The following is a 114,521-nucleotide window of genomic DNA, read 5'->3' on the forward strand; positions in this document are numbered from 1 at the left end:
ATTCGTGGGGTCTGGCCTGCGCCGCGCCCCTCCGCTCCCCCCCCCGCGGTGGTGGCTTTAGCCGGGGGGGGGGGGGGGGGGGTGGGGGGGGGGGGGGGGGGGGGCCCCCCCCCCCCCCCCCGGCCGCCGCGGCTGTTCCCCAGCCCGCACCCCAGCCCGTACCTGAGCCGTACCTGAGCCTGTTCTGTTCCTGAAGAAAGACACACTCAGTTGAGCAACACGAGCAAGCAGTCCGGGTCGCTGCGCCGCTACGTCCTCACCAGGATCGCGCTCGCCGTGCCCATGGTCCTCATCCTGCTGGTCCTGGTCTTCGTCATGATGCGGGTGGCGCCGGGCGACCCCATCTCGGCCTCGCAGGGCGGCAAGCTGAGCGCGGCCGAACTCGCCGCCAGACGCCACGCGGCGGGCTTCGACGCCCCCATCTACCAGCAGTTCTGGGACTACCTGAAGTCCGTCGGCACCCTGAACTTCGGCACCACGTTCTCCGACCGCCGCAGCGTGCGGGACATCATCGTCGAGAACGGCGGCGCCACCCTCACCCTCACCGCGGGCGCCCTGGTCTTCGCCGCCGTCATCGGCATCCCCGTCGGCCTGCTCGCGGGCCGCTACCGGGACCGCGCGGTCGACGTCACCAGCCGGCTCTTCAGCACCGTCAGCTACGCCGCGCCCGTCTTCGTCACCGCGCCGCTGCTGATGCTCGCCTTCGGCTCCACCTCCGGCCAGGCCTCCCCGCTGGTGCAGCTCAACGTGCCCACCCAGACGCACATCCTCATCGTGGACGCGGTGCTGGCCGGCGACTGGGACGCGGTCGGCGACATCACCCAGCACCTGATCCTGCCGTCGGTCTGCCTCGGCCTGCTCGTGGTCGGCGTCTTCATCCGGATGATCAGGATCAACCTCATCCAGTCGCTCCAGGGCGACTACATCGAGGCCGCCCGCGCCCGCGGCGTCAAGGAACGCCACGTCGTGGCGCGGCACGGCTTCCGCAACGCCCTGGTGCCGGTGATCACGGTCCTCGGCCTCCAGGTCGCCATGCTGCTCGGCGGCGCGGTGCTCACCGAACAGATCTTCAACTGGCCCGGCATCGGCCGCCAGTTGATCGACTACATCAACCAGCGCGACTACGTCGCCGTCCAGGGCATCGTCACCGTCTTCGCCCTGGTCGTCGTCGTGATCAGCATGCTGATCGACTTCGTGAACGCGCTGATCGACCCGAGGGTGCGGTACTGATGGCCCAGACAACCCCCGTGCCCCCCGGCCCGGCCACCGAGGCCCCGCAGGCACAGCTGCCCGCCCCCAGGTCGACCCGCTTCGGCGGGCTGCGGCGGATCTGGGCGGCGATCCGCGAGGCCCGCGGCGTACCGCGGTTCATGCTCTGGACCGGCGCCCTGATCTCCGCGCTCTTCGTGATCATGGCCGTCTTCGGCCCGCTGATCGCGCCGTACGACTTCGACACGTACCAGTCCGGCGGCACCCGCTTCCCCAAGCAGGGCGCGCCCGACGGCGACCACTGGTTCGGCACCACCGTGCAGAGCCTCGACGTGCTCTCGCGCACCATCTACGGCGCCCGCACCGCGCTGGAGGTGATGGTGCTCGCCGTGGTGTTCTCGCTGATCATCGGCGTCCTGCTGGGCCTGCTCTCCGGCTACTTCGGCGGCTGGCTCGATCGCATCCTGGTGCTCGTGATGGACGCGCTCTTCGCGTTCCCCTACCTGCTGCTGGCGATCGTCGCCGGATTCGTCTTCGCCGGGATCGCGGGCGGCAGCATCATCACCGCCGCCCTGTCGATCACCGTGGTCTACATCCCGCAGTACTTCCGGGTGGTCCGCGCCTCCGCGCTCTCCGCCCGCGAGGCGACCTTCGTCGAGGCCGCCCGCGCGATGGGCGCCAAACCGTCCGTCGTCATCCGCAAGTACCTCTTCGGCAACGTCATCCAGTCGGTGCCCGTCATCACCACGATGAACGCCGCCGACGCCATCGCCACGCTGGCCGGCCTCGGCTTCCTGGGCCTGGGCATCCAGCCCACCGACGCCGCCGAGTGGGGCTACGACCTCTCCCGCGCCATCGACGACGTCAACGCGGGCATGTGGTGGACCTGCCTCTACCCGGGCCTGGCCATGGTCATCGCGATCCTCGGCTTCACCCTGCTCGGCGAGGGACTCAACGACGTCCTCAACCCGACCATGCGCCGCCGCCGGATCTCCAAGGTGCTGCTCCCGCCGCACACCCGCCGCCGCACCGTCATCACCCCCGAAGGGACGGCCGCCAAGTGACCACCGTGACCGAACCCGTCCCCGCCGGGCCCGCACCCGCCGGACCCGTCCTGTCCGTACGCGACCTGCGCGTCTGGTACGGCACCGACCGCGGCCCGGTCCGCGCCGTGGACGGCGTCAGCTTCGACGTACGCCCCGGCGAGACCCTCGGCCTGGTCGGCGAGTCCGGCTGCGGCAAGTCCACCCTCGGCCGCGGCGTCCTCGGCCTCACCCCGGCCGCCGCCGCGGTCGACGGCGAGGTCGTGCTGAACAGCGAGGGCGGCGCGGGCCGCAACCTCACCGAACTGTCCGACCGCGAGATCCAGAAGCTGCGCGGCCCGGAACTCGGCCTGATCTTCCAGGAGCCGATGACCCGGCTCAACCCCCTCATGCGGATCTCCCAGCACTTCGAGGAGGCCCTGCGCACCCACCACAAGGACCTCCCCAAGCGCGAGGTGAAGGCGCGCGCCCTGGAGGCGCTGCGCGGCATGGGCATCCCCGAGAGCCGCTACGAGAACTACCCGCACGAGTTCTCCGGCGGCATGCGGCAGCGCATCATGATCGCGCTCGCGCTGGTGCTGCGGCCCGCGTTCATCGTCGCCGACGAGCCCACCACGGCCCTCGACGTCCTGGTCGAGGCGCAGATCATCAAGATCCTCGCCGACCTCAGGAAGAACTTCGACACCTCACTGGTGCTGATCACGCACAATCTCGGTATCGTCGCCGAAGCGTGCGACCGGGTCGCGGTGATGTACGCCGGCCACATCGTCGAACAGGGCGATGCCCGCGCCGTGTTCGCCGACCCGCAGCACCCGTACACCAAGGAACTGCTCCGCTCGACCATCTCCCTGTCCACCACGGGACTGCACTACATCCCCGGCAGTCCGCCGGATCTGGTGCGACCGCCGGAAGGCTGCCGGTTCCATCCGCGCTGCCCGGTGGCGATGGCGGGATGCGCGACGGCGGAGCCGCCCGAGGTGACGCTGCCCTCCGGCGTGCGCAGCGCCTGCTGGCACCAGGCCATCGAGGCCGATCCCTCGCTGGCCGACGAGTTGGGAACGGGCGGGCGCGAGCCGCTCGCCGCGGTGAAGGAGATCAGCGTTGCTGACGAAGCCTGATGTGATGCCCTCCTCCGGCGCCGCCGGGGACGGCGCGGAGGCGCTCGTCGAGGTCGACGACCTCGAAGTCCACTTCGGCCTGCGCGGCAGCCTGCTGGGACGCTTCGGCGGCCGGGCGGCCGGCGCGGTCAAGGCCGTCGACGGCGTGAGCCTCACCCTGCGCAAGGGCGAGGTGCTCGGCCTGGTCGGCGAGTCCGGCTCGGGCAAGACCACCCTCGGCCGCACCCTGATCGGCCTGAACAAGGCCACCGGCGGCTCCATCCGCTACCGCGGCCAGGAGATCGGCGGCCTCGGCGAACGCGCGCTGCGCCCCCTGCGCCGCAAGCTCCAGATGGTCTTCCAGGACCCGCACGCCTCCCTCAACCCGGCGATGGACATCCGCACCGCCGTCGGCCACCCGCTGCGCATCCACCGACTCGTCGACAGCGAGCAGGAGTACGACGCCAGGGTCACCGACGCGCTGGAGCGCGTCGGCCTCACCCCGCCCGAGCGCTACCTCTCCAAGTTCCCCGCCGACCTGTCCGGCGGCCAGAAGCAGCGCGCCGTACTGGCCCGCGCGATCATCGCCGAGCCGGAACTGCTGGTCGCCGACGAACCCATCTCGATGCTCGACATGAGCGTCCGCGCCAAGATCCTCCAGCTCATGCTGGACCTCAAGCGCGACCTGGACCTCACGTACGTCTACGTCACCCACGACCTGGCGAGCGCGAAGTTCTTCTGTGACACCATCGCCATCATGTATCTCGGCCGGATAGTCGAGTACGGCCCGACCGCACAGGTCTTCGCCGACCCGCAGCACCCCTACACCAAGGCCCTGCTCGCGGCCGTCCCGGAGCCCGACCCTCGGCTGGCCGTGGAGCGCGAACTGCCGCGCGGCGAGATCCCGGACGCCGCCGCACCGCCCCTGGGCTGCGCCTTTCACCCGCGCTGCCCGGTCGCGGTCGCCGAGTGCGGCTGGGAGGCCCGCGACCTGCGCGCCCTGCTGGAACGCCGCTGGCTGGAGCTGCCCCCGCAGGACAGCACCGCGGAGAAGGCGCTGTTCGCGGACCTCGATTCACTGTCCGCTCCAGGGCTCGGCCACGTATCGATCGCCCCCGGAAGAAGCCACACGGCCGAGGATGTGCTGGAATACCTCCGGCGTCTGCGCGAGGAAGCATCGGCGGCCGAACCGCGTGAGCCCTTCTGGCGCGGAGTGGTCACGATGCGTGCCGAAAGCGGCCGGGTCGTGGTGGAGTTCGCCCCGCCACGCGATCCGCGCCTCAACCTGATTCCGAAGACCGGCGTGCAAGTCGCCTGCCACCTGCACCAGCACGCCGCGAGCGCCCAGGGAACATGAGCGGGAACAAGAGGAGAACGACGACGATGAACCGCAAGCTTCTGGTGCTGCCCGCCCTGCTGGGCGTCATGACACCCCTGATCGCTGGGTGCGGCGGTACCGGCGGGGGGAGCGGCGACAGCGGCAAAGCCATCGTCGTCGGCACCACGGACAGTATCGAGCTGACCAAGGACAACCCGGCCCCCCTCGACCCGGCGACCTCCTACGACAGCGCGACCTGGAACATCTTCTACAACACGTTCCAGATGCTGCTCACCTACCCGCGCGGCAGCACCACCCCGACCCCGGACGCGGCGAAGGAGTGCCACTACAACGACACGTCCGGGCTGACGTACACCTGCACGATGCGCGACGGCCAGAAGTTCTCCAACGGCCACGACCTCACGGCGGAGGACGTCAAGTTCTCCATCGAGCGCATGCAGAAGATCAACTACAAGGTCGGCCCGGCGTCCCTCATATCGGACGTGAAGTCCGTCGAGGCGCCCGACTCCAAGACCGTGATCTTCCACCTGAAGGCCGCCGACGCCACCTTCCCGGCCAAGCTCGCCACCCCGGCCGCCGCGATCGTCGACAGCCGGGTCTACGAGATGGACAAGCCGTACACCGGCTTCAAGCTGGTCGGCTCGGGACCGTACACGCTGGACTCCTTCGTCCAGGCCAAGCAGGGCGTGTTCTCCAAGAACTCGCACTACGGCGGCATCCTCAAGCTCAACAACAGCAAGGTCGACCTGAAGCTGTTCGCCGACTCCAAGAAGATGGAGGCGGCGCTCAAGGCCGGCAGCATCGACGTGATGTCGCGCACGCTGAACCCGGACCAGATCAACAACCTGCTCCAGAGCACCGACCCGAACGTGAAGCTGACCGAGGCCCCCGGCGGCGAGGCGCGCTACCTGTTCCTCAACACCGACTCGCCGAACCTCAAGGACGTCGCGGTCCGGCAGGCCATGGCATGGGTCCTGGACCGCCAGGCGATCACCCGTGACGTCTACAAGCGCACCGCCGAGCCGCTGTACTCGGTCGTGCCGCAGGGCATCACCGGTCACATCAACTCGTTCTTCAACAAGTACCAGGTGCCGAGCGTCAGCAACGCCAAGTCGCTGCTGCACCACGCGGGCATCGACGACAAGGTCGAGCTGACCATCAACTACCGCCGTGACACCGGCGGCACGATGAACCAGCCGGAGGCCGAGGAGATCGCCCGGCAGCTCAACGCCAGCGGCCTGTTCACCGTCACGGCCAAGAGCGAGCAGTGGAACGCCTTCCTGTCCAAGGCGTCCTCCCGCGCCTACCAGATCTTCGCGATCAGTTGGCTCCCGGACTTCCCGGACCCCGACAACTACATCGCGCCGTTCTTCGACAAGGACAACTTCCTGAACCTGCCGTACAAGAACAAGCAGATCCAGGACCAGATCCTGCCCGCCACCCGCAAGCAGGCCGAACGCAGCACCGCCAGCGCCGACTTCGCGACCGCGCAGAACCTCATCGCGCAGGACGTGCCGATGCTGCCGCTGTGGCAGGGCAAGCAGTACATCGCGTCGCGCCCCGACATCACCGGTGTCGAGTGGGCGCTCAACTCCTCGACCACCACGCAGTTCTGGGAGCTGGGCCGCGGCGTCTCCGGCTGACCCGGAGACCGGCCGTCCGGTGACGGCGCGACGACGAAAGCGGCCGGCCGCGGTCCCGAACCTCAGGGACCGCGGCCGGCCGCTTCGCGCGTGTCGTGCGCCCGCGGGCGGCGTCAGCCCGCGCCGGGGCGCACCAGCCCGCTCTCGTACGCGTAGACCGCCGCCTGGACGCGGTCGCGCAGCGCCAGCTTGGTCAGCACATGGCCGACATGGGTCTTGACGGTCGTCTCGCTGACGAACAGCTCGGCGGCGATCTCCGCGTTCGACAACCCCCGGGCCACCAGCTTCAGCACCTCGACCTCGCGCTCGGTCAGCGAGTGCAGCGGCTGCGGCACCGCGTCCTCACCGGACGGCAGCCGGCCCGCGTACTTGTCCAGCAGCCGCCGCGTGATGCTCGGCGCGAGCATCGCCTCACCGGCCGCGACCACCCGGATCGCCTGCACCAGCTCGGCGGCGGGCGCGTCCTTGAGCAGAAAACCGCTGGCCCCCGCCCGCAGCGCCTCCACCACGTACTCGTCGAGGTCGAAGGTGGTCAGCACCAGCACCTTGGCCGGGCCCGACCGGTCGGGCCCGGTGATCTGCCGGGTCGCCTCCACCCCGTCCATCCGGGGCATCCGGATGTCCATCAGGACCACATCGGGCTGCAACGCCCGCACCTGGTCAAGGGCCTGCTGGCCGTCCCCGGCCTCGCCGACCACGACGAGATCGCCCTCGGCCTCCAGGATCATCCGGAAACCGGTACGCAACAGGGGCTGATCGTCCACCAGCAGGACGCGAATAGCCACGGGTTCTCCTTCGCCTTCGCTAGATCGGGCCATTCTCGCCCACGAGAGGCAGCGCACCCGCTATTTCCGCCAGGGGATAGGGCGGGGGAGTCCCCCCGAACTCGGGACAGAACGCCTGGTGGTCGCACCAGCCGCACAGCGGCGTACGGCGCGGGCGCCAGTCCCCGCTGGCCGTCGCCTCCCTGATCGCCTCCCACAGGGCCTGCAACTTGCGCTCGGTGGCCCGCAGATCGCCCTCGGTCGGGTCGTACGTCAGCACGTCCCCGCTGCCCAGGTAGACGAGCTGGAGGCGGCGCGGCACCACACCGCGCAGCCGCCACAGCACCAGCGCGTAGAACTTCATCTGGAACAGCGGCTCGTCCGCGTACTCCGGGCGCGGCGCCTTGCCCGTCTTGTAATCCACCACCCGCAGGTCGCCGCTGGCCGGTGCCACGTCCAGCCGGTCCACGTATCCGCGCAGCGTCAGCCCGGACTCCAGCACCGTCTCCACGTACAGCTCGCGCTCGGCGGGCTCCAGACGCGTCGGGTCCTCCAGGGTGAACCAGCGGTCCACCAGCCGCTCGGCGCTCTCCAGCCACTGCGCCAGCGCCCCCGCGTCCACCGCGTCGTCCGCCGCCCGGAACAGCGACGCCAGCTCGGGGCGGGCCGCCAGCAGCTTCCGCCACTCGCCCGGCACCATCGCCCGGGCCCGCTCGGCCGTACGCTCGGCGGCAGGGGCGTCGAAGAGCCGTTCGAGCACGGCGTGCACCACGGTGCCCCGGGTGGCGGCCTCGCTCGGCTGCTCGGGCAGCCGGTCGATCACCCGCAGCCGGTACAGCAGCGGGCAGCGCATGAAGTCCGCCGCGCGCGACGGGGACAGCGACGACGGCGGTCGCGGCGGGATGCTCTCGGTGCTGGTGCCCATGGCAGACGACCCTACGGCCTGCCACCGACAGTGCGGGTGTCCCGCCCGGAACAGCGGGGCAATAGCATGGCTGCGGAGCCCGTCGTCCCGCATGATCGACTCAGGGTCCGTATCCGAACGAGGGGAACCAGTGAGCGAGAGCGGCCGGCCGCCGTCCAAGAACACCAACATCCCGGGCCGGGACGGCGGCAGCGACAAGCCGCCGCGCGAGCCCGGAGGCGGCATCCTCATGGGCCGCTTCTACGGTGTCCCGATCTACGTCGCCCCGAGCTGGTTCCTGGTCGCCGCCCTGATCACCTGGGTCTTCGGCGGCCAGCTGGAAACCGTGCTGCCCGAGCTGGGCCGCATCCGCTACCTGGTCTCGCTCTTCTTCGCGGTCGCCTTCTACGCCTCCGTGCTCATCCACGAACTGGCCCACACCGTCGCCGCGCTCCGCTTCCGGCTCCCCGTACGGCGGATCCAGCTCCAGTTCTTCGGCGGCGTCTCCGAGATCGAGAAGGAGTCGGAGACACCAGGCCGCGAATTCGTGCTCGCCTTCGTCGGCCCGCTGCTCTCGCTGGTCCTGGCCGGGGTCTTCTTCGGCGGCATGCAGTTCGTGGAGTCCGGCACCGTCCCCGGAGTGCTGCTCGCCGGACTCATGGTCAGCAATCTGATCGTGGCCATCTTCAACTTCCTGCCCGGCCTGCCGCTGGACGGCGGCCGGATGCTGCGCGCCGTGGTCTGGAAGATCAGCGGCAAGCCGATGACCGGCACCGTCGCCGCCGCCTGGGTCGGCCGGGGCCTGGCCATCGCCGTACTGATCGGCCTGCCCCTGCTGTCGTACGCGGGCGGGCTGCGCAACAACGGCGACGGCAGCGGCGCGGACTCGCTCACCGACGCCCTGCTCGCCGCGATCCTGGCCGCGATCATCTGGACCGGCGCGGGCAACAGCCTGCGCATGGCCAGGCTGCGCGAGCGGCTGCCGGGACTGCGTGCCCGCACCCTCACCCGCAGGGCCGTGCCCGTCGCCTCCGACACCCCGCTGTCCGAGGCGCTGCGCCGGGCCAACGAGGCGGGAGCGCGCGCCCTGGTCGTGGTGGACGGCGCGGGAGCCGCGACCGCGCTGGTCCGCGAGTCCGCGATCGTCAACATCCCAGAGCACCGCCGCCCCTGGGTCGCCGTCAGCGGCCTCGCCCAGGACCTCACCCCCGGCATGCGCGTCTCGGCCGAGCTGTCGGGCGAGGAGCTGCTCGACGCCCTGCGGGCCGCCCCCTCCACGGAGTACCTGGTGGTCGAGCCCACCGGCGAGATCTACGGCGTCCTGTCCACCGTGGACGTCGAACGCGCCTTCCTCTCGGCGATGTCCCGGCCCGACGCGTGAACAGGCGGCCGTAAAACAGCCGGTAGGGTGGTCTTATGTCCGAACCGACCGGTGCCGCCCGCCGACGCGGGCCCTTCAAAGTCGGGGACCAGGTCCAGCTCACCGACCCCAAGGGACGCCACTACACCTTCACGCTCGAAGCCGGAAAGCAGTTCCACACCCACAAGGGCGCTTTCCCGCACGACGAGCTGATCGGTGCTCCCGAGGGCAGTGTTGTCCGAACCACGGGAAACGTCGCCTACCTCGCGCTGCGCCCCCTGCTCCCCGACTACGTCCTGTCCATGCCCCGCGGCGCCGCCGTGGTCTACCCCAAGGACGCGGGGCAGATCCTGGCGATGGCCGACATCTTCGCCGGCGCCCGGGTCGTCGAGGCGGGCGTGGGCTCCGGCTCGCTGAGCAGCTTCCTGCTGCGGGCGATCGGCGACCACGGCATGCTGCACAGCTACGAGCGCCGCGCCGACTTCGCCGAGATCGCCACCCAGAACGTGGAGCGCTACTTCGGCGGCCCGCACCCTGCCTGGCAGCTCACCGTCGGCGACCTCCAGGACCACCTCTCGGACACCGACGTGGACCGGGTCATCCTGGACATGCTGGCGCCCTGGGAGTGCCTGGAGCCGGTCGCCAAGGCCCTGGTCCCCGGCGGCATCCTGTGCGCGTACGTGGCCACTACCACGCAGCTCGCCCGTACCGTGGAGGCCATCCGCGAGCACGGCACCTTCAACGAGCCCGCGGCCTGGGAGACCATGGTCCGCACCTGGCACGTCGAGGGACTGGCCGTCCGCCCCGACCACCGGATGATCGGACACACCGGCTTCCTGCTCACCGCCCGCCGCCTCGCGGACGGCGTGGAGCCCCCGCTGCGCCGCCGCAGGCCCGCCAAGGGCGCCTACGGCGAGGACTACACCGGACCCGGCAGCGCGAGCGGCGGCTCCGCCCCGGCCGACGCCGCCCCGTAGCGCCACTCGGTCAACAGCGCCGTTTCGGCCAACTTCACCCGGCCGCCGCCGGTTTGCCCTCCGATGGGCACCGGCGGCGGCTTTTTCGCGGTCCGATTCTCCGGGTCCGTGGGCCTTTCCCCGCACCGCACGCGCGGTACCACGGGCAACTGCCGCCCCGCCGTTCCCCCCTGGTGTGACGTATGGCACCATGCTGGCCACCCCCGCCGTTCGACCCCAGGAGACAGGCGAGTGCAGCCGTCCGCAGGCCCGGCCCTCCCGCACACCCGCACCCGCACGGTGCACTGGATCACCACGGCCGCCGCGCTCGGCGCCATCGTGGCCGCGGGGGCCCTCGTACAGCCCGCGGACGCCTCATCGGGCGACGCCAAGGCGCCCGCCACCCCGGTGGCCGCGCCGGACCCCCAGGCGGTCACGTACCCGCTGGACTGCGCGGGCGCCCCGGTGGAGGTCCTGAACCACGTGTCCGGCGACCTGGACGGCGACGGGCGGCCCGAGACGGTCGTCGTGGTGCGCTGCCGGGCCGACACCGGCACCCCGCCCAGCGGCGTCTTCGTCCTCGCCGCGCCCGCCACCGCGGGCGGGCGTCCGACGATCGCCGAGACCCTGGTCAGGCCCGCCGACAAGCGGTCCGTCACCGGTTTCCGGCTCCAGGGCCGCACCGTACGGGCCACCGTGCTCGGCTATTCGAGCGACACCACGCCGCGCTGCTGCCCCGACCTGAAGCGGGACTACTCCTGGGAGTGGCGCGACGGCCGCTACGTGGCGCTGCCCGGCCCGGCGAACAACAGCATCTGACCGTGGGCGGCCGTCCGGCCGCACGGGCCCGGCGCCCGCCCCCGGCCGCCCGTCCGGCTCAGTCGGCGTCCGGGCCGTACACCTCGACCCGGTCCGCCGCGCGCCGCACGTGAATGCAGTCGCCCGGGCACTCCTTGGCCGAGTCCACCACATCCCGCAACAGCGGCAGCGGTACGGGTACGGTGGCACCAGGTGTCTGGAGCAGCTCGGCTTCCTCACCCTCCGGAGCCGGACCCTTCACATAGGCCAGCCCGTCGATGTCCAGCTCGAAAATCTCGGGCGCGTACTGCACGCAGATCCCGTCACCGGTGCAGAGGTCCTGGTCGATCCAGACCTCGAGTGCTTCGGCCGTCTCGTTGCCCACGGAAACCCTCGCCTGCCGTTCGTCGTTCAGGAAGCATCGGAAACTCATCAGCAACACCATCAGGAAGCAACAGCCTTCGCAGGGTGTTGACCGGATCGACGATACAACCGGCGGCTTTCCGATGGTGATCGGCGGGTCTCGGTGGGTATCTCACTGGCGGAGGGACGTACGCAAGGGTGAAGATCGGACACACCGCGATCGTCTTTTTGATCTAGGGGTTTACACCCCTACCGGCCCAGGTAGGGTCTGGAAACGTCCAGCTCCCCTTGGAGGAGGTGAGGACCGTGGCGGCCCACGACGACGACTACAACCGTGGCGGCCGACCCGCTCGTGGTTCGGAAGACCCCATGAGCCAGGTCGCCTTTCTTGAGCAGGAGATCGCCGTCCTGCGACGCAAGCTCGCCGATTCTCCGCGGCACACGAGGATTCTCGAGGAGCGGATCGTCGAGCTGCAGACCAACCTGGCAGGTGTGTCCGCGCAGAACGAACGGCTGGCGAACACCCTCCGGGAGGCCCGCGACCAGATCGTGGCCCTCAAGGAGGAAGTCGACCGGCTCGCGCAGCCACCTGCCGGCTTCGGCGTATTCCTTCAGGCGAATGACGACGGCACGGCCGACATCTTCACCGGCGGGCGCAAGCTCCGGGTGAACGTCAGCCCGGCCGTCGACCTCGAAGACCTCAGGCGCGGACAGGAGCTGATGCTCAACGAAGCGCTCAATGTGGTCGAGGCGATGGAGTTCGAGCGCGTCGGCGACATCGTCACCCTCAAGGAGGTCCTGGAGGACGGCGAGCGCGCCCTGGTGATCGGACACACCGACGAGGAGCGGGTGGTACGGCTCGCCGAACCTCTCCTCGACGGCGCCCTGCGGACCGGCGACGCCCTGCTGCTGGAACCGCGCTCCGGCTATGTCTACGAACGGGTCCCCAAGAGCGAGGTCGAAGAGCTCGTCCTCGAAGAGGTGCCCGACATCGACTACCGCCAGATCGGCGGACTCGGCGGCCAGATCGAGCAGATCCGCGACGCGGTGGAGCTGCCCTACCTGCACGCCGAACTCTTCAAGGAGTACGAACTGCGCCCGCCCAAGGGCGTGCTGCTCTACGGCCCTCCCGGCTGCGGAAAGACCCTCATCGCGAAGGCGGTCGCCAACTCGCTGGCGAAGAAGGTCGCCGAGGTCACCGGGCAGCCGCAGGGCAAGAGCTACTTCCTCAACATCAAGGGTCCCGAGCTGCTGAACAAGTACGTCGGCGAGACCGAGCGGCAGATCCGCCTGGTCTTCCAGCGTGCGCGGGAGAAGGCGAGCGAGGGCACCCCCGTCATCGTCTTCTTCGACGAGATGGAATCCCTCTTCCGCACCCGCGGATCCGGTGTCAGCTCGGACGTGGAGAACACCATCGTCCCGCAGCTCCTCGCCGAGATCGACGGTGTGGAGGGCCTGGAGAACGTCATCGTCATCGGCGCGTCCAACCGTGAGGACATGATCGACCCCGCGATCCTGCGGCCCGGCCGCCTGGACGTGAAGATCAAGATCGAGCGTCCCGACGCCGAAGCGGCCAAGGACATCTTCTCGAAGTACCTGGTCGACACCCTGCCGCTGCACACCGAGGACCTCTCGGAGCACGGCGGATCCAAGGCGGGCACCGTGGACGCCATGATCCAGTCGGTGGTCGAGCGGATGTACTCCGAGACGGAGGAGAACCGCTTCCTGGAGGTCACCTACGCCAACGGGGACAAGGAAGTCCTCTACTTCAAGGACTTCAACTCCGGAGCGATGATCCAGAACATCGTCGACCGGGCCAAGAAGATGGCGATCAAGGACTTCCTCGACCACGACCAGCGCGGCCTGCGCGTCTCCCACCTGCTCGCCGCCTGTGTGGACGAGTTCAAGGAGAACGAGGACCTGCCCAATACCACCAACCCCGACGACTGGGCCCGTATCTCCGGCAAGAAGGGCGAGCGGATCGTCTTCATCCGCACCCTGGTGACCGGAAAGCAGGGCGCGGACACCGGACGCTCCATCGACACCGTGGCGAACACGGGACAGTATCTGTAAGCACTACCCTCCGGCTGCGGGTCCCCACAGCGGGTACCCGCAGCCGGTGTGTTTCCGGCTCAGCACGGGCCGGAGCCGGGCAAGGAGGGCCGCATGACCGTACGGCGAGTAATGGGCATCGAGACGGAGTACGGCATCTCGGTCCCCGGCCACCCCAACGCCAATGCCATGCTCACCTCGTCCCAGATCGTCAACGCCTACGCGGCGGCGATGCACCGGGCCAGGCGGGCCCGCTGGGATTTCGAGGAGGAGAACCCGCTGCGGGACGCCCGGGGCTTCGACCTCGCCCGGGACTCGGCCGACTCCACGCAGCTCACCGACGAGGACATCGGCCTGGCCAATGTGATCCTCACCAATGGCGCGCGGCTGTACGTCGACCACGCGCACCCCGAGTACTCCTCGCCCGAGATCACCAATCCGCGGGACGCGGTGCTGTGGGACAAGGCGGGCGAGCGCATCATGGCCGAGGCGGCGCTGCGGGCGGCGCAGCTCCCCGGCGCGCAGCCGATCCACCTCTACAAGAACAACACCGACAACAAGGGCGCGTCCTACGGCACGCACGAGAACTACCTGATGAAGCGGGAGACCCCGTTCTCGGACATCGTGCGGCACCTGACGCCCTTCTTCGTCTCCCGCCAGGTCGTGACCGGCGCGGGCCGGGTCGGCATCGGCCAGGACGGCCGTGAGGACGGCTTCCAGATCAGCCAGCGCGCCGACTACTTCGAGGTCGAGGTGGGCCTGGAGACCACCCTCAAGCGCCCGATCATCAACACCCGCGACGAACCGCACTCCGACGCCGAGAAGTACCGCAGGCTCCATGTGATCATCGGCGACGCGAACCTCTCCGAGATCTCGACCTACCTCAAGCTGGGCACCACCGCGCTGGTGCTCTCCATGATCGAGGACTCCTTCATCAAGGTGGACCTGGCCGTCGACCAACCGGTCCGCACCCTGCACGAGGTCTCCCACGACCCCGCACTGCGACAGCTCGTCACGCTGCGTAATGGCCGGACGCTGACCGCGGTACAGCTCCAGATGGAGTATTTCGAGCTGGCCCGCAAATACGTCGAGGAGCGCTACGGCGTCGACGCGGACCCGCAGACCCGCGATGTGCTGGCCCGCTGGGAGGACGTGCTCAACCGGCTGGAGAACGACCCGATGAGCCTGTCGGGCGAGCTGGACTGGATCGCCAAGCGCGAGCTGCTGGAGGGCTACCGGCGCCGCGACAACCTGGGCTGGGACGCCGCCAGGCTGCACCTGGTCGACCTCCAGTACGCCGACGTACGCCCCGACAAGGGCCTCTACAACCGGCTGGTGGAGCGCGGCCGCATGCGGCGGCTGCTGGACGAGCCCGATGTCGTCAGGGCCGCCACCAAGCCGCCCGAGGACACCAGGGCGTACTTCCGCGGGCGCTGTCTCGAACAGTACGCGGACGACGTCGCCGCCGCCTCCTGGGACTCGGTGATCTTCGATCTGCCCGGCCGGGACTCGCTCCAGCGGGTTCCCACGCTGGAGCCGCTGCGGGGCACCCGCAAGCACGTGAAGGAGCTGCTGGACCGCTGTCGCACGGCGGAGGACCTGGTACGGATCCTTTCCGGCGGCTGATCCGCGGCTGAAACGGTCCAGAACCGGGAAACAACCCAGTGGCACTCGTACGTTGACGTAATCGAGCGCTGATGTCGGGCCCTGCTTGTAGGGTCTGATCTTGTAGGCAGTCAACCGAGCGCACGGAATAGCGGGGTGAGGGACATGGCTACCAAGGACACCGACGGCGGACAGCAGAAGGCGACGCGTTCCACGGAGGAGGTCGAGGAGGTCCAGCAGGACGCCCAGGCGGCCGACGACCTCAAGGAGCGCCAGGAGAAGCTCTCCGACGACGTGGACTCGGTGCTGGACGAGATCGACGACGTACTCGAGGAGAACGCCGAGGACTTCGTGCGTTCCTTCGTGCAGAAGGGCGGCGAGTAGGTGGCAGCCGGCACGTATGGCACCGGACGGCTCCCGGCGGCGTTCCTGACGCCGGGATCCTCCTCCTTCCTGGACTTCCTGGGCGACCACTCGCCGGAGCTGCTGCCGGGCAACCGGTCGCTCCCGCCGGTCAAGGGCGCCGTCGAACTCCCGCACGGCACCACCATCGTGGCCGCCACCTTCAGCGGCGGGGTCATCCTCGCGGGTGACCGGCGGGCCACGATGGGCAATGTCATCGCCCAGCGCGACATCGAGAAGGTCTTCCCCGCCGACGAGTTCTCGGCGGTCGGCATCGCGGGCACCGCGGGCCTCGCGGTGGAGATGGTCAAGCTCTTCCAACTGGAGCTGGAGCACTACGAGAAGATCGAAGGGGCGACGCTGTCCCTGGAGGGCAAGGCCAACCGGCTGTCCACCATGATCCGCGGCAACCTCGGCATGGCGCTCCAAGGGCTGGCCGTCGTCCCGCTCTTCGCCGGATACGACACCGAGCGCGAGAAGGGCCGCATCTTCTCGTACGACGTGACCGGCGGCCGCAGCGAGGACGTGGGCTTCACCGCGACCGGCTCCGGCTCGGTCTACGCCCGCAGCTCGCTGAAGAAGCTCTACCGCAGCGACCTCACCGAGCGTCAGTTGGCCACCGCCGTCATCCAGGCGCTCTACGACGCCGCGGACGACGACTCGGCCACCGGCGGCCCCGACATCACCCGGCGGATCTACCCGATCGTCGCGGTGATCACCGAAGAGGGCTTCCACAGGCTCAGCGAGGCCGAGGTCTCCGAGATCGCCCGCGCCGTGCTGGACGGACGTCTGGAGCACCCCGACGGCCCGCGGGCCGAAGTGCTCTGAGAGCCGGTCAGTTGAGAACCGGTCAAGCGACGCATCCCTCAGAGCCGACAGCAGAAAGGCACGGTTAGCCGGTGTCCACGCCCTTTTACGTTTCACCTCAGCAGGCCATGGCCGACCGCGCCGAGTACGCCCGCAAGGGCATCGCGCGTGGCCGCAGCGTCGTCGTGCTCCAGTACACCGACGGCATCGTCTTCGTCGCCGAGAACCCGTCCCGCGCACTCCACAAGGTCAGCGAGATCTACGACCGGATCGCCTTCGCGGCGGTCGGCAAGTACAACGAGTTCGAGAATCTGCGGATCGGCGGCGTGCGCTACGCCGATCTGCGCGGATACACCTACGACCGCGAGGACGTGACGGCCCGTGGGCTGGCCAACGTCTACGCGCAGACCCTGGGCACCATCTTCTCCAGCGTGGGGGAGAAGCCCTACGAGGTCGAGCTGATCGTCGCGGAGGTCGGCTCGGCGCCCGAGGACGACCAGATCTACCGGCTGCCGCACGACGGGTCGATCGTCGACGAGCACGGCGCGGTCGCGGTCGGCGGCAACTCCGACCAGATCGGCAGCTACCTCGACCAGCGGCACCGCGACGGCATGACGCTCGCCGAGGCGCTGGCGCTGGCCGTCGAATCCCTCGGCCGCGACAACAACGGCAGCGACCGCCAGCTCACCGCCGAGCAGTTGGAGGTCGCCGTCCTCGACCGCACCCGCCCCCAGCAGCGCAAGTTCAAGCGCATCCTCGGCCGCCAGCTCTCCCGCCTGCTGGAGACCGAGTCCGCCTCGACGGCCACCACGGACGACCCCTCGGACGAGGAGGAGTAGCGCCCCGCACGGGCGCCGCCCGCCCCCCCCGCGGGGGGCGGGCGGTGACCTGGCGAGGGGTCAGGCCGGCGGCGGGGCCGAGGAGCCGCGGACGACGAGTTCGACGGGGAGTTCCACCGGCCCGACGGAGCCCCCGTCGAGAAGGCTGAGCAGCGCGGTCATACCGCGGTCCCCGACCGCCTCGGCGGGCAGCCGCACGCTGGTCAGCTCGGGATCGAGCGCGGTGGCCAACGCCAGATCGTCGAAGCCGGTGACGGACAGGTCCGCGGGCACCCGGAGCCCCAGGCTCCTGGCGGCCTTGCACGCCCCCGCGGCCAGGATGTCGTCGTCGCACAGCAGGGCGGTGGGCCGGGGGCCCGGCCCGCGCAGAGCGCGCAGGGCGGCGGAGCGACCGGAGTCCACGTCCAGGGAGCAGCGCTCGGAGGTGAGTTCCGCTCCGGGAACCGCGGCCAGCTCGGCCGCGACCGTCCGCGTGCGCTCGTGGAACGTCCAGCTGTCGATGTCGGCCGCGACATGGGCGATCCGCCGGTGCCCGAGCGCGATGAGGTGGCGCACCACCTGCCGGAATCCGTCGCCGACCGCCAGGTCGACCGTGGGGGGACCGCCCGGCGCCGCCGGACCGCTGTCCAGCATCACCAGCGGCAGTTCGCCGCCGCCGATGCCGGTCAGGGCGTCCGCGGCCATCGAGGAGGCGATGACCCCGTCGATGGCCGCCCGGGCGGAGCCGAAGGGGTCGCGGGCCGGTCCGACGCCGTCGGGTGACGGGTAGAGCACCACGCCGAAGCCGTGCTCGGCGGCGACCAGCGCCGCCCCCGTATAGACGCGGGCGAAGTACTCGTTGGTGAGCGCGGGCACCACCATCAGGGCCGTCCGGGTGCGGCCGAGCCGCAGATTGCGAGCGGCGAGATTCGGCCGGTAGCCGAGCCGCCCCGCCGCGTCCCGCACGGCGTGCGCCGTCCGCTCCGACACCCGGCCGTGCCACTTCCCGCCGAGCACGAGCGAGACCGTCGCCTGCGACACTCCGGCCGCCCGCGCGACGTCACGAGAGGTCGGCCGCGTACTCCCCGTCAACCTTCCGCACCCTTCCCGTTCGCTCCTGCGGGTGGACCCGCCGACTGCCGACATGGTACGTATGACCGTAGACGTTATACGTAACACGTGAGCGGTCGCGGCCTTCGGGTCGCGGTGCGGGTCGCGGCCCGTGACCCGCCGGTCACGGCGGCGAGGCACCGGGGACCGCCGGGGGAGAGGGGCCGGGATGGCTGGGCAGACCGCGGGATACGGGGACCTGCTGCGTACACGGCACGCCGCACGGCTGCTCGGCGGGACCCTCCTCGGACGGCTGCCCAACGCCATGGCGGCGCTCGCCATCGTGCTCTTCGCGCGCTCCGAGGGCGCCGGATACGGCCTCGCGGGCACCCTGTCCGCGATCTACGGCGCCGCCGTCGCCATCGGGCAGCCGCTGCTCGGCCGGGCCGTCGACCGGCGCGGCCAGCCGCGGGTGATGACCGCCGCCGCGCTGCTGGCCGCGGCGGGCTTCGGACTGCTCGCGGCCGTCGGCCCCGACCCGCTGCCGCTGGCCGTCGCCGCCGTCGTCCTGGCCGGGGTCGCCACACCGCCGCTGGAGGGCGGCCTGCGGGCCCTGTGGGCCTCCGTGCTGGGCGACGAGGAGCGGGTGCAGAAGGCGTACGCGCTGGACGCCGCCGCGCAGGAGGTGCTGTTCACCCTCGGGCCGCTGCTGGTGACCGTCATCGTCTCGGCCGCCTCGCAGGCCGTCGCCCTGATCGTCACCGGCGCGCTCGGCGTCGCGGGCACCCTCGTCGTGGTGACCTCCCGCCCCTCCCGGCAGTGGCGGGCCGTCCCGCACGAGGCCCACTGGCTCGGCGCGCTGCGCTCACCGGGCCTCGCCGTCCTGCTCGGCGCCTTCTTCTTCGTCGGCATCGCCCTCGGCGCCGTCTCGCTGGCCGCCGTGGCCTACGGCGACGCGCACGGCGGCGGCCCGGTCGCCGCGTACGTCCTGGCCGCCAACGGCGCGGGCGCCCTCGTCGGCGGCCTCACCTACGGCGCCCGCGTCTGGTCCGGCGTGCCCGAGCGCCGCCTGCGGCTGCTCTCGGTCGGCCTCGCCCTCTGCTACCCGCCGCTGGCGCTGGTGCCGGGCCTGCCCTGGATGCTGCCGCTGGCCGCGCTCGCCGGACTCTTCCTCGCCCCCGCCCTGGCCTGCGGCTTCCTCGTGGTCGACCGACACGCCCCGGCCGGCACCGTCACCGAGGCGTTCTCCTGGGTGGTGACCTCCGCCGGGGTCGGCGCGGCGCTCGGCACGGCCGCCGCCGGAGTCGCCGCCCAACACGGCGGAACGGCCGCCGGATTCGGGGTCGCGGGCGCGGGCGGCGCGGTCGCGATGCTCGTCCTGCTGTGCACCGGCCGAATCCTGACGCCGCCAAACCTCCGGAGCCCCTCCGAAAAAGATCGAAACGGAGCGGTCGAACCTCGTTTCAGCACCACGCATCAGGCGTAATGTTCAGACATGGACCGCCGCATTTTCGGGCTGGAGAACGAGTACGGCGTCACATGCACGTTCAGGGGACAGCGGCGTCTGTCCCCTGACGAGGTGGCGCGGTACCTCTTCCGCCGTGTCGTGTCATGGGGCCGGAGCAGCAATGTTTTCCTCCGCAACGGTGCCCGCCTCTATCTCGACGTCGGTTCGCACCCGGAGTACGCCACTCCCGAGTGCGACAACGTCACCGAACTCGTCACGCACGACAAGGCCGGCGAACGCATCCTTGAGGGCCTTCTCGTGGACGCCGAACGGCGCCTTCACGAAGAGGGCATCGCAGGCGATGTGTACCTCTTCAAGAACAACACCGACTCGGCCGGCAACTCCTACGGATGTCACGAGAATTACCTGGTCGCCAGGCACGGGGAATTCTCCCGGCTCGCCGACATCCTCATTCCGTTCCTCGTCACCCGGCAGCTTCTGTGCGGCGCGGGGAAGGTACTCCAGACCCCGCGCGGCGCCGTTTTCTGCGTGAGCCAGCGGGCCGAGCACATCTGGGAGGGGGTCAGCTCCGCCACCACCCGCTCCCGTCCGATCATCAACACCCGCGACGAGCCGCACGCCGACGCCGAGCGCTACCGGCGCCTGCACGTCATCGTCGGCGACTCCAACATGTCCGAGACCACGATGCTGCTCAAGGTCGGCGCCACCGACCTCGTCCTGCGGATGATCGAGGCGGGCACCGTGATGCGCGACCTGACCCTGGAGAACCCGATCCGGGCCATCCGCGAGGTCAGCCACGACATCACCGGCCGCCGCAAGGTCCGGCTCGCCTCGGGCCGCGAGGCGTCCGCCCTGGACATCCAGCAGGAGTACTACTCCAAGGCCGTCGAGTTCTGCGAGCGCCGCGGCATCCGCAGCGGTGTCATCGAGCAGGTCCTGGAGCTGTGGGGCCGCACCCTGGACTCCATCGGCAGCGGCGACCTCGCCCGGATCGGCACCGAGATCGACTGGGTGATGAAGTACCAGCTCATCGAGCGCTACCGGAACCGGGACAACATCACGATGTCCCACCCCCGGGTCGCCCAGATCGACCTCGCCTACCACGACATCCACCGCCGCCGCGGCCTGTACTACCTGCTGGAACGCAAGGGCCAGGCCAAGCGGATCTGCACCGACCTGAAGATCTTCGAGGCCAAGTCGGTGCCCCCGCAGACCACCAGGGCGCGGCTGCGCGGCGACTTCATCCGCCGCGCGCAGGAACAGCGCCGCGACTTCACCGTCGACTGGGTGCACCTGAAGCTCAACGACCAGGCGCAGCGCACCGTGCTGTGCAAGGACCCCTTCCGGTCGGTCGACGACCGGGTGGAGAAGCTCATCGCCGGTATGTAGGCCGGTACGCGAGCCGATATGTCCTACCGGCGGCGTGACATCCCGGTACGACCTGTCGGTTAGGCGTACCGGCGCACGCCATGACCCGGCGTCACAGACGGCACACAGGCCCCGTGCAGAACTCGTACGGGGCCTGTGGCACGCCGTAGGGTGTGGGACGGCATCCAGCCGCCGTTCCCGAACCCGATCCGAACCGAGGACATCCGTGCGCCGACGCTCCGTACTGCTCGCCGTGCCCGCGCTCATGCTCACCGCCGCCGGTTGTGGCAGCGACGACAGCAAGAGCAAGAGCGACCCGGCGGCATCCGAATCCCCCTCGACCTCGGGCTCGCCGTCCGCGTCCGCCACGCCCAGCACGAAGATCGTGGCGGGCCCCGTACCGGACATCACCGGCGGCACCAAGTTCGGCGAGAAGCCCACCGTCGCCAAGGGCACCGGCACCCCGTCCACCGACCTGGCCGTCAAGACCGTCATCCAGGGCGACGGCGCCGCCATCGTCGCGGGCGACTACGTCACGACCAACTACCTCGGCCAGATCTGGGACAGCGCCAAGGTCTTCGACACCTCCTACGGCCGCGCGCCGTACACCAACGTCATCGGCCAGGGGAAGGTCATCCCCGGCTGGGACAAGGGCCTGGTCGGCCAGAAGGTCAACAGCCGCGTCGAGATGGCGATCCCGCCGGCCCTGGGCTACGGCACCTCGGGCAACTCCCAGGCGGGCATCAAGGGCACCGACACGCTGGTCTTCGTGATCGACGTGCTGGCGACCTACAACGCCAAGAGCTCCGCCAAGGGCAAGGCCGTCCCGCAGAACGACGCGAATCTGCCGAAGGTCGGCACCAACACCGACGGCAAGGCGCCCAGCATCACGGTGCCCAAGGTCAAGGCGCCGACCAAGCTGGTCTCCGAGTACATCCTGGAGGGCGACGGCGCCGCGGTGAAGGCCACCGACACGCTGCTGCTCCAGTACAAGGGCGTGCTGTGGGACGGCGGCAAGGAGTTCGACGCCAGCTACACCGCCGGTCAGCTCGCCGCCTTCCCGCTCGCTCAGCTCATCAAGGGCTGGCAGGAGGGCCTGGTCGGCAAGAAGGCGGGCAGCCGCGTCATGCTGGTGACCCCCGGAGACCTGGCCTACGGTGCCACGCCGCCCAGCGGCAGCAACATCCCGGCCAACGCCACCCTGGTCTTCTCCTTGGACATCCTGGCGATTCTGTAAGACTGTCCAGGTTGCCCGCAACGCACAAGGAGCATTGAAGTGAGCATCGAGAAGCCCGAGATCGACTTCCCGGGCGGCGAGCCGCCGGCCGACCTGGAGATCAAGGACATCTGGGAGGGCGACGGCCCGGTCGCCAAGGCCGGGGACACGGTCTCCGTCCACTACGTCGGCGTGGCCTTCTCCTCCGGCGAGGAGTTCGACGCGAGCTGGAACCGCGGCTCCGCGCTCCAGTTCAAGCTCGGCGTCGGACAGGTCATCGCCGGCTGGGACCAGGGCGTGCAGGGCATGAAGGTCGGCGGTCGCCGCCAGCTCATCATCCCCGCGCACCTCGCCTACGGCGACCGCGGCGCCGGCGCCGCGATCAAGCCCGGCGAGACCCTGATCTTCGTCTGCGACCTCGTCGCCGTCTGATCGGGCCCGTCCGCACAGCCGTCACAGGAGCCCCGGCCTGCCAGGCCGGGGCTCCTCGGCTTTTGTCGCGGGACCTCGGAGCGGTACGGTCGGCGACGAGAGCCGAACGAAGGGTGCGGGATGGCGATTGCCAAGGCTGAGCGGTTGATGAATCTCGCACTGTGCCTGATGAACACCCGGCGGCCGGTCAGCAAACGCGAGCTGCGCAGCTCCATCGAGGCGTACCACGAGGTCACCTCCGACGACTCCTTCAACCGGATGTTCGAACGGGACAAGGACGACCTGCGCGAGCTGGGTCTGGTCATCGACACGGTGGAGAGCATCGACGGCGAGTTCGGCTACCTGGCGCGGCGCGACCGCAACCGGCTGCCCGACATCGCCCTCGACCCCGAGGAGGCCGCCGCGCTCGCGCTGGCCGCCAAGGTCTGGCAGCAGGCCAGATTCGCCGAGGCCGCCAGCGGCGCGCTCCAGAAGCTGCGCGCGGCGGGCGTCCCGTACGAGGACACCCACAGCGCCCTCGAACCGCGCATCCCCACGCCGGAACCCGCCTTCGAGGCCCTGATGCTCGCCACCCGCGAGCGGCGCGCCGTCTCCTTCGAGTACCGCAAGGCCAACGCCGCGCGGCCGGAGCCGCGGCAGATCGAGCCGTGGGCGCTGGAGTGCTGGCGCGGCCACTGGTACGTGGCGGGCTGGGACCGCGACCGCGGCGCCGTCCGCGTCTTCCGGCTCTCCCGGATCAGCGGCAAGGTCCGCGCCCGCGGCGCCTTCACCACCGAGGTGCCCGCGCACGTCGACGTCCGCGAGGCGGTGGCCCGCTGGGCGGGCGAGGGCGCCACCGCGACCGCCCGCATCCGGCTGCGCCGCGACAGCGGCTACCCGCTGCGCTCCCGCGCCGTGACGACCACCCCGGTGGACGCCGACTGGGACGAGCTGGAGATCCCGTACGGGCACGGACTCGACGCCTGGCTGGCCGAGTTCGGCCCCGACGTGCTCGTCCTGGCGCCCGAGGAGCTGCGCACGGACGTACTGGACCGGCTGCGCGCCGTGGCGAAGGGCTGACGTGGCCGACGTGAGCGACGCACGCGGGGCCGCCGGGCGGCGGACCAGGACGACGGCCGCGGCCTTGCGCCGGGCGGGCACGGAAGCGAAGAACAGGCGGGGGACGGCGGCGTGAGCAACGCGATCGACCAGACGCGCAGGATGCTGTCCCTGGTGACGTATCTGCGGGAGCGGCCCGGAGCACGGGTCAGCGAGGTGGCACGGGCCTTCGGGGTGACCGAGGCCGAGCTGATCGGCGACCTCAATGTGCTGCCGCTGTGCGGCACCAGCTTCCGCGGCGGCGACCTGCTGGACATCGACACCGACGGCGAACGGATCTGGTGGCACAACCCCGGCACCGCGGACGACGTGGCGCAGCCGCTGCGGCTGGCCGCGGACGAGGCCACCGCGCTGCTGGTGGCCGCCCGCGCGGTGGCCAATCTGCCGGGCCTGCGGGACAGCGACCGGCAGGCGCTGCTGCGCGCCGGGGCGAAGCTGGAGGCCGCCGCGGGCGAGGCGGCCGGGGCCAGCGCGCAGCTCTCGGTGACCTTCGAGTCCGAGGGCAGCGTGTTCGCCACCGTGGACCGGGCGATCACCGAGCGGCGGCGGCTGTGGATGCGCTACTACTCGCCCGCCAGGGACGCGCTGACCGAGCGCGAGGTCGACCCGATCCGGCTGTTCGCCGTCGGCCACACCTACTTCGAGGGCTGGTGCCGCCTCTCGGAGGACCGGCGCACCTTCCGGTTGGACCGGGTCGAGGAGATCCGGCTGCTGGACGAGCCGTCCGACCCGCCGCGGCTCCAGCCGCGCGACCTGTCGCAGGGCCTGGTCCAGCCCGCGGGCGACGACCCCGAGGTAGTGATCGAAGTGGGCCCCGGCGGGCGCTGGGTCGCGGAATACTATCCGCACGACAGTGCCGAGGAGCAGCCCGACGGCGGCCTGCGCATCACCTTGCGCACCCCCGACCCCGGGTCGCTGCGGCGGCTCGCGCTGCGGCTCGGCAAGGACGGCCGGATCGTGTCGCCCCCCGAACTGGCGGGGGACGCGCGCGACGCCGCCGTGCTGGCGCTCGCCGCCTACGGGGAGTGAGAGGACATCACGATGACGGCCACGGCGTCCGGCTGCGCGCCCATGACCATGCCCGTGCTCTTCCGCGCGGGCTGCCCGCACTGCCGCACCAGCTTCGAACTGTCCGCGGGAGCGCTGCTGCTGGCGATCGGCGGCTCGGCGCGTACGACCTTCTACTCCTTCACCTGCCCCGAGTGCGACACCGCCGTCCGCAAACCGGCGGGGGAGCGGATCGTCGAACTGCTCACGGTCGGCGGGGTCCGCACGATGCGGCTCCACGCCCCCTGACGGGTGTTCACGTCGGGCGGTCGCGGACAGGGCCGGTGCGCAGGGGGGGCGGTACGGAACAGGCCGGTACGGAACACGCCGGTACGGAACAGGCCGGTACGGGTGGCGTCGGCGCGGAAACGGAACCGGTAGGCTCGCGGCCCATGTGGTGGCTCTATCTCTGCGTCGGCCTGGCGACCGCGGGACTCCTGGTGCTCGGGGTGCTGGCGGTCCGGGTCTTCGCCGCCGTCCAGGAACTGGCCCGGCAGGTGGCCGCGGCCACCGACGCGCTGGCCGCCGCGGGCGACCGTCTGCAGCGCGCCGCCCGCCCGTTGAGCGAGCGTGCCGGGCAGATCTCCAGAAGCTGAGCCTGCCGCGAGGCCGCGAACGCGGGGTACGCTGACCGGGCGGCCCGTACTCACGAGCGCGGCGAGGGTCGCAATCCGGCGGATTCCGGGGCATTCCCCGGTGTTCACCGGTGCACGATACGATCACAGCCAGCGCGGCGGCCGGGCACCTGCCCGAATCGTCGTGCACCTGCGGAAGCGGACGCGCGAGCGCCACGCCCTCGCAGTCACGGAACACGCCGCCCACCGGTGAGAAGGTAGACATTTTATGCTCGGCAATCTCAAGCCCCTAGAGATCGTCCTGATCCTTCTCGTCGTCGTCCTGCTCTTCGGCGCGAAGAAGCTGCCCGACATGGCCCGGTCGCTCGGCAAGTCGGCGCGCATCCTCAAGAGCGAGGCCAAGGCGATGAAGAACGACGACTCCGGCACCGCGGAGTCCACCGCCGCCCCGGCTCCCCAGGAGCAGGCCGCACCCCGCACCATCCAGGCCGCGCCCGGCGACACCACGAGCGCCCGTCCGGTCTCCGAGCCGGCGGACCGCACGCCCCGGGCCTGACCTGACCCTCTGCTGAAGGACGAAGCCGACCGCGAGCCGGGCGGCTGCCGCACGAGACGAGGACGTGGGTGCTCAAGACTGCCCGCAAGCAGGAGAAGGACCCCGAGGGGCGGATGCCCCTCGCGGACCACCTGCGTGAGCTGCGCAACAGGCTGGCCAAGTCCGTCCTGGCGATCCTGGCCGTCACGATCGTGGCGGCGTTCGTCTACAAGGACATCATTCACTTCTTCCAGCACCCGATCCTCAAGTCGGTCGGCTGTGTGGACGGTGCGACGCACCAGAAGAACGGCCAGCCCTGCGCCCAGATGACCGTCAACGGTCTGCTCGGCGGTTTCTCCATCGCGCTGAAGGTCTCGCTGATGGCGGGCATCCTCTGCGCCTCGCCGGTCTGGCTCTACCAGCTCTGGGCGTTCCTCGCGCCCGGCCTGCACCGCAGCGAGAAGCGGTACACCCTCGGCTTCGTCGGCGCGGGCGTCCCGCTCTTCTTCGCCGGTGCCTGGCTGGCCTACGCGATCCTGCCGCAGACCGCCAGGATCATGATCGGCTTCGTGCCGGACGACACCACCAACCTGCTGGCCCTCGACGACTTCCTCGACCTCGTCGTCCGCATGGTGATCGTCTTCGGTCTCGCCTTCGAACTGCCCCTGGTGCTGGTGCTGCTCAACTTCACCGGCATGGTCAGCGGCCGTCGCATGCTCGGCTGGTGGCGCGGCATGGTGATCGGCATCACCGTCTTCGCCGCGGTCGCCACGCCCACCGGCGACCCGCTCACCATGTGCCTGCTGGCCGCGCCGATCGTCTTCCTGTACTTCGTCGCCATGGGCATCTGCTTCTTCAACGACAGCCGCCGCAAGCGCCGACTCGAAGCGAACCCGGACTACGCCCTCGACCCGGACGAGGCGTCCACCCTGGACCACGTCCCGGAGCAGATCGCCGCCGAGCCGTACGAGGACCGGACCGGCGAGCGCGTCGACGACGGCTACGACGACGCGACCTGAGCGCACGGCCGCCCCGCCGGCCCCTGACACCGCCGCCCCCCACCGCTACTGGTGGGGGGCGGCTGTCCGGTAGGGTCCGCGCGTGACCAGCGAGATCACCCTCTTCGTCAATCCCGTCGCCGGACGCGGCCGGGGCGCCCGCGCCGCCCAGCCCGCCGCCCACGCGCTCCGCGAAGCCGGTTACGGCGTCCGTACCGTCGTGGGCGAGGACGCGGCCGACGCGCTGGCCCGCGCCCGGCACGCCGTCGACAGCGGTACGGGGGCGCTGGTCGCGGTCGGCGGTGACGGCATGGTCTCGCTGGCCCTCCAGGCGGTCGCCGGGACCGACACGCCGCTCGGCGTGGTCGCCGTCGGCACCGGCAACGACTTCGCGCGGGTCAACGGCCTGCCGGTCCGGGACGCCGCGGCGGCCGGTACGGGCATCGCCGAGGCGCTGCGGGACGGCCGCAGCCGGGCGCTGGACCTGGGCAGGACCGGGGAGCGCTGGTTCGGCACCGTCCTCGCCTCCGGCTTCGACTCGCGGGTCAACGACCGCGGCAACCGTATGCGCTGGCCCGTCGGCCGCTTCCGCTACGACCTGGCGATGCTCGCGGAGCTGGCGGCGCTGCGGCCGATCCCGTACCGGGTGACCTTCGACGACGCGCCGGAACGGCAGATCGAGGCCACGCTGATAGCCGTCGGCAACGGCTCGTCGTACGGCGGCGGCATGCGGATCTGCGCGGACGCGGTGATGGACGACGGGCTCTTCGACGTGTGCGTGGTCGGCCCGTGCAGCCGCACCACCCTGCTGCGGGTCTTCCCCCGCGTCTACCGGGGCACCCACCCGAGCCACCCGGTCGTCACCGTGCACCGCGCGGCCCGCGTCCGGCTGGACGTCGACCCGGCGCAGGGCGTGACCGGCTACGCGGACGGCGAGCGGATCGGGCCGCTGCCGCTGGTCGCCGAGACGGTGCCGAAGGCCGTACGCCTGCTGGTCTGAGCCGGTTCACGCGCGGGTGCGCGGTGCCCCATGGGGGACCTGATCCGGTCGGCGTGGCGGGCCTGATCCGGGCGGCGCGGCGGGCCTGATCCGGCCGCTCGACGGGTATAGCGGCAATAAAGATCACGTGCCGTGTCAGTGGTGGCGGGTAGGCTCGGAGCCAAGATGACCGATGAGAAGTCCGCAGATGAGATGGCGCTCGATGAGATGTCGCCCGCCGAGCGCTTCGCCGCCAGCCGTCGCCGCGCAGCGGAGAACGCAACGGCCCTCGCCCAGTTCCGTGAGATGTACGAGTTCGGCCTCGACCCCTTCCAGGTCGAGGCGTGCCAGGCGCTGGAGGCGGGCAGCGGCGTCCTCGTCGCCGCCCCGACCGGCTCGGGCAAGACCATCGTCGGCGAGTTCGCCGTCCACCTCGCCCTCGCCGAGGGCCGCAAGTGCTTCTACACCACGCCCATCAAGGCCCTGTCCAACCAGAAGTACAGCGACCTCGCCAAGCGCTACGGCGCCGAGAAGGTCGGCCTGCTGACCGGTGACAACAGCGTCAACGGCGACGCGCCGGTGATCGTCATGACCACCGAGGTCCTGCGGAACATGCTGTACGCCGGCTCCGCCGCCCTCGACGGCCTCGGCTACGTGGTGATGGACGAGGTGCACTACCTCTCCGACCGCTTCCGCGGCGCCGTCTGGGAAGAGGTGATCATCCACCTCCCGCAGTCCGTCACCCTCGTGTCGCTCTCCGCGACCGTCTCCAACGCCGAGGAGTTCGGCGACTGGCTCGACACCGTCCGCGGCGACACCGAGGTCATCGTCTCCGAGCACCGCCCGGTCCCGCTGTGGCAGCACGTGCTGGCCGGCCGCCGGATGTACGACCTCTTCGAGGAGAAGGCCGGCGCCACCGACGGCAAGGGCCGCCGCGAGGTCAACGCCGATCTGGAACGGCTCGCGCGGATGGAGAACCAGCGCAGCTACCACCCGCGGGCCAAGCGCGGCCGCGAGGCCGACCGCGAGCGGGAGCGGCGCGCCCGCAGCCGGGTGTGGACGCCCAGCCGCGCCGAGGTCATCGACCGGCTGGACAACGAAGGACTGCTCCCCGCCATCACCTTCATCTTCAGCCGCGCGGGCTGCGAGGCCGCCGTCCAGCAGTGCCTCTACGCGGGCCTGCGGCTGAACACCGAGGACAAGCGCGCCCAGGTGCGCGCCATCGTGGAGGAGCGCACCCGCGCCATCCCCGACGAGGATCTGCACGTCCTGGGCTACTTCGAATGGCTCGAGGGTCTGGAGCGCGGCATCGCCGCCCACCACGCGGGCATGCTCCCGACCTTCAAGGAGGTCGTCGAGGAGCTCTTCGTCAAGGGCCTGGTCAAGGCGGTCTTCGCCACCGAGACGCTGGCGCTCGGCATCAACATGCCCGCCCGCTCCGTGGTGCTGGAAAAGCTCGTCAAGTGGAACGGCGAGACCCACGCCGACATCACCCCCGGCGAGTACACCCAGCTCACCGGCCGCGCGGGCCGCCGGGGCATCGACGTCGAGGGCCACGCCGTGGTGCTCTGGCAGCGCGGTTTCGACCCGGGCGCGGTCGCCGGACTCGCGGGCACCCGTACGTATCCGCTGCGGTCGTCCTTCAAGCCGTCGTACAACATGGCGGTCAACCTCGTCGGGCAGTTCGGGCGGCACCGCTCGCGCGAGCTGCTGGAGACGTCCTTCGCGCAGTTCCAGGCCGACCGTTCGGTGGTCGGCATCTCCAAGCAGGTGCAGCGCAACGAGGAAGGGCTCGACGGCTACAAGCAGTCGATGACCTGCCACCTCGGCGACTTCGACGCCTACATGCGGCTGCGGCGGGAGCTGAAGGAACGCGAGTCGGAACTGTCGAGGCAGGGCGCGATGCAGCGCCGCGCCGCGGCCTCCGACGCGCTGGAGAAGCTGAAGCCGGGCGACATCATCCACGTCCCCGCGGGCAAGTACGCCGGGCTCGCGCTGGTCCTGGAACCCGGTGTCCCCGCGGGCCGTTCCAACGGCCACCCGCATCGCAACGAGGAATTCGCCGACGGCCCGCGCCCGTTGGTGCTCACCGCGGAGCGCCAGGTCAAGCGGCTCGGGCAGATAGACTTCCCCGTTCCCGTCGAGGCGCTGGACCGGATGCGGATCCCCAAGTCCTTCAATCCGCGCAGCCCGCAGTCCCGGCGCGACCTCGCCTCCGCGATGCGCTCCAAGGCGGGCACCGCGGGCTGGGCCGCACCCTCACGGCACCGCAAGCAGCGGGCCGCCGCGGCCGACGACACCGAGATCTCCCGGCTGCGTACCGCGATCCGCGCGCACCCCTGCCACGGCTGCGAGGAACGCGAGGACCACGCCCGCTGGGCCGAGCGCTACCACCGGCTGCGGCGCGACACCCAGCAGTTGGAGCGGCGCATCGAGGGCCGCACCAACACCATCGCCCGCACCTTCGACCGGATCTGCGCGCTGCTCACCGAACTGGGCTATCTCCAGGCCGAGAAGGTCACTCCCGAGGGGCGGCGGCTCGCCCGGCTCTACGGCGAGTTGGACCTGCTCGCCAGCGAATGCCTGCGCGAGGGCGTCTGGGACGGCCTCGGCCCGGCCGAACTGGCGGCCTGCGCCTCGGCGCTGGTCTACGAGACCCGGCAGGCCGACGACGCCGTCGCGCCCAAGCTGCCGACCGGGAACGCGAAGGAAGCCCTCGGCGAGATGGTCCGTATCTGGGGCCGTCTCGACGCGCTGGAGGAGTCCCACCACATCAACCAGGCCGAGGGCGTCGGCCAGCGCGAGCCCGACCTCGGCTTCGCCTGGCCCGCCTACCGCTGGGCCTCGGGCCACGGCCTGGACGCGGTCCTCTCCGACGCCGACATGCCCGCCGGTGACTTCGTCCGCTGGTGCAAGCAGCTCATCGACGTCCTGGGCCAGATCAGCGACGCCGCTCCCGAGGGCAGCCCGGTCCGCCGCAATGCCCGCCGGGCGGTCGACGGGCTGCGACGCGGGGTCGTCGCGTACTCCTCGGTGGGGTGAGCCGCCCCTGCGGCGTGCACCTGTGCGGCCCGGTCCCGGAGGATGACGGGCCGCACGGGCGGTCCGCGCGTTGACTCACGGCATCACGGCATCACGGCATCACGGCATCACGGCCGCACCGGCGGACCGGCGCACCGGCGCCCCGACACACCGGCGCACCGACTCACTGACCGGTGAGCTTGGTGCAGGTCAGGGAGCCGTTGACGGTGATCGACTTCCTGTCGTCGCCGTGGTTGCCCGCGATGACGAGGTCCTTCACCGTCACCTTCCAGGTCCCGGCGCTCTTGGCGGCCGTCACGCTGCCGGACGACCGCTGGGAGTACGAGTCGGTGGCCGTCGGCTGGAGCATCGCCAGCTTCTGGACGCCGCCGGTCGTCGCGATGAACGACGGGGACTTCGGCGCCGACGCGTCCGTCCTGTCGGGGGCGGTCACCCCGACCAGCTTTCCCGCCACGACCTCGCAGGAGATCGCCGAGGTGAACAGGGCGGTCCCGGTGGTGTCCCCGGTGTACTCCAGCCTGCCGTTGGCGGTCTTCGTCGGCACCGCCGAGGCCGTCGGCGTGGCCGACGGTGTCCCGGCCGACGCGGACGGTTTGGCGCTGTCGTCGGACGAGTCCGACGACGAACAGCCCGCCAGGGCCGTCCCGGTGAGCGTGACGGTCAGCAGAGCGGTGGTGATTGCGGTGACGCGGCGCATACGGCCGTGGTCCTCCCCGTCGGTGAACAATCCGCACAGTGTACGGAGGGTGCCGCTGGGTGGCGGGGGACGGGTGGGGCGACTTCTCCGCGTTCGCCGTCGAAGTTCATGCCCCGGACCGGTCGGCGAGGTACGCGCGCCAGCCGCCGTAGGCCGTGATGTCCTCGGCGCTGTCGAGCGCCGACGGCTCGCACAGGAAGCCGGGGCAACTGGTGCCGTCGGACAGCTCGACGCTGCCCAGGGCCATCGGGCGCGGCAGGGCGGCGGTCAGCGTGCCGAGACCGGCGGCGGGCAGTTCCCAGACCTCGGCCTCGACGGCGGCGCCGCCCTTCTCGGTCCGCACCAGACCGGGCTTGGCGGGTTCGGTGTCCAGGGCGTAGAGCCGGTACGCGGGGGCGGTGGTGGTCGTGGCCGTCAACCGGGCTCCGAGCGCGACGAGTTGGTGGTTGAGGGGCTGGCCGCTGAGGTGGGCGCCGACCACGGCGACGCGGAGAGGCGGCTCCAGCAGGGCGGCGACGTCCGCGATCCGGTCGTCGGTGTGCGCGGGGCCGAGCAGCATCACGCCGAAGGGCCGGCCCTCGACGGTGCCCGCCGGGACCGCGACCGCGCAAAGGTCCAGCAGGTTGGCCGAGTTGGTGAAGCGGCCGAGGCGCGCGTTGGCGCCGAGCGGGTCGGCGGCGACCTCGGCGAGCGTGGGGTGCCCCGGTGCGGTCGGCAGCAACAGGGCGTCGGCGTCGCCGAGTCGCGCCATGGCCTCGGTGCGCAGTGCGGCCAGCCGCCGCTGGTCGGTGAAGAGGCGGTGCGCGGGCAGGTCGCGGGCCGCCGTGATGATGGCCGCGACGGTCGGGTCCAGGTCGGGGGCGTCCCGGTGCGCTTCGATGAACTCGCCCACGGCTGACCAGCGTTCCGCGACGAAAGCGCCCTCGTAGAGCAGCGCCGCCGCCCGCGTGAACGGCGTCAGGTCCAGTGTCCGCAGCTCGGCCCCGGCGGCGGCCAGCCGGTCCGCCGCCGCCTCGTAGGCCGCCGCCCATCCGGCGTCCATCTCGCCGAGTTGCGCTCGCGCCGCCACCGCCACCCGCCACGGTCCAGGGCGGCGCGGCGGTGCCTCGCAGCTCGCGAGGAGCGCCATCGCGCGGCGGGCCTCGGGCAGTGTCCTGGCGAAGACGGACACGCAGTCCAGGCTCACGCACGCCGGTACGACGCCGCGCGTCGACACCAGGCCGCGGGTCGGCTTCACCCCGACGATGCCGTTGAACGCCGCCGGGACGCGGCCGGAGCCGGCCGTGTCCGTACCGAGCGCCACGTCCACGAGGCCGAGTGCCACCGCGACGGCCGAGCCCGAACTGGAGCCGCCGCTCACCCGCTCCGGGGTGACGGCGTTGCGCACCGCGCCGTAGGGGCTTCGCGTGCCGACCAGGCCCGTCGCGAACTGGTCCATGTTCGTGCTGCCCAGCACGATCGCGCCCGCCGCGCGCAGGGCCCGCACCGCCGGGGCGTCCTGCCCCGGCGCGTACGCGTACGACGGGCAGCCCGCCGTCGTCTCCAGGCCCGCCACGTCGATGTTCCCCTTCACCGCCAGCAGCCGCCCCGCCAGTGGCAGCGCCTCCCCGGCCGCCCTTCTCTCGTCCACCGCCGCCGCCTCCGTCCGCACCTCCTCCTCCGCGCGCAGCGCGATCCACACCTCCGGGCGGTCCACCTCCGCGATCCGCCGATACGCGGCCCGCACGCGGTCCTGAGCGCTCTCCATGGGCTTCCTCCGTCTGATGTGCGGGTGCGGGTGCGGTGGCAGGGGGCCGCTCATTGCCGCTGGGGCTAGTCCTCAATCGCCGGACGGGCTGATTTTGCTTCTGGCGCGTCGCACACGCCTGGCCGCATGCGGGGTGGGTTGCCGATCGGCGGTGGCGGCACAAATCAGCCCCGCCGACGATTGAGGCGGCGTGAGCCGGAAGGGGGTGGGTTAGGGGGAGAGAGTCAGGAGGGGGGTGCCGGGGGTGACTTGGTCGCCGGGGGAGACGAGGACTTGGGCGACGGTGCCGCCGGCGGGGGAGGTGACGGGGGACTCCATCTTCATGGCCTCCAGGGTCAGGAGGTGCTGCCCGGCCGCGACGCAGTCGCCGGGGCGGACGGCGATGTGCCAGACGGCGGCGGCGAATTCGGCGTCGACCGTACGGCCGCCGGGCGGCACGGTGACGGCGGCGGGGGCCGGGACGGCGGCGGCCGAGTCGTCGGTGCGGGCGAACTCACCGGCGGCTTCCCACGCGTCGCGCTCTGCGGCGAACGCGGCCCCCTGCCGGGCGCGGAAGGCCGCGATGGACTCCGCGTTGTCGGCGAGGAACCGCTGATGGTCCGCGAGGGCGAAACTCCCGTCCTCCACCCGGAGCGGCAGGCGCCCGGCCGCCATGTCGGCCCGGAGGTCGAGGAGTTCGTCGGCGGAGACGGGATACCACTTGATGCGGTCGAAGAAGCGCAGCAGCCACGGCTGTCGGCGGGCGCGGCTGGACCAGACCTGGATCGTACGGCCGACGAACTGGTAGCCGCCGGGCCCTTCCATGCCGTAGATACAGAGGTAGGCCCCGCCGATGCCGACGGAGTTCTCCGCTGTCCAGGTGCGCGCCGGGTTGTACTTGGTGGTGACGAGCCGGTGGCGCGGGTCGAGCGGCGTGGCGACGGGCGCGCCGAGGTAGACGTCGCCGAGCCCGAGCACGAGGTATTCGGCGTCGAAGACGGTCCGGTACACGTCGTCCACGGAGTCGAGACCGTTGACGCGGCGGATGAACTCGATGTTCCACGGGCACCACGGCGCGTCGTCGCGGACGCCCGCCATGTAGCGCTCGATGGCCTCACGCGTGGCGGGGTCGTCCCAGGACAGCGGCAGGTGCACGGTCCGGCTGGGCACCACGAGCCGGTCGGTGGGCGGCAGTTGCTCCTCGGCCTCGCGCACGGCGTCGAGCAGTTTGGCGGTGGGCAGCGCGCCCGGGTCGGCGTGGATCTGGAGGGAGCGGATGCCGGGTGTGAGGTCGACGACGCCGGGCAGGCGTTGGGCGGCGAGGTGTTCCGCCAGGGCGTGCACCCGCATCCGGAGCGCCAAGTCGAGCTGCATGGGCCCGTATTCGACGAGCAGATTGTCGTCGCCGCTGCGGCGGTACGTCACGGCCGGGCGTGTCGCGGTCGCTTCGGCGCGCCCGAGGACACCCCCGTCGGCGATGACGGGCCGCGACGGCGTCGGCAGGGTCGCGGGCGCGCGCCGCAGCCCGGCGGCGGCGTCCTCGCTGACCGGCACGAATCGTACGGTGTCGCCCGGCCTGAGCTGCCCGAGCTTCCAGCGCTGACCGGTCACGACGGTCGCGGGGCACACGAATCCGCCGAGCGAGGGGCCGTCGGGACCGAGCAGTACGGGCATGTCGCCCGTGTAGTCGACGGCGCCGACCGCGTACGGCGTGTCGTGGATGTTGGACGGGTGCAGTCCCGCCTCGCCGCCGTCGGAGCGCGCCCAGCGCGGCTTCGGGCCGACGAGCCGTACGCCGGTGCGCGCGGAGTTGAAGTGCACGCTCCACTCGGCGGCGTAGAAGTCGCGGATGTCGTCCTCGGTGAAGAACTCCGGCGCGGCGTGCGGGCCCTCGACGGCGCCGATCAGCCACCGCGTCCCCCACTCCGGCCGCAGCGAGGCAGGTACGGGGCCGCTCGCCTCCGTCGTCGTACCGCCGTGCAGGACGTCACCGACGCGCAGCGCCCGGCCGCCGTGGCCGCCGAATCCGCCGAGCGTGAAGGTGGCCGCGCTGCCGAGGAAGCGGGGGACGTCGAGGCCGCCCGCGACCAGCAGATATGTGCGCAGCCCTGCCGCCTCCGGCGCGCCGATGTCGAGGAGCGCGCCCGCCGGTACGGTGACCGGCTCCCAGCGCGGCACCGGGTGTCCGTCGACCGTGACGGTCGCGGGGGCGCCGGTCACGCAGACGGTGGTGGGGTGGCTGAAGCGCAACGCCGGTCCCTGGAGGGTGCATTCGAGGCCGGGCGCGCCCTCGTCGTTGCCGAGCGCTTCGTTGCCGAGCCGGAAGGACAGGTCGTCCATCGGGCCGCACGGCGGAACGCCGACGTGCCACAGGCCGGTGCGGCCCGGCCAGTCCTGGACGCTGGTCAGGGTGCCCGCGCGGACCACGTCGATCCGGCGGGTGGGGTCGGTGACCGCGTCGAGGGTCGCGGTGCTGTGCGTCGCGGCGTGCAGCGCCGGATCGGCGACGGCGGCCCGCAGCAGCCCCAGATTGGTCTCGATGCCGTCGATCCTGGTCGCGGCGAGGGCGTCCGCGAGCCGGGAGAGGGCCTGCGCCCGGTCGGCGCCGTGCGCGATCACCTTGGCGAGCATCGGATCGTAGGAGGTGGTGACCTCGGTGCCGGTCTCGATCCAGGCGTCGACGCGGACCCCCGGCGGGAAGACCACCTCGGTGAGCCGTCCCGCGCTCGGCAGGTGGCCGCGCGTGGGGTCCTCGGCGTAGATCCGGGCCTCCACGGCGTGTCCCACTCGCTTTGTCGACAGGTCAATCGGCGTGTCGTCGCCGGTGCTCAGCGGTGTGTCGCCCTGCGCGAGCCGCAGCATCCACTCCACGAGGTCGACACCGTACGTCTCCTCGGTCACCGGATGCTCCACCTGGAGACGGGTGTTGACCTCCAGGAAGTACGCCTGGCCGCGCGCCGCGTCGTACACGAACTCCACGGTGCCCGCCGAGCGGTAGTCGACCGAGGCGCACAACGCCCGCGCGCTGAGCGCCAGTCGCTCCCGCAGGGCGTCGGGCAGGCCGGGCGCGGGGGCCTCCTCCAGGACCTTCTGGTGGCGGCGCTGGAGGGAGCAGTCGCGGTCGCCGAGGGTCAGGACGCGGCCGTGGCCGTCGCCGAAGACCTGCACCTCGACGTGCCGGGCGCTCTCCACCAGCCGTTCCAGGAAGACGCCCGCCGAGGAGAAGCTGGCCGCCGCTACACGCTGCACCGAGCCCCAGGCGTCGGTGAGTTCGGCGGGGGAGTGGCAGGCGCGCATGCCGATGCCGCCACCGCCGCCGGTCGCCTTGACCATCACCGGGTAGCCGAGCGACGCGGCGGCCGTCAGCGCGCTGTCCACGTCGGGCAGCAGTCCGGTGCCGGGCAGCAGCGGCACCCCGGCCGCCTCCGCCGCGGCGCGCGCGGTGTGCTTGGCGCCGAAGAGTTCGAGCTGGTCCGGCGTCGGACCGACGAAGGCGAGCCCCGCCGCTTCGCAGCGGCGCGCGAAGTCCGCGTCCTCCGACAGGAATCCGTAGCCGGGGTGGACGGCGCCCGCACCGGTCTCGCGGGCCGCCGCGAGCACCGCGTCCACGTCCAGATAGCTGGACTTGGCCGGTGCGGGGCCCAGCCGTACGGCGGCGTCGGCCAGGTGCACGTGCGGCGCGGCGCGGTCGGGGTCGGAGAAGACCGCGACCGTGCGCAGCCCCATCCGGCGGGCGGTGCGGATGATCCGGGCGGCGATCTCGCCGCGGTTGGCGACCAGCAGGGTGTCGAAGCGCGCCGGGGCGCGCTTCACGGGCTCGTCGGTCATCGGACCGCCTCTCCGGACGGCGCGCCGACCGTGTCCCCGGCCCGGCCCGGCGTCCTGACCGTCATCAGGACCGGTGTCGGATCGAAGCCGTTGCAGGGGTTGTTGATCTGCGGGCAGTTGGAGACCAGGACCAACACGTCGGTCTCGGCGCGCAGTTCGACCTCAAGGCCGGGCGCGGAGATGCCGTCCACGATGCCGAGGGTGCCGTCCTCCTCGACGGGCACGTTCATGTACCAGTTGACGTTGCTCACCAGGTCGCGCTTCCCGAGGCCGTAACGCGCGCCCTCGGACAGGAAGTTGTCCACGCAGGCGTGCTGCGACCACGTGTGGTGGCCGTACCGCAGGGTGTTGGACTCCTTGGAGCACGCGCCGCCGATCGTGTCGTGCCGGCCGCAGGTGTCGGCGACCACGGTCATCAGCGGGGTGTGCTCGTTGGACAGCAGCACGCTGCCGGTGGTCAGGAAGAGGTTGCCCTGGGCCTGTACGGTGTCGGGCGCGCTGTAGCGGACGGCGGTGTCGTGGGCGTCGTAGACCAGGAAGTCCACGGCCTGGTTGCCGTGCAGGTCGGTGATGGTGAGGTGGCCGCCCGCCGGGATCACCGCGGACCAGGGTGCCCGCGCCGGTACGGTCACGGAGGTCGCGCCGCCCAGGGGGGACGGGCCCTCGGTACGGTCCTGGCCGCCGGTCCGGTCCGCGTCGTCCGCGCCATCCGTACGGCCCCGGTCGTCCGTCACCTTCTGGCCGTTCATACGATCCCCCTGGCGGTGAGGTGTTCCGCGGTGTTGAGGAAGGCGCGGCGGCCCTCGGGTGTCGCGTCCCACAGCGGGTCGCCGGGCGCGGTGGCGGCGCCGGGCCGTGCGCGTACCTCCAACGGGCCGCAGGTGTAGGCCGGTCGGGGGTCCAGCGGGTGCGGCACATTGGCCAGCAGTACGGTCAGCGGCTGCTCGGCGCGCAGGGTCACGCTCGTGCCGGGCCCCGCGGAACCGATGAACTCCAGTGCCCCGTCGGGCTCCACGCGCAGTCCCTGGAAGAAGGAGAGCGACGGCGGGAGGTCGCGGGCCCCCAGCCCGTTCTTGGCGGCGGCCAGCAGGAACAGCTCGCGGCCCGCGGGGGAGCGGTCCTGCGCCGAACCGTCCCCGTACCGCGCGGTGTTGCGCGCAGCCGACGACGTACCGCACAGCGTGTCGTGCCGCCCGCTGGTGTCCGAGACCAGGGAGGCCAGGACGCGGCCCTGGTCGGACAGCAGGAGGCGGCCCGCGCCGAGATACGCGTTCCACTGGACCTTGACGGTGTCGGCCGCGTTCAGCCGCTCCCAGGGGCGGCCGTCCACGAAGAGCAGGACGTGCGCGCACGCGTCGCCGGTCGGGTCGGCGAGCCGCAGCTCGCTGCCGCGGGCCAGCACCTTGTGGGTGTAGCCGCCGCCCGCCACGGTCTCCGACCACAACAGGCCCTCGGGCGCGGGCACTTGGGGCATCGCGGCGGCGCGGGCCCCTTCCTGGGCGCGGGCGTGCTCCCTGGCCTCGTACGTGGTCCCGGTCGGGCGCGGGGCCCTGCGGGATGTCCTGCGGGCCGTGCTCTGGCCGGTCTTCCTTCCACCGGTCGTCCCTGTCGCCACGGGGCTGCACCTCCGTCGTCTCACGGCTCCTGCTCCACACGAATTTCTGTCGCTCGACAGAAATTAGGCGGCGGTGGCTTCACGGCGATTGCCCGGTTGTTGCCGCCCGGTTACCGGCCCCTCACCGGACTGCCCGCCGTCGTCGTCGCGTCGCCGCGTGCGACGATCGGCGGGTGAGCACGAGCGGAAAACGGGTCGGCAGGCCGCGCGCCCAGCAGCGGCCGGACAGCGGCATGAGCGTGCGCGAGGAACTGCTCGCGGCGGCGGCCGAACTCTTCACCACGCGCGGCTATACCGCCACCACCACGCGGGCGGTCGCCGAGCGGGCCGGGATGCGGCAGGCGTCGATCTACCACTACGTCGGCGGCAAGGAGGATCTGCTCGCCGAACTCCTCGAAGGCACAGTCACCCCGTCCCTCGACCTGGCCCGCGCGCTGCTCGCCGACGACACCCGCCCCGCCGAGGCCCGGCTCTGGGACCTGTGCCGCTACGACGCCGAACTCCTCTGCGCGGGGCCGCACAATCTCGGCGCCCTCTACCTCCTGCCCGAGGTCGCCGCCGAGCGCTTCATCGCCTTCCGCCGCGCCCGTGCCGACCTCAAGGCCGCCTACGCCCGCCTGCTGGCCGCCACCGCCCCGGGGCGCGCGCTGCCCGCCCCCGAACTGGCCCTCCGCACCGACCTGATCTTCGCCCTCATCGAGGGCGTCATCCTCGTGCACCGCTCCACCCCGGCCCGCCCCGTCCCCGCCTTCGCCCGCGCCGCCGCCGACGCGGCCCTGCGCATCGCGGACATCCCCGCTCCCTGAGCCGGGGGACCGCCGAGGAGGTGGCCGAACCGGTCTGTCCGCTCAGCTCAGTTGCTCGGCCAGCCCGACGATGATGCCCTCCGGGCCCCGGACGTAGCAGAGCAGGAAGCTGTCCTCGAACCGGGCGATCTCGCCGAGGACTTCGGCGCCGTGCGGGCGCAGGCGGGCGACGGTGTCCTCGATGTCGTCGACGGCGAACATGACGCGGTGGGTGCCCAGGATGTTGTGGGGCCGGTCGCGCGGTCCGCCGCTGATCGCCTCGGGGCTGCGGTACTTGGCCAGTTCGAGCCGGCTGTGACCGTCCGGGGTCCTGACCATCGCGATGTCGCAGTGGACGCCGTCGAGTCCGGTGCACTGGTCGGCGAAGCGGCCCTTGACCTCGGCCCTGCCCTCCAGCTCCATACCGAGGTCCACGAAGAACGCGATGGCGGCGTCCATGTCCTCGACGACGATGCCGACGTTGTCCATCCGCTGAATGGCCATGCTGGTCTCTCCTTCGTCCTCGCGCGACCGGTGGCGACCGCCGCTGTCCCTGGGACGGAGCCGATGGCTCGTTCTCGACATCTCTCGTGCCCGACATCGCTCGCCCTCGGCATCGCTCGTTCTCGACATCTTCGGGCAGGGGCCGCGCCGCCGCGCGCCCTGAGCGCACCGGCGTCTCGTGCCGGTACACCGCCGAGAACCGGCAGGCCATGATGGACTCCCGGGTGGATTCGGCGCGGGCGGTCGGAAAGGCGATCGCCGCCGCTGCGCGGCCACCGCGCCTCTGGCTCCAGATGAGTACGGCGACGGTCTACGCCCACCGCTTCGACGCGGCACACGACGAGGCGACCGGAGTGATCGGCGGCTCGGAGGACGGAGTGCCGGACTACTGGGCGTACAGCGTCGCGATCGCCGAGAACTGGGAGCGCGCGCAGACCGAGGCGCCGACCCCCGCGACCCGCAAGGTGGCGCTGCGCTCGGCGATGGTCATGAGCCCGGACCGGGGCGGTGTGTTCGACGTGCTGTCACGACTGGCGCGCCTCGGGCTCGGCGGCCCGGTCGCCGGTGGCGCGCAGTACGTCTCCTGGATCCAGGACGAGGACTTCGTGCGGGCGGTGGAGTTCCTGATCGCGCGCGACGACATCGAGGGGCCGGTGAACCTCGCCTCGCCCGGCCCCCTTCCCCAGCGCGACTTCATGCGGGCGCTGCGCGCGGCCTGGGGCGTCCCGCTGGGGCTGCCCGCGACGCGCTGGATGGCCGAGCTGGGGGCGTTCGCGCTGCGCTCGGACACGGAGCTGCTGCTCAAGAGCCGTCGGGTGGTGCCGGGGCGGCTGCTCGCGGCCGGGTTCACTTTCGCCTGTCCCGAGTGGGGGAGCGCCGCCACGTCCCTCGTGGAGCGGGCCAGGCCGCGGCGTGTTGCCACGAATCGGGTCCGTGAATCGGGCGACGCCGTGTAACCGGCTATGGGCCTGCGGCTGACCTGGTCGTTGTCGCCGCGGGCCCGCCGTTTAGGATCCGGGCATGACGTCACAGACCTACCTCTCCGAACTGTTCTCGCTGGAGGGACGGGTCGCCGTGGTGACCGGCGGCAGTTCCGGCATCGGCCGCGCTGTCGCCGGGGCCCTCGCGCACGCGGGGGCGAGCGTCGTGGTCGTGGCGCGCCGGGAGGCGGAGCTGGCCGCGACGGTCGGCGAGCTGGCGGCCGACGGCTGCCGGGCGGCCTGGGTGAGCGCCGACCTGAGTACGCGCGACGGCATGCGCGTGGCCGCCGAGGAGGCGGCCGAGGCGTTCGGCGAACCCGACATCCTCGTCAACTCCGCCGGGATCAACCTGCGGCCCCCGATGGGCGAGTTGGGCGAGGACGTGTGGGACACGACGATGGCGGTCAACCTGGAGGCGCCCTACCTGCTGGGGCAGCGCTTCGGGCCCGGCATGGCGGAACGCGGCTTCGGGCGGATCATCCACATCACCTCCCAGCAGGCGCACCGGGCCTTCGTCCAGAGCGGCGCCTACGGCGTCTCCAAGGGGGCGCTGGAGTCACTGGCCCGCTCGCAGGCCGAGGCGTGGTCGCCGTACGGCGTCACGTGCAACACCCTGGTGCCCGGATTCGTCATGACCCCCCTCAATGCGCGCCTGTCGTCCGACCCCGAGAAGGTGGCCGCCCTGGCCGCCCGCACGATGGTCGGGCGCAACGGCCTGCCCGAGGACTTCGCGGGCGCGGCGGTCTTCCTCGCGAGCCGCGCCTCCGGCTACGTCACCGGCCAGGCGGTCTTCGTCGACGGCGGATTCTCCGTTCACTGACGGGGCGGGAGGACGGGGTGGGCCCTGGCAGGACGCGGTAGGCCCCGGTGCGAGCGGGTGCGGTCGCTCACGCGCCGGGAGGCCGCATGGGCGGCCACTCTTCGCTGCTCTCCTGCCGGAACAGCCTCCCGGACACATGGAGGGCCTGTTCCGGCAGCCACCCCTCGCAATAGTCCGGGTCGTCACGGAACGCCAGCGCCAGGCGCCGGACATGCAGGCGGGGCCACTGCTCCCCGTCGATGCGGAAGAAGCTTGTGAACAGCGAGCCCGGTTCGATGCGCGAGCACGCGACGCAGCCCGTGGACATCACCATCCTCGACGCGAAAGCCGCGTCAAGGCGTCGGCGGAGTTGCGGAGTTGAGCCATTGGCCGCCCAGGGTATCCGGGACGTTCGCCGGAAGAGTCCGGTAACCGGCCCCCTGTCGGCGCCGCCCCATAGGCTTTCGCCATGAGCGACGACACGCGTGTGATACGGATCAGGCCGGGCAGCCCGGCAGACGCACCAGCCGTGTTGGACATGCTCGACTCCGCCGTGGTCTGGATGAACGATCGCGGCAATACCGAGCAGTGGGGCACGACACCGTATTCGAAGAAGCCCGGTGGTGCGGAGCGGGTCGAGCGGTACATGACCGAAGGCGCCCCACATATAGCGGAGTTGGGCGGAGCGCCGGTCGGGGCCATGGTGCTGGACTCCGGGCCCAGTCCCCAGATGCCGATCGCCCCGGCCGGAGAACCCGAGCGGTATGTACGGCTGTTGGTCTCCGACCGACGGCACGCCGGTCTCGGCATCGGGGCGACGCTGTTGGCCCATGCCGTGCGGGAGACCCGGCGGGCAGGCGTCGACCTGCTGCGGGTCGACTGCTGGGCGGGCGGCGGCGGCGAACTCGTCGCGTTCTACGAGCGCAACGGATTCGTTCCCACCGATCCTTTCCTGTTCGGGACGTGGCCGGGACAAGTGCTGGCCCGACGGGTCGGCGCGCATCGCTGACCGGGAGAGACGCCGGAATCCACGTCAGAGGCCGGGCCCGCCCGGCGTTGACGGGCGCTCACGTCCGGGCGCATCGGCGCCCACCAGCAGCATGACCCCTGCGGGACACGCACCACGTCACCCATCGGACGCGACCGATCCAGTTCGCTCCCGATCCCGTCCCGCAGTACGTCATGCTGCGGCCCCAGCGTGAAGCCCTCGTCGGTCCACCGGTCGCCCGGATACAGCCACACAGGCTTGCCCACCAGATCGGCCGGCTCCCACCCGAACGCGGCCAGACGCGGGCATGCAAGTGAGCTCACGCCCGCGCGGGACCGCGGCTGCTCCTCAGGTGGCGCTGAGGGCCTGAGTCGGCGTCAGCCGGGAGGCCCGTACCGACGGGTAGGCACCGGCGATCATGCCGATCAGGACCGCGCCCAGCAGGCCCGCGGCGAGGGCCGCAGGCGGGATGACCGTCGGCCAGCCCTGGTAGGCGCAGTAGGCGAAGCTCGCCGCGACCCCGATCAGCGTGCCCGCCGCGCCACCGACGCCGGACAGCACGGCCGACTCGGTGAGGAACTGGGCGCGGATCTGGCCGCGGTTGGCGCCGAGGGCCCGGCGCAGGCCGATCTCGCGGCGGCGCTCCAGGATGGAGATGTACATGGTGTTGGCCACGCCTATACCGCCGACCAGCAGGGCGACGGCCGCGAGGCCGAGGAAGAGCGCGGAGAAGGTGGTCCGGGTCGCCTGCTTGGCGGCGAGCACCGACGAGGGGTTGCTGACCCGGACGACGCCCGGCAGCCGCGGGTTGACGGTGGCGGGCAGGACGGCGTGCACCGCGTCGATCTCGTCGTCCGGGGCCTTGACGTAGATCACGGTGGGGCTGCGGTGGAAACCGAGCTCGGTCGCCGCGATGTCCCAGCCGACCAGCACCGACGTGTCGAGGTCCGGATGCAGCGGCACCGGCTTGAGGATGCCCGCCACGCTGAACCACGTCTTCCCGACGAAGATCAGCGGCGGTGTCCGGCCGGTGAGGACCTCGGGGAAGCCGAGCCGATTGGCTGCCGTCGCACCGAGGACGGCCACCGGGAACCGCTCCGTCGCCGCGGTGAGGAACGTGCCGGACGCCATGGTGCCGTTGACGGCGGGCAGCAGGTTGAGCTGGGTGGCGAGGGTGGTCAGCCCGGTGGCGTAGGTGGCCGGGATCTTGTCGGAGCGTTCGACGGGCAGATTGAGGTTGGCCACCGCGCTGGCGATGGTGACCGGGCCGATCCGGGAGACCATCGCCACCGACTCCGGCGGCAGGACCACGGCGGGTTTCGCGTTCGGGTCGTAGCTGACCTGGAGCATGTTGGTCCCCAGCGCGGTGAGCTGGTTGAAGAGGGATCGCTGGCTGGACGCCGGGATGCTGGTCACGACGATGAGCGTGGCGATGCCGATGGATATACCCAGCGCGGACAGCGCGGCGCGCAGCTTGCGGGTGCGGATGCCGAGAAGGCCGAGCCCGAGCAGGTCGAAGGGCGCCAAGCGGACCGGCGCCGTGCGCAGGGGCGGTCGTGCGGCCCGCGCGGGAGCGGGCCCGGCCCCCGTACGAGCGGGTGGACCCGCGGCTGAATCCGAGTCAGAACCGAGGCCGGGACCGGAACCATGGCGGGGCGGCTGTCGGCGGGCCGCGTCGGGACCGCTCATACCGGCTCCCCCTGCCGGATGTCGGCGACCAGGCGGCCGTCGAGGATTTGGAGCCGGCGAGGCAGCCGGGCGGCGATGCCCAGGTCGTGTGTGATGACGGCGATGGTCGTGCCTTCCTCGTTGAGCCGGCCCAGCAGGTCCAGGACCGCCGTCCCGTTGGCCGTGTCCAGCGCGCCGGTCGGTTCGTCGGCCAGCACCAGCGCGGGATCGTTGACCAGCGCCCTGGCGATGGCGACGCGCTGCTTCTCACCGCCCGAGAGCTGGTGCGGCAGATGCGCGGTCCGCCGGGCCAGGCCGACCCGCGCCAGGGCCTCCAGTGCCAGCCGCCGCCGGTTGCGCCGGGGGACACCCGCGTACAACAGGCCGGTGGCGACGTTCTCGGCGGCGCTGAGCCCCTCGGTGAGGTGGAACTGCTGGAAGACGAAACCGAGCCACCGCCCGCGCAGCGCCGACAGGCGCCGGTCGGAGAGCAGCGCCGCGTCCTGCCCGGCGATCTCGACCACGCCGCTGGTGGGACGGTCCAGGGTGCCCATGATGTTGAGCAGCGTGGACTTGCCGGAGCCGGAGGGACCGACGATGCCCAGCAGTTCGCCTTCCTCGATGGTCAGCGAGACCCGGTCGAGGGCGAGAACGCCGCCGGGGTAGGCCATGCTGGCGCCGCGTACGGCCAGGACCGGGCTCACGCGGCCGTCACCACCCGGGTGCCGGCGGTGATACCCGTCCCGGTGATCTCGACGAGACCCTTGGCGAACATCCCGAGGCGCACCGCGACCAGGGTGCCGCTCCTCAGCTGCACCGCGTAGCCGCCGCCGCTGAGCGCCAGCAGCGCGCCGACCGGCACCGCCAGCACCCCCTTCTCGACCTTGCCGGTGAACTCGACCTGCACGGGGGCGGAGTCCAGGTTCCGTACGTCGGCCGGCCGGTCCAGCGCCACCGAGACGTTCTGCTGGGGCGCGTTGCCGGAGTCGTCCCCCGAGCCGCCGCCCGCCGAACCCTGCTCCTGGACGGTGGCGCTGACCGTGGCGACGTGGCCGGGCGTGGTGGAGCTGTCCGGCAGGGTGACGACGACACGGTCGTTCTCCTTGATGCTGCTCACGGCGTCCGGGTCGGCGGGCACGGTGACGGTCTTGTCGGCCAGGGTGACGGACATCAGCGGCTCGGCGGCGGGGTCCCCGAGGGCCGCCTGCACTCCGCTGACCCGGACCCTGCCGGGCAGCACCACCACGTCACCCGGGCTGAGGGTGCCGGTGGCCGGAAGGCCGAACGTCCGCTGAAAGCGCTTCAGCGCCGCCATGAGGGACGAGGTGAGCACACCGTCCCCGCGCCGCACGACGACCGTCGTCGGCGACGCCGGGGGCGCCGCGGGCGGGCCGTCGCCGGGCGGGGCCGTCGTACCGGCGGTCGCGGATGCCGGCCCGGAGCCCGAGCCGGCGCCGGGAGCCGAGCTCGCACCCGATCCGGAGCCGGAGCCGTGGCCCGGTCCTGAGCCGTCCGTGCCGGAGGTCGCGGACCCGCTGCCCGCCGCGGGCGCGTCGGCCTGCCGGATCGTGCTGCCGACGGACGGCTGCGCGCCGATGTCGTAGCCGAGCGCCTTCAAGTTCGCCGCGACCATCGCCACGTCCCGGCCCACCAGCCCCCGCCGGTCCAGCGGCCGGAACAGCGGAGTGCTGCCGTAGAAGAGCATGACGGGGTGGTCGTCCACCCGCAGCAGCGGACGGCCGCGGGACACGTTCTCCCCCTGCGCGGGGAGCTGGGTCACCGTGCCGGTGCCCGCGCCCTTGACCGTCACCGGTTTTCCGAAGCCCAGCGTCCCGCTGAGGCTCTGCGAGCTGGAAAGGTCGGTACGCACCACGGCGACGGTCTGCACCGGCGTCGACGCCGTCCCCCGGCCGGGGGACCTGCTGTCGTGGTGCATGACGACCGCCCCCACGGCCGCCGCCGCGACGGCTGCCGCCACCCCGAGGCTGACGAGCGCCCGCCCGCCCGGCCGCCGGGACGGCGCGGCCGACTCCTCGTCCCCGCGGCCGTCGTCGCCCGGCGGTCCGCCCCCGTCCCCGGCCCCGGCCCCGAGCAGATCACCGCCGGGCGACGCACCGCCGCCGCCCGCCCGGTGTCTGGGGCTCTTGCTGTCGGCCATGACCCGGCCCCTCTGTTTCATCATCGGTCGCACACGTACTTTCCGAGCTCCTGTTCACCACGGCCGCTGCCCGGCCCGGTCGGCGGCGGCCGTCACGGCACCGCCCCGCGCACCCGCTCCCGTTTCCCTACGGGTACACGTGCGAGTACACCTGGATGTGGCAGGCCCGCTCCGCCGCCATGGCCTTCTCGCCCTGCTCCTGGGTGCGGGGCGCCCGCACGTAGGTCCAGCTCAAGCCGCCCTCGTAGGCTCTGACCGTCTCGTAGCCCTTGCGGTTGATGCAGTTCACCTCGTCCCGCACGTAGTCCCTGGCGTGCGGGTTGTCCGGATCCTCGCTGGTCGGCATGAGCGGCTCCTTCGACTCGCAGGCGATGATCGCGGCCCGCGGGGCACCGTCCTTCACGCCGATTGCCTGGATTCCGCCCTGCTCCTTGCCCGCACCCCCGGTCTCGCGGGTGGCACCGTGCTGGATCAGGCAGGACGCGTAGGCGTTGGTGAGGCGCATCTGGGTCGCGGGGGAGTCGTCGAGCCGTATCTGGGGACGACCGGAGGCGGTGTTGGACGGGTCGGGTGCCGGTGCCGCCGGGTTTTCGCCCGCCGCTGACGTCGAGGACCCCGACGACGGCACCGAGCCCGGTGCGGGCGGCGAGGTGGCGGCGAGCGATGCCACACCGCTGCCGCGGGCACCCTCGGAGGAGTGCGAACCGCCGCACGCGGTCAGGGAGGCCAGCGCGGTGACCGCGGCCAGACCGGCGGCGGTCAACGCCGCGTGACGGGACAGGCTGCGGCGGGGGAAGGGCGTGGCTGGGGTCGTGATCGGCATGACCACATCGTGGACAAGAGGTGTGGGCACCTGGTCAGAGACTTGTCAGAATTCTGTTTTTCGTATTTCCGGTCTCTTCGGATCGCACCTGTACGGCTCTACAGTCGTCGCATGAGCGCACGTGTCCTGGTCGCGGAGGACGACGAGACGCACGCCGAACTCCTCCAGCGGTATCTGGAGCATGAGGGCCACGGCGTGGTCGTCGCCCGCGACGGCCGTGAAGCCCTCGACCAGGCCCGCAGATTCCGGCCCGACCTGCTCATCCTCGACGTGATGATGCCCGAGGTGGACGGCATGGACGTGTGCCGGATCCTGCGCCGGGAGTGCGACGTGCCGATGCTGATGCTGACCGCGCGGACGGACGAGGAGGATCTGCTGCTCGGCCTCGGCCTGGGCGCCGACGACTACGTCACCAAGCCGTACAGCCCGCGGGAGTTGATGGCCCGGGTACGCACGCTCCTGCTCCGCTCCCAGCGGTCCGGCGGGTGGTCGCGGCTCACCCTGCACGTGGGCGGCCTCACCGTCGATCCGGCCCGGCACCAGGTGTGGATCGACTCCGATGTCGTGGACTGCACACGCGGCGAGTTCGAGATCCTGGCGGCGATGGCCGCGAAGCCCGACCGGGTCTTCACCCGCGCCCAACTGCTGCGGGAGGTCTCCGGCACGGACGCGTACACCTCCGAGCGCACCATCGACATGCACGTCATGAACCTGCGCCGGAAGACCGAGGCCGATCCGCGCCGCCCGGCGCGCCTGGTCACCGTCTTCGGGGTGGGCTACAAGTTGACGGACGGTGCGAACGGCCGGGACCGCACGGATCGCGGCCACCGTGCCCCGTAGCGACAGCCGCACCCGTAGGAGCCGTACCCGTAGCAGACGCGGCGTCCCGTTGCGCAAGAGCCTGATGGTGCGGCTGCTCGCCACCTCCGTGCTGATCGCGGTCTGCTCCATCGCCGCGACCGCCTGGCTGGCCGCGACGACCACGTCCCACGCGCTGCGGCAGGAGCAGGGGCAGGTACTGGCCCGGGACGCCCACGTCTACGACGCGCTGCTCGGCTACGCGGCCACCCACCGCAGCTGGGACGCGGTGGCCCCCGCCGTGGCGTCGCTGGCCAAGCGCACCGGGCGCCGTATCGTCCTGACCACCCCGCAGCGCCGGACGCTGGCCGACTCCGCGGCGGCCGACCACGCCGCACTGCCCGCCGCGGTGTCCGCGGTCGTCAACCCGCTCGCGGTGGACTCCTCACTGACCGGTGGCACCGGCGCCACCCCGATCGACCCGCGGGCTGTCGGCCCCTATCGCCTCACCGCCGCGGAGCGGACGGCACTCGCGGCCTCGGCGCGGAGCATCACCGGGTGCCTGCTCAAGCTGGGCGAGCCGTCGCAGATCAGCTACGCCCCCAGCGGCCGGCCCCGGGTCACCACCGAGTCCCTCACCGCCGCCGCCCCCGTGATCCCCGACGTGTGCGGCGGCCAGAGCAGGATCCTGACCCGCCCCACCCCGACCGAGGCCGCCGCCCTCCACCAACTGGAGGGCCTGGTCAACCCGTGTCTGCGCCGCCAGGGGATGTCGCCCATCCGGATCGGTCTCGACTACATCGGCCCGCAGTCGATCGAGACGCTCTACGCGCCCATGGACGCAGGCCGGATCACCGAGGGCTGTGTCGAGGACGGGCGCCGCGAACAGCTCGCTCCCTACGTGGCGCCCAGTGCCCTGCTCTTCGTCACCGGCGTTCCGGGCGCCGACACCACCGGCTTCGCCCTGACCGGTGCGAACGCCGTCCGCATCGTCGAGGTCGCCGCCCTGGTGCTCACGGTCACCGTCGCCGCCGCTGTGCTGATGTCGACCCGGCTGATCAGGCCGCTGCGCACCCTGACCGAGGCCGCCCAGCGGCCCGACCAGGCGCGCAACCGGGTCCCGGTCTCCACCGACGACGAGATCGGCTCGCTCGCGGTCGCCTTCAACGACCTGTCCGCGCGCCGCGAACGCCTGGAGGACCAGCGCAAGGCGATGGTCCGGGACGTCGCCCATGAGCTGCGCACCCCGCTGAGCAACATCAGGGGCTGGCTGGAGGCGGTCGAGGACGGCGTGGCGGTCGCCGACCGGCCCCTGACCTCGCGGCTGCTGCGTGAGGCGCTGCTGCTCCAGCACATCATCGACGACCTGCGTGACGTGGCCGCCGACGACGCGCACACCTTCCGGCTGCACACCGAGCGGGTCCGGGCCGCGGAGGTCGTGGAGTGGGTCTGCGCCGCCCACCGTGACGCCGCCCGCACCGCGCGGGTCGCGCTGACCTGGTCCGCGGAAGGCGATCCGGAGCTGACTGCCGACGCGCTGCGGCTGCGGCAGGCCGTCGGAAACCTGCTGTCCAACGCGGTCCGGCACACCCCGCCGGGCGGCAGCGTCGAGGTCCGGACGTCCGTTCGGGACCGGTCGGTGCTGATCGAGGTCGCCGACACCGGCAGCGGCATCAGCGATGAGGAACTGCCGCACGTCTTCGACCTCTTCTGGCGGTCGGAGAAGTCCCGCAGTCGGCTGACGGGCGGCAGCGGCCTCGGCCTTGCGATCGTTCGCCAGTTGACTGAGGCGCACGGCGGCCGGGTCACGGTGTCCAGCACTTTGGGCGCGGGGTCGCTCTTCACCCTCCACCTGCCGTCCGCCGCCGCACCGCCTCTGCGGCGCGACCCCGCCGGGGCGGCGAAGGACCGCCGGGAGCGCTGAGCTCGACACCTCAGGTGAACACGACGGCCTCGCCGCCCAGGATCACGCCGGGCGCCAGCGCCGTCCCGACCGCTTTGAGGTCGGGCCAGGATGTGGTGCTGTCCCGGCCGGAGCAAGAGATGGCTCGCTGCTCCGTCACCCCAGGTATCACCCGTCGGCGCCAAGGGCGGCCAGGGCGGCCTCGTAGGAGTGCAGGGCGGTGATGACCGCGGCGCGGTCCGCGGGGTCGAGACCGCGCATGACGCGTTCCCGGGCAGAGGCGCTGCCAGAGAAGCCATTCGCCGATCGGTGCGGCGTAGGCGGGGGCGATGGCGACGATGCGGCGGCGGCCGATCCGCCGGTCGACGTGGGCACGAATTGGGAAGCGGATGCCCGAGGACGCGAACCGCGTCCTGATCGCTGTCGGATCGGTGGCGCGGGTGCCCGAGAAGCTGACGCTCCACGGGCTCCGCGACTGGTACGCCGTCGTGTCCGATCAAGAACAACGAGAAGCGTGAAGACCGTTCAGGTGCGACTCGGCCACAGCAAGCCGTCGATCACGCTCGACGAGTACACAGGCTTGTGGCCGGTGGGCGACGACACCACGGCGGCTGTCATGGAGTCGGTTCTGGAAACGCTGCCCCTTCGGGAGCGATGCGCCCCCGATGTGCCCTCAGCGCCCTCCAGAGGAAGCCCACCAGCAGCACGGCCAGCAGAAACAGCAGGGTGAACCACTGGAAGTACCAGTGGCCGCCGGAGGGGTCGTAGACGGTGGCGCGGGGCCAGGCGAGGTTGACGGTCATGGCGAGGCCGTAGAGGAGGGCGAGGGCGTTGACGGGGAGGCCCCAACGGCCCAGGGAGAACAGGGGGTTGCCGGAGGGATCGGTGGCCGGGGGGAGGGGGGAGCGCAGGCGGCGCAGGAGTTGGGGGCCTGTGACCATCGCGTAGGCGAGGTAGAGCATGACGATGCAGGTGGTGCCGATGGCGAGAAAGGCGTCGGGGGAGCCGAAGTTGAGCAGCAGGAGGGCCGCGGCGAGGACGCCGACGACGAGGGCGGGGGCGGCGGGCTGGCCGGTGCGGGGGGAGACGCGGGCGAGGGGCCCGGAGAAGGGCAGTGCCCGGTCGCGGGCCATCGAGAAGAGCATCCGGGTGGCCGACGTCTGGATGGCGAGGGTCGCCACGGTGACGGCCACCGCGACGTCACAGAGCAGCGCGCGCCCGACACCGTCGCCCAGCCGGCTGGTGAGCACGTAGGACAGGCCCTCGGTGCCGAGCCGCCCGTCGGTGAGGCTGGGCGCGGCAAGCAGGGCGGCGAGGACGAGGAGCGTGGCCAGGGCGCCGGCCGCGGCGAGCGCGGACAGGATCGTACGGGGCGCGACGCGCTGCGGATCGCGGGTCTCCTCGCTCATCTCGCCCGCGCTGTCGAAGCCGATCATCACGTACGCGGCGGCGATCGAGCTGACGAGCAGCGCCGACGAGCCGCCCCCGCCGTGCACGGTCACCGACGGCGTGCGGTCGGCGTGCGTGAAGAGCAGCGTGACGATGAGCACGGCGCCGATGATCTCGGCGGTCACGCCGACCCGGTTGACCAGCGACATCACCGTGTTGTCGAGGAGGTTGACGACGGTGGTCAGGACGAGCAGCGCGATCCCGAGCAGCGCCGCGTTGGCCGCGCCGTCCGACGAGACCGGTGACGTATCGGTCCCGATGAGCTGGAAGCCGGACCAGACGGCGGGCAGGACGACCTGGAGGGCGAGCGCGGCGGCGGCCACCACCACGACCTGGCCGATGACCATGATCCAGCCCGCGTACCAGCCGAAGACGGCGTTGCTCAGCCGGGTCGACCACTGGTAGACGGCGCCGGAGATCGGGTAGCGGGCGGCGAGTTCGGCGAAGCAGGCGGCGACGAGGAGTTGGCCGATCAGGACGGCGGGCCAGGTCCAGAAGAACCGCGGGCCGCCGAAGGAGTAGCCGAAGGCGAAGAACTGGAAGACGGTGGTCAGCACCGAGATGAAGGAGAAACCGGCGGCGAAGGACGCGTACCGGCCGAGGCTGCGGTGCAGTTCCTGGCGGTAGCCGAAGCCCGCGAGCCCCGCGGTGTCGGTGCCCGCGGTGTCGGTGCCCGGCGCGTCGGTGGCCGCCGCGTCGGCGGCGGTGCCGTGGTCCGGCGGGTCTGAGCGGACCTCGGAAGGTGCGGTGGCGGTCATGGGCCTGGCCCCCTGTCACGAATTCCTGTCGGACGACAGAAATTAGGGACCCGGTGTTTCGCCGGAATGACACGGCCGTGTCGCGCGCGGGCCGAAGTCCTCACCCCGCCTCGCGCGCGGGCGCCTCACCGTGCGGGAGCACCGACGGCCTGCGGAGAAGCACGGCTTCGTGGAGGTCGCGGGCGTCCAGCGGCAGGGCAACCGGCCGGAGCGCACGCTCTACGGGCTCACCGCCGAAGGCCGCACCGAGATGCGCGACTGGCTCGCCGACATGGTGGCCGTGCCCGCCAGGGAGTACCCCGCCTTCGAGTCGGCGCTGTCGCTGATCATGGCGCTGCACCCGGACGAGGTGGCGGAACTGCTCGCCGAGCGGGCCAACACGCTGGAAGTGCACAGGGTGGCCCTGCGCGGCGTCCTGGACAAGCTGGACGGTGAACTGCCCCGGATCTTCGTGGTGGAGACCGAATTCCAGGCCCACATGGTCGCGAGAGCATCATCGGCATCAACACGTTCCTGCTGCTGCCGCTGACCTTCCTGTCCTCCGCCTTCATGGCGCCCGGCCTGACGCCGTCCTGGATGCGGCGCATCGCCGACGTCAACCCGGTCAACTGGGCTCTGGTCGCGGGCCGTTCCGCGATGTCCGCCGACCCCGACCGCGGCGACATTCTCAGCCGCGGCGGCGGCCTGCTCGCCCTGGCCCTGGTCGCGGTGTGGCTGTCGACCCGCACCTTCCGCTCGTACCAGAAGTCGGTCCAGCCCTCCGGCCCGAGCGGCATCAACGGCCCGAGTGGTGATGGCGGCTTCCGGCGGCAGCGGTTCGCCCCGCGCGGCGGACGGCCCGCCCCCGGTCACCCACTCGGGCCGAACGGGCGGCGGGCCGCCGCCGCGCGTGTCCGCGGCCGGGGGACGTTCCGTCCGCGACCGGGCGGGCAACGGGTCGGCCCGGCTCCCCGTCCGTCAGGGACGCCCGCCGCGCGCTCACGCCCGCCGCGCGCTCACGCCCGCCGCGCGCTCAGCGCCCGGCGCCGCTTTCCTGCTCGCGCTCCACCTGCTCGTTCCACTCCCGCTTGGACGCCTGCCAGCCGTCCTCGTCGGCGCCGCGGCGCCAGTAGCCGGAGATCGACAGGCGCTCGCGGGGGATCGAGCGGTCGAGGCGGAGGTGGCGGCGGAGGTCCTTGACGAAACCGGCCTCGCCGTGGACGAAGACCTGGACGTCACCCGGCGGGAACTCCAGACCGGTGACGGCCTCGACCAGCGCCTCGCCGACCGGCCGGGCACCGCGGTGCAGCCAGACGATCTCGGCGTCGCCCGAGGTGGCCAGCTTCTGCTCCTCCGCCGGGCCCTCGACCTCCACGAAGACCTTCGCCCGTGCCCCCGGCGGCAGTTGCTCGACCGCCGCGGCGACGGCGGGCAGCGCGCTCTCGTCGCCCGCGAGCAGGTGCCAGTCGGCGGCGGGGTCGGGCGCGTAGGCACCGCCGGGGCCCATGAAATAGATGCCGTCGCCCGGCCGGACACCGGCCGCCCAGGGCCCGGCCAGCCCTTCGTCGCCGTGGTGGACGAAGTCGATCGTCATCTCGGGCGCGACCGGGTCCCAGGCGCGCACGGTGTACGTACGGGTGGTCGGCCACTGCTCGCGCGGCAGGTCGCGGCGGACGGCCTCCATGTCCAGCGGCTCGGGGTACGTGACCCCGGGAGGCGCGAAGACCAGCTTGACGTAATGGTCGGTGTAGTCGCCCATGGGAAGCCCGGCGAGCCCGTCGCCGCCGAGCACCACCCGGATCATGTGCGGGGTGACGCGCTCGGAACGGATCACGCGGGCGTGGTTCAGCCGCGGGGCCCGGCGCGCGGGGCGCTCGGCGGCGGCGGGTGCCGCCCGCTCCTCGGCCCGCGGGTCCTGCGTCGCCGCGCCCGTCTGCTGGTCCGTCGCCCGTCCCACCGGTCGGTCTGCCATGGGCGTGCTCCGCTCTCTCGGTGCTGTGCCGTACTGCGTGGTTCGCGCTGCGCCCGGACTGTTCCCCCAGGCTTAGTTAGGTAAGCCTAACTGATTACGGGCCAGGTGTCGGCGACCCCGCTCGTATGACTCCCTGAGCCCATTCCGACACCTCTTCGGTACTGCCCCCGGCCCCGCCCCCACCCGGCTTCACTACTTGAAGCCTGTGTTTCCTCTTGACGCCACTCGCGTGTCCTCGCTTCCATACGGTTACGAATGGGAGCGCTCCCACCAGGCTTCCGCCGTCCACCCCCACCACGAACTGAAGCGTTCCGTCCCCCCACCGAGAGGAATCGCCACCGTGGTCCCCTTTCCGGGCTCGCTGAGCCCCCTGAGAAAAACGAACAGGCTGCGGGTCTTTCTGGCCGCCGCCGTCGCGGCGGCCCTGCTCGCGCTGCTCTCCCTCGCCGGACAGACGCACGCCACGGCGGCGGGCGCGCCCGCGGCTCCGGCGGCGGCAGAGGCCGCCACCGGCTACTGGCACACCAGCGGACGCCAGATCCTGGACTCCACGGGCAAGTCGGTCCGCATCGCGGGCGTCAACTGGTTCGGCTTCGAGACCAGCAACTACGTGGCCCACGGCATCTGGTCGCGCGACTACAAGAGCATGATCGACCAGATGAAGCAGCTCGGCTACAACACGATCCGACTGCCGTACAGCGACGACATCTTCAAGGGCACGATGCCCTCCAGCATCAACTACTCCGGCGGCATGAACGCCGATCTCCAGGGCCTCAACTCCCTCGGCGTGATGGACAAGATCGTCAACTACGCCGGTTCCATAGGGCTGCGGGTCATCCTTGACCGGCACCGTTCGGACTCCGGCGGCCAGTCCGCGCTCTGGTACACCGCCGCCGTCCCCGAGTCGACCTGGATCACCAACCTCAAGGCGATGGCGACCCGTTACCTGAACAACCCGGCGGTCGTCGGCATCGACCTGCACAACGAGCCGCACGACCCGGCCTGTTGGGGCTGCGGCGACACCACGATCGACTGGCGTCTGGCGGCCGAGCGCGGCGGCAACGCCGTCCTCGGCGTCAACCCCAATCTGCTGATCTTCGTGGAGGGCGTCCAGACCTTCAACGGGACGTCCGGCTGGTGGGGCGGCAACCTGATGGGCGCGGGGCAGTACCCGGTCGAGCTGAACGTGGCGAACCGGGTGGTCTACTCGGCGCACGACTACGCGACCAGCGTCGCCCAGCAGCCGTGGTTCAGCGACCCGAGCTTCCCGGCGAACATGTCGGCGATCTGGGACAAGTACTGGGGCTATCTGTTCAAGCAGAACATCGCCCCGGTCTGGGTCGGCGAGTTCGGCACCACCCTCCAGTCGACCGTCGACCAGACCTGGCTGCGGACGCTGGTGGACTACCTGCGGCCGACCAGCACCTACGGCGGCGACAGCTTCAGTTGGACCTTCTGGTCGTGGAATCCCAACTCCGGTGACACCGGCGGCATCCTCAACGACGACTGGACGACGGTGAACACCGTCAAGGACGGCTACCTGGCCAGCATCAAGGCGCCCGGCTTCGGCGACTCGGGCGGCACGACCGGTGGCACCACCAACGGCGGTACGTCGACCGGCACGTCGTCGGGCACGTCGAGCGGCACGTCCTCCGGCACGTCCTCCGGCACCTCGTCGGGCACCTCCTCCGGTACGTCGACCGGCACGTCGACCGGTACGACCTCCGGCTCCACCGGCGGTCCGACCGGCGGCAGTTCCGGCTGCACGGCCACCTGGCACACCGACAACCAGTGGAGCGGCGGCTTCACCGCCACCGTGACCGTGGCCAACTCCGGTACGGCCGCGACCAAGAGCTGGAAGGTCACCTGGACGTGGCCGGGCGGGCAGCAGGAGACCAGCGGCTGGAACGCGGACATCCACCAGACCGGAGCGGCGGTGACCGCGGGCAGCCTCGCCTACAACGCCGCGCTCGCCCCGGCCGCCACGACCACCTTCGGCCTCCAGGGCACCTCCAGCGGCACCCTCGGCGCACCCGCGCTGACCTGCACCGCCACCTGACGCACCACTGATGTGCCGGCGCTCCCCGCGGGGCGCCACCGACCGGCGGGTCCCGTTCAGGGGCCCGCCGGTCCCCGTTGTGCGCGGGGCCGGCGCGGCCCGCCCCGGCCTCGATGCGACGCGGAATTGACCCCGTGCAGACCCCTAGGCATACCGACCAGTCGGTACTAGCCTCTGGCCACACCTTCGGGGCCGGCCGCACCGCACCCCCGAGGGGCCGCAGCAGTGCCGTCCCCGTGCCACTCCACCCGGTCTCCAAGCATCTCCAGGAGGAGCCGTATGTCCGCCACCCCGACGCCGCTCGACGCCGACAGACCCGGGCCCGACGCCCGGTCCGCAGGCGCCCGTACCGCGCTCAGTCGGCTCTACCGCCGTGACCTGGCCGAATATCCGGCCACCGGGCGTCGTATGGCGTATCTGGCGATCGTGGTGATCACCACGGTCGTGCTGTACTACATGCTCTACATCCAGTACGCGGTCGCCACGTCGATCATCACGCACTTCGACATGACCTACCGCTACTTCGTGTGGGTCTCGGTGATCGGCAACGCGGTGGGCGCCTTCGCCTCGCTGGTGGCCGGGCTCGCCGACCGCTGGGGGCGGGCGAATCTGGTGGTCTACGGGCTGCTCGTCGCGTCGCTGCTGGTCTTCCTCGGACTGCCGAACGCGGGCGGCAAGACCACGTATCTGGTGCTGTTCGCGCTGGTCAGCTTTATCGAGGGCATCGTGCTCGTGGCCACGCCCGCGCTGATCCGCGACTTCTCGCCGCAGGTCGGGCGGGCCACCGCGATGGGCGCCTGGACGATGGGGCCGGTGATCGGCAGCCTCGTCGTCACCACCGTCACCAGCAACACCCTGGACACGTCGAGCTGGCAGGACGAGCTGCGCTACTCCGGCGTCTCCGGCCTGGTGGTCTTCGTGATCGCGATCTTCGCGCTGCGCGAGCTGTCCCCCGGACTGCGCGACCAGATCATGGTGACGCTGCGGGACCGGGCGCTGGTCGAGGCACGTGCCAAGGGCATCGACCCGCAGGCCGCGAGGCGCGGCGAGTGGCGGCAGATGCTCCGGCTCGACGTGGCGGGCTCCGCGCTGGCGATCTCGCTCTTCCTGCTGCTGTACTTCGCGGCCGTCGGCAACTTCGTCGTCTACTTCGCGACCACCTACGGCTACACCGAGCAGCGGGCCAACGCGGTCGCGAACTGGTACTGGGCGGCGAACGCCATCGCCCTGGTGGTGATCGGCGTGATCTCCGACCGGCTCAAGGTGCGCAAGCCGTTCATGATCGTGGGCGCGGTCGGTTCCATCGTGGTGACCGCGATCTTCGCCTCCCGCGCCACCCACCCCACCACCGGCTACTACACCTTCGCGTGGCTGTTCATCGGGATCGGCGTCTTCAGCGGCATCGCCTACGGGCCGTGGATGGCGAGCTTCACCGAGACCGTCGAGAAGCACAATCCGGCGGCCACCGCGACGGGCCTGGCGGTGTGGGGCTGGACGATCAGGATCGTGGTGGCGGTCTCGGCCGCCTTCATCCCGGTGCTGGTCACCTCCGTCACCCCGCTGGTCGACCACGGCACCGAGGTCACCGTCGCGCAGCGGCAGGCGGCGCCCGCGCTCGCCGTCGTCAACGCCCATCCCCAACTCTTCGCGGAACTGGGCAAGTACCCGCCGGGCAAGGCGCCCGCGGCCCTCACCCAGCAGGCGGTCCAGGAGGTCGGCCCCGCCGACCTCGCCGTGGTCCAGAAGGCGCAGCCGCAGTTGGCGGTGCTCACTAAGTACGGCGCCAAGGTGCAGAAGGCCGCGCACGACGGCCCCGGCCAGTGGCGTACCTGGTGGTGGATCTGTGTCGGCGGCCAAGTCCTCTTCCTGCCGTTCGTGTTCGTGATGGCCGGTCGCTGGAGTCCCAAGCGGGCCAAGCAGGACGCCGATGAGCACCAGGCGGCGGTGGACCGCGAAATGGCGGCGCTCGCGGCGGAACCCGCCTGAGGCACACGGCACACCCGCGAAATCGCCCGCCGTGCTCAAGAAATGACACAGCGTCAGTCATGCGGGGGTAATGGCCCGGTCATGGGCCCGTCAGGTGCCTCGGCGCCCGGCGGGCCCATGAATGATGTGCGACGGCCATGGCGCGCCTGTGTGAATCGCCGGTCTCGGCGGCCCGTGAGGGCTACAGTCCCGATCATGAGCGAACGTCCGTTTGAGGCTCTGGGGTTGAGTGCCGACGCGGACCGGGCCTACCCGTTGCTGGTGGCCACGCGGGGAGTGGCCGATGCGGAACTGGCTCGGCAGATGGGGGTGTCGAGGGCGCGGGCGGAGGAAGCCTGCGGGGAGTTGGCCGGGCGCGGCCTGGCGAAGCTCGGGCGCGACGGGCGCTGGTATCCGGTGCCGCCGCAGAGCACGCTGCTGCCGCTGGTGTCCCGCGCCCAGGAGCAGTTGCGGCGCGGCCGGGAACTGCTCGACCGGCTGGGCGTGGAGTACCAGCGGGTGCACGAGGGCCACCGGGCGGAGGAGATCGTCCGGGTGGTCGAGGGCCAGGCCGCCATCGGCCGCTGGGCGGAACAGCTCCACGCCTCGGCCGTCTCGGAGTTGATGGCCTTCGTCCGTACCGACAAGGACACGGCGGACGACACCGTCCCCGACCCGCTGGCCTGCGGCTCGGCCGCCGTGCCGGGGATACGCCGCCGGGTGGTCTTCGAGCGGGCGGGCCTGGAGTCGATGGGCCTGGACCCGCTGGCCGCGCTCGACCCGCCGGGCACCCGGCAGCAGGCGTTCGTCCGGGTCACCGACCGGCTGCCGGTGAGGCTGTGCGTCGCCGACCACTCGCTGGCGCTGCTGCCGCTGCCCGCCGACGCGCGGCCACCGGACCCGGTGATGCTGGTGATCCGGCCGAGCGGACTGCTCGACGCGCTGGTCACGCTCTTCGAGTCGGTGTGGGCGGACGCGGTGCCGCTCGGCCGCCCCGACGCCGGACCCTCGCCGGCCCGCGCCGACGCGGGACCGGCCCGCAGCGCCGTCCAACTGCGCATCCTGGCCATGCTGGTGAGCGGCAGCACGGACGCGGCGATGGCCCGCGCCCTGGGTGTCGCGGTGCGGACCGTGCAGCGGCACATCGCGGCGATGCAGCGGGACGCCGGAGTCGACAACCGTATACGGCTGGTCTGGCACGCGGCCCGGCACGGCTGGCTGGACGACGGATACGGACGCGGTGAGGTTGTGCCGTCTGGTTGACGTGAACGCGACGTGCAGTTCCGGTGTGGGTGATGTCAGGTATCCGACAATCACTTCGGGTTCCAGTGGTGCGTGTGAGGCACAGGTATACGCCAGCGGTTCGATCGGACCGCAACCGGCCACGACCTCGTCATGGCACGGTCCCCTCCGGCATCACGGAGTCCCGCCTTGCGCATATTTCCCAGACGGAGCGGAGGTCGGCGCGCCGCTACCGCGGTAGCCGCCCTCGCGTCGGCCACCATCGCCCTGCTCGGCCTTCAACTGCCCGCCGCGGCAACGGCGTCCGCCGCACCCTCCTCCCGGCCCGACGTCGTACGGCAGTGCGGCGACGCCCAGCCGGGTCAATTCCGCTGCTTCGCGCTGCGCCGCACCGACGTGGCCGCGCACAAGGGCATCCAGCCGCTCGCCGCCACCCCGGCCGGCTTCGGTGCCACTGATCTCCAGGACGCGTACAACCTGCCCGCCGACGGCGGCGCGGGCCAGACCATCGCCATCGTCGACGCCTACGACGACCCCACCGCCGAGGCGGACCTGGCGATCTACCGGGCGCAGTACGGCCTGCCCGAGTGCACCACCGCCAACGGCTGCTTCAAGAAGGTCAGCCAGCGCGGCGGCACCGACTACCCGTCACCCGACCCCGACTGGGCGGGCGAGATCTCGCTCGACGTCGACATGGTCTCGGCAGCCGCCCCCAACGCCCACATCCTGCTGGTCGAGGCCGACTCGGCGAACTTCGCGGACCTGGGCGCCGCGGTGGACGAGGCGGTCGCGCTCGGCGCGAAGTACGTCTCCAACTCCTACGGGACCGGCTACAGCAGCACGCCCGGCAGCGGCGAGGACCCGTCCGAGACCACGGACATGGACCCGTACTACAACCACCCGGGTGTCGCGGTGGTCGCCTCCTCCGGCGACGACGGCTTCGGCGTCAGCTACCCGGCGGCCTCGCAGTACGTGACCTCCGTCGGCGGCACCGCGCTCGCCAAGGACACCGGCACCAGCCGCGGTTGGACCGAGTCCGTGTGGAACAACACCTACGGCGGCCCCGGTTCGGGATGCTCGCTCTACGAGCCCAAGCCGGCCTTCCAGACCAACGGCTTCTGTGACAAGCGGTCCGTCGCCGACGTCTCCGCGGTCGCCGACCCGGTCACCGGCGTCTCCGTCTACCAGGGCTACGGCGGCAACGGCTGGGCGGTCTACGGCGGCACCAGCGCCTCCTCCCCGCTGATCGCGGGCGTGTACGCGTCGGCCGGCACCCCGGCCGCGGGCACGTACCCGAACTCCTACCCGTACGCGCAGGCCGGCGCACTCAACGACGTCACCGCGGGCAACAACGGCACCTGCTCGCCCACCCAGCAGTGCACCGCGGGCCCCGGCTACGACGGCCCGACCGGCCTCGGCACCCCGAACGGCCTGGCGGCCTTCCGCAGCGGCCCGCACGGCGTGCTCACCGGCAAGGTCACCGACCACGCCACCGGGGCGGCCATCGCGGGCGCCAAGGTGACCGCGGGCGACTACAGCGCCACCTCCGACGCGACCGGCGGCTACAAGCTGGACGTCCCGCCGGGCAGTTACGACCTGACCGCCGCCGCCTACGGCTACGCGAGCAAGACCGCGTCCGCCGTCGAACTGGCCGACGGCGCCACCGTCACCACCTCCTTCGCCCTGGACGCGGTGGCCAAGCAGACCGTCGCGGGCAAGGTCACCGACGGCTCGGGCCACGGCTGGCCGCTGTACGCGAAGATCACCGTCGACGGTGTCCCCGGCGCGCCGGTCTACACCGACCCCGTCACCGGTGACTACTCGCTGACGCTCCCTCAGGGCAGCGCGTACACCCTGCACGTCAGCGCCAACTACCCCGGCTACAAGACGGTCGACAAGAGCCTCCAGATCGGCACCGCCGACCAGACGCTCAACGTCCCCGTGCCCGTCGACCCGTCGTCCGACCAGGCGCCCGGCTATGCGGTGCACCTGACCGGCAGCAGCGAGGCGTTCACCTCCACCACCGGACCCCCGGCGGGCTGGTCGGTGACCAACGCGGACAGCACCAACGGCGGTTGGGTCTTCAACGACCCGGGCGCTCGCGGCAACAGGACCGGCGGCAGCGGCGGTTTCGCCAACATCGACAGCGACAACATCGGCCAGGGTCTCAGCCAGGACAGCTCGCTGCTGTCCCCGTCCTACGACCTCACCGACGTCGCCGCCCCGGTGCTCGGCTTCGACACCGACTACAAGGCGTTCAGCAACTCCACCGCCGACGTGGACGTCTCGACCGACGCCGGCGCCACCTGGACCACCGTCTGGCACAAGACGACCACCTCGGTGGCCGGTCCCACGCACGTCGAACTCCCGCTGGCCGACTACGCGGGCAAGAGCGACGTACGGCTGCGCTTCCACTACAAGGGCAACTGGGCCTACTGGTGGCAGCTCGACAACGTTTTCGTCGGCAAGCGGACCTACGACCCGGTCAGCGGCGGCCTGATCGTCGGCAACGTGACCGACAGCAACACCAAGGCGGGCGTCAACGGCGCCACCGTCACCAGCACCGACGCGCCCGACGACCACACCACCACCAACGCCACGCCCGACGACCCGAACCTGGGCGACGGCTTCTTCTGGATGTTCTCGCACCTCACCGGCAAGCACCCGATCACGGCCACCGCGTCGAAGTACACCTCGGCGACCGCGACCGTGAACGTCCCCAGGGACGGCGTCGGTTCGCACAACCTCGCCCTCAAGGCGGGCCAGATCAAGGTCACCCCGGCGAGCATCAGCAAGACCGTCGCCTGGGGCAAGAGCGCGAGCCAGGTCGTGACGGTGAAGAACACCGGTAACGCCCCGGCCACGGTCACCCTCGGCGAGACGCCGGGCGGAGTCGTCCTCCAGAAGGCCGGCGGCGCCCCGCTCAACCTCGTCAAGGGCCACTACTCGCCGCTGTCGCTCACCACGCACGGCGCGAGCGCCAAGAAGGGCGCGCTGTCGCCCGGCGGCAAGGCCACCACCGACGCCGCCGCCAACGCGCAGGGCGCGGCGGGCGACGCCTGGCAGACCATCCCCGACCTGCCCGTACCCACCGGTGACAACGCGGTGGCCGTGCACAACGGGACCGTCTACTCGGCGTTCGGCTTCACCGGCGTGGCCGACACCAGCGACCTGTACGCCTACAGCGCGGACAGCGGCGCCTGGACCAAGCTCGCCTCCGCCGCCGACACCCGTGAGGCCCCGGTCCACGGTGTGATCGGCGACAAGTTCTACGCGGCCGGCGGCTGGGGCGCCAGCGGCAACCCGGACGCCAAGCTGGAAATCTACGACATCGCCTCCAACACCTGGAGCACCGGAGCCAATTCGCCCAAGCCGTACGCGGGCGCGGGCAGCGCGGTGCTCAACGGCAAGCTGTACTCGGTCGGCGGCTGCACCGCCACCGCGTGCGGCACCGCCGACGTCACCTCCTACGACCCGGCCACCAACACGTGGGCCAGCGCCGCCGCCTACCCGGAGCCCATCGCCTGGGAGTCCTGCGGCGCGGTCACCGGCAAGCTCTACTGCTCCGGTGGCACCACGGACGCGGGCAGCACCACTCACGCGTACGTCTACGACCCCGCCGCCGACTCCTGGTCGCCGATCGCGGACCAGCCGACCGACGCGTGGGGCGCCACGTACACCTCGGCCAACGGCGTGCTGCTGGTCAAGGGCGGTGCCATCAACGCGGGCGCCGCGCTGACCAACCAGACGTGGGCCTACCAGCCCACCGACAACACCTGGACGGCGCTGCCCAACGCCAACGCCTCGCTCTACCGCGGCAGCGGCGGCGCCGGCTTCTACTCGGTCGGCGGCCTGGCGGGCCAGACCCCGGCCAAGAACGCGGAAGTGCTCCCCGGCTACGACCAGCCCGACGTCACCGACGTCACCTGGCTGTCGGAGAGCGCCACGTCCGTCACCGTCGCACCCGGCGCCAGCACCACGCTGACCGTCACCCTGGACGCGTCCGTCCCCGAGATCACCCAGCCGGGGACGTACTCGGCCTCGATCGGCCTGGCCAGTGACACGCCGTACAGCATCGCCCCGATCCCCGTGTCGCTGACCGTCAAGCCGCCCGCCACCTGGGGCAAGATCACCGGCACCGTCAACGGCGGCGGATCGCCGCTGGCCGGGGCCACCGTCCAGATCAACACCTGGGCGACGCACTACACGCTGAAGACCGCCCCCGACGGCACGTACGCCCTGTGGCTGGACGTCCGCAACAACCCGCTCCAGCTCATCGTGGCCAAGGACGGCTGGCAGCCGACCGTGGCCACCGTGAAGATCACGAAGGGAGCGACCGTCACCAGCAACTTCACCTTGCTGAAGGACTGATCGGGACTCCTTCGCAGCAGCGCGCCCCCGTCGCCGGTTCCCACCGGCGGCGGGGGCGCCGCCGCGCGAGGGGCGTCAGTCGGTGAGGCCGGTGACGCGCAGCGTCAGATTGAGGCGTCCGCCGCTCAGCCCGACGGCCGGATCGCCGGTGTGCGGAAGGACTTTGGGCACCCCGTGGAAGGCGTAGCGGGACGGCCCGCCGAAGACGAAGAGGTCACCGGAGGCCAACTCCACGTCGGTGTACGGCTTTCCGCGCGTCTCGGTGTTGCCGAAGCGGAAGACGCAGGTGTCGCCGATGCTCAACGACACCACCGGGGCACCGGACTTCTCGTCCTTGTCCTGGTGCATGCCCATCGTGGCGCCCTCGCCGTAGAAGTTCACCAGCACCGTGTCCGGCGCGTACGCCGCCCCCGCGGCCCCGTCCTCGTACGCGTCCGCCACCGCGCGGCGGCCCAACTCGCCGAGCCGCTCGGGGAACGCGGCGACCCGGGCGCCGTTCACGTCGTGCGCGATCCGCGAGTACGCGTACGGGCTCCAGTGCCAGCCCAGACACATCGTGTGCACCGACATGACGCCGCCGCGCGGCAGCCGGGTGCGCCGCATCGGCACCGGGCCGCGCGCCCACGCGCGGCACGCCGCCACCAACTCGGCCTGTTCTTCGGGGGAGAGCCAGCCGGGCACGTGGACGGCGCCGGGCGCGGGCCGCGAGCGCGGCCGGGGGATGAGCGCGTTCACGCCGCGCTCCTGGCCCGCGCCTCGCGCAACAGGCGGGCGATGACGTCGAGTTCGGCCGCGACCAGGCGCTCGGCCGCGTCCGCGTCGCCGTCGAGCACCGCCGCGACCAGCGCTTCGTGACCGCCAGGACCCGCGGTCCCCAGGGCCAACATGGCCTCGCGCAAGGCGGGTGCGAACTCGGCGAACAGATCGGTGAGTACGGGATTGCCGGCCGCGGCCACCAGCGCCGCGTGCAGCGCGAGGTCGGCGTCCACGCGGGCCGCCGGATCGGCGGCGGCCTTCGGCCGGGCGGCGCGTGCGGTGGCCGTGAGCGCCGAGGTCAGCGCTGCGTCGAGCGCCGCCGCGTCCTCGTCGGTACGGCGCCGCGCCGCCAGCCGTACGGCCCGCGTCTCCAGCAGCGCGCGCACCTCGTGGACGTCCGTCGCCGCCGCCCTGCCGAGCTTGGCCGACCACTCCTCGACCGGTTCGGTGGCGATGACGAACACCCCGGCGCCCTGGCGGGTCCGCAGCTGCCCGGCACCGGCCAGGGCGCGTACCGCCTCGCGGACCGTGGACCGGCCGACACCGAGCGACGCGGCGAGCGCCGTCTCGCCCGGCAGCCTGGCGCCCACCGGCCAGCGCCCCTCGGCGATCTGGTCCCGCAGGCGCTGCGCGGCCTGCTCGACGAGCGGACTGGGGCGCAGTGATCCGACGGTCATCGGCGTCTCACCTCGCAGGTCTCAGGTTCTCTGAGGAGTCGTCCCAAGATCAGTTTACTCGGGGCCACCGGGACGGCGACCCGAGCGGGACGGCGGCCGAAAGCGGGGCTCGATGCGCGGGAGGGGCCTCAGGGCTTGTAGATCTTCCCCGGCTCCGGCTTCGCGGGGGCCATCAGCTCCGGCACGGTCACCAAGGTGTAGCCCTCGGCGCGCAGCGAGTCGATGATCCCGGGCACCGCGGGCACCGTCCCCTTGTAGAGGTCGTGCAGCAGGATGATCCCGTCCCGGTGCGCGTCCTTGAGGATGCGCTTGTGGATCAGCGCGGAGTCGGTGGTCGCGTAGTCGCTCGCCGTGTCGTTCCACAGCACCAGCGACAGGCCCAACTCCTTGGAGATCTTCGCGACTTCCTTGTTGGTACGGCCCTGCGGCGGGCGCATCAGCGTCGGCCGCTTGCCGGTCAGCTTCTCGACCGCCGTGTTGAGCCGGTCCAACTCGGTGCGGATCTCGGCCGGTTTGAGGTCGGTCAGCCTGCGGTGGGTCCAGGTGTGGTTGCCCAGCACATTCCCGTTCCGCCCCATCTGCGCGACCAGGTCCGGGTACTTGTCCACGTGGTTGTGGCCCAGCAGGAAGAAGGTGACCCGCACCTTCTTTTCGTCGAGGACCTTCAGCAGCGCGGGGGTGTGCTCACTGGGACCCGCGTCGAAGGTCAGCGCGATGCACTTGGCCTTGCGGCAGTCGACGGCCCCGGCGGGCAGCGCCGCGTCGGCCCCGGCCTTCTTCGCCGCCGCGTTCCGCGCGCTGCGCGGGGACTGCGTGTCATAGGTGGTGCACCCGCTCAGCGCCGTCGCCAGCGCCACCGCCGCCACCGCGGCTCCGGCGCACCGGCGTCGTATGGCTGAGGGCGTTCCTGGCATGGCGGGTCCTCCGGGTCTGTGCGTGGGCGCGCCGCGCGGTGGCTCGGAACGGCACCGCGCGGCTGCGTACGGCTGCTCGGCACGGGGCTCCGCCCGGCCCGCCGCGCGGGCTCGCCGGGCGACATCCGTGCGAAGTCTGTATGTCCGCTCTGTGTCTGCTGAGCGGACGGAGACTTCACCCTACACACCCGCTATGTACGGCATGTATAGCGGGGTGTTTCGGCCACGCCGCAGGTGGGACAGGGGTGCCCCGGTGCATGAATGTCCGTTGTGTCGACACTTCGGGCAGAACCGGTCGCCCTCGTGCCATATCGAAAAGGATCTTCGTGCAAAACAGCGCGCGACCGATCGGTTCCAGTGTGTACTGGGCACGGCCCGCCCCCGGGCGGCCCGCCGTCCCGCCGTTCCCTGATCCTCCGAGGCCGATTCGATGATCGAGATACCGGACCTGGCCGTCGCCGGCCTGGCCGCCGGGACCGTGTCCGCCTTAGTGCTCGGCGGCGGCCTGCTGCGCTCCTTACGGCACAGGACCCGGCAGCGCGCGGAGATCGCCGGGCTGCGGTCCCGGCTCGACGAGGCGCGGCAGGAGACCGAACGGGTCACCACGGCCGTCGCCGCCGAGATCGCCCACCTGGCCGCCGCGCGCATCCCCGCCGAGGCCACCCGCGCCGCCCACCCGCACGTCCGGGTGCCGGGACCGCTGCACCCCGGAACCCTCGGCGGCCGGGCCACCGCGGACGGCGAATCCCCGGACGGCCGACCGCCGCACCCCGACCCGCCGCACCCCGGACCCCCAGCCGCTGAACGCCCGGCCCCCGGACCCCCGCCCGCCGACATCGAAGCCGCCCTGGGGGACGTCCTCACCGCCGTCCTCGCCGCGACCGCCCGGGAGCGCGAGCGGGTCGACGCAGCCGCCCGCGCGGGCATGCGCGGCGCCACCCGCGACATCCAGGCCGGGCTCTACCGCCTCCAGGACGTCCTGCGCGGACTCCAACAGCGTTACGACGAGCCCGAGTTGGCCCAGACGCTGTTCGCCCTCGACCACGAGAACGAGCAGTCGCTGCGCCGCGCCCAGGTGACGGCCGTGGTGTGCGGGGCCTGGGTCGGCCTGGCCCGCGAGGAGTCGCACCTGGTCGAGGCGGTGACCGGCGGCCAGTCCCGGCTCGTCGGCTACCACCGCGTCCGGGTCAACAACCACCTCGAACCCGGTACGGCGCTGGTCTCGCACGCCGTCGAGCCCGTCGCCATCATCGTGGCCGAGCTCTTGGACAACGCGCTGCGGCACTCCGCGCCCGACACCGCCGTGGTGGTCAACCTCGAAGCCGTCCACCACGGTGTCTCCGTCACCGTGGACGACTCCGGCGTCGGCATGGCCGCCGACGAGCGGGCGTACGCGCAGAAGATGGTCGCGGGCACCGACCCGATCCTGCTCTCCGACCTCGGCGACCCGCCGCGCATGGGCCTGGCCGCGATCGGCCAGCTCACCCGGCGCTTCGACCTGTCCGTCGACCTCTCCTCGCCGTCGCCCTACGGCGGCGTCCGGGCCGTCCTGCTGGTCAGGAAGCACCTGCTCAGCCATATCGACCCGGTCGAGCAGCCGCCCGCCGCCAGCACGCCGCGCTCCACCCGCCCGGCCGTCGCGGACGACGGCGCGCCCGACCCGGCCCACGCCCGCGCCGGGTCCCCGGCGGACACCGAGCCCGCAGCCGTATCCGCCTCCGCGGCCGTACGCGAGACGGCGGCCGGGCACCAGCGGGCGGCCGAGACGGACGCCGGACCCGAACCGGACGCCGGACCCGGGGCCGACAGCGGTACGGGGGCCGACGACACCGCCGCGGAGGTGCTGCCGCAACGGCGACGCAAGGCCCGCGCCGCCCACGGGAGGGCGGCGGCGAACGGGACCGCCGCCGCGCCCGCGGCACCCGCCCGCACACCGGAGGAGGCCGCCGCGGCCCTCGGCGCCCTCCAGGCCGGAACCGCCGCGGCCAGAAACGCCGTCGACACCGAAGGGAACGACCCGCGATGACCAGCCGCGACACCGGCGACACCGCGTGGGTGCTGGATCCGATCCTGGAGATCCCGCATGTCACCGCCGCCGTCCTGCTCACCAGGGACGGTCTCGTCTCCGGGTACTCGGAGGCGCTGTCCCAGGCCACCGCCGAGCGCACCGCAGCGATCACCAGCACCGTCCAGGGCGCCTGCCGTACGGCCGCCGCCGCCTTCGCGGACCGGACCGACGCGCGAATCCGGCAGGTGGTGATCGAGTCCGACCACGGCTACATCCTGGTCGCGCCCACCGAACACGGCACGTGCGTGGCCGCGTTCGGCGGTCCCGAGGTCCGCCTCGACCTGCTCGCCCACCGGGTCCACTCGCAGGTGGCCAGGCTCGGTGAGAAGGCCATGACCGCCGCGCCCCGCGCGGGCGATGGCGGCACCGCGGAATGACCGGCCGCCGGACCGGCCGCCCGCTGGTCCCCGCCTATCTGTCCACCGGCGGGGTGGCGCGGCCGAGCCGGGACAGCCTGGAGCGGCTGTCCGTGCTGACCAGCACCGACGCCGACGGCGCGATTCCCGCCGAACTCCCCGCCGCCCAGCACGCGTTGCTGGAACTGCTGGACGGCGGATCCCTCACCGTGGTGGAGACGGCGGCCCTGCTGGGGCTGCCCGTCTCCGCCGTCCGGGTACTCGCCGCGGAGCTGACCGACCGGGGGCTGGTCAGCGTCCGTCCGCCCGTACCCGTAGCCGACCTACCGGAACCCGACCTGCTGAAGAGAGTGGCCGATGGCCTCCGCGCCCTCAAGCACTGACCCCCACCGAGGCGACGTACATCTGCCGGACAGCGCCCGCGAGTTGGTGAAGATCCTGGTGGCGGGTCCGTTCGGGGTGGGCAAGACCACGCTGATCGACTCGGTCTCCGAGATCCGCCCCCTGCACACCGAGGAACACCTCAGCGAGGCGTCCGCCGCCGTCGACGACCTCGACGGCGTCCGTGACAAGACCACCACCACCGTCGCCATCGACTTCGGCCGGATCAGCATGGCGGGCGGCGTCGTCCTGTACCTGTTCGGCACCCCGGGGCAGGAACGGTTCCGCTCGCTGTGGGCCGACATCGCGTACGGGGCGCTGGGCGCGCTGGTGCTGGTCGACACCCGCAGGATCAACGACTCCTTCGACGTCCTCGGCCTGGTGGAGGAGACCGGCCTGCCGTACGCCGTCGCGCTCAACACCTTCCCCGACGCACGGACGTACACCGAGGCCCAGTTGCGGCAGGCGCTCGACCTGGAGCCCGGCACGCCGATGGTGGCGTGCGACGCGCGCGACACCAACTCCTCCGTCGACGCGCTGCTCGCGCTGGTGCAGCACCTGATCGACCGCAAGGACGCCGACCCAACGCCCGGAGCCCTCTGATGAATCACCCTCCCGCAGCGCCCTCTCCCGCGCCCGCCGCGCCGTCATCCTCCCCACCGTCCTCCTCCGCGCCCGCCACCCCCGCCGACACCTTCGCCCGGTCGGCGCCGGTCCGGCTCTGGGAGGACGGCTTCGCCGCCGACCCGCACCGCTACTACGCGGCGCTCAAGGCGCAGGGCCCGCTCGGCTGGGCCGAACTCGCGCCGGGCGTACCGGCGTACGTCGTCACCGACCGGCGCGCCGCGCTCGACCTGCTGCGTGACGCGGAGACCTGGTCGCACGACCCGCGCCCGTGGGAGTCCACGGTCGCCGAGGACGCGCCGATCCTCGGCATGATGCGCTGGCGGCCCAACACCCTGTTCTCCGACGGCGACGCGCACGTCCGCTACCGCCGCGCCTTCGCCGACGCGGTCGACCTGGTGGAACCCGCCGATCTGCGCGAGCGGGTGCACCGCGCGGTGGACATCCTGATCGGCCGCTTCGGACCCGTCGGCCACGCCGACCTCGTCGCCGACTTCGCCCGCCCGCTGATGTCGCTGATCTTCAACAACCTCTTCGGGCTGCCGGACAGCGAGAGCGGCCGACTGGAGGTCGCGCTCGGCAAGATGATGGAGGGCGGCGTCCAAGCGGCCGAGGGCGAGGCCGAGTTCGGGGCGTACGTGCTCGGACTGATCGCCGCCAAGAGCGAGACCCGCGGCCCCGACCTGACAAGCTGGCTGCTGGACCACCCGGAGGACCTGACGGCCGAAGAGGTGACCTGGCAGGTCTTCCTCACCCTCGGCGCGGGCCACGAGCCGACCGCGAATCTGGTCTCCAACGCGCTGTCGCGCATCCTCGGCAACCCCGACTTCTACACCACGCTGACCAGCGGCTCCCGCCCGGTCATGGACGCCGTCGTCGAGGTCCTGCGGTACGAGACGCCGCTGTCCAACTACGGCATCCACTTCGCGCGCGAGCCGCTGAGCTTCCACGGCGTGTGGGTGCGGGCGGCCGTGCCCGTCGTCATCTCCTACGGCGCGCTGGGCCACTTCGCCGAGCAGGAGTCGGGCGGCGCCCACCACCCGGGCGACGCCTCCCACCTGTCCTGGTCGGCGGGCGAGCACTCCTGCCCGGTCAAGCAGCACACCCTGCTCATCGCCACCGAGGCCATCGAACGCCTCACCCAGTGGCTGCCCGACCTGGAACCCACCACCGACCGCGACCGCCTCACCTGGCGGCCGGGCCCGTTCCACCGCTCGCTGACGGCGCTGCCCGTCCGCTTCACCCCGCGCACCCCCGACCAGACCGGAGACCGCGCATGACCGCGCACGCCGCCCGTGTGGCCATCGACCCGTTCGGCACCGACATCCCCCTGGAGAGCGCCGAGTTACGGGCGCTGGGCCCGGTGGTGCCGGTCGAACTGCCGGGGGGCATCCCGGCCTGGGCGCCCACCGGCTACGACACGCTCAAGTCGCTGATCCTCGACCCGCGGGTCAGCCGCGACCCGCGGCAGCACTGGGCGCTGTGGTCCGAGGTCGGCGACCACCCCGCCTGGGGCTGGGTCCTCGGCTGGGTCGGCGTGGTCAACATGCTCTCCACGTACGGCTCCGACCACGCCCGGCTGCGCAAGCTCGTCGCGCCCAGCTTCACCGCCCGGCGCACCGAGGCGATGCGGGTCCGCGTCGAGACGATCACTCAGGAGCTGCTGAGCGCACCGGAGTTGGCGGCGGCCGACGGCCGGCCGGTCGACCTGCGCGCCGCGTACGCGCACCCGCTGCCGATGCGGATGATCTGCGAACTCTTCGGCGTCCCCGACCACTTGACGGAGGCGACGGGCACGCTGATCGCCGCCATCATGGACACCTCCGACCCGACCCCGGAGCACGGACGGTTCGTCCAGGAGCAGATCGGTGTCGTGCTGCCCGCGCTGATCGGCCACAGGACCGAGCACCCCGGCGACGACATGACCACCGAGCTGATCCGGATGCGCGCCGAGGACGGCGACCGGCTCAGCGACGAGGAGTTGCTCTACACCCTGCTGCTGGTGATCGGCGCCGGGTTCGAGACCACGGTCAACCTCATCGGCAACGCGGTGGTCGCGCTGCTCACACACCCCGGCCAACTCGCCGCCGTACGGGCGGGGGAGATCGGCTGGGACGCGGTCATCGACGAGGTGCTGCGCGTCCACCCCTCGATCGCGGCGCTGCCGCTGCGCTTCGCGGTCAGCGACATCACAGTGGACGGGGTCACCATCCCGGCGGGCGACGCCATCGTCACCACGTACGCCGCCGCCGGCCACGACCCGGCGCACTACGGGCCCACGGCCGCCGAGTTCGACGCGACGCGGGCCGCCGACGACCATCTCGCCTTCGGCATCGGTGTGCACCGCTGCATCGGCGCACCGCTGGCCCGGATGGAGGCGCGCACCGCCCTCCCGGCCCTCTTCGAGCGCTTCCCCGACCTCCGACTCGCCGTCCCGCAGGACGAGTTGAAGCAGGTGCCGTCCTTCATCGCCTACGGCTGGCAGCGAATCCCGGTCCATCTGCACGGCTGACGCCGCTGCCGCACGGCCGCGCGCGAAGGCCCCCAGCACGTAAGGGCAGCACGTCAAGGCCGCACGTGAAGAGGATCAGCGCGCGCCCTTGGCGGCGAGCGTGTCCAGCAGCCGGGTCAGCGAGCCGCCGAGCCCCCAGCGCTCCGCGAGCGACTCCAGCACCTCGGGGTCGGCGGCCTCGCCCGGCAGCGTCGGATCGAAGTCCGGCAGCGGTACGTCGGCGGCGACGGCCACGACCTTGGGCGCCACGTCGAGATAGGCGGCGGCCTCCACGATGTTGCGCCGCCTGGCCGGGGTCAGCTTGGACATCGGGTCGGTCGCGGCGGCCCGCACACCGGCCAGGTCCCCGTACTCGGTGACGAGTTGGGCCGCCGTCTTCTCGCCGATGCCCTTCACGCCGGGCAGCCCGTCGCTCGGGTCGCCGCGCAGCGCCGCGAAGTCCGCGTACTGCCCGGCCCGCACCCCGTACCGGTCCTGGATGGCCGCCTCGTCGATGACGTCGCAGTCGCCGACGCCCTTGCGGGGGTAGAGCACGCGCACGCCCCGCGCGTCGTCCACGAGCTGGAACAGGTCGCGGTCCCCGGTGACGATCGCCACCGGCGTGCGGGAGGCGGTGGCGAGGGTGCCGATGACGTCGTCCGCCTCGTAACCGGCGACGCCGACCCGGGTGACGCCGATCGCGTCGAGCACCGCCTCGATCACCGGCACCTGCGGGGACAGCGTGTCGGGCACCTCCTCGACGCCCTCGGTGTCCTCGACCACGCGGTGCGCTTTGTACGACGGGATCAGGTCCACCCGCCACTGCGGGCGCCAGTCCGCGTCCATGCAGGCGACCAGCGCGGTGGGGGAGTGGTCGGCGACCAGCCTGGCGATGAAGTCCAGCAGCCCGCGCACCGCGTTCACCGGTGTGCCGTCCGGTGCCTTCACCGATTCGGGCACCCCGAAATAGGCGCGGAAGTACAGGCTCGCGGTGTCGAGCAGGAGCAGTTTGCCGCCGGGCGTGTCGTCAGTCACGGCGCCAGCATCGCACGGGGGTCGGACAGTCCGTCGTACGGTGGGCGGGTGAATCAGGGCCGTTACGCCGTACGCCGGGTGGTCTCGCTGGTGCCGTCGCTGACCGAGGCGGTCGCCGCCACCGCGCCGGAACTGCTGGTCGGCGCGACCGACTGGTGCACCCATCCGGCGGACCTCGACGTGGTGCGGATCGGCGGCACCAAGAACCCCGACGTGCCCGCCGTCGTCGCCCTCGCCCCCGACCTCGTGGTCGCCAACGAGGAGGAGAACCGCGCCCCCGACCTGGCCGCGCTGCGGGCCGCGGGAGTGCGCGTCCTGGTCACCGACGTACGGACGCTGCCCCAGGCGTTCGGCGAGCTGCACCGGATGCTGGTCGACGGCTGCGGGGTGCCGCGCCCGCGGTGGCTGGACGAGGCGGAGGCGGCCTGGCGGGGGATTCCGGCGGCGCCCGCGGTCACGGCGACGGCGGTCGTGCCGATCTGGCGGCGGCCGTGGATGGTGCTCGGCCGCGACACCTTCGCCGGTGACCTGCTGGCCCGGCTCGGCGTGCGCAACGCCTACGCCGGACACGCCGAGCGCTACCCGGCGGTCCCGGTCGAGGAGCTGCGGGCCGTGGGCGCCGACCTCGTCGTCCTCCCCGACGAGCCGTACCGCTTCACCGCCGACGACGGCCCCGAGTCCTTCCCCGGCCTGCCCGCCGCCCTGGTCAGCGGTCGCCATCTCACCTGGTACGGGCCCTCGTTGGTGCGAGCGCCCGCCGTCGTGGGGGCCGCGCTGAGGGCGGCGCGCACGTACTGAGACCGGTCAAACCGGTCACCCCGTGGGCGCCGCCAGCAACCGGCCGCTCACCGTCCCCCGCAGCGTGCCCGCGCCCGCCGCCAGCCAGGCCACGACCAGCGCCGCGTACAGCCCGACCGCCAGCCAGCCCAGCGCGTGCAGACCGGTGTGCCGGGCCAGGCTCGCCGCGCCGGTCACGCAGGTGCCGACCGGGAAGGTGAAGGCCCACCAGGTCATCGCGAACGGCATCCCGCGCCGGGCCGCCCGTACCACCAGGGCCGCCGCCACCGCGAGCCACAGCAGCGCGAAGCCCATCACCGGGACGCCGTACAGCACCGCGAAGCCGCGCAGCGCCGTCGCGTACGGGGCGGGGACGGCGCCGGAGGCCACGTCGGCGCCCTGGCCGACCGCCGTCGTGGACTGCCCGAGCGGACCGAGCACCAGGAAGAGCGTCGGGGTCAGGGCGAGCGGCAGCGGCCCGCGGCGCACCAGGCGCGACCACACCAGCGGCAGCATCGTCAGCGTCGCCAGCAGGCTCAGCCCGAACATCGCGTAACAGCCCAGCAGCAGCGCCTCCCTGGCCTGTACGGCGTCGGCGGGCAGACGCGGGATCAGCGCGGGCCCGGTGGCCGCCGCGACCATCGGCGCCACCACCGGCAGCAGCCACACGGGCGACGCGTCGTCGAGGCCGATCCGGTGTCTGGCCACCATCAGATACGGCACGGCCGCCGCGACCACCAGCGACGACGCCGTCCCGACCGCCCACAGCGCCGCGCCGACCGTGACCGCCGTACGCTCCCCGAGCACGGGCGGCCCGAGCAGCAGCGTGCCCGCGCCGACGGCCAGCAGCGCCATCGGCAGACAGCCGTAGAACGGCGCCACGGCCGGGTCGCGCAGATGGCGCCGCGCCTGGTCGGTGTGCCAGGCCCAGTGCGCGCAGCGGGCCGCGAGGACCGCGACGAGCAGGACCGCGGACAGCGCCCACACCCCGGTGCACACGTCCCGCAGCCAGCGCTGCCCGCCCGGCAGCGCCACCCCGGCGTTCGCCACGATCGCCGTCCCCATGACGGTGGCGTACCAGTTGGGACCGACGTGCCGTACCGCGGGGACACGGGTACGGACCTGGGCGAACGGCTGCGCGGCGTGAACAGTGGCCATGCTCCGACCCTCCCCTCCCGCGGGCCGCCCCGGTAGAGCCCGCGAGGCTATGAGGGCATAACGTGGGCTTATGGCTCAGCCGTCCACCGCGCCGCCCCCACCAGGCACTCCGCTCGCCCGCCGGGTCCCCGACCTCGCCGCCATGGAGCTGCTGCTGGCCGTCGCGCGGCTCGGCAGCCTCGGGCGGGCCGCGCGGGAGCTGGGCATCAGCCAGCCCGCGGCCAGTGGGCGGCTGCGCGGCCTGGAGCGGCAGCTCGGCGTGGCGCTGGTCCGCCGCTCGCCCGGCGGCTCGCGCCTCACCGACGAGGGGGCGCTGGTCAGCGAGTGGGCGCGCAAGGTGCTGGAGGCCGCCGAGGCGTTCGACGCGGGCGCGCGGGCGCTGCGCGGCAGGCGCGACTCCCGGCTCCGGGTCGCGGCCAGCATGACCGTCGCCGAATACCTGCTGCCCGGCTGGCTGATCGCCCTGCACGGCAGCCACCCGGACACGGCCGTCTCGCTCGCCGCGGGCAACTCCGCGGCCGTCGCCCGGCAGGTGCTCGCGGGCACCGCCGACCTCGGCTTCGTCGAGGGCGTGGACGTCCCCGCGGGTCTGGACGCCGTCGTGATCGCGCACGACCTGCTGCTGGTCGTGGTCGCGCCCGCCCACCCCTGGGCCCGCCGCCGCAAGGCGCTGACCGCGGCCGAACTCGCCGCGACCCCGCTCGTCCTGCGCGAGGAGGGCTCCGGCACCCGGCAGGTGCTCGACGCGGGCCTGGCGGGACACGGCGGCCCGGCCGTACCGCTGCTCGAACTCGCCTCGACCACCGCCGTGAAGGCCGCCACCGTCAGCGGCGCGGGGCCCGCGGTGCTCAGCGAACTCGCCGTCGTGGAGGAGTTGGCCGCCCGCCGCCTCGTCCGCGTCCCCGTCGCCGGTCTCGACCTCGGCCGGTCGCTGCGCGCGGTGTGGACGGCGGGCCACCGCCCGGCGGGCCCGGCGCGCGACCTGCTGACGCTGACCCGAGGCAAGAGCGGCAAGAGCGGCAAGCGGTAAGAGCGGCGAGGGGTGAGAGGGACGGGCAGCACGGGGACGGGCGGCCGGGCGGCCGGAAATCGCGGTGACAGAACGGGTGTAACCGGGCTGTGACCGACGCCCTTACGGGATTCTCATGCAGGGGCCATAGGGTGACGGCCGTGACGACGACGACCCCGCCCGGCTGGTATCCAGAACCCGGGCACACAGGCAACGGCCCGGCCATGGAACGCTGGTGGGACGGGAGTACGTGGACGGAGTACACCAGGACCGCGCCCGTCCCGGCGGACGCGGTCCAGCAGCCCTACGCGGGCTACCCCGGCACGCCGGGCTATCCGGGCGACGTCGTGGCCGGCGGCCCCGGCGGCGGCGGTCGCCGTACCGGTGCGGTGGTCATCGCGATCGTGGCCGCGCTCGTCCTGATCGGTGGCGTGGTCGCCGGAATCCTGGTCCTGGGCAAGGACGACAAGAGCGACAAGAACGCCTCGCCGACGCCCAGCGCCTCGGCGCCGCACCGAGGCGAGTCCCGGACACCGCGGTCGCCGGGCGGCGGGTCGCTCGACCCCGACTCCCCGGACGGCTCGCAGGGTCCCGACGGCGGCAGCGACGGCAAGGCCGTGGACGGCTACGACGGCATCAGGCTCCCCGTGCTCAACGGCTGGACCGGCACCTCGGGCGCCAACGGCATCGGCGCCAGCGTGGTCACCGGCGGCTACCCGTGCCCCGGCGACGCCACCAAGGACTGCGTGCGCGGCGGCGTCTTCGCCCAGCCCGCCGAGGCGCTCAAGCTCACCGCGACCGGAGCGGAGGCCGCCGCCAAGGCGGACATCGCGCAGAACGCGGCCGACGCGTACAGCACCGACATCTACGGCGCCACGACCTCGCACCAGCAGATCGCGTCGCAGCCGGTCACGGTCGCCGGGCAGAAGGGGTACTTCGTCCGCTGGAAGATCGTCACGAAGTCCGGCACCAGCGGGTACGTGGAGTCCCTCGCCTTCCCCTCGCCCCGCGACCCGAAGAACATCGCGGTCGTCCGCTTCGGCTTCGACATCGGCTCCAAAGCCCCGAGCCTGGCCATCATGGACCAGATCACCCAGGGCATCAAGGCCGACAGCAGCGGCGGCACCGGCGGCACGGGCGGCACCGGCGTCTGACCCGCGGCCCGCGCGAGGCCGTACGCGACAGGGGGCGGCGCCCGGACCCCGGGTGCCGCCCCCTGTCGCCTTCAGTGGTTACAGGAACGTCTTGCCCTCACCGCGGTACGTCGGCACCGTCGCCGTCACCCGGTCGCCCTCGACCAGGTGCAACTCGGCGAAGCGCTCGCACAGTTCACCGGCCTTCGCGTGCCGGAACCAGACCTTGTCGCCGATCAGCAGGTCGTCCGCGGGCGACCCCAGCAGCGGGGTCTGCACCTCGCCGGGACCCTCCTGCGGGTCGTAGCGCAGCCCCTCCGGCAGATACGGCACCGGCAGCCGGTCGGGCCCGGCCGCGCCGGAGGCCGGGTAGCCGCCGCCGAGCACGGTCACCACGCCGACGCCGGGCCTGCGCACCACAGGCTGCGCGAAGAGCGCGGCCGGACGGCCCCGGAAGGACGTGTAGTTGTCGAACAGCCGCGGCACGTAGAGCCCGGAGCCCGCCGCGATCTCGGTCACCGCGTCCTCGGCCGCGGTGGTCTGCACGCTGCCGGTGCCGCCGCCGTTGACGAATTCCAGCTCCGGCGCGACCGCCCGCACCGCGCGGACCGCCTCCGCGCGCCGCGCCGCCAGCTCCTTGCGGGCCGCCGACTGCATCAGCCGTATGGCCCGCGACCGCAACGGACGGCCCGCGACCGCGTCGCCGACCCCCGCGACATGCCCCTCGTACGCCATGATCCCGGCCAGCCGGAAGCCGGGCCGCGCGGTGACGGTACGGGCCAGCGCCGCCATCCGCTCCGGGTCGTGCAGCGGCGAGCGCAGCGCTCCGATCCGCAGCCGCCCGCCCAACTTCCGCAGGCTGGTGTCCATTTCGAGACAGACCCGGACGGTCTCGTCGCCGCCGCCGCGGGCCGCGTCGATCAGGTCGAGGTGCGAGACGTCGTCCACCATCACCGTGACGGCGGCGGCCAGCTTGGGATCGGCGGCCAACTCCGCGAAGCCGTCCCGGTCCGCCGACGGATACGCCAGCAGGATGTCGGTGAAGCCCGCGCGCGCCAGCCACAGCGACTCGGCCAGGGTGAACGACATGATGCCCGCGAAGCCGTCGCGGGCCAGCGCCCGCTCCAGCAACGCCCTGCACCGCACCGACTTGGACGCCACCCGGATCGGTTTGCCGCCCGCGCGGCGCACCAGGTCGTCGGCGTTGGCGTCGAACGCCTCCAGGTCGACGATCGCCACGGGGGCGTCGAGATGGGCGGTGGCCCGGTCGTACCGGGTGCGGTCGGCAGCGCGTTCTGACATGTCATGAAGCTTGCCAGACAGGGGCTACCGGGCGGTAGGGGCGTACGGGGCACGTCCGCCGCCGTGTCACGCGGACGGATGCCGGACGGCCTGCTGGACCACGACGTCCGGTCGACCCCGTAGAGTGACGCGCAAGCCGTGAGGACATGTCACGAGGGGGCGCCGGTGAGCACTGGAGTGGACAACGGAGGAGGCTCCACGTCCCCGTCGTTCCCCCCGCTCCAACCTCGCCGGGAACAGAGCCCGCAGACTCCGCCGACGGTCCCCCCGCACCCCGAGGGACCTCCGCCGCCCGCGGCCGAACCGCCCCCGGCCGTCCCCCCGCCTCCGGCGCGGCCCCCCGCACCGCCCTACACCCCACCGCCCGCCGCCGCGCCGCGATTCACGGCGTACGGTCCCGGCGGATACGCGCCCGCCGGATACGACCATGGGCCCGCGCGGGCCGTCGCCCCCGCCGCCCGCGGGGCTTCGGCCCGGATCTGGGCGGCGCTCTGCCTGGTGCTCGGGCTCGGCCTGATCGGCGGGGCGGTCGCCGGGAGCGCGATCAACCACAAGCCGCGGGCGGAGCCGCCGTTGGTGGACGGGAGCGTCAAAGCGTTCGCCGCCGTACGGGAGGTGTGGCGCAGCACACCGGTCGACGCGCTGTTCCCGCGCACGGTGTCCGCGAAGGGCGCGGGTCCCGGCGGGGCCGACCGCGCGTGGACCAGGATCGGCGTCGCCGCGCCCGGCGGCTGCGCCGCCGCCTTCGACCCGCTGCTCCAGCAGGTACTCGCCCCGGTCGGCTGCGCGCGCCTGCTGCGCGCGACCTACGTGGACAGCACGTCGACCTCGGTCACCACGGTGGGCCTGTTGGTCACCACCGCCGAGTCGGCCACCATGCGCGGTTTCAGCGGACGCTGGGCCTCGCAGCACCTCGGCGACCGCGCGGACCTGATCCCGCGTCCGGTGGCCTTCCCCGGCACGGCCGCCGACTCCTTCGGCGTGAAGCAGCGCGGCAGCTGGGACGTGCAGGTCTCCGCCGACCTGCCCTTCGTCGTGTACGCGGTCACCGGCTTCGCCGACGGGCGCACCCTCACCCCGCAGTCCGCCGACAAGGCCACCAAGTCCGGCGCCACCAGCGTGGCCGCCCAGGCCGGCCTCGGCTACGACGCGACCGGCCTGGCCTCGGCCGTCGACGACCGCCTGCACAGCGCGGTGACCGCGTTGCTCAGGCCGTCCAGCGGTCCCGGCGGTCCGGGCGCCACCGGTACGGAGAAGTCCCGATGAGCCGCCCCTCCCGCCCCCCGGCCCGCCGCCTGCTCGGCGCCCTGACCTCGCTCGCCGCGGGCGCCGCGGCCCTCGCCCTGGCCGCCCAGCCCGCCGCCGCCGACGCCGTGCGCAACGCCGACTGGGCGCTGAGCGCCCTGCACGCCGAGAGCGCGTGGCGTACGAGCCAGGGCGCGGGCGTCACGGTCGCGGTGCTCGACACCGGGGTGGACGCGACGCACCCCGACCTGACCGGGCAGGTGCTGACGGGCAAGGACATGGTCGGCTTCGGCGCCGGGCGCGGCGACCGCTCCTGGGCCCGGCACGGCACGGGGATGGCCGCGATCATCGCGGGGCACGGCCACGGTCCCGGCCATGACTCGGGCGTCATGGGCATCGCGCCCAAGGCGAAGATCCTGCCGGTGCGGGTGATCCTGGAGGACAAGGACCCGCAGCGGTCCAAGGCGCGTACGAGCAAGGGCAACGCGCTGCCCGACGGCATCCGGTGGGCGGTCGACCACGGCGCGGACGTCATCAATCTCTCGCTCGGCGACGACAGCGCCACCGCCGCGCCCGTCGCCGCCGAGGACGAGGCGATCCGGTACGCGCTCGGCAAGGGCGTCGTGGTCGTCGCGTCCGCGGGCAACGGCGGCGAGGAGGCGGACCGTTCCTCCTACCCGGCCGCGTACCCCGGAGTGATCGCGGTCGCGGCCGTCGACAGGAACGGGCAGCACGCCGCCTTCTCCACCCGCCGCTGGTACGCGTCCGTCTCCGCGCCCGGCGTCGACGTCGTGATCGCCGACCCGGACCGCACCTATTACGAGGGCTGGGGCACCAGCGCCGCCTCCGCTTACGTCTCCGGCGCCGCCGCCCTCATCAGGTCCGCCGACCCGAGGCTGAGCCCGGCCCAGGTCAAGCGGGTGCTGGAGGACACGACGCGGGACCGGCCCAAGGACGGGCGCAGCGACGAGATGGGCACCGGTCTGATCGACCCGGCCGCCGCGCTGAAGGCCGCCGCGAAGCTGAGGCCCGCGCCCCCGGTACCGGCCGCCGTCGGCTATCCGCGGACGTACTTCAGCCCCGGCCCCGCGCCGCCGGTCCGCGCGCCCGAGCCCGCCCGCTTCCTCGGCGACGGTGTCGCGACCGTCTTCGCCGTGGCCGGAGCCGCCCTGGTCGTGGTCGCCGCGCTGCTGTGGTTCCGCCCCCGCCGCGCGGGACGGCCCGCCCACGGTCTGTCGGCGGACGGCGGATAGGGTTCCGGGGTGGCGCTGAAGAACATCCCCGACCCCGGTTTCTCCGACGACGACGGCTCGGCCGACGCGGCACTGGCCGACGCGTTGACCGGCTACGCGCGGGACCCCGGGACGGAGGCGGCCGTGGTCGCCGCGCTGCACGGGGCCCGGCTGCTGGTGCCGGTGGTCGCGGTGCTCGGCGAGGCCGAGACCGGCGAGGACGGGCTGCGCCGCGAGAAGAGCAGCGACATGGCGGTGCCGACGATCCAGGCGCCGGACGGGCGGCGGGCGCTGCCCGCCTTCACCTCCGTGGCGGCGCTGGCCCGCTGGCGGCCGGAGGCGCGGCCGGTCGCCGTACCGCTGTCGCAGGCCCTCCAGGCGCTCGCGCACGAGGGGGCCGACACGCTGCTGATCGACCTCGCGGGGCCGGTCACGTACGAACTGACCGGACCCGCCCTGCGCGCCGCCGCCCTCGGGCCCGGCCGCGCGGACCCGACCGCCGACCCCGCCGTACGGGAGGCGCTGCGGGCCGCGGTGGCCGCCGAGCCCGGTGTCGTACGGGCGCACCTGACGCCGGGGACCGACGGCGACGGCACGCTCGGCCTGGTGCTGGCGCCGGACGCCGACGTCCAGGAGACCGGGCGCAGGATCGCCGCCGCGCTGGCCGCCGACGAGGTGCTGCGGGCGGGCCTGGTGCGCGGCCTCGACCTGGCGCTGCTGCCGCCGGGCGCCGTACTGCCGGGCGAGCCGTTGTTCGCGCGCTGAGACCCATGAGCTGAGCCTCGGGCGCTGTGACCCGTGAGCTGAGACCCGCGCGCTGAACCTCGTGCGCTGGACCTCGTGCGTCGAGCCGAAAGCCTACGGGTGGGTGGCACCGCTCCAGAGCACCGTCCGGACCGGTTCATTTGCCCTAAATGACCCGAGATGTGGATTTCATCAGCAAGGCCGAGAATGGCGTGAGCAGGCTGTGCTCGTCACAAGGAGGTCCGATGGACAAGCGAACAGTGACCTGTGAATTCCTCGGCACGCTCCTGCTGGTCTTCTTCGCCGTGGGGGCCGCCGTGCTGTCCGGCGAGTACATCGGCACCCTCGGTATCGCGCTGGCCTTCGGCTTCGTCCTGCTCGCGCTGGCCTACACCTTCGGCCCCATATCCGGCTGCCACGTCAACCCGGCCGTCACGCTGGGCATGCTCGTCGCCCGGCGGATCACGGTGCGCACCGCCGTCGAGTACTGGATCGCGCAGTTCCTCGGCGCCATCGCGGGCGCCGCGCTGCTCCTGCTGGTCGCCAAGCAGGTGCCGGGTCTCAAGACGCACGGCGCCTTCGGCACCAACGGCTACGGCTACCGGTCCGCGGTCGGCATCAACACCGCGGGTGCCTTCATCGCCGAGGTGGTGCTGACCTTCCTGCTGGTCTTCGTGGTGCTCGCGGTGACCCACCGGGTCGCGGTGGTCGGCTTCGACGGCCTGCCCATCGGTATGGCGCTCGCCGTCATCCACCTGGTCGGCATCCCGCTGACCGGCACGTCGGTGAACCCGGCGCGGAGCCTGGGCCCCGCGCTCTTCGCGGGCAGCCCGGCGCTCTCGCAGCTCTGGCTGTTCATCGTGGCCCCGCTGATCGGCGGCGCGCTCGCCGCCCTGGTCCACCAGGTCACCCACCCGGCGCTGGTCGCCGCCAAGGCCGCGCGGGCCGCCGCCGTCGACGAGGCGCTGGCCGACAAGGGGGACGGCGCGACCGAGGCGTCATGAGGTCCCGCGGGCCGCGCCGCCCGGCACCGGCCGCGCCGGTCCCGGACCCCTGCGGTGGCAGAGGTCAGACGTAGACGGGCCCGGTGTACTTCTCGCCGGGCCCCTGGCCCGGCTCGTCCGGCACCAGCGACGCCTCGCGGAAGGCGAGCTGGAGCGACTTGAGCCCGTCGCGCAGCGGCGCCGCGTGGAAGGAGCTGATCTCGGTGGCGCTCGCCGTCACCAGACCGGCCAGCGCCTGGATGAGCTTGCGGGCCTCGTCCAGGTCCTTGTGCTGCGGGCCCTCCTCGGCCAGCCCCAGATTCACCGCGGCGGCGCTCATCAGGTGCACCGCGACCGTGGTGATCACCTCGACGGCGGGCACATCCGCGATGTCGCGGGTGAGGCTGTCGAAGTCCGGGGTCTGTTGTTCGTCGCTCATGCCGCACACGATATGCCCCGTCCGGCGGATTACGGGCTTCGGTCAGCCTTTGGTATGGTGGGAGAACGACCGGCCGGGCACCCGTGTGTCCCGGCCATCAAGTGGAGGCTCCGATCTCCCACCTGGTTGGCCTTTCGGCCGACGGGTCCCCGGTCAGACGGTTTCCGGTCAGCATGACACCACCGGGCACCGTCCGATGCGCCCCGCGGAATAACGCGGCGGTGCTCCCCGGTTGTGAGGAGCCCCGCCTGTGTACCGTACGGGGCGTTTTTTGCGCCTTGGGTACGGGGTCGGAAGAACCAGACAGACTCATGCGCGGCTGTCGGCCAGTCAGCCGCGTGGTGCAACCGAGGAGGCCCCATCAGCGCCGAGCCCCGCATCAACGACCGGATTCGCGTTCCCGAGGTTCGACTTGTCGGTCCCAGCGGCGAGCAGGTCGGCATCGTGCCGCTTGCGAAGGCCCTGGAGCTTGCGCAGGAGTACGACCTCGACCTGGTCGAGGTCGCGGCGACCGCCCGTCCGCCCGTGTGCAAGCTCATGGACTACGGGAAGTTCAAGTACGAGTCGGCCATGAAGGCCCGTGAGGCGCGCAAGAACCAGGCGCACACGGTCATCAAGGAGATGAAGCTCCGGCCGAAGATCGACCCGCACGACTACGACACCAAAAAGGGTCACGTCGTCCGGTTCCTCAAGCAGGGTGACAAGGTCAAGATCACGATCATGTTCCGTGGTCGCGAGCAGTCCCGGCCGGAGCTGGGTTACCGGCTCCTGCAGCGGCTCGCGGAGGACGTCCAGGACCTCGGCTTCATCGAGTCGAACCCGAAGCAGGACGGCCGGAACATGATCATGGTCCTCGGTCCGCACAAGAAGAAGACCGAGGCAATGGCCGAGGCCCGCGAGGCGCAGGCCGCCCGCAAGGCCAGCCGCCTGGGTGAGGCCCCGGCCGACGACGACGTCTCCCACGACGAGGCCGTGTCCCACGACGACGTCGAGGTGCCGGACGAGGCCCAGGCCGACGCCTGAGACGAGACGAACACCCCGGAGCCTCCGGCTCCGGGCCGTAATGCAGGACTGACGCTCTCCGTGCGCCCACCGGCGGACGGGAGGGCCAGCGACGAGGAGACTACGGCGCCATGCCGAAGAACAAGACGCACAGCGGTGCGAGCAAGCGCTTCAAGATCACCGGCTCCGGCAAGGTGCTGCGCGAGCGCGCCGGCAAGCGCCACCTGCTTGAGCACAAGCCGTCCAGCAAGACGCGCGCCCTCACCGGCACCGTCGAGGTCGCCAAGTCGGACGCCAAGAAGATCAAGAAGCTTCTCGGCAAGTGACGGCGGTGCCCCGACGGGGGCACGCCGTTCCGATCCGGGACCTCATTCGCTTTCGGACCGTGTGAGCATCACCGCGGTCCCCTAGAAGGAGTTATCAAGTGGCACGCGTCAAGCGGGCAGTCAACGCCCAGAAGAAGCGCCGGGCAATCCTCGAGCAGGCCAGCGGTTACCGCGGTCAGCGTTCGCGCCTGTACCGCAAGGCCAAGGAGCAGGTCACCCACTCCCTGGTCTACAACTACAACGACCGCAAGAAGCGCAAGGGCGACTTCCGTCAGCTCTGGATCCAGCGGATCAACGCCGCTGCCCGCGCCAACGGCATCACCTACAACCGCTTCATCCAGGGCCTGAAGGCCGCCAACGTCGAGGTGGACCGCAAGATCCTCGCCGAGCTGGCCGTCAACGACGCGAACGCCTTCGCGGCGCTGGTCGAGGTCGCCCAGAAGGCGCTGCCTTCCGACGTGAACGCGCCCAAGGCGGCCTGACGCCGACACGCGCCCTGTTCACGGTACGGTTCCGGGCCCGCGGGTGGTTGTCCCCTGCGGGCCTGTGCCATGCCCGCTTCCCCCGGATCCGGAAGGCGAGTCACCCATGCCAGCCCCCGAGCTGACCTCGTTGCGTTCGACGCGCGTCACCGCCGCGCACCGGCTGGCCAAGCGCAGCTTCCGCGGCAAGGAGCGCCGCTTCCTCGCCGAGGGACCGCAGGCCGTACGGGAGGCCATCGCGCACCCCGGCACCGAGGGCGGCAGGACCCTGGTCGAGCTGTACGCCACCCCGGAGGCCGCTGAGCGGCACGCCGACATCGTGGCCGCCGCCCGTACCGTCGGCGCGCCCGTACTGACCGCGACCCCCGAGGTGATGGCGGAGATCTCCGACACCGTCACCCCGCAGGGCCTGGTCGGTGTGTGCCGCTTCCTCGACTCGCCGTTCGAGGAGATCCTGCGCGCCGGGCCCCGGCTGGTCGCCGTGCTCGCCAACGTCCGCGACCCCGGCAACGCCGGTACGGTGCTGCGCTGCGCAGACGCCGCGGGCGCCGACGCGGTGGTGCTCACCGACGCGTCCGTGGACCCGTACAACCCCAAGGCCGTACGCGCCTCCGCGGGCAGCCTGTTCCACCTGCCGGTCGCCGTCGGCGTGCCCGTCGACACCGCCGTGGCAGGACTGCGGGCCGCCGGGGTACGGGTGGTGGCCGCCGACGGCGCGGGCGGGCGGGACCTGGACGGCGAGCTGGACGAGGGCACCATGAACGGCCCCACCGCCTGGATCTTCGGCAACGAGGCGTGGGGCCTGCCCGAGGAGACCCGCGCGCTGGCCGACGAGGTCGTCCGCGTCCCGATCCACGGCCGCGCCGAAAGCCTCAACCTCGCGACGGCCGCCGCCGTCTGCCTCTACGCCTCCGCGCGGGCGCAGCGCGCGCCCGGAGGGTGCCGCAGCGTCACATCCACCTAGTAGGGTGGCGGCCCGGGGGCCCTGAAAGGGGAGTGGCGGGGATGGATGTGACGGTGCCAGAGGACGAGGCGCGCAGCGCCGTCCTGGGCCGGACCGCGCGCTCCGCGGGACCGCGGACACCGGGGCCTGTCGGCCACGAAGCGGAATCGCGGGACACCGCGGCGCGCGCCGCCCGCCCGCTCGGCGCGGAACCGTTCGGCGTCGACTCCCTGGGCCTGGACCCGGACGACCTCCCCGACGGCCTGGTGGTCGCCGACGAGCGCGGCCGGGTGATCGCCTTCAACGCCGCCGCCGCCCGGATCACCGCCCTGCACCCGCGCGACGTGCTCGGCAAATCCGTGGAGCGCGCGCTGCCGCTGGAAGACCTCGAAGGCCGCCGCTGGTGGGCGCTCACCGACCCGTACGGCGGCCTGGCCATCAGGGTCGGCCAGCCGGAACGCAATCTGCTGCTGCCCGGCGGTCGCGAAGTGCTGGTCGCCGCCCGCTACGTGCGCGAATACCCCACGGGACCGGTGCGCCGTCTGGTGGTCTCGCTGCGCGGCACCGAGGCCCGCCGCCGTACCGAACGCAGCCACGCCGAGCTGATCGCCACCGTCGCGCACGAACTGCGCTCGCCGCTCACCTCGGTCAAGGGCTTCACCGCCACCCTGCTCGCCAAGTGGGAACGCTTCACCGACGATCAGAAGAAACTCATGCTGGAGACCGTCGACGCCGACGCCAACCGGGTCACCCGGCTGATCGCGGAACTCCTCGACATCTCCCGGATCGACTCCGGCCGCCTGGAAGTGCGCCGCCAGCCGGTGGACATGGCGGCGGCCGTGCAGCGGCACGTGGACGGCCATGTCGCCGCGGGCCAGCGGGCCGACCGCTTCCGGGTGCGGGTCACCCAGCCGCTGCCCGCGCTGTGGGCCGACCCCGACAAGGTCGACCAGGTCCTCGGCAATCTGCTGGAAAACGCGGTGCGGCACGGCGAGGGGACTGTCACCATCGACGTAGAGCCCTCGTTCTCCGCGCAGGAGCGGAGCTGCACCGGCACAGCGGTGACCGTGAGCGACGAGGGCCCCGGCATTCCGGAGGAGTCGATGGGCCGCGTCTTCACCCGCTTCTGGCGGGGCAGCAAGCGCGGCGGCACCGGCCTCGGGCTGTACATCGTCAAGGGCATCGTCGAGGCGCACGGCGGCACCATCTCCGTCGGCAGGGCCCCCGGCGGCGGCGCCCAGTTCCGATTTATTCTGCCCGTCGGGGCACCCGCTTTCATGGCCTGACCGGCCGCGCGGGCAGAGCGTTCGCCGGGGATGTCGTCCCGGCGGACCACCGACGGGCGTGATCAGGCGGTCCACGCGGCGCCGGTAGAATCGGGCTTCGGTATGTGTCCGGTCGGGCAGAGCCTCCACTCGGAGACTCCGTCCTGGGAGGCGCCCCCACCACCATCCACTGCGGAACGGGAAAAGATGTCGGCACCGAACAAGTCGTACGACCCTGTGGAGGTCGAGGCGTTGAAGCCGGAGGAGATCGAGCGGATGCGCGACGCGGCGCTGGCCGCCGTCGCCGCCGCCACCGACCTCGACGCGCTCGCGCACGCGAAGACCGCGCACACCGGCGGCGCCTCGCCGCTGGCGCTCGCCAACCGCGAGATCGGCGCGCTGCCGCCGCAGGCCAAGGCGGAGGCGGGCAAGCGCGTCGGCCAGGCGCGCGGCGCGGTCAACAAGGCGCTGGCCGCCCGGCAGGCCGAGCTGGAGGCGGAGCGCGACGCCCGCGTGCTGGTCGAGGAGGCCGTGGACGTCACGCTGCCCTACGACCGGCGCCCGGTCGGCGCGCGGCACCCGCTCACCACGCTCTCCGAGCGCATCGAGGACATCTTCGTGGCCATGGGCTACGAGGTCGCCGAGGGTCCCGAGGTCGAGAGCGAGTGGTTCAACTTCGACGCCCTCAACTTCCCGCCCGACCACCCCGCCCGCGAGACCCAGGACACCTTCTTCGTCGAGGGCCCCGAGGGCCCCGGCGGCAGCGGCGAGTCCGGCGTGGTGCTGCGCACCCACACCTCCCCGGTGCAGATCCGCGCCCTGCTGGAGCGCGAGCTGCCCGTCTACGTGATCGCGCCGGGCCGCGTCTACCGCTCCGACGAGCTGGACGCCACCCACACCCCGGTCTTCGCGCAGGTCGAACTGCTCGCCGTGGACGAGGGCCTGACCATGGCCGACCTCAAGGGCACCCTCGACCACATGGTGGTCTCGCTGTTCGGCGAGGGCATGACGACGCGGCTGCGGCCCAACCACTTCCCGTTCACCGAGCCGTCCGCCGAGATGGACATGCTCTGCTACGTCTGCCGCGGCGACTCGGTCGGGAATCCCGACCGCCCCTGCCGCACCTGCTCCTCCGAGGGCTGGATCGAGCTGGGCGGCTGCGGCGTCGTCAACCCCAGGGTGCTCACCGCCTGCGGCGTCGACCCGGAGAAGTACAGCGGTTTCGCGTTCGGCTTCGGCATCGAGCGGATGCTGATGTTCCGCCACAGCGTCGAGGACATGCGAGACATCGTCGAGGGTGATGTGCGCTTCACCCTTCCGTTCGGGATGGAGATCTGATGCGGGTCCCGCTTTCTTGGCTGCGGGAGTACGTCGAACTGCCCGCCGGTGAGACCGGCCGCGACGTCCAGGCCAAGCTCATTTCCGCCGGTCTCGAAGTCGAGACCGTCGAACAGCTCGGCGCCGGGCTCAAGGGCCCGCTGGTCGTCGGCAAGGTGCTGACCATCGAGGAGCTGGAGGGCTTCAAGAAGCCGATCCGCTTCTGCACGGTCGACGTCGGCGACGCCAACGGAACCGGCGAGCCGCAGGAGATCGTCTGCGGCGCCCGCAACTTCGCGGTCGGCGACAAGGTCGTCGTGGTGCTGCCAGGCGCCGTGCTGCCCGGCGACTTCGCGATCGCCGCGCGCAAGACGTACGGCCATGTCTCGCACGGCATGATCTGCTCCGCGCAGGAGCTGGGCATGGGCGACGACCACGAGGGCATCATCGTGCTGCCGCCCGAGCACGAGGTGGGCACCGATGCCGTCGAGCTGCTCGAACTGGTCGACGAGGTCCTGGACATCGCCGTCACGCCGGACCGCGGCTACGCGCTGTCGATGCGCGGCGTCGCCCGCGAGGCGGCCATCGCGTACGGCGTCTCGCTGCGCGACCCGGCGCTGATCGACGTGCCCGCGCCCAACGCGTTCGGCTACCCGGTCAAGGTCGCCGACCCGGTCGGCTGCGACCGCTTCACCGCCCGTACGGTCACCGGTCTCGACCCCGAGGCGCGGTCGCCGATCTGGCTCCAGCGCAGGCTCCAGAAGGTCGGCATGCGGCCGATCTCGCTGGCCGTGGACATCACCAACTACGTGATGTTCGAGCTGGGCCAGCCGCTGCACGCCTACGACCGCTCGCGGATCGAAGGGCCGATCGGGGTGCGCCGCGCGCTGCCCGGCGAGAAGCTGACGACGCTGGACGACGTCGAGCGCACGCTGGACCCCGAGGACCTGGTCATCACGGACGACTCCGGGGCGATCGGCCTCGCGGGCGTGATGGGCGGCGCGAACACCGAGATCGCCGCGCCCGCCACCGACCCGGAGACCGGCGTCGTCACCGGCACCACCGAGATCGTCATCGAGGCCGCGCACTTCGCGCCGGTCACCATCGCCCGCACCGCGCGCCGCCACAAGCTCGGCTCCGAGGCGTCCAAGCGGTTCGAGCGCGGCAGCGACCCGCAGGCCACCTCGGCCGCGGCCCAGCGCGCGGTCGACCTGCTGACGGGCCTGGCGGGCGGCACCGCGGACCCCGGCGTCACCGAGGTCGTCTCACCGTCGGCCCCGCGCACCGTCGCGATGGCCGCCGACCACCCGGACCGCGTCGCGGGCACCGAGTACGGCCGTGAGACCGTCGTCCGCCGCCTCCAGGAGATCGGCTGCGACGTCTACGGCAGCGACGAGCTGATCGTCACCGTGCCGAGCTGGCGCCCCGACCTGGCCTTCCCCAACGACCTCGCCGAAGAGGTCATCCGGCTCGAAGGCTACGAGAATCTGCCGTCGACGCTGCCCAAGCCGCCCGCCGGACGCGGGCTGACCGAGTCGCAGCTCCTGCGCCGCCGGGTCGGCCGGGCCCTGGCCGGCGCCGGATACGTGGAGGCGCCGAGCTACCCCTTCGTCAGCGCCGAGGTCTTCGACCAGCTCGGGCTCGACGCGGACGACCCGCGCCGCCGCACGGTGACCGTCGCCAACCCGCTCTCGGACACCGAGCCCGGTCTGCGCACGACGCTGCTGCCCGGTCTGCTGGCCACGCTGCGCCGCAATCTGGGCCGCGGCACGCACGACCTGGCGCTCTTCGAGACCGGTCTGGTCTTCCTGCCGACCGGCGCGGAGAAGACGCCGCCGCGTCTCGCGGTCGACCGCCGTCCGACGGACGCGGAGATCGCGCGGCTCCAGGAGGCGCTGCCGGACCAGCCCCGCCGGGTCGCCGTCGTGCTCTGCGGCGCCCGCGACCGTACCGGCTGGTGGGGCGCCGGACACCCGGCGACCTGGGCCGACGCGGTCGAGGCGGCCCGTACCGTGGCCCGCGAGGCCAGGGTCGAGCTGAGCGTCCGCCAGGACCAGCACGCCCCCTACCACCCGGGCCGCTGCGCCGCGCTGTACGCGGTGGTCGACGGCCAGGAGACGCTGGTGGGCAACGCGGGGGAGCTGCACCCGAGGGTCACCAAGGCGCTCGGCCTGCCCGAGCGGACCTGCGCGATGGAACTGGACATGGACCAGGTCGAGCGCGCGGGCGGCGACCGGCCCACCGGGCCGCGGGTGTCCACCTTCCCGGTGGCGACCCAGGACGTGGCGCTCGTCGTCGACTCCTCGGTCCCGGCCGCCGACGTCGAGCGCGCGCTGCGCGACGGCGCCGGTGAACTCCTCGAATCGCTCCGGCTGTTCGACATCTTCACCGGCGAGCAGATCGGTGAGGGCCGCAAGTCCCTCGCCTACGCGCTGCGCTTCCGGGCCCCCGACCGCACGCTGACGGCCGAGGAGACCACGGCGGCGCGTGACGCGGCGGTCGCCAGCGCCCACGCCCTCACCGGGGCGGTGCTGCGCGGCGCCTGACGGCGCGCAGGACCCGAGAAGGGGGGCCGTCCCGGACGCACCGGGGCGGCCCCCTTCGTCTTTCGGGGAGTGCTCAAGGGTTTCGTCGCTCATTCGAGTGATTACCCCGTTCGGCGGGCCACTTGTGCGCGGGGAATGGCCAGAATCGGTCGGGATGCGGGAGCCGGGCATGCGGGCCGCGGCTCCGACGCTGCCGCGACCGCGGCTTCTGGGGGGAGCCGGGCGGATGATCCGAAACCGGGCAGTCCGTGCGCTGCGAAGGGTGCCGTGGGCGCTGGTACCCGCCGTGTGGGTGGCGGTGATGGGCGTGCTCACCTGGCAGTTGTCCGAAGGCGCGGACGTGCTGCCCGCCCTCGCCGTGACACCCGCGGTGGCCTGCGCGGCGGGCGCCCGGCGGCTCTGGGTGTTCGGCAGCGGGCTGCTGGCGCTCGGCGTGCTGGGCGCGGAACTGGCCGACGACTCCTTCGACGGCTTCGGCCCGGTGCTCGGCGCCGCGGCCGCCGTGGTCGCGGTGATAGCCGCGGCGATGTGGACCGCCCGCCGCCGGTCGCTGCTCTGCGACGAGCTGGACCGTACGCGGGAGATCGCCGTCGCCGCCCAGCAGGTGCTGCTGCGGCCGCTGCCGCGCAGAGCGGGCGGCTGGACGGTGGCGGGGGAGTACGTGTCGGCCAGCCGGGGCGCTCACGTCGGCGGCGACTTCTACGAGGTGCTGGCCACGCCGTTCGGGGTGCGGGCGCTCATCGGGGACGCGCGCGGCCACGGCCTGCCCGCGATCGGCATGGTCGCCGCGCTGCTCGGCAGCTTCCGCGAGGCGGCCCATCAGGAGCCCGAACTGGCGGGCGTGCTGCGGCGGTTGGACGGGGCCCTGCGACGCCATCTGCGGGAGCGGACCCGCGGTGAGCACCCGGCGGCGGCCGGTGTCCCGCCACAGGATCCGGTCGCCGAGGAATTCGCCACCCTCCAACTCGTCGAGCTCGCCGACGACGGCGCCTACCGGATCGTCAACTGCGGCCACCCGCAGCCGTATCTGCTCGACGCCGCGCCCGGTCCGCTGCCGATCGGCGAACCCCTGCCGCCGCTGGGCCTGTTCGACCCGGCGCGGACGGCCGCACCGGCCGCCACCGGCCATGTGCCGCCCGGCGACGGGCTGTTGCTCTGCACCGACGGCATGCAGGACGCGCGGGACGCCGAGGGCGTCTTCTTCCCGCTGGCCGACGCCCTGGCCGACGCGGCCGACGTACGCCCCGGCACCCCGCTGTCCGGCCGCGCCGTCGCCGCGGACCTGCGCGCCGCCGTCCTGCGGCACGCCGCCGACCGCCCCGCCGACGACGTGGCCCTGCTGGTGCTCGTACGGGACGGCGTACGGCCGGCGGCCCGGCCGCGTACGGCGGCGCTCTCCGGAGTGCCGCGCCGCTGAACGCCCCCTTCCTTGGTAGATATGGGCGGATTGCTCGCCTCTACGAAGGAAGGGGACGGCGTGGTGACAGTGACCGGGCACAGTGCCCCCGCCCGCGGCGTCGCGCCCGCCGCCGTATCGGCCGCGGAACTCCTGGCCGTCATCGGCCCCGCGGGTCCCGAACGCACCGCGATGCTGGTCGCGCTCGGGCGCGGGCTGCGGCCCGGCGGGCGCAGGACCGGCGTGGCGCGGGTGTACGGCCCCGGGGCCCCCGACCCGTACGACCGCGTCGGTGAACTCCTCGACCTGGCGGCCGTCCACGCGGGCCTGCGTGTCGGTGCCCGGCGCATCCACGAAGCCCTGGCCGCCGCCGGGCTCACCCTGGCCGACCACCCCGACCCGGAGCGGCCCGGCGTCATCCCCCGCCGCGCCCGCTTCGAACACCTGGGGGTCTGCGACCAGCTTCTCCTGGCCGTCGCCCTGGCCCTCATCCCGGCCCCGGACGTCCTCCTGGTCGACCCCGCCGACCTCGCCGTTCCGGCCGAGGGCCGGATCTGGGCCCGCCTCCGCGGGGTCGCCGCCGCGGGCACCCTCGTGATCGCCGCCGCCCCCGCGGCGGACGTGGCGGGCGACCACGCCCACCGCACCGTGGTGCTCCCGCACGGGGAAGCCGTTTGACCTGCCGGTCACCACGGGCACGTGGACGCCCTTTGACCGCCGGTCACCACCGGTACGTGGACGGCCTTTGACCTGCCGGTCACTACCGGCCCCGGTGGGGCGGTTGCCGCATCCCCCCGACCACCCGCCGGTGATGGGTTTCCCGCGCAGTTCCCCGCGCCCCTTCGGCCACGCGCCGTAGCCCGGCCGGGTGTTCGCCGGGTGCCGGTGCGTCGTGGTTGCTCGCGCAGTTCCCCGCGCCCCTTCGGGTACGCGCTGTGGACCCGGCCGGGTGTTCGCCGACTTCCGGTGCGTTGTGGTTGCTCGCGCAGTTCCCCGCGCCCCTTCGGATACGCGCTGTGGGTCTGGCCGGGTGTTCGCCGGGTGCCGGTGCGTTGTGGTTGCTCGCGCAGTTCCCCGCGCCCCTTCGGGGGCGTGGGTGCTCGGCTGGGTGCGCTGGGTTTTTAGGGGCGCGGGGAACTGCGCGGCCGGCCGGGGCGGTGGTGCGCTGTGCGGACCGGCCCCAGCGGGGCAGATCCTGTGGGGGCTCCGGGCCGGAGGCCCGGTGGTTACGCGGGAGCCGGGAGCGCGGCGGCGGGGTGGGGGCGGACGTACGCGCTACGTGGAAGCCTGGAGCGCAGCGACGACGGCTGAGGTGAGGGCGTCGAGCTGCGCTCGGGAGTAGGCGGCGCGCATGACGGCCAGACGCCAGTAGAGCGGGCCCGCGATGAGGTCGAGGGCGAGCTCGGGATCGGCGCTGGGGGACAGCTCGCCGCGCGCGGCGGCCTGGCGTATGACGGCGACGGTGATCCCGCCCTGGGCCTCGCGCAGCGCGGTGCGCAGCGTGTCGGCCAGCTCGGGACTGCGAGCGGCCTCGGCCAGCAGATCGGGGATGATCTGCGCCGCGACCGGATGCCGCAGGGCCCGCGCGCTGACGTCGAGCAGGGCGCGGACGTCCCCGTACAGCGTGCCGGTGTCGGGCACGGGAAGGCCCTGCGCGGCGAAGTCGGACACCATGTCGAGGACCAGCGGCAGCTTCGAGCGCCACCGGCGGTACACGGCGGCCTTGCCGACCCCCGCGCGCCGGGCGATGCCCTCCATCGACATGCGCCCGTATCCGACGGCGGCCAGCTCGGCGAAGACGGCCGCCCGGATCGCCTCGGTGACGTCCTCGCGCAGCACGGCGGCGCCCGCCGGGGCGCGGCGCGGACCGCCGGTCGTCGTGGACGGAGAAGCGGCCTCGGCGGAGTCGGTCATGCGAGCGATCCTAACCCGACGTGACGACGGAACGGTTGCGTTCCATCCCGCGACTGCTCTACCGTCGACCGTGACGACGATACGGGCCCGTTCCGTCGTTGCGCAAGTGTCTCCCCATGCCCGTCACCCGAAGGCAGCCGCCCATGCCCGTCGCCTCTCCCGCCGTGATCACCGCCCCGCGCGCACCCGCTCGGCCGGGCCCCGCGGACCTCGCTCCCGCCGCGCTCGCCGCCGCCCACGGCCTGACCGTCAGCGGCGCCCGCCCCGGAATCGTGGAGTACACCCGGCGGCTCTGGGCCCGCCGCCACTTCGTCACCACCTTCGCCGGTGCCCGGCAGGCCGCCCTCTACAGCGACGCGCGCCTCGGCCAGCTCTGGCAGGTGCTCACCCCGCTGCTCAACGCGGCCGTCTACTTCCTGATCTTCGGACTGCTGCTCGGCGCGGGCCGCGGCGTCACGGACTACATCCCGTTCCTGTGCACCGGGGTCTTCGTCTTCACCTTCACCCAGTCGGCCGTCCTCGGCGGCGCCCGCTCGCTGACCGACAACATCGGACTCGTCCGCGCCCTGCACTTCCCGCGCGCCTGCCTGCCGATCGCCGCCACCCTGCTCCAGCTCCGGCAGCTCCTGCTCTCCCTCGGCGTGCTCTCGGTCATCGTGGTCGCCGAGGGCATCCCGGTCACCACCCGCTGGCTGCTCGCCGTCCCCGCGCTGGCCCTCCAGTCGCTCTTCAACGCGGGGCTGGCCCTGGGCCTGGCCCGCGTCGGCGCCAGGACCACCGACTTCGCCCAGGTGCTGCCCTTCGTGCTGCGGACCTGGATGTACGTCTCCGGGGTCTTCTACGACCTCTCCCGGTTCACCGTCGGCGCGCCGCACGCCGTCGCGGTGATGCTCAACGTCAACCCCGCCCTGGTATATGTCGGTCTGATGCGTTTCGCGCTGATCGACAGCGTCACCCGCGAACAGCTCCCGCCGCACATCTGGCCGCTCGCGGTCGGCTGGGCGGCCGTGGCCGCCTGCGCAGGGTACGCGTTCTTCTGGTCGTCGGAGGAGGAGTACGGCCGTGGCTGAACCAACGGACGAGGCAACGCAGGAGACCGCGCTGAACGCCGTCCCGAACAGCGCCAGGGGCCTGGCCCCCGAGCTGGCCGCCGCCCTGAACCCGAAGATCGCCCCGGAGGTCGCCCCGCGCCTGGTCCAGCCCCTGGTGCCCACCGTCATCGTCGACGGGCTGCACGTCGTCTACCGGATCTACGGCGCGGGCACCGGCCGGGGCAACGCGACCTCCGCCCTGCACCGGCTGGTCTCCCGCAGGGCCTCGCCGAACGTCCACACCGTGCACGCGGTCAGGGGCGTCACCTTCACGGCCTACCGCGGTGAGGCGATCGGCATCATCGGCTCCAACGGCTCGGGCAAGTCCACCCTGCTCAAGGCCATCGCGGGCCTGCTCCCCGCCGACCGCGGCCGGGTCTACACCGACGGCCAGCCGTCCCTGCTCGGCGTCAACGCCGCCCTGCTCAACGACCTGACCGGCGAGCGCAACGTCATCCTCGGCGGCCTGGCCATGGGCATGTCCCAGGAGGAGGTGCGCGAGCGGTACGACGGCATCGTCGAGTTCTCCGGGATCAACGAGAAGGACGACTTCATCTCGCTGCCGATGCGGACGTACTCCTCCGGCATGGCCGCCCGGCTGCGGTTCTCGATCGCGGCGGCCAAGAACCACGACGTGCTGATGATCGACGAGGCGCTGGCCACCGGTGACCGCGCCTTCCAGAAGCGCTCGGAGGACCGGATCAGGGAGCTGCGCAAGGAGGCGGGCACCGTCTTCCTCGTCAGTCACAACAACAGCTCCATCCGCGACACCTGCGACCGCGTGATCTGGCTGGAGAAGGGCGAGCTGGTGATGGACGGCCCGACCGAAGAGGTCGTCGCCGCCTACGAGGAGCACAGCGGCGGCAGCTGAACCGCTGGTCGCGGCACATGTCGATGCCGTCGGGGCTTGAAGTACGGAGCCCGCTCCTGCATCGTCTCCAGGGAGATCACCGCGCCGGGACGGCTTTCGAGCGGCCCGTACCCGGCGCGGGTGCGGGGACGCCGGTACCCGGACGGCTCGCGGTCACGAGCCGATGTGGTGCCGGCCACTGTGTTCACAGCACAGTGCGCCACGATTCTCTGCGTCGTCGGCACATTGTCGGGTGTATCCGGGCTTTCTAGCCTCGGACCCAGGGCCTCGGAGTACCCGGGGCCGCCCGGCCCCATCGACCAGGCTCCCGTCCCGCACCGCGTCGAACCAAAGGACGACAGCAATGACCAGGAAGCACCTCAAGCCGTCCGTCGCGGTCGCGGCATGTGCGGTCGCGGCCGTAACGCTCGCCGCCTGCGGTTCCGGCTCAGGCTCCGGCGCCAAGGCGAGCGCAGGCCCGACCTCGTACGTCTCCGGCGGCACGTTCAACGTCGGGCTCAACGACGACCCGGGCAGCCTCTCGCCGCTCACCGGGGTCTCGCTCGTGCAGCGCCAGCTCGTGCCGTACGCCTACGAATCGCTCGTCTACACCTCGGGGGACGGCCAGTCCCTGCCGTGGCTCGCGCAGAGCTGGACGCAGACCCCCACCTCCGTGACGTACACCCTCAAGGACGGCGTCACCTGTTCCGACGGCAGCACGTTCACGGCCGCGACGGCCGCGAACAACATCACCTACCAGGCGGACGCCAAGCACGGCACCTTCTGGCACGGCTCCGACGTCACCGCCGACATGAAGGCCACGGCCGAGGGCAACAAGCTCACGATCACCTCGAAGACCAGCAACCCGTTCCTGCTCAGCATGACGGGCGAGGTCGAGATGGTCTGCCAGGGCGGCCTCGACAAGCCCGACTCGCTGAAGAACGCGACCAACGGCACGGCGCTGTTCCACCTGACCACCGCCAAGGCGGGCAACGAGTACGTCTACACCAAGCGCACCGACTACACCTGGGGACCCCAGGGCGTCACCAGCAGCACCAAGGGGCTGCCCGACAAGGTCGTCGGGAAGGTCGTGACCGACGAGTCCACGGCGGCGAACCTGCTGCTGTCCGGCGGACTCAACGCGGCAGGCGTGGCGGGCACCGACCGCGACCGCCTCCAGGCCGCCAAGCTGGCGTCCAAGGGCGTGCCGAACCCGATCGGCGAGATGCTCTTCAACGAGCGCTCCAGCCGGCCGACCTCCGACGAGCGCGTGCGCAAGGCGCTCACACTCGCCCTCGACCGCTCCTCGGTCGGCGACCTCGTCACCAACGGCCACTCCGAGGAGATGAAGTCGCTGGTCGTCCAGGCGCCGTTCCTGTGCGTCAAGGGCGGCCCGAAGTGGACGCTGCCCGCCACCGACAAGGCGAAGGCCGGCGCGCTGCTGGACGAGGCCGGTTACCCGGCAGGCTCCGGCGGCAAGCGCTCCAAGGACGGCAAGCCGCTGACCATCCGCTTCCTGTACGACGCGGGCACGCCCAGCCACTCCGCCGCCGCCGAGGAGATCCAGGCCGAGTGGAAGGAGATCGGCGTCGACACCAAGCTCGTCGCCGAGGACCCGACCGGCTGGTCCACCGACCTCTACCAGTCCTACGACTGGGACACCGGCTTCATCCAGCTCGCCCCCAACAAGCCCTCCACGCTCAGCCTGTTCTTCCTCGGCGCCACCAGCGAGAAGGGCGGCTACAACTTCATGGACGTGCGCAACCCCGCGTACGACGACCTGGCCAAGCAGGCGATGACCGCCAAGGACACCACGGCGGCGTGCGACCTGTGGCAGAGCGCGGAGAAGGAACTGATCGACCGGGCCGACGCCTACCCCCTCGCGCAGACCGCGGCGCCGACCTTCTTCAACAAGGCCACCGCCGACGTGCCCTGGGGCATCGCGCCGACGACCATCCGCATGCTGGGCTGACGGCATGACGATCCCTTCGAACGCGGTCACCACCGCCGCGCCCCCCGAGCAGGCCGAACCGGCCGCCGCTCGGGCCGGGCGCCCCCGGCTCCTGGCCGGATCGCCGAGGCTCGAATTCGTCCTGCAACGACTGCGTCGCGCGGCGATCTCGTTCGCCGTCGTGCTGGTGGCGTCGTTCTTCATGGTCCAGCTCGTGCCGGGCGACCCGGTACGAGCGGCCCTGGGGCCCACCGCCCCGCTGTCGACGGTGAACGCGCTGCGCCAGCAGCTCGGCCTCGACCAGTCGCTGTGGGCCCAGTTCACCCACTACGTCACCGCGCTGCTGCACGGCGACCTGGGTACGTCGATCACCTCGCAGCGACCGGTCTCCCAGATCCTCGGCGAGCGGCTGCCCACCACGCTGCTGCTGGCCGTGATCTCCTTCCTCGTCGCCGTCGTCGGCGCGTTCCCGATCGGTGTCGCCACGGCGGTCTCGGCCCGGAGCGGTCGCCGCCGCTTCCTCGACCTCGGGGTGTCGGGACTGCTCGGCATCCTCATCGCGATCCCGAACTTCCTGCTCGCGGTGCTGCTCATCGCGACCCTCGGCGTCGGCCTGCCGCTCTTCCCGCCCGCGGGATGGGGCACGCCCGGCCAGGCGGTGCTGCCCGTGCTCGCGCTGGCCATCGGGCCGCTGGCCTACCTGGCCCGGATCGTGCACATCGAGATGCTGCGCGTGCTGGACGCCCCGTACCTGACCACCGCGCGCAGCAAGCGGCTGCCCGGCCGGCTGCTGTACCTGCGGCACGCGCTGCCCAACATCGTCACCGCCACCCTCACCGCGGGCGGCGTGGTGCTGGTCGGACTCGTCGCGGGCACCGTGCTCGTGGAGACGGTGTTCACCGTGCCCGGCATCGGGTCCACGATCGTCTCCTCGATCACGGCCAAGGACTACCCGCTGATCCAGGGGATCGTGCTCGTGTACGCGCTGCTCGTCCTCGGGGCGAACCTCGTCGTGGACCTCGCCATCGCGGTCCTGGACCCGCGCTCGACGATCGCGGAGGCATGACCATGCTGCGCCGTACCCTCCTCACCCCGCAGGGCATCGCCGTACTCGCCGGTCTCACGCTCGTCGTGCTCGCCGCGGTCGTCGGCCCCTTCGTGTTCGACCACGCGGCCACCACCCGGAACATCGCGGGCCGCCAGGCACCGGTCAGCCTGTCCCACCCCTTCGGCACCGACGAACTCGGCCGCGACCTGTTCGCGCGCACCGTCGTCGCCACCCGCCTGTCGGTGCTGCTGACCCTGGGCGCCGCGGGCATCTCCGTCGCGGGCGGCGTCGTGCTCGGCATCGTCGCCGCGGTGCTGCCGCGCGCGCCGCGCCGCCTGGTCACCGCCTTCATCGACATCCTGCTGTCGTTCCCGTGGCTGCTGCTCGCGCTGTTCTTCTCCGTCATCTGGGGCGCGACGGCGCGCGGCGCGATGTTCGCGATCGGCTTCGCGGGCGTCCCGGTCTTCGCGCGCCTGGTCTCCACCCTCGCCTCGTCGGTCGCCAACACCGACTACGTGCACGCCGCGCGGCTGGTCGGCAGCCCGCCGCTGCGCACCGCGCGGCGGCACGTCCTGCCGAACATCCTGCCGCCGCTGGTCGTCAACATCGCCGCGCACGCGTCGGCCACGCTGCTCTCCTTCGCCGCGCTGTCCTTCCTCGGCCTGGGCGTGCAACCCACGCAGTACGACTGGGGACGGCTGCTCAACGAGGGCTCCAAGCGCATCTACTCGGCGCCCATGGCGGCGATCGGGCCGGGCATCGCGATCGTGCTCACCGGTGTGCTGTTCTCGCTGCTGGGCGAGGTGCTCAGCCAGTCCCGCGCCCGGACCGTGCACGCCGTACGCCCCCGGTCGGACGGCGCGGGCGTCACCCCGGCCGAGGGCGAGGCCGTCGCCGAGGTGAAGAACCTGCGGGTCTCCTTCCGCGCCGACGACGGCTCCCTGGTCCAGCGGGTGCACGGCGTGGACCTGACGATCGGACCGGGGGAGGTCGTCGGCATCGTCGGCGAGTCGGGCTCCGGCAAGTCGGTCACCGCCATGGCCCTGGCCGGACTGCTCGGCCCCGAGGCGCTGGTGGAGAGCGAACGCCTGGTCTTCCGCGGCATCGACATGGAACGGCGGCCCAGGGCCGCCGAGCGCCGCAGGCTCGGCCTGGAACAGGCGATGATCTTCCAGGACCCGCTGTCCTCGCTCAACCCGGCCCTCACCGTCGGCCGGCAGCTCACCGAGGCCAGCGAGATCCACGCGGGTGTGGCGCGCGGCGCCGCGACGAAGCGGGCCCTGGACGCCCTCGCCCTGGTGCGCATCCCCGACCCGGAACGGCGGATCCGGCAGCTGCCCCACGAGTTCTCCGGCGGCATGCGGCAGCGCGCCATGATCGCGATGGGCCTGATGGGGACGCCCCGGCTGATCATCGCCGACGAGCCCACGACCGCCCTGGACGTGACGGTGCAGCGGCAGGTGATGCGTGCGCTGCGCGACGCCCGCGAGCGGACCGGCGCCGCGATCCTGCTGATCTCCCACGACATCGCCCTGGTGAGCGGCTTCTGCGACCGCATCGCCGTCATGCGGGACGGCGTGGTGGTCGAGTGGCTGGACGCGCGACGGCTGGACGAGGCGCGGCACCCGTACACGCGCGGTCTGATCGCCTGCGTGCCCGACATGACGACCGACAGGACCCGCGCGCTGCCGGTGGTCGGCGTCGCCACACAGGAGGAGGCGACCGCGTGAGCACGCTCGAATTCGACCACGTCACGGTGCGCTTCGGCCACGGCCGGGCCGCCCAGACGGCCGTCGACGACGCCTCGCTCGTCGTCCGCTCCGGCCGGACGCTCGGGCTCGTCGGCGAGTCGGGGTCCGGCAAGTCGACCATGGCGCGGGTCGCCGTGGGACTGGCGCGCGCCGACGCGGGCACCGTACGCCTCGACGGCGTCGACCTCACCGCCCGCTCGCGCGAGGCCAGACTGGCCCGCCGCCGGGTGCAGATGGTCTTCCAGGACCCGCTCGCGGCGCTCGACCCGCGAATGCCCGTGGGCGTCTCCGTCGCGGAGGGCCTGCTCGCCACCGGGCGGCGGCTCAACCGGACCGACCGGGAGGCACGGGTCCGCGAACTGCTCGACCTCGTCCACATCGACCCGTCCCGGGCGGGCGACCGACCGGCCCGCTTCTCCGGCGGCCAGCGGCAACGGATCACCATCGCGCGGGCGCTGGCGGCCGAACCCGCCGTACTCGTCGCCGACGAGATCACCTCGGCGCTCGACGTCAGCGTCCAGGGCGTGGTCCTCAATCTGCTGCGCGAGCTCCAGAGCGAACTCCACCTGACCATGCTGTTCATCTCGCACAACCTCGCCGTGGTGCGCTACGTGAGCGACGAGGTCACCGTCATGCGGGCCGGCCGCGTCGTCGAGCACGGGCCCACCGACGCCGTGCTCGCCGACCCCGCCGATCCCTACACCCGCGAACTGCTGCGGTCGATCCCCGTGATGGGAAGGCCGCTCGACCTCGACGACCTCGACGACGCTTCCCTCGACGACACCGCCGACCTCGACGCTGCTCCCGACCTCGACACCAGCCTCGACCTCGACGGCACCCCTCGACCCTGAAGACCCCTGAGATCCGGAGGAACACCTGAGATGCGGTCGCCCATGAGCCCCGTGCCCGACCTCGTCCTGCGCCGCGCGCGCATCCCGCGCACCCCGGGGCAGTGGGACCTCGTGCTGCGCGACGGCCTGATCGAGAGCGTCGCGCCGACCGGCGGCGACCTCCCGGCGGCGGCCCTCGACCTCGACGGGCGCTTCGTGCGCCCCGGCCTGTGGGACGCGCACACCCACTTCGACCAGTGGGTCATCCGCAGCCGCCGGGTCGACCTCGCCCCCGCCACGTCCGCCGCGCACGCGGCCACGATCATGCGCGACGCGCTGGCCGCCACCGCGTCCGACCTCCTGGTCGGCTACGGCTTCCGGGACGCGCTGTGGCCCGACGCCCCGAGCCTGGCCGCCCTCGACGCTATATCGGCCGACCGCGGCCTGGTGCTCGTCTCCGGCGACCTGCACTGCGGCTGGCTCAACTCCGCCGCCGCGCGCCGCCTCGGCGTGCGCCCGCCCGAGGACGGCGTGCTGCGCGAGACCGAGTGGATCGGAACGCTCGACGTCCTCGACCGCGACCACCGGCCCGAGGCCGCCGACCACCGGGCCGCGGCCCAGGCCGCAGCGGCCAGGGGCGTCGTCGGGATCGTGGACTTCGAGAACGCCGACATCACCCGCTTCTGGCCCGAGCGGGTCGCCGCCGGAGTGACCGCGCTGCGCGTGGAGGCGTCGGTGTGGCCCGACCGGCTCGACGACGCGATCGGCCGCGGCCTGCGGACCGGTGACCTCCTCGAACCGAGCGGGCTCATCACCATGGGGCGGCTCAAGATCGTGGTCGACGGCTCCCTCAACACCCGTACGGCGCTGTGCTGGGACCCCTATCCGGGGCTGCCCGCCGACCACCCGCACCCGTGCGGAGTGCAGTCCGTCGCACCCGAGCGGGTCGGGGAACTGCTCGCCCGCGCGGACGCGGCGGGCATCGCGGCGGCCGTCCACGCCATCGGCGACCGCGCCAACACCCAGGTGATCGACGCCTTCGAGCGCCTGGGCATACCGGGCACCGTCGAGCACGCCCAGCTCGTGTCCGCCGCCGACTTCGCCCGCTTCGGCCGGCTCGGCCTGGTCGCGAGCGTGCAGCCCGAGCACGCCATGGACGACCGCGACGTCGCCGACACGCACTGGGCGGGCCGCAGCGACCGGGCGTTCGCGTTCCGCTCGCTGCTGGACGCGGGGGCGACCCTCGCGCTCGGCTCCGACGCGCCCGTCTCGCCGCTCGACCCGTGGGTGGCGATCAGCGCCGCCGTCTCGCGCAGCCGCGACGGCCGCGAGCCGTGGCACCCGGACGAGCGGATCACCCGCGAGGCGGCCCTGTCCGCGAGCGCCCGCGGTCGGATGGACGTGACGGCCGGTGACCCGGCCGACCTCGTCGTCCTCGACGAGGACCCGCTGGAGCTGGACGCCGAAGCGCTGCGCACCCTGCCGGTCGCCGCCACCGTGCTGGGCGGCCGGCCCACCTGGACGAACCTGTAGGAGATCCGATGCCCACCCTCATCACCCCCGCCGGCATCGAGGTCCATTACGAGACCGACGGCGACCCGGCCGGGCGTCCGCTGGTGCTCGTGCACGGCGGCGGCGCCCAACTCATCGGCTGGCACGACGCGTTCGTGGCGCTGTTGGCCGACGCGGGCTTCTACGTCGTACGCCCGGACAACCGGGACGTCGGGCTCTCCCAGCAGACCGGCGGACCCGACGAGTTCGCCGCCACGTACGACCTCTCCGACATGGCCGACGACGTCGTCGCGCTCCTCGACCACCTCGGCATCGGCCGCGCGCACCTGGCCGGTATGTCGATGGGCGGCTACATCGCGCAGTTGGTCGCGATCGAGCACCCCGGACGGGTCGCGAGCCTGGGCCTGATGTCGACCTCGCCGTCGAGCGAGCCGGAGTTCCTGGTCGGGACGCACGGGGACGGTCGGCCGGTGTCGCGGGCGCCCGAACGGCTGGACCGCGCGGCCTACATCGAGATGTTCGTCGGCGGCCAGCGGAACTACCAGTCGCCGGGCTTCCCCTTCGACGCCGAGGAGTCGGCCGCCCTCGGCGCCCGCTACTACGACCGGGTCTACCGCCCCGACGGCCTGGTGCGGCAGTGGAACGCCATGCTGCGCGGCCCGTTGGAGCGCCGCGACGACCTGCGTGAGGTCACGGTGCCGACGCTGGTCATCCACGGGCGCGGCGACCAGTCCCTGCACTGGCGGGCCGCGCTGGCCTTCGCGGAGATCATGCCGCGGGCCGAGGTGCACCTCTACGAGGAGATGGGCCACGACATCCCGCGCGAGCTGTGGCCCGACTTCGTCCGCGCGTTCGCGCGCACGGCGGCGCGAGCGGAGCGGAGCGACCATGCGTGAGACCCCCGAGTACACCGGCGGCGGCCTCGCCTGGGCCGCGGACCTGCTGCGCGGACACCCCTGGGCGACCATGGTGTCCAACGGCGCCGACGGCGCGGGGCCCGTCGTCTCGCACTACCCGTTCCTGATCGAGGAGCCCGAGGAGTCCGGCGCCCCAGAAGACTCCACGGCCCCCGGCGAACTGGTGCTGGTCAGCCATGTCGGCCGCCCCGACGAGGCGCTGCACCGGCTCGGCACCCAGGAGCTGTGCGTGGTCGTCTACGGCCCCAGCGGCTACATCTCGCCGAGCTGGTACGACCTGCCCACCGCCGTACCCACCTGGAACTTCGCCGCCGCCCACCTGTACGGCGTGCCCGACATCCTCTCCGACGAGGAGAATCTGGCCGTCCTCGACCGGCTCGTGGCCCACTTCGAGGCGCCCGTGCCCAACCCGTTCCTGATGCGCGGCACGGCGGAGAACGCCGCCTACGCGCAGCGCATCGTGCACGGCACGGTCGGCTTCCGCATGCGGGTCACCCGCGCGGTCACCAAGGAGAAGATGAGCCAGGACAAGCCAGAACCGGTCGTCGCGCGCATCCTCGCGGCCCTCGACGGGGACGGCCCGTACGCGAACCCCGGCCTTGCCGCGCGGATGCGCGCCGTGCGCGACTGACCGCGCCGTGCCCGGCGCCGTCGCTCAGCGGCGGCTGGCGCCGAGCAGCCGCACCCGGCAGGCGAGTTCGACCGCGAAGCGCGTGTCCGGGTCGTCGAGGTCGAGCTGGAGCGTGTCGCGGACCCGCTTGAGCCGGTAGCCGACGGCGTTGGGGTGCAGATTCAGCTCGCGGCCCGCGTGGGCCAGGGAGTTGCGGTGCGACAGATAGGCGAGCAGCGTCTGCACCGAGATGTGCGCCCGCTCGGGTCCGAGCGCGTCCAGCGGCAGCAGGATGTCCGCCAGCAGGCTGCGGCTGGTCGGGGAGGCGTACACGTCGAGCAGCACCCGGCGCAGGCCCGTCACGTCCGTCAGTTCGACGCTGCCGAGGCGCCCGGCCGCGATCGCGGAACCGGCGGCGATCCGCGCCTCCGCGGCCGACGAACGCAGCCCCGCCGCCCCCGTCTGCGGGGTGCCGAGGCCGAGCGTGTACTCCCACCCGTGCCCGGTCAGGCCGCGCGCGTACTCCTGGAGCCGGACGGCCACCTCCCGCAGCCGCCGCTGGTGGTCGCCCGCGCCGTGCTCCTCGGTGCTGACCAGGAGCAGGTCGTCCTGGACGAACGCGACGTGCCACATCTCGTCCCGGCCGTCGACCAGTTGGAGCGCGAACAGCTCAAGCGCGGGCTGCACGCTGCGCGGAGCCCGCGCCTCGGGGTTGTCGAGGCCGGTCGGGATCAGCCAGGCCGCGACGTGCGAGAGCTGGAGGGGGAGCCCGAGCATCGCGGCCTGGCCGACGAAGCCCTCGACCCGGTGGGACTCGGCGAGCACCAGTTCGACGATGAGGTCCGAACGCGACTGGGTGGGCGCGAAACGGTCGCTGATCTGGCGCTGTGCGGCCCGCGACAGCAGCGAGGCGACGACGGGCAGGGCGATGGCCATCGCCGGGTCCGACCGGTTCCCGACGAGCCGCCCGATCGGCACCTCGCCGACGCAGACCGCGTCGGCCGCCGACCAGGTCACGGTGGCGTCCTCCACCACGGCGAGCTCCGAGCCGAGCATGCGGTTGGCCTCGGCGAGGATGTGCTCGGGCGTCCCGTCCGGTCCCGCCGCGGCCTCGGTGGCCTTCTCGATGGCGTGCGTCGCCCGCATGATCGCCTCGGACGCGCCGCCCGACAGCAGCCGGTCGACCACGAGGGCCAGATCGGCCGACCGCGCGCCGGGAGCGGCGAAGACCGGCACACCGCCGCGGTCGGCGAGCACCCTGGCGGTGTCGGGCAGGGTCAGCTCGGTCGTGAACACGAGCCCCGCGACCTCGCGCGCGCTCGCCTGACGCAGCGCCACGTCCAGCCGGTACGGCGGCGGGTGCTCGGTGCCGGGAACGATGACGAGGGTTCCGGCGGGCACGGTGCCCAGCAGGTCGAGCGGCGAGACGTCCACCCGTACGACGGCGCGCCCGTCCGCGGGCCCGGCGCGGTGCCGGATGCCGAGGCGGTCGCCCTGGGCGGCGAGGTCGGAGACGGTCAGTTGTGCCATCAGCACAGTATGACGCGATTCTCTGGACTCTCGGGCCATAGGTGCGGTCAGGGCGTCGCCATATCGTGAGGCCCATGGTTCACACACCCCTCGACGCGCCCGCCCCTCACAGGGCCTCCGCCGTCGCGGCCTCAGACGTCGCGGCGCTGGCCGCGGGCACAGCGATCTTCGGCACCGGGGGCGGCGGGGCGGTCTACACCTCGCAGATCGTCGCCGAGGAAGCGCTCCGCGCGAACGGCCCGGTGCCCCTGGTCACCGTCGACGATCTCGGCCCCGACGACCTGGTGATCCTCATGTCGGGCATCGGCGCACCCACCGTGGGCATCGAGATGCTCTCCTCCAACCGCCAGGTCGACCTCCTCGTCCGCGAGGCCGAGGCCGTCGCCGGCCGCCCCATCACCGCCCTCATGGCAGCGGAGATCGGCGGCAGCAACGGCGTCGGGCCGGTGGGCTGGGCCTCCCGCCTCGGGCTGAAGCTGCTCGACGCCGACGGCATGGGCCGGGCCTTCCCCGACGCGGCGATGGTCGCCATGAACGTCGCCGGTGTCCCGTGCGACTTCTCCGTCCTGAGCGACGTGGTCGGCAACGTCTCGGTGCTCAAGACCGTCGACCTGCACTGGCTGGAGCGGCACGCGCGCGCCCTCACCGTCGCCAGCGGCTCCATCTGCCTCGGCGTGCACTACCCCCTCACGGCCGAGACGGCCAAGGGCGCCGTCGTCGAGGGCACGGTCAGCGCCGCCATCCGCGTCGGCCACGCCCTGCTCTCCTCACCCGAGCCGGTCGCCGCCGTGGCCGCGGAGCTCGGCGGCTCGATCCTGCTCACCGGCAAGATCACCGACCTCGACCGCCGCACCGTCGGCGGTTTCTCCCGCGGCTCCGTGACGATCGCCGGTACGGGCACCGACCGCGGCAGGCTCCAGCGCCTGGAGATCCAGAACGAGAACCTGGTCGTCCTGGAGGACGGCGAAGTGCTCGTGAGCGTCCCCGACAACGTCACCATCATCGACGCCGAGACCGGCCACGCGATCACCACCGAGATGCTGCGGTACGGCCAGCGCGTCTCCGTACTCGCCTGGGCCTGCGACCCGATCTGGCGGACACCGCGCGGCCTGGAACTGGCCGGACCGCGGGCGTTCGGATACGAGCTGACCTACACCCCCTTCGAAGGAAGCACCCGATGACGGCCACGCGCGATCTCTCCATCGGCGTCGACGTCGGCGGCACCAACACCGACGCCGTCGCCATCGACAGCACCGGCACCGTGCTCGCCCACACCAAGCAGGCGACGACCGACGACGTCACCGGCGGCATCAGGGCCGGAATCGCCCATGTGCTCACAGCGCTCGGCGAGGACCGGTCACGGGTCTCACGGGTCATGCTCGGCACCACGCACGCCACCAACGCGATCGTCGCCCGGCGGCAGCTCGACCGGGTGGCGACCATCCGGCTCGGCGCCCCGGCGGCGACCGAGTACCCGCCGCTGCTCGGCTGGCCGGGCGATCTCGCCGGGCTCATCCTGGCCGGGTCCGCGATGGTCGGCGGCGGCCACATGGTCGACGGCACGCCGATCGCGCCGCTGGACCGGGACGCCATCCTGCGCTTCCTCGACGGCCTCGACCACTTCGACGCCGTCGCCGTGACCGGCATCTTCAGCCCCTCGATGCCGGACCAGGAACTCGAGGTCGCCGAACTGCTCCGCGCCCACCTCGGCCCCGACGCGCGCGTCTTCCTCAGCCACGACATCGGTCCCACCGGTCTGCTGGAGCGGGAGAACGCCACCGTCCTCAACGCGGCGCTGCACAGCGTGGCCCGCTCGGTCACCGAGGCCCTGGTGACGGTCGTCGACGAGGAAGGGCTCGACGCCGTCACCTTCTTCGCGCAGAACGACGGCACGCTGATGTCGCTGGACTACGCCGCCCGGTACCCGGTGCTCACCATCGGCTCCGGCCCCGCGAACTCCATCCGCGGCGCGGCCTACCTCTCCGGCGCCACCAACGCGATCGTCATCGACGTCGGCGGCACCACCTCGGACCTGGGCGTCGTGGTGAACGGATTCCCCCGCGAGTCCACGCTGCCCCGCGAGATCGGCGGCGTACGGACCAACTTCCGGATGCCCGACATCCTCAGCCTCGGCGTGGGCGGCGGTACGACCATCGACCCGGTCACCGGCGCCGTCGGACCGGGCTCGGTGGGCTACCGGATCGCGACGGAGGGCCTGCTCTTCGGCGGCCGGACGCCGACCCTGACCGACGCGGCGGCCCTCGCGGGCGCCTCGATCGCCGGACGGACCCTCCCCGCCCAGACGGCCGCCAACGAGCAGGCGCTGCGCGCCGCCCTGGAGCGCGCGCACGTGCTGATCGAGGAAGCCGTGGAACGGCTCTCCCTCGGCCGCGCCGACCTGCCGCTCGTGGTGGTCGGCGGCGGCGGCTTCCTCGTACCCGACGACCTGCCGGGCGCCGGTCCCATCGTGCGGCCCGACCACGGCGACGTGGCGAACGCGGTGGGCGCCGCGATCTCGCTCGCCGGAGGCCGCGCCGACCAGATCAGCCCGCTGGAGGACCGGGAGGCGGCCATCGCCCAGGCGTCGGAGGCCGCGATCGCCAAGGCGATCCAGGCGGGCGCCGACCCGCTGGAAGTGGCCGTCGTCGACGTGCTGGAGACCCCCGTCCCCTACAGCGACCGGCCGACCGTGGAAGTGTCGGTCAAGGCCGCGGGACCGCTGGCGCGGCTCGGCGAACGGGCCGCGGCGCGGTGACGGGGTTCACCGCGGGTGACGCGGCGCTCGCCGACCTTGTGGCGCTGCGCCGCGCGCTGCACGCCCACCCCGAGGTCGGCCTCGACCTGCCCCGGACGCAGGCGGCGGTCCTCACCGCGCTGGACGGCCTCGGCCTGGAGATCACCACCGGGGACGGTCTGACGTCGGTGACGGCCGTGCTGCGCGGCGGCCGGCCGGGCCCCGTCGTCCTGCTGCGCTCCGACATGGACGCCCTGCCGGTCCTGGAGGCCACCGGCCTGCCGTTCGCGGCGGCCAACGGCGCCATGCACGCCTGCGGCCACGACCTGCACATGGCGGGCCTGGTCGGCGCCGCCCGGCTCCTCGCGGCCCGCCGCGCGCAGCTGCCCGGCACCGTCGTGTTCATGTTCCAGCCCGGCGAGGAGGGATACGCGGGCGGTCGGCTGATGATCGAGGAAGGCGTCCTGGACGCGGCGGGCGAGCGCCCGGTCGCCGCGTACGCCGTCCATGTCGACTGCGTGACGCCGAAGGGCCGGGCGGTCACCCGGCCGGGTCCGATGATGTCGAGCGTCAGCGCGCTGCACATCCGGGTGACCGGGACCGGGGGCCACGCCGCCTACCCCCACCACGGGTTCGACCCGGTCCCGGTCGCGGCCGAGATCATCCTCGCGACGCAGTCCTTCGTGGCGCGCCGGATACCGGTCGCCGACCCGGCCGTGGTCTCGGTGACCCGTGTCTCCTCCGACTCCGCCGCGGGCAACGTCCTCGCCGCCTCCGTCAGCCTGGAGGCGAACATCCGCGCCCTGTCACCCGCGACGCTCGCGCTGGTGCGTGACGAACTCCCGGCGCTGGCCGTCGCGCTCGGCGAGGCGCACGGCTGCGCGGTCGACACCGAGTACGTCGAGTCGTACCCGGTGACGGTCAACGACCCGGCAGAGACCGAGCGGGTGCTCGCGGTGCTCGACGAGCGCTACGGCGACCGGGTGGTGCGCCTGCCGTTCCCCGGCATGGCCTCTGAGGACTTCGCCTACGTCCTTGAAAAGGTGCCCGGCACGCTGGTCTTCCTCGGCGTACGGCCCGAGGACGGTACGAGCGGTCCGATGCACTCCGATCGGGCGGTCTTCGACGACTCCCGCCTCGACGAACACGCGGCGCTCCTGGCGGAACTGGCATGGCGCCGCCTCGCGGGCCGAGGGGCGCCGCGCCCGCGGTGACCGCTCAGCCGAGCGCGCGCTCGAACAGGCGCGAGAGGACGATCGCGCTCCGGGTCCGGTAGAGCCGGTCGGTGCGGCGGATCTGCTCGATGGTGTCCTCCGACTCCGCGATGGAGCCCGCCAGGACACGGACCAGGGCGTCCGCGTCCCCCGACACGTTCCACACCCCGACACGTTCGAAACAAACGTTCAAGGAGGACATTGTGCACGCAGAAACCACCGTTCCGCAGCGCCGGGTGAGCCGTCTCGCCAACAACTACGCGCCCCTTCCGGTGCGGGCCGAGTCCGCGCGGGGCGTCTGGGTCACGGACGCCTCGGGCAGCCGCTTCCTCGACATGCTCAGCGCCTACTCCGCGATGAACTTCGGCCACGGCAACCCCACCCTGCTCGCGGCGGCCCACGACCAGCTCGCGGCCATGACCCTGATCAGCCGCGCCTACGACCACACCGAGATGGAGCGGTACGCCGCGGCCCTCTGCGACCTGGCCGGCAAGGACATGATGGTGCCGATGAACACCGGCGGGGAGGCCGTCGAGACCGCCATCAAGGTCGCCAGGAAGTGGGCCTACGAGGTCAAGGGCGTCCGCGAGAACCGGGCCGAGATCATCGTGGCCTCCGGCAACTTCCACGGCCGGACGACCACCGTCGTCGGCTTCTCCGACGACCCCGACGCCAGGAACGGATTCGGACCGTTCACCCCGGGCTTCGTGACGGTGCCCTACAACGACGCCGCGGCCCTGGAAGCGGCGATCACCCCCGACACCGCCGCCGTGCTGCTGGAGCCGGTGCAGGGCGAGGCCGGTGTGATCATCCCCGACGCGGGCTATCTGCCCGCGGTGCGCCGGATCTGTGACGAGCGGGGCGTCCTGTTCCTCGCCGACGAGATCCAGTCGGGCCTGGGGCGCACGGGGGAGACCTTCGCCTGCGACCACGTCGGAGTGACGCCCGACGTCTACATCCTGGGCAAGGCGCTCGGCGGCGGCATCGTCCCCGCGTCCGCGGTGGTCGCCGACAGCGACATCCTCGGTGTCCTGCGCCCGGGGCAGCACGGCTCGACCTTCGGCGGCAACCCGCTGGCCTGCCGGATCGGGACCGCCGTCGTCGGCCTGCTGAGGACCGGGGAGTACCAGGAGCGCGCCCGGACCCTGGGGGCGCGACTGCGCGACGAGCTGACGCCGTTGGTCGGCCAGGGGCTGGTCTCGGTCCGGACCATCGGGCTGTGGGCGGGGATCGACGTCGACCCCGCGCTCGCCACCGGCCGTACCGTCTGCGAGGAACTGGCCCGGCGCGGTGTCCTCGCGAAGGACACCCACGGCTCCACCGTGCGGCTCTCGCCTCCCCTGGTGATCGAGCCGAGCGAGCTGTCCTGGGGCGTCGCCCAGCTCGCCGACGTCCTGCGGGCACTGGCGTAAGCGGGTTCCGCCGTCCACGGGACGGCAGTGACGAGGGCCCAGGATCCGGCGGTGGTGATGGACGGTGGGCCCATCGCCGCCGGTCGGCGCCACGGCTATCGTGCGGCGCAGAGGCGGAAACAGACATACGGCACGCGGGCCGTGTCCACGCGGCGGAGCCGACGAGAACGAAGAGGCAGGGGTGCGCGATGCACAGGGACCAGCCGGAGACCGGCGCCGACGGCAGGGCCGCACTGACCGGAGTGGTCGTCGTCGACCTGTCCCACGTCCTGGCGGGACCGTACGCCGCGCAGACGCTGGCCGACCTCGGCGCGACCGTCATCAAGGTCGAGAACCCCGCGAACCCCGATGTCTCGCGCGGCTTCCCGCCGTACCTGCGCTCGGGCGACGAGGAGTTCAGCGGGTACTACGGCCAGTACAACCGCGGCAAGCTCGGTGTCTGCCTCGACCTGGCCCGTGACGAAGGCAAGCAGGCCCTCAAGGACCTGGTCGCCCACGCCGACGTCCTCGTCGAGAACTTCCGGCCCGGCACCATGGACAAGCTCGGCCTGGGCTACGAGGTGCTGGCCGGGATCAACCCCCGGCTGGTGTACACGGCCATCTCCGGCTACGGCCAGACGGGCAGCCGTCGCCGCCGTCCGGCCTTCGACAGCACCGCGCAGGCCGCGGGCGGCCTGTGGTCGATGAACGGCTACCCCGACACCCCGCCGGTGCGGGTGGGCGTCACCATCGGGGACCTGTCGGCCACGATGTTCGCCGTCATCGGCACCCTGGCCGCCCTGCGGCACGCCGAGAGCACCGGCGTCGGCCAACTGGTCGACGTCGCCCAGGTCGACAGCGTCGTCGCCATGACCGAGACGGCCGTCGTCGACTACACCGTCGACCGGAAGGTCGCGGCACCGGCCGGGAACGAGCACGCCTGGGTCAGGCCGTACGAGCTGTTCCCGTGCGCCGACGGGCAGGTGTTCTTCGGCGGCTACACCGACAGGCTCTGGGCGGCCAGTTGCGCGCTGTTCGGTACACCGGAGGCGGCCACGGACCCCGAGATCGACACGATGCGCAAACGCTTCGACAAGGAGACGTACGACCGCCGGGTGAAGCCGCTGGTCACCGGCTGGTTCGCCGGGCGGACCCGGCAGGAACTCGAAGACCTCGCGGGCGACGTCATCCCGCTGACGGCCGTCCGCGACATCGGGGAGGTCGTCGAGGACCCGGGCACCGCCGAGCGGGACATGATCGTCGAGGCCGACTACGGCCCGCTGGGCGCGCTGCGGATGTTCGGCTCGCCCATCAAGCTCAGCGCCACCCCCGCCGTGCCGGGGCGACCGGCCAACAAGGTGGGGGAGCACACCGACGAGGTGCTGCGCCGCTTCGCGGGCTACGACCGGGCGCGGATCGAAGAGCTGCGCGCGGCGAAGGTGATCTGACGATGGGTCAGGAGACCTTCCGCGGCGAGCCGTTGCTGACCGGGCCCGCCGCCGCGTATCGCTCCACCTTCGCGCCCAGCGCCCCTGAGCCGGTCCCCGGCGAGCCGCTGCCCCCGGGCTGGGAGGGGATCTACTTCCCCTTCGACGCGGCCTTCGCCGACCTGCGCCCCGACGGCTCGCCCGGCGGCGACGGCACGGTGCCCGACCCCGGCCTGCCCCGGCGCATGTACGCCGGTGAGGACACCCGCTTCCTGCGGCCCCTGCGCTACGGCGACACGGTCGAGCAGCGCACCGCGCTCGGCGCCGTGACCCGCAAGCGCGGCCGGGCGGGGGAGCTGGTCTTCGCCGACATCGAGCGGAGCTACCTGGTGGACGGCGCGGTCGCGGTCACGAGCACCTGGCACGACGTGTTCCTGCCCGCGAGCGACCCCGCCGCCGCGCCCGCCGACGTACCCGCGGGCGAGGCCGAGCAGTGGGACTGGTCGCGGCGGGCGACCCTGGACAGCCGGCAGCTCTTCCGGTACTCGGCGCTGACCTTCAACACCCACCGGGTGCACTACGACCGGGCCTGGGCGCAGGACGTCGAGGGCCTGCCCGACCTGCTGGTGCACGGCCCCCTGATGCGCATGCTCCTGCTCGACTTCGCGACGCGCTCACTGCCCGGCCGCACGGTCCGCGAGTTCTCGATGCGCTCGGTCTCGCCCGCGTTCGTCGACCGGCCGGTGACCCTGGTCGGCCGCGAGGACGCCGACGGCGTACGGGTCCGCGCCCTGGACGCCGACCATCGCGTACTCGCCCGGGGCCGGGTGCGTACGGACGCGGGCTAGGGCGTGTCCGCGAAGGCGCGTCGTCCGCCCGGAGGGCGGGGCTGGCGGTGGCTGGTGCGTGCGATCGCAAGGCGGAGGGTCGTCCTCATAGTGGGCCTATTCGGATGAGCCCGACAACGCGGCGAGCGTGCGTGCCAGGCGCCGCCAGCCAGACGAGACTTTGCGGACACGCCCTAGGTGTATTGACCTGGAGGGTTGTTGACGCGGGTGATGGGTGGCTGGCCGCCGAGTGCGGTGTGGGCGCGGTGGTGGTTGTAGGTGTGGAGG

Annotated in this window: 101 protein-coding genes and 3 pseudogenes; 75 read left to right on the forward strand and 29 right to left on the reverse strand. The window is 72.5% G+C overall.

From position 1 onward, the window contains the following. The first annotated feature begins 210 nt into the window (after window positions 1-210). The 5 genes from ACIOC1_RS32270 to ACIOC1_RS32290 are packed head-to-tail and all read left to right on the forward strand — an operon-like array spanning window position 211 to window position 6,331. Window positions 211-1,230 (forward strand): ABC transporter permease, encoded by a 1,020-nt coding sequence (locus ACIOC1_RS32270; protein WP_355333022.1) that lies wholly within the window; start codon window positions 211-213, stop codon window positions 1,228-1,230. Then, on the forward strand, window positions 1,230-2,273 hold the full coding sequence (locus tag ACIOC1_RS32275) for an ABC transporter permease (RefSeq protein WP_401857677.1): 1,044 nt from the start codon (window positions 1,230-1,232) through the stop codon (window positions 2,271-2,273). Before ACIOC1_RS32270 ends, ACIOC1_RS32275 begins: the two co-directional genes overlap by 1 nt. Continuing rightward, entirely contained in the window at window positions 2,270-3,370 is a 1,101-nt protein-coding gene (locus ACIOC1_RS32280) for an ABC transporter ATP-binding protein (RefSeq protein WP_355333017.1), read from the forward strand. The genes ACIOC1_RS32275 and ACIOC1_RS32280 overlap by 4 nt, the downstream gene beginning before the upstream one ends. Further along, window positions 3,354-4,706 carry an ABC transporter ATP-binding protein gene (locus tag ACIOC1_RS32285; RefSeq protein ID WP_401857680.1) on the forward strand — a complete coding sequence of 451 codons (1,353 nt, stop codon included), beginning with the start codon at window positions 3,354-3,356 and terminating at the stop codon, window positions 4,704-4,706. Before ACIOC1_RS32280 ends, ACIOC1_RS32285 begins: the two co-directional genes overlap by 17 nt. A 26-nt stretch (window positions 4,707-4,732) precedes the next feature. Next, a complete protein-coding gene (locus ACIOC1_RS32290) occupies window positions 4,733-6,331 on the forward strand; it encodes an ABC transporter substrate-binding protein (RefSeq protein ID WP_355333012.1) in 1,599 nt (532 codons plus the stop codon). 113 nt (window positions 6,332-6,444) lie between these two features. Here the strand turns inward: ACIOC1_RS32290 and ACIOC1_RS32295 are convergent, their stop codons facing one another. Continuing rightward, window positions 6,445-7,116 carry a response regulator gene (locus ACIOC1_RS32295; RefSeq protein WP_188282977.1) on the reverse strand — a complete coding sequence of 224 codons (672 nt, stop codon included), beginning with the start codon at window positions 7,114-7,116 and terminating at the stop codon, window positions 6,445-6,447. Between the two features lie 19 nt (window positions 7,117-7,135). Then, window positions 7,136-8,020 carry a PD-(D/E)XK nuclease family protein gene (locus ACIOC1_RS32300; RefSeq protein ID WP_355333010.1) on the reverse strand — a complete coding sequence of 295 codons (885 nt, stop codon included), beginning with the start codon at window positions 8,018-8,020 and terminating at the stop codon, window positions 7,136-7,138. Between the two features lie 91 nt (window positions 8,021-8,111). Between ACIOC1_RS32300 and ACIOC1_RS32305 the strand changes: the two genes are divergently transcribed. From ACIOC1_RS32305 to ACIOC1_RS32315, 3 genes are all read left to right on the forward strand, one after another. Next, window positions 8,112-9,380 (forward strand): site-2 protease family protein, encoded by a 1,269-nt coding sequence (locus tag ACIOC1_RS32305; protein ID WP_391161052.1) that lies wholly within the window; start codon window positions 8,112-8,114, stop codon window positions 9,378-9,380. A 35-nt stretch (window positions 9,381-9,415) separates the two neighbouring features. Next, window positions 9,416-10,336 carry a tRNA (adenine-N1)-methyltransferase gene (locus ACIOC1_RS32310; RefSeq protein ID WP_391046230.1) on the forward strand — a complete coding sequence of 307 codons (921 nt, stop codon included), beginning with the start codon at window positions 9,416-9,418 and terminating at the stop codon, window positions 10,334-10,336. Window positions 10,337-10,567: 231 nt separating this feature from the next. After that, the gene (locus tag ACIOC1_RS32315; RefSeq protein ID WP_401857685.1) at window positions 10,568-11,134 is read left to right on the forward strand and encodes a hypothetical protein; all 567 of its coding nucleotides are present in this window, start codon (window positions 10,568-10,570) and stop codon (window positions 11,132-11,134) included. Between the two features lie 58 nt (window positions 11,135-11,192). Here ACIOC1_RS32315 and ACIOC1_RS32320 read toward each other — a convergent pair whose 3' ends face one another. After that, a complete protein-coding gene (locus ACIOC1_RS32320) occupies window positions 11,193-11,546 on the reverse strand; it encodes a ferredoxin (RefSeq protein WP_355333001.1) in 354 nt (117 codons plus the stop codon). A gap of 236 nt (window positions 11,547-11,782) precedes the next feature. Between ACIOC1_RS32320 and arc the strand changes: the two genes are divergently transcribed. From arc to prcA, 5 genes are all read left to right on the forward strand, one after another. Further along, window positions 11,783-13,549: a proteasome ATPase gene (gene arc / locus ACIOC1_RS32325; protein ID WP_355332999.1), complete on the forward strand. Its 1,767-nt coding sequence runs from the start codon at window positions 11,783-11,785 to the stop codon at window positions 13,547-13,549. Between the two features lie 93 nt (window positions 13,550-13,642). Beyond that, window positions 13,643-15,154: a depupylase/deamidase Dop gene (gene dop / locus ACIOC1_RS32330; protein ID WP_355332996.1), complete on the forward strand. Its 1,512-nt coding sequence runs from the start codon at window positions 13,643-13,645 to the stop codon at window positions 15,152-15,154. A gap of 144 nt (window positions 15,155-15,298) precedes the next feature. After that, window positions 15,299-15,517: a ubiquitin-like protein Pup gene (locus tag ACIOC1_RS32335; protein WP_188282985.1), complete on the forward strand. Its 219-nt coding sequence runs from the start codon at window positions 15,299-15,301 to the stop codon at window positions 15,515-15,517. Beyond that, window positions 15,518-16,363 (forward strand): proteasome subunit beta, encoded by an 846-nt coding sequence (gene prcB, locus ACIOC1_RS32340; protein WP_401857690.1) that lies wholly within the window; start codon window positions 15,518-15,520, stop codon window positions 16,361-16,363. A 71-nt stretch (window positions 16,364-16,434) separates the two neighbouring features. Further along, the gene (gene prcA / locus ACIOC1_RS32345) at window positions 16,435-17,181 is read left to right on the forward strand and encodes a proteasome subunit alpha (RefSeq protein WP_188282987.1); all 747 of its coding nucleotides are present in this window, start codon (window positions 16,435-16,437) and stop codon (window positions 17,179-17,181) included. Between the two features lie 60 nt (window positions 17,182-17,241). Here the strand turns inward: prcA and ACIOC1_RS32350 are convergent, their stop codons facing one another. After that, window positions 17,242-18,306: a LacI family DNA-binding transcriptional regulator gene (locus tag ACIOC1_RS32350; RefSeq protein ID WP_401857693.1), complete on the reverse strand. Its 1,065-nt coding sequence runs from the start codon at window positions 18,304-18,306 to the stop codon at window positions 17,242-17,244. A 133-nt stretch (window positions 18,307-18,439) separates the two neighbouring features. On the opposite strand from ACIOC1_RS32350, the gene ACIOC1_RS32355 reads away from it, so the two are divergent. The 12 genes from ACIOC1_RS32355 to ACIOC1_RS32410 all read left to right on the forward strand — a co-directional run bounded on the left by ACIOC1_RS32355 (window position 18,440) and on the right by ACIOC1_RS32410 (window position 30,968). Continuing rightward, window positions 18,440-19,696 carry an MFS transporter gene (locus ACIOC1_RS32355; protein WP_401306763.1) on the forward strand — a complete coding sequence of 419 codons (1,257 nt, stop codon included), beginning with the start codon at window positions 18,440-18,442 and terminating at the stop codon, window positions 19,694-19,696. Between the two features lie 9 nt (window positions 19,697-19,705). Next, a complete protein-coding gene (gene pafA, locus ACIOC1_RS32360) occupies window positions 19,706-21,067 on the forward strand; it encodes a Pup--protein ligase (protein WP_355332986.1) in 1,362 nt (453 codons plus the stop codon). A gap of 205 nt (window positions 21,068-21,272) precedes the next feature. Beyond that, window positions 21,273-22,283: an FKBP-type peptidyl-prolyl cis-trans isomerase gene (locus ACIOC1_RS32365; protein WP_401857697.1), complete on the forward strand. Its 1,011-nt coding sequence runs from the start codon at window positions 21,273-21,275 to the stop codon at window positions 22,281-22,283. Window positions 22,284-22,322: 39 nt separating this feature from the next. Beyond that, entirely contained in the window at window positions 22,323-22,694 is a 372-nt protein-coding gene (locus ACIOC1_RS32370; protein ID WP_188282992.1) for an FKBP-type peptidyl-prolyl cis-trans isomerase, read from the forward strand. A gap of 120 nt (window positions 22,695-22,814) precedes the next feature. Then, window positions 22,815-23,753 carry a WYL domain-containing protein gene (locus ACIOC1_RS32375; RefSeq protein WP_355332982.1) on the forward strand — a complete coding sequence of 313 codons (939 nt, stop codon included), beginning with the start codon at window positions 22,815-22,817 and terminating at the stop codon, window positions 23,751-23,753. 141 nt (window positions 23,754-23,894) lie between these two features. Beyond that, window positions 23,895-24,821 carry a WYL domain-containing protein gene (locus tag ACIOC1_RS32380; protein WP_355333585.1) on the forward strand — a complete coding sequence of 309 codons (927 nt, stop codon included), beginning with the start codon at window positions 23,895-23,897 and terminating at the stop codon, window positions 24,819-24,821. A 12-nt stretch (window positions 24,822-24,833) separates the two neighbouring features. Next, entirely contained in the window at window positions 24,834-25,088 is a 255-nt protein-coding gene (locus ACIOC1_RS32385) for a hypothetical protein (protein ID WP_355332980.1), read from the forward strand. A 143-nt stretch (window positions 25,089-25,231) separates the two neighbouring features. Beyond that, a complete protein-coding gene (locus ACIOC1_RS32390; protein WP_355332978.1) occupies window positions 25,232-25,435 on the forward strand; it encodes a hypothetical protein in 204 nt (67 codons plus the stop codon). Between the two features lie 247 nt (window positions 25,436-25,682). Continuing rightward, entirely contained in the window at window positions 25,683-25,970 is a 288-nt protein-coding gene (gene tatA, locus ACIOC1_RS32395; RefSeq protein WP_188282996.1) for a Sec-independent protein translocase subunit TatA, read from the forward strand. Between the two features lie 68 nt (window positions 25,971-26,038). Continuing rightward, complete coding sequence (gene tatC, locus ACIOC1_RS32400) at window positions 26,039-26,968, forward strand: twin-arginine translocase subunit TatC (protein WP_355332976.1); 930 nt, start codon at window positions 26,039-26,041, stop codon at window positions 26,966-26,968. An 82-nt stretch (window positions 26,969-27,050) separates the two neighbouring features. Next, on the forward strand, window positions 27,051-27,947 hold the full coding sequence (locus tag ACIOC1_RS32405; protein ID WP_401857703.1) for a diacylglycerol kinase: 897 nt from the start codon (window positions 27,051-27,053) through the stop codon (window positions 27,945-27,947). A gap of 165 nt (window positions 27,948-28,112) precedes the next feature. Continuing rightward, on the forward strand, window positions 28,113-30,968 hold the full coding sequence (locus ACIOC1_RS32410) for a DEAD/DEAH box helicase (RefSeq protein WP_355332972.1): 2,856 nt from the start codon (window positions 28,113-28,115) through the stop codon (window positions 30,966-30,968). A 163-nt stretch (window positions 30,969-31,131) separates the two neighbouring features. Here the strand turns inward: ACIOC1_RS32410 and ACIOC1_RS32415 are convergent, their stop codons facing one another. The 5 genes from ACIOC1_RS32415 to ACIOC1_RS32435 all read right to left on the reverse strand — a co-directional run bounded on the left by ACIOC1_RS32415 (window position 31,132) and on the right by ACIOC1_RS32435 (window position 38,834). Beyond that, window positions 31,132-31,695 (reverse strand): hypothetical protein, encoded by a 564-nt coding sequence (locus tag ACIOC1_RS32415; RefSeq protein WP_401857706.1) that lies wholly within the window; start codon window positions 31,693-31,695, stop codon window positions 31,132-31,134. Window positions 31,696-31,771: 76 nt separating this feature from the next. Further along, on the reverse strand, window positions 31,772-33,412 hold the full coding sequence (gene atzF / locus ACIOC1_RS32420) for an allophanate hydrolase (protein ID WP_401857709.1): 1,641 nt from the start codon (window positions 33,410-33,412) through the stop codon (window positions 31,772-31,774). Window positions 33,413-33,622: 210 nt separating this feature from the next. Beyond that, window positions 33,623-37,219, reverse strand: coding sequence for an urea carboxylase (gene uca / locus ACIOC1_RS32425; RefSeq protein ID WP_401857712.1), 3,597 nt, complete (start codon window positions 37,217-37,219; stop codon window positions 33,623-33,625). Next, entirely contained in the window at window positions 37,216-37,968 is a 753-nt protein-coding gene (locus ACIOC1_RS32430; RefSeq protein ID WP_401857715.1) for an urea amidolyase associated protein UAAP2, read from the reverse strand. Before ACIOC1_RS32430 ends, uca begins: the two co-directional genes overlap by 4 nt. Next, window positions 37,965-38,834 (reverse strand): urea amidolyase associated protein UAAP1, encoded by an 870-nt coding sequence (locus tag ACIOC1_RS32435; RefSeq protein ID WP_401857718.1) that lies wholly within the window; start codon window positions 38,832-38,834, stop codon window positions 37,965-37,967. Before ACIOC1_RS32435 ends, ACIOC1_RS32430 begins: the two co-directional genes overlap by 4 nt. A gap of 233 nt (window positions 38,835-39,067) precedes the next feature. On the opposite strand from ACIOC1_RS32435, the gene ACIOC1_RS32440 reads away from it, so the two are divergent. Beyond that, complete coding sequence (locus ACIOC1_RS32440; protein WP_401857813.1) at window positions 39,068-39,640, forward strand: TetR/AcrR family transcriptional regulator; 573 nt, start codon at window positions 39,068-39,070, stop codon at window positions 39,638-39,640. Between the two features lie 42 nt (window positions 39,641-39,682). Here the strand turns inward: ACIOC1_RS32440 and ACIOC1_RS32445 are convergent, their stop codons facing one another. After that, window positions 39,683-40,123: a VOC family protein gene (locus tag ACIOC1_RS32445; RefSeq protein WP_391046260.1), complete on the reverse strand. Its 441-nt coding sequence runs from the start codon at window positions 40,121-40,123 to the stop codon at window positions 39,683-39,685. A 173-nt stretch (window positions 40,124-40,296) separates the two neighbouring features. Here ACIOC1_RS32445 and ACIOC1_RS32450 point away from each other — a divergent pair. Further along, window positions 40,297-41,079, forward strand: a pseudogene (locus tag ACIOC1_RS32450) (DUF1731 domain-containing protein); the annotation flags it as partial. A gap of 64 nt (window positions 41,080-41,143) precedes the next feature. Beyond that, entirely contained in the window at window positions 41,144-41,923 is a 780-nt protein-coding gene (locus tag ACIOC1_RS32455; RefSeq protein ID WP_401306790.1) for an SDR family NAD(P)-dependent oxidoreductase, read from the forward strand. 67 nt (window positions 41,924-41,990) lie between these two features. Here ACIOC1_RS32455 and ACIOC1_RS32460 read toward each other — a convergent pair whose 3' ends face one another. After that, entirely contained in the window at window positions 41,991-42,230 is a 240-nt protein-coding gene (locus ACIOC1_RS32460) for a hypothetical protein (protein WP_401857722.1), read from the reverse strand. A gap of 141 nt (window positions 42,231-42,371) precedes the next feature. On the opposite strand from ACIOC1_RS32460, the gene ACIOC1_RS32465 reads away from it, so the two are divergent. After that, complete coding sequence (locus tag ACIOC1_RS32465; RefSeq protein ID WP_391046269.1) at window positions 42,372-42,911, forward strand: GNAT family N-acetyltransferase; 540 nt, start codon at window positions 42,372-42,374, stop codon at window positions 42,909-42,911. A 128-nt stretch (window positions 42,912-43,039) separates the two neighbouring features. Here the strand turns inward: ACIOC1_RS32465 and ACIOC1_RS32470 are convergent. From ACIOC1_RS32470 to ACIOC1_RS32490, 5 genes and pseudogenes are all read right to left on the reverse strand, one after another. Then, window positions 43,040-43,203: pseudogene (locus tag ACIOC1_RS32470) on the reverse strand (diadenosine tetraphosphate hydrolase); the annotation flags it as partial. A 35-nt stretch (window positions 43,204-43,238) separates the two neighbouring features. Further along, window positions 43,239-44,417 (reverse strand): ABC transporter permease, encoded by a 1,179-nt coding sequence (locus ACIOC1_RS32475; protein WP_401857725.1) that lies wholly within the window; start codon window positions 44,415-44,417, stop codon window positions 43,239-43,241. Between the two features lie 158 nt (window positions 44,418-44,575). After that, a complete protein-coding gene (locus ACIOC1_RS32480) occupies window positions 44,576-45,262 on the reverse strand; it encodes an ABC transporter ATP-binding protein (RefSeq protein ID WP_355332945.1) in 687 nt (228 codons plus the stop codon). Continuing rightward, window positions 45,259-46,716 carry a peptidoglycan-binding protein gene (locus tag ACIOC1_RS32485; protein WP_401857728.1) on the reverse strand — a complete coding sequence of 486 codons (1,458 nt, stop codon included), beginning with the start codon at window positions 46,714-46,716 and terminating at the stop codon, window positions 45,259-45,261. Before ACIOC1_RS32485 ends, ACIOC1_RS32480 begins: the two co-directional genes overlap by 4 nt. Window positions 46,717-46,843: 127 nt before the next feature. Beyond that, window positions 46,844-47,539 (reverse strand): hypothetical protein, encoded by a 696-nt coding sequence (locus ACIOC1_RS32490; protein WP_401721186.1) that lies wholly within the window; start codon window positions 47,537-47,539, stop codon window positions 46,844-46,846. Window positions 47,540-47,650: 111 nt separating this feature from the next. Between ACIOC1_RS32490 and ACIOC1_RS32495 the strand changes: the two genes are divergently transcribed. After that, window positions 47,651-48,379, forward strand: a complete 729-nt coding sequence (locus ACIOC1_RS32495) for a response regulator transcription factor (protein ID WP_355332939.1) — start codon at window positions 47,651-47,653, stop codon at window positions 48,377-48,379. Window positions 48,380-48,428: 49 nt separating this feature from the next. Then, a complete protein-coding gene (locus ACIOC1_RS32500; protein WP_401857732.1) occupies window positions 48,429-50,261 on the forward strand; it encodes a sensor histidine kinase in 1,833 nt (610 codons plus the stop codon). Between the two features lie 10 nt (window positions 50,262-50,271). Here the strand turns inward: ACIOC1_RS32500 and ACIOC1_RS32505 are convergent, their stop codons facing one another. Beyond that, entirely contained in the window at window positions 50,272-50,400 is a 129-nt protein-coding gene (locus ACIOC1_RS32505) for a hypothetical protein (RefSeq protein WP_401857735.1), read from the reverse strand. 169 nt (window positions 50,401-50,569) lie between these two features. Here ACIOC1_RS32505 and ACIOC1_RS32510 point away from each other — a divergent pair, with 169 nt between their 5' ends. Beyond that, entirely contained in the window at window positions 50,570-50,758 is a 189-nt protein-coding gene (locus ACIOC1_RS32510; RefSeq protein WP_401857738.1) for a hypothetical protein, read from the forward strand. A 96-nt stretch (window positions 50,759-50,854) separates the two neighbouring features. Here ACIOC1_RS32510 and ACIOC1_RS32515 read toward each other — a convergent pair whose 3' ends face one another. Next, a complete protein-coding gene (locus ACIOC1_RS32515) occupies window positions 50,855-52,447 on the reverse strand; it encodes an amino acid permease (protein ID WP_401857741.1) in 1,593 nt (530 codons plus the stop codon). A gap of 130 nt (window positions 52,448-52,577) precedes the next feature. Here ACIOC1_RS32515 and ACIOC1_RS32520 point away from each other — a divergent pair, with 130 nt between their 5' ends. Continuing rightward, the gene (locus ACIOC1_RS32520; protein WP_401857744.1) at window positions 52,578-52,976 is read left to right on the forward strand and encodes a hypothetical protein; all 399 of its coding nucleotides are present in this window, start codon (window positions 52,578-52,580) and stop codon (window positions 52,974-52,976) included. Then, a pseudogene (locus ACIOC1_RS32525) lies at window positions 52,931-53,200 on the forward strand (ABC transporter permease); the annotation flags it as partial. The gene ACIOC1_RS32520 and the pseudogene ACIOC1_RS32525, both read left to right, overlap by 46 nt. Before the next feature lie 259 nt (window positions 53,201-53,459). Here ACIOC1_RS32525 and ACIOC1_RS32530 read toward each other — a convergent pair. Continuing rightward, window positions 53,460-54,398, reverse strand: coding sequence for a siderophore-interacting protein (locus tag ACIOC1_RS32530; RefSeq protein ID WP_401857747.1), 939 nt, complete (start codon window positions 54,396-54,398; stop codon window positions 53,460-53,462). A gap of 361 nt (window positions 54,399-54,759) precedes the next feature. Here ACIOC1_RS32530 and ACIOC1_RS32535 point away from each other — a divergent pair, with 361 nt between their 5' ends. The 4 genes from ACIOC1_RS32535 to ACIOC1_RS32550 all read left to right on the forward strand — a co-directional run bounded on the left by ACIOC1_RS32535 (window position 54,760) and on the right by ACIOC1_RS32550 (window position 64,035). Continuing rightward, window positions 54,760-56,457 carry a cellulase family glycosylhydrolase gene (locus tag ACIOC1_RS32535; RefSeq protein WP_401857816.1) on the forward strand — a complete coding sequence of 566 codons (1,698 nt, stop codon included), beginning with the start codon at window positions 54,760-54,762 and terminating at the stop codon, window positions 56,455-56,457. A gap of 279 nt (window positions 56,458-56,736) precedes the next feature. Next, on the forward strand, window positions 56,737-58,443 hold the full coding sequence (locus ACIOC1_RS32540) for a nitrate/nitrite transporter (protein WP_401721201.1): 1,707 nt from the start codon (window positions 56,737-56,739) through the stop codon (window positions 58,441-58,443). Between the two features lie 195 nt (window positions 58,444-58,638). Beyond that, a complete protein-coding gene (locus ACIOC1_RS32545) occupies window positions 58,639-59,685 on the forward strand; it encodes a LuxR C-terminal-related transcriptional regulator (RefSeq protein ID WP_391161009.1) in 1,047 nt (348 codons plus the stop codon). Window positions 59,686-59,853: 168 nt separating this feature from the next. After that, window positions 59,854-64,035: a carboxypeptidase regulatory-like domain-containing protein gene (locus ACIOC1_RS32550; RefSeq protein WP_401857751.1), complete on the forward strand. Its 4,182-nt coding sequence runs from the start codon at window positions 59,854-59,856 to the stop codon at window positions 64,033-64,035. Window positions 64,036-64,110: 75 nt separating this feature from the next. Here the strand turns inward: ACIOC1_RS32550 and ACIOC1_RS32555 are convergent, their stop codons facing one another. The 3 genes from ACIOC1_RS32555 to ACIOC1_RS32565 form a co-directional block, all read right to left on the reverse strand. Beyond that, the gene (locus tag ACIOC1_RS32555) at window positions 64,111-64,770 is read right to left on the reverse strand and encodes an alpha-ketoglutarate-dependent dioxygenase AlkB family protein (RefSeq protein ID WP_401306814.1); all 660 of its coding nucleotides are present in this window, start codon (window positions 64,768-64,770) and stop codon (window positions 64,111-64,113) included. Continuing rightward, the gene (locus ACIOC1_RS32560) at window positions 64,767-65,468 is read right to left on the reverse strand and encodes a FadR/GntR family transcriptional regulator (protein ID WP_401857754.1); all 702 of its coding nucleotides are present in this window, start codon (window positions 65,466-65,468) and stop codon (window positions 64,767-64,769) included. Before ACIOC1_RS32560 ends, ACIOC1_RS32555 begins: the two co-directional genes overlap by 4 nt. Window positions 65,469-65,596: 128 nt before the next feature. Next, window positions 65,597-66,382 carry a polysaccharide deacetylase family protein gene (locus tag ACIOC1_RS32565; RefSeq protein ID WP_355332910.1) on the reverse strand — a complete coding sequence of 262 codons (786 nt, stop codon included), beginning with the start codon at window positions 66,380-66,382 and terminating at the stop codon, window positions 65,597-65,599. Between the two features lie 430 nt (window positions 66,383-66,812). Here ACIOC1_RS32565 and ACIOC1_RS32570 point away from each other — a divergent pair, with 430 nt between their 5' ends. Genes ACIOC1_RS32570 through ACIOC1_RS32595 form a run of 6 tightly spaced genes read left to right on the forward strand, consistent with a single transcriptional unit; the run spans window position 66,813 to window position 72,323 of the window. Beyond that, window positions 66,813-68,408: an ATP-binding protein gene (locus ACIOC1_RS32570; RefSeq protein WP_401857757.1), complete on the forward strand. Its 1,596-nt coding sequence runs from the start codon at window positions 66,813-66,815 to the stop codon at window positions 68,406-68,408. Then, a complete protein-coding gene (locus ACIOC1_RS32575) occupies window positions 68,405-68,827 on the forward strand; it encodes a roadblock/LC7 domain-containing protein (RefSeq protein ID WP_355332904.1) in 423 nt (140 codons plus the stop codon). The genes ACIOC1_RS32570 and ACIOC1_RS32575 overlap by 4 nt, the downstream gene beginning before the upstream one ends. Continuing rightward, window positions 68,824-69,189, forward strand: coding sequence for a DUF742 domain-containing protein (locus tag ACIOC1_RS32580; RefSeq protein ID WP_355332902.1), 366 nt, complete (start codon window positions 68,824-68,826; stop codon window positions 69,187-69,189). The genes ACIOC1_RS32575 and ACIOC1_RS32580 overlap by 4 nt, the downstream gene beginning before the upstream one ends. Beyond that, on the forward strand, window positions 69,164-69,790 hold the full coding sequence (locus tag ACIOC1_RS32585) for an ATP/GTP-binding protein (protein WP_355332899.1): 627 nt from the start codon (window positions 69,164-69,166) through the stop codon (window positions 69,788-69,790). Before ACIOC1_RS32580 ends, ACIOC1_RS32585 begins: the two co-directional genes overlap by 26 nt. Next, the gene (locus tag ACIOC1_RS32590) at window positions 69,790-71,091 is read left to right on the forward strand and encodes a cytochrome P450 (RefSeq protein ID WP_401857761.1); all 1,302 of its coding nucleotides are present in this window, start codon (window positions 69,790-69,792) and stop codon (window positions 71,089-71,091) included. The genes ACIOC1_RS32585 and ACIOC1_RS32590 overlap by 1 nt, the downstream gene beginning before the upstream one ends. After that, window positions 71,088-72,323 (forward strand): cytochrome P450, encoded by a 1,236-nt coding sequence (locus ACIOC1_RS32595; RefSeq protein ID WP_401857764.1) that lies wholly within the window; start codon window positions 71,088-71,090, stop codon window positions 72,321-72,323. Before ACIOC1_RS32590 ends, ACIOC1_RS32595 begins: the two co-directional genes overlap by 4 nt. A gap of 75 nt (window positions 72,324-72,398) precedes the next feature. On the opposite strand, the gene ACIOC1_RS32600 is transcribed toward ACIOC1_RS32595, so the two are convergent. After that, complete coding sequence (locus tag ACIOC1_RS32600; protein WP_355332893.1) at window positions 72,399-73,337, reverse strand: 5'-3' exonuclease; 939 nt, start codon at window positions 73,335-73,337, stop codon at window positions 72,399-72,401. A 48-nt stretch (window positions 73,338-73,385) separates the two neighbouring features. Between ACIOC1_RS32600 and ACIOC1_RS32605 the strand changes: the two genes are divergently transcribed. Further along, complete coding sequence (locus tag ACIOC1_RS32605; RefSeq protein WP_401306835.1) at window positions 73,386-74,135, forward strand: helical backbone metal receptor; 750 nt, start codon at window positions 73,386-73,388, stop codon at window positions 74,133-74,135. Between the two features lie 15 nt (window positions 74,136-74,150). Here the strand turns inward: ACIOC1_RS32605 and ACIOC1_RS32610 are convergent, their stop codons facing one another. Next, window positions 74,151-75,272, reverse strand: coding sequence for a TDT family transporter (locus ACIOC1_RS32610; protein ID WP_401857768.1), 1,122 nt, complete (start codon window positions 75,270-75,272; stop codon window positions 74,151-74,153). Between the two features lie 70 nt (window positions 75,273-75,342). On the opposite strand from ACIOC1_RS32610, the gene ACIOC1_RS32615 reads away from it, so the two are divergent. Together ACIOC1_RS32615 and ACIOC1_RS32620 are read left to right on the forward strand one after the other, a co-directional pair. Continuing rightward, window positions 75,343-76,302, forward strand: a complete 960-nt coding sequence (locus ACIOC1_RS32615) for a LysR substrate-binding domain-containing protein (protein ID WP_391046321.1) — start codon at window positions 75,343-75,345, stop codon at window positions 76,300-76,302. Between the two features lie 140 nt (window positions 76,303-76,442). Next, window positions 76,443-77,435: a DUF2510 domain-containing protein gene (locus tag ACIOC1_RS32620; protein WP_401857771.1), complete on the forward strand. Its 993-nt coding sequence runs from the start codon at window positions 76,443-76,445 to the stop codon at window positions 77,433-77,435. 78 nt (window positions 77,436-77,513) lie between these two features. On the opposite strand, the gene ACIOC1_RS32625 is transcribed toward ACIOC1_RS32620, so the two are convergent. Further along, entirely contained in the window at window positions 77,514-78,716 is a 1,203-nt protein-coding gene (locus ACIOC1_RS32625; protein WP_355332882.1) for an amino acid deaminase/aldolase, read from the reverse strand. A gap of 165 nt (window positions 78,717-78,881) precedes the next feature. On the opposite strand from ACIOC1_RS32625, the gene ACIOC1_RS32630 reads away from it, so the two are divergent. The 4 genes from ACIOC1_RS32630 (at window position 78,882) to ACIOC1_RS32645 (ending at window position 82,941) form a co-directional block, all read left to right on the forward strand. Further along, window positions 78,882-79,982: a hypothetical protein gene (locus tag ACIOC1_RS32630; RefSeq protein ID WP_401857774.1), complete on the forward strand. Its 1,101-nt coding sequence runs from the start codon at window positions 78,882-78,884 to the stop codon at window positions 79,980-79,982. Then, window positions 79,979-81,214 (forward strand): type VII secretion-associated serine protease mycosin, encoded by a 1,236-nt coding sequence (gene mycP, locus ACIOC1_RS32635; RefSeq protein ID WP_355332876.1) that lies wholly within the window; start codon window positions 79,979-79,981, stop codon window positions 81,212-81,214. Before ACIOC1_RS32630 ends, mycP begins: the two co-directional genes overlap by 4 nt. 9 nt (window positions 81,215-81,223) lie before the next feature. Next, on the forward strand, window positions 81,224-81,958 hold the full coding sequence (locus ACIOC1_RS32640) for an SseB family protein (RefSeq protein WP_401857778.1): 735 nt from the start codon (window positions 81,224-81,226) through the stop codon (window positions 81,956-81,958). A 224-nt stretch (window positions 81,959-82,182) separates the two neighbouring features. Next, complete coding sequence (locus ACIOC1_RS32645) at window positions 82,183-82,941, forward strand: MIP family channel protein (protein WP_355332870.1); 759 nt, start codon at window positions 82,183-82,185, stop codon at window positions 82,939-82,941. A gap of 64 nt (window positions 82,942-83,005) precedes the next feature. Here ACIOC1_RS32645 and ACIOC1_RS32650 read toward each other — a convergent pair whose 3' ends face one another. Continuing rightward, on the reverse strand, window positions 83,006-83,359 hold the full coding sequence (locus ACIOC1_RS32650) for a DUF1844 domain-containing protein (RefSeq protein ID WP_188281368.1): 354 nt from the start codon (window positions 83,357-83,359) through the stop codon (window positions 83,006-83,008). A 360-nt stretch (window positions 83,360-83,719) separates the two neighbouring features. Here ACIOC1_RS32650 and infC point away from each other — a divergent pair, with 360 nt between their 5' ends. The 9 genes from infC (at window position 83,720) to ACIOC1_RS32695 (ending at window position 93,314) form a co-directional block, all read left to right on the forward strand. Next, window positions 83,720-84,382 (forward strand): translation initiation factor IF-3, encoded by a 663-nt coding sequence (infC, locus tag ACIOC1_RS32655; RefSeq protein ID WP_401857819.1) that lies wholly within the window; start codon window positions 83,720-83,722, stop codon window positions 84,380-84,382. Between the two features lie 110 nt (window positions 84,383-84,492). Further along, window positions 84,493-84,687 (forward strand): 50S ribosomal protein L35, encoded by a 195-nt coding sequence (rpmI, locus tag ACIOC1_RS32660; RefSeq protein WP_327291998.1) that lies wholly within the window; start codon window positions 84,493-84,495, stop codon window positions 84,685-84,687. Window positions 84,688-84,785: 98 nt separating this feature from the next. Continuing rightward, a complete protein-coding gene (gene rplT / locus ACIOC1_RS32665; RefSeq protein ID WP_018564305.1) occupies window positions 84,786-85,169 on the forward strand; it encodes a 50S ribosomal protein L20 in 384 nt (127 codons plus the stop codon). A 106-nt stretch (window positions 85,170-85,275) separates the two neighbouring features. Then, window positions 85,276-86,133 carry a TrmH family RNA methyltransferase gene (locus tag ACIOC1_RS32670; RefSeq protein WP_401721246.1) on the forward strand — a complete coding sequence of 286 codons (858 nt, stop codon included), beginning with the start codon at window positions 85,276-85,278 and terminating at the stop codon, window positions 86,131-86,133. A 41-nt stretch (window positions 86,134-86,174) separates the two neighbouring features. Then, the gene (locus ACIOC1_RS32675) at window positions 86,175-87,398 is read left to right on the forward strand and encodes an ATP-binding protein (protein WP_401857783.1); all 1,224 of its coding nucleotides are present in this window, start codon (window positions 86,175-86,177) and stop codon (window positions 87,396-87,398) included. A gap of 186 nt (window positions 87,399-87,584) precedes the next feature. Then, window positions 87,585-88,715: a phenylalanine--tRNA ligase subunit alpha gene (pheS, locus tag ACIOC1_RS32680; protein ID WP_391046334.1), complete on the forward strand. Its 1,131-nt coding sequence runs from the start codon at window positions 87,585-87,587 to the stop codon at window positions 88,713-88,715. Then, on the forward strand, window positions 88,715-91,240 hold the full coding sequence (gene pheT, locus ACIOC1_RS32685; RefSeq protein WP_401857786.1) for a phenylalanine--tRNA ligase subunit beta: 2,526 nt from the start codon (window positions 88,715-88,717) through the stop codon (window positions 91,238-91,240). The genes pheS and pheT overlap by 1 nt, the downstream gene beginning before the upstream one ends. A gap of 262 nt (window positions 91,241-91,502) precedes the next feature. Continuing rightward, window positions 91,503-92,657: a PP2C family protein-serine/threonine phosphatase gene (locus ACIOC1_RS32690; protein ID WP_401857789.1), complete on the forward strand. Its 1,155-nt coding sequence runs from the start codon at window positions 91,503-91,505 to the stop codon at window positions 92,655-92,657. Between the two features lie 60 nt (window positions 92,658-92,717). Continuing rightward, window positions 92,718-93,314, forward strand: a complete 597-nt coding sequence (locus ACIOC1_RS32695; protein ID WP_401857792.1) for a hypothetical protein — start codon at window positions 92,718-92,720, stop codon at window positions 93,312-93,314. Window positions 93,315-93,911: 597 nt separating this feature from the next. Here the strand turns inward: ACIOC1_RS32695 and ACIOC1_RS32700 are convergent. Next, a complete protein-coding gene (locus tag ACIOC1_RS32700; protein ID WP_355332851.1) occupies window positions 93,912-94,550 on the reverse strand; it encodes a TetR/AcrR family transcriptional regulator in 639 nt (212 codons plus the stop codon). Window positions 94,551-94,693: 143 nt separating this feature from the next. Between ACIOC1_RS32700 and ACIOC1_RS32705 the strand changes: the two genes are divergently transcribed. The 9 genes from ACIOC1_RS32705 (at window position 94,694) to ACIOC1_RS32745 (ending at window position 105,131) form a co-directional block, all read left to right on the forward strand. Continuing rightward, complete coding sequence (locus tag ACIOC1_RS32705; protein WP_355333572.1) at window positions 94,694-95,620, forward strand: ABC transporter permease; 927 nt, start codon at window positions 94,694-94,696, stop codon at window positions 95,618-95,620. 136 nt (window positions 95,621-95,756) lie between these two features. After that, on the forward strand, window positions 95,757-96,512 hold the full coding sequence (locus ACIOC1_RS32710; RefSeq protein WP_391161383.1) for an ATP-binding cassette domain-containing protein: 756 nt from the start codon (window positions 95,757-95,759) through the stop codon (window positions 96,510-96,512). A 343-nt stretch (window positions 96,513-96,855) separates the two neighbouring features. Continuing rightward, window positions 96,856-98,463 (forward strand): ABC transporter substrate-binding protein, encoded by a 1,608-nt coding sequence (locus ACIOC1_RS32715; protein ID WP_391160979.1) that lies wholly within the window; start codon window positions 96,856-96,858, stop codon window positions 98,461-98,463. Between the two features lie 4 nt (window positions 98,464-98,467). Beyond that, window positions 98,468-99,508, forward strand: a complete 1,041-nt coding sequence (locus ACIOC1_RS32720; RefSeq protein WP_355332846.1) for an ABC transporter permease — start codon at window positions 98,468-98,470, stop codon at window positions 99,506-99,508. Window positions 99,509-99,510: 2 nt separating this feature from the next. Next, window positions 99,511-101,220, forward strand: a complete 1,710-nt coding sequence (locus ACIOC1_RS32725) for a dipeptide/oligopeptide/nickel ABC transporter permease/ATP-binding protein (RefSeq protein ID WP_401857797.1) — start codon at window positions 99,511-99,513, stop codon at window positions 101,218-101,220. Then, complete coding sequence (locus ACIOC1_RS32730; RefSeq protein ID WP_401857800.1) at window positions 101,217-102,092, forward strand: ABC transporter ATP-binding protein; 876 nt, start codon at window positions 101,217-101,219, stop codon at window positions 102,090-102,092. Before ACIOC1_RS32725 ends, ACIOC1_RS32730 begins: the two co-directional genes overlap by 4 nt. A 30-nt stretch (window positions 102,093-102,122) precedes the next feature. Next, window positions 102,123-103,604 (forward strand): amidohydrolase family protein, encoded by a 1,482-nt coding sequence (locus tag ACIOC1_RS32735; protein WP_355332838.1) that lies wholly within the window; start codon window positions 102,123-102,125, stop codon window positions 103,602-103,604. Between the two features lie 8 nt (window positions 103,605-103,612). Further along, window positions 103,613-104,479, forward strand: coding sequence for an alpha/beta fold hydrolase (locus ACIOC1_RS32740; protein WP_391046357.1), 867 nt, complete (start codon window positions 103,613-103,615; stop codon window positions 104,477-104,479). Beyond that, on the forward strand, window positions 104,472-105,131 hold the full coding sequence (locus ACIOC1_RS32745) for an FMN-binding negative transcriptional regulator (protein WP_391046359.1): 660 nt from the start codon (window positions 104,472-104,474) through the stop codon (window positions 105,129-105,131). Before ACIOC1_RS32740 ends, ACIOC1_RS32745 begins: the two co-directional genes overlap by 8 nt. Before the next feature lie 24 nt (window positions 105,132-105,155). Here the strand turns inward: ACIOC1_RS32745 and ACIOC1_RS32750 are convergent, their stop codons facing one another. Continuing rightward, on the reverse strand, window positions 105,156-106,640 hold the full coding sequence (locus ACIOC1_RS32750) for a helix-turn-helix domain-containing protein (protein ID WP_355332829.1): 1,485 nt from the start codon (window positions 106,638-106,640) through the stop codon (window positions 105,156-105,158). Between the two features lie 74 nt (window positions 106,641-106,714). Here ACIOC1_RS32750 and ACIOC1_RS32755 point away from each other — a divergent pair, with 74 nt between their 5' ends. From ACIOC1_RS32755 to ACIOC1_RS32765, 3 genes are read left to right on the forward strand one after another with little or no spacing between them, the layout of a single operon-like run. Next, window positions 106,715-107,821: a DUF917 family protein gene (locus ACIOC1_RS32755; protein WP_391046362.1), complete on the forward strand. Its 1,107-nt coding sequence runs from the start codon at window positions 106,715-106,717 to the stop codon at window positions 107,819-107,821. After that, a complete protein-coding gene (locus tag ACIOC1_RS32760) occupies window positions 107,818-109,395 on the forward strand; it encodes a hydantoinase/oxoprolinase N-terminal domain-containing protein (RefSeq protein WP_391160967.1) in 1,578 nt (525 codons plus the stop codon). The genes ACIOC1_RS32755 and ACIOC1_RS32760 overlap by 4 nt, the downstream gene beginning before the upstream one ends. Further along, window positions 109,392-110,588 carry a M20 family metallopeptidase gene (locus tag ACIOC1_RS32765; RefSeq protein WP_401306876.1) on the forward strand — a complete coding sequence of 399 codons (1,197 nt, stop codon included), beginning with the start codon at window positions 109,392-109,394 and terminating at the stop codon, window positions 110,586-110,588. Before ACIOC1_RS32760 ends, ACIOC1_RS32765 begins: the two co-directional genes overlap by 4 nt. 4 nt (window positions 110,589-110,592) lie before the next feature. On the opposite strand, the gene ACIOC1_RS32770 is transcribed toward ACIOC1_RS32765, so the two are convergent. Next, on the reverse strand, window positions 110,593-110,781 hold the full coding sequence (locus ACIOC1_RS32770; RefSeq protein ID WP_355332819.1) for an Lrp/AsnC ligand binding domain-containing protein: 189 nt from the start codon (window positions 110,779-110,781) through the stop codon (window positions 110,593-110,595). Window positions 110,782-110,791: 10 nt separating this feature from the next. On the opposite strand from ACIOC1_RS32770, the gene rocD reads away from it, so the two are divergent. The 3 genes from rocD (at window position 110,792) to ACIOC1_RS32785 (ending at window position 114,254) form a co-directional block, all read left to right on the forward strand. Then, complete coding sequence (rocD, locus tag ACIOC1_RS32775; protein WP_401857807.1) at window positions 110,792-112,000, forward strand: ornithine--oxo-acid transaminase; 1,209 nt, start codon at window positions 110,792-110,794, stop codon at window positions 111,998-112,000. A 188-nt stretch (window positions 112,001-112,188) separates the two neighbouring features. Continuing rightward, window positions 112,189-113,427, forward strand: coding sequence for a CoA transferase (locus ACIOC1_RS32780; protein ID WP_391046371.1), 1,239 nt, complete (start codon window positions 112,189-112,191; stop codon window positions 113,425-113,427). A 2-nt stretch (window positions 113,428-113,429) separates the two neighbouring features. Then, complete coding sequence (locus tag ACIOC1_RS32785; protein WP_401857810.1) at window positions 113,430-114,254, forward strand: hypothetical protein; 825 nt, start codon at window positions 113,430-113,432, stop codon at window positions 114,252-114,254. Window positions 114,255-114,521 lie beyond the last annotated feature (267 nt).

The organism is Streptomyces sp. NPDC088197, from assembly GCF_044741185.1.
Classification (GTDB): domain Bacteria; phylum Actinomycetota; class Actinomycetes; order Streptomycetales; family Streptomycetaceae; genus Actinacidiphila.

Excerpts from the sequence above, each read along its gene's own strand:
- ACIOC1_RS32275 (WP_401857677.1), top strand. The coding sequence starts at position 1,230 with ATGGCCCAGACAACCCCCGTGCCCCCCGGCCCGGCCACCGAGGCCCCG.
- ACIOC1_RS32290 (WP_355333012.1), top strand. The coding sequence starts at position 4,733 with ATGAACCGCAAGCTTCTGGTGCTGCCCGCCCTGCTGGGCGTCATGACA.
- ACIOC1_RS32300 (WP_355333010.1), bottom strand. The coding sequence starts at position 8,020 with ATGGGCACCAGCACCGAGAGCATCCCGCCGCGACCGCCGTCGTCGCTG.
- ACIOC1_RS32305 (WP_391161052.1), top strand. The coding sequence starts at position 8,112 with ATGATCGACTCAGGGTCCGTATCCGAACGAGGGGAACCAGTGAGCGAG.
- ACIOC1_RS32310 (WP_391046230.1), top strand. The coding sequence starts at position 9,416 with ATGTCCGAACCGACCGGTGCCGCCCGCCGACGCGGGCCCTTCAAAGTC.
- ACIOC1_RS32320 (WP_355333001.1), bottom strand. The coding sequence starts at position 11,546 with ATGAGTTTCCGATGCTTCCTGAACGACGAACGGCAGGCGAGGGTTTCC.
- dop (WP_355332996.1), top strand. The coding sequence starts at position 13,643 with ATGACCGTACGGCGAGTAATGGGCATCGAGACGGAGTACGGCATCTCG.
- ACIOC1_RS32335 (WP_188282985.1), top strand. The coding sequence starts at position 15,299 with ATGGCTACCAAGGACACCGACGGCGGACAGCAGAAGGCGACGCGTTCC.
- ACIOC1_RS32350 (WP_401857693.1), bottom strand. The coding sequence starts at position 18,306 with ATGTCGGCAGTCGGCGGGTCCACCCGCAGGAGCGAACGGGAAGGGTGC.
- ACIOC1_RS32355 (WP_401306763.1), top strand. The coding sequence starts at position 18,440 with ATGGCTGGGCAGACCGCGGGATACGGGGACCTGCTGCGTACACGGCAC.
- pafA (WP_355332986.1), top strand. The coding sequence starts at position 19,706 with ATGGACCGCCGCATTTTCGGGCTGGAGAACGAGTACGGCGTCACATGC.
- ACIOC1_RS32375 (WP_355332982.1), top strand. The coding sequence starts at position 22,815 with ATGGCGATTGCCAAGGCTGAGCGGTTGATGAATCTCGCACTGTGCCTG.
- ACIOC1_RS32380 (WP_355333585.1), top strand. The coding sequence starts at position 23,895 with ATGCTGTCCCTGGTGACGTATCTGCGGGAGCGGCCCGGAGCACGGGTC.
- ACIOC1_RS32385 (WP_355332980.1), top strand. The coding sequence starts at position 24,834 with ATGACGGCCACGGCGTCCGGCTGCGCGCCCATGACCATGCCCGTGCTC.
- ACIOC1_RS32390 (WP_355332978.1), top strand. The coding sequence starts at position 25,232 with ATGTGGTGGCTCTATCTCTGCGTCGGCCTGGCGACCGCGGGACTCCTG.
- tatA (WP_188282996.1), top strand. The coding sequence starts at position 25,683 with ATGCTCGGCAATCTCAAGCCCCTAGAGATCGTCCTGATCCTTCTCGTC.
- ACIOC1_RS32410 (WP_355332972.1), top strand. The coding sequence starts at position 28,113 with ATGACCGATGAGAAGTCCGCAGATGAGATGGCGCTCGATGAGATGTCG.
- atzF (WP_401857709.1), bottom strand. The coding sequence starts at position 33,412 with ATGGAGAGCGCTCAGGACCGCGTGCGGGCCGCGTATCGGCGGATCGCG.
- uca (WP_401857712.1), bottom strand. The coding sequence starts at position 37,219 with ATGACCGACGAGCCCGTGAAGCGCGCCCCGGCGCGCTTCGACACCCTG.
- ACIOC1_RS32430 (WP_401857715.1), bottom strand. The coding sequence starts at position 37,968 with ATGAACGGCCAGAAGGTGACGGACGACCGGGGCCGTACGGATGGCGCG.
- ACIOC1_RS32440 (WP_401857813.1), top strand. The coding sequence starts at position 39,068 with ATGAGCGTGCGCGAGGAACTGCTCGCGGCGGCGGCCGAACTCTTCACC.
- ACIOC1_RS32445 (WP_391046260.1), bottom strand. The coding sequence starts at position 40,123 with ATGGCCATTCAGCGGATGGACAACGTCGGCATCGTCGTCGAGGACATG.
- ACIOC1_RS32455 (WP_401306790.1), top strand. The coding sequence starts at position 41,144 with ATGACGTCACAGACCTACCTCTCCGAACTGTTCTCGCTGGAGGGACGG.
- ACIOC1_RS32460 (WP_401857722.1), bottom strand. The coding sequence starts at position 42,230 with ATGTCCACGGGCTGCGTCGCGTGCTCGCGCATCGAACCGGGCTCGCTG.
- ACIOC1_RS32465 (WP_391046269.1), top strand. The coding sequence starts at position 42,372 with ATGAGCGACGACACGCGTGTGATACGGATCAGGCCGGGCAGCCCGGCA.
- ACIOC1_RS32485 (WP_401857728.1), bottom strand. The coding sequence starts at position 46,716 with ATGGCCGACAGCAAGAGCCCCAGACACCGGGCGGGCGGCGGCGGTGCG.
- ACIOC1_RS32490 (WP_401721186.1), bottom strand. The coding sequence starts at position 47,539 with ATGCCGATCACGACCCCAGCCACGCCCTTCCCCCGCCGCAGCCTGTCC.
- ACIOC1_RS32495 (WP_355332939.1), top strand. The coding sequence starts at position 47,651 with ATGAGCGCACGTGTCCTGGTCGCGGAGGACGACGAGACGCACGCCGAA.
- ACIOC1_RS32510 (WP_401857738.1), top strand. The coding sequence starts at position 50,570 with ATGGCGACGATGCGGCGGCGGCCGATCCGCCGGTCGACGTGGGCACGA.
- ACIOC1_RS32515 (WP_401857741.1), bottom strand. The coding sequence starts at position 52,447 with ATGACCGCCACCGCACCTTCCGAGGTCCGCTCAGACCCGCCGGACCAC.
- ACIOC1_RS32530 (WP_401857747.1), bottom strand. The coding sequence starts at position 54,398 with ATGGCAGACCGACCGGTGGGACGGGCGACGGACCAGCAGACGGGCGCG.
- ACIOC1_RS32540 (WP_401721201.1), top strand. The coding sequence starts at position 56,737 with ATGTCCGCCACCCCGACGCCGCTCGACGCCGACAGACCCGGGCCCGAC.
- ACIOC1_RS32545 (WP_391161009.1), top strand. The coding sequence starts at position 58,639 with ATGAGCGAACGTCCGTTTGAGGCTCTGGGGTTGAGTGCCGACGCGGAC.
- ACIOC1_RS32560 (WP_401857754.1), bottom strand. The coding sequence starts at position 65,468 with ATGACCGTCGGATCACTGCGCCCCAGTCCGCTCGTCGAGCAGGCCGCG.
- ACIOC1_RS32565 (WP_355332910.1), bottom strand. The coding sequence starts at position 66,382 with ATGCCAGGAACGCCCTCAGCCATACGACGCCGGTGCGCCGGAGCCGCG.
- ACIOC1_RS32570 (WP_401857757.1), top strand. The coding sequence starts at position 66,813 with ATGATCGAGATACCGGACCTGGCCGTCGCCGGCCTGGCCGCCGGGACC.
- ACIOC1_RS32575 (WP_355332904.1), top strand. The coding sequence starts at position 68,405 with ATGACCAGCCGCGACACCGGCGACACCGCGTGGGTGCTGGATCCGATC.
- ACIOC1_RS32580 (WP_355332902.1), top strand. The coding sequence starts at position 68,824 with ATGACCGGCCGCCGGACCGGCCGCCCGCTGGTCCCCGCCTATCTGTCC.
- ACIOC1_RS32585 (WP_355332899.1), top strand. The coding sequence starts at position 69,164 with ATGGCCTCCGCGCCCTCAAGCACTGACCCCCACCGAGGCGACGTACAT.
- ACIOC1_RS32590 (WP_401857761.1), top strand. The coding sequence starts at position 69,790 with ATGAATCACCCTCCCGCAGCGCCCTCTCCCGCGCCCGCCGCGCCGTCA.
- ACIOC1_RS32595 (WP_401857764.1), top strand. The coding sequence starts at position 71,088 with ATGACCGCGCACGCCGCCCGTGTGGCCATCGACCCGTTCGGCACCGAC.
- ACIOC1_RS32610 (WP_401857768.1), bottom strand. The coding sequence starts at position 75,272 with ATGGCCACTGTTCACGCCGCGCAGCCGTTCGCCCAGGTCCGTACCCGT.
- ACIOC1_RS32615 (WP_391046321.1), top strand. The coding sequence starts at position 75,343 with ATGGCTCAGCCGTCCACCGCGCCGCCCCCACCAGGCACTCCGCTCGCC.
- ACIOC1_RS32625 (WP_355332882.1), bottom strand. The coding sequence starts at position 78,716 with ATGTCAGAACGCGCTGCCGACCGCACCCGGTACGACCGGGCCACCGCC.
- mycP (WP_355332876.1), top strand. The coding sequence starts at position 79,979 with ATGAGCCGCCCCTCCCGCCCCCCGGCCCGCCGCCTGCTCGGCGCCCTG.
- ACIOC1_RS32645 (WP_355332870.1), top strand. The coding sequence starts at position 82,183 with ATGGACAAGCGAACAGTGACCTGTGAATTCCTCGGCACGCTCCTGCTG.
- ACIOC1_RS32650 (WP_188281368.1), bottom strand. The coding sequence starts at position 83,359 with ATGAGCGACGAACAACAGACCCCGGACTTCGACAGCCTCACCCGCGAC.
- rpmI (WP_327291998.1), top strand. The coding sequence starts at position 84,493 with ATGCCGAAGAACAAGACGCACAGCGGTGCGAGCAAGCGCTTCAAGATC.
- ACIOC1_RS32670 (WP_401721246.1), top strand. The coding sequence starts at position 85,276 with ATGCCAGCCCCCGAGCTGACCTCGTTGCGTTCGACGCGCGTCACCGCC.
- ACIOC1_RS32675 (WP_401857783.1), top strand. The coding sequence starts at position 86,175 with ATGGATGTGACGGTGCCAGAGGACGAGGCGCGCAGCGCCGTCCTGGGC.
- pheS (WP_391046334.1), top strand. The coding sequence starts at position 87,585 with ATGTCGGCACCGAACAAGTCGTACGACCCTGTGGAGGTCGAGGCGTTG.
- pheT (WP_401857786.1), top strand. The coding sequence starts at position 88,715 with ATGCGGGTCCCGCTTTCTTGGCTGCGGGAGTACGTCGAACTGCCCGCC.
- ACIOC1_RS32700 (WP_355332851.1), bottom strand. The coding sequence starts at position 94,550 with ATGACCGACTCCGCCGAGGCCGCTTCTCCGTCCACGACGACCGGCGGT.
- ACIOC1_RS32705 (WP_355333572.1), top strand. The coding sequence starts at position 94,694 with ATGCCCGTCGCCTCTCCCGCCGTGATCACCGCCCCGCGCGCACCCGCT.
- ACIOC1_RS32715 (WP_391160979.1), top strand. The coding sequence starts at position 96,856 with ATGACCAGGAAGCACCTCAAGCCGTCCGTCGCGGTCGCGGCATGTGCG.
- ACIOC1_RS32720 (WP_355332846.1), top strand. The coding sequence starts at position 98,468 with ATGACGATCCCTTCGAACGCGGTCACCACCGCCGCGCCCCCCGAGCAG.
- ACIOC1_RS32725 (WP_401857797.1), top strand. The coding sequence starts at position 99,511 with ATGCTGCGCCGTACCCTCCTCACCCCGCAGGGCATCGCCGTACTCGCC.
- ACIOC1_RS32735 (WP_355332838.1), top strand. The coding sequence starts at position 102,123 with ATGCGGTCGCCCATGAGCCCCGTGCCCGACCTCGTCCTGCGCCGCGCG.
- ACIOC1_RS32740 (WP_391046357.1), top strand. The coding sequence starts at position 103,613 with ATGCCCACCCTCATCACCCCCGCCGGCATCGAGGTCCATTACGAGACC.
- ACIOC1_RS32745 (WP_391046359.1), top strand. The coding sequence starts at position 104,472 with ATGCGTGAGACCCCCGAGTACACCGGCGGCGGCCTCGCCTGGGCCGCG.
- ACIOC1_RS32750 (WP_355332829.1), bottom strand. The coding sequence starts at position 106,640 with ATGGCACAACTGACCGTCTCCGACCTCGCCGCCCAGGGCGACCGCCTC.
- ACIOC1_RS32755 (WP_391046362.1), top strand. The coding sequence starts at position 106,715 with ATGGTTCACACACCCCTCGACGCGCCCGCCCCTCACAGGGCCTCCGCC.
- ACIOC1_RS32760 (WP_391160967.1), top strand. The coding sequence starts at position 107,818 with ATGACGGCCACGCGCGATCTCTCCATCGGCGTCGACGTCGGCGGCACC.
- ACIOC1_RS32780 (WP_391046371.1), top strand. The coding sequence starts at position 112,189 with ATGCACAGGGACCAGCCGGAGACCGGCGCCGACGGCAGGGCCGCACTG.
- ACIOC1_RS32785 (WP_401857810.1), top strand. The coding sequence starts at position 113,430 with ATGGGTCAGGAGACCTTCCGCGGCGAGCCGTTGCTGACCGGGCCCGCC.